112 protein-coding genes, 1 tRNA gene, 1 rRNA gene and 1 pseudogene (1 of these 115 only partly in view) are annotated in these 109980 nt (G+C 65.7%); 64 read left to right on the top strand and 51 right to left on the bottom strand.

All coding sequences use genetic code 11. The features are described from left to right. Together fmdA and AC5RT8_RS15100 are read left to right on the top strand one after the other, a co-directional pair. Nucleotides 1-401, top strand: partial view of a formamidase gene (fmdA, locus tag AC5RT8_RS15105; protein WP_494096537.1) — the 3' portion only. Its footprint begins 856 nt before the window's first position; only the last 401 of its 1257 coding nucleotides appear in the window; its start codon lies off the left edge, out of view; the stop codon is at nucleotides 399-401. A 109-nt stretch (nucleotides 402-510) separates the two neighbouring features. Beyond that, nucleotides 511-2622 (top strand): FAD-dependent oxidoreductase, encoded by a 2112-nt coding sequence (locus AC5RT8_RS15100; protein ID WP_494096536.1) that lies wholly within the window; start codon nucleotides 511-513, stop codon nucleotides 2620-2622. A 109-nt stretch (nucleotides 2623-2731) separates the two neighbouring features. Here the strand turns inward: AC5RT8_RS15100 and AC5RT8_RS15095 are convergent, their stop codons facing one another. The 3 genes from AC5RT8_RS15095 to AC5RT8_RS15085 all read right to left on the bottom strand — a co-directional run bounded on the left by AC5RT8_RS15095 (nucleotide 2732) and on the right by AC5RT8_RS15085 (nucleotide 5412). Continuing rightward, the gene (locus AC5RT8_RS15095) at nucleotides 2732-3553 is read right to left on the bottom strand and encodes an alpha/beta hydrolase (protein WP_494096535.1); all 822 of its coding nucleotides are present in this window, start codon (nucleotides 3551-3553) and stop codon (nucleotides 2732-2734) included. A 188-nt stretch (nucleotides 3554-3741) separates the two neighbouring features. Then, nucleotides 3742-5253: an HNH endonuclease gene (locus tag AC5RT8_RS15090; RefSeq protein WP_494096534.1), complete on the bottom strand. Its 1512-nt coding sequence runs from the start codon at nucleotides 5251-5253 to the stop codon at nucleotides 3742-3744. 3 nt (nucleotides 5254-5256) lie between these two features. Further along, nucleotides 5257-5412, bottom strand: a complete 156-nt coding sequence (locus AC5RT8_RS15085) for a hypothetical protein (protein ID WP_494096533.1) — start codon at nucleotides 5410-5412, stop codon at nucleotides 5257-5259. Between the two features lie 73 nt (nucleotides 5413-5485). Here AC5RT8_RS15085 and AC5RT8_RS15080 point away from each other — a divergent pair, with 73 nt between their 5' ends. Next, nucleotides 5486-5701 (top strand): helix-turn-helix domain-containing protein, encoded by a 216-nt coding sequence (locus AC5RT8_RS15080; protein WP_494096532.1) that lies wholly within the window; start codon nucleotides 5486-5488, stop codon nucleotides 5699-5701. A gap of 4 nt (nucleotides 5702-5705) precedes the next feature. Then, entirely contained in the window at nucleotides 5706-6287 is a 582-nt protein-coding gene (locus AC5RT8_RS15075) for a Clp protease N-terminal domain-containing protein (protein WP_494096531.1), read from the top strand. 93 nt (nucleotides 6288-6380) lie between these two features. On the opposite strand, the gene AC5RT8_RS15070 is transcribed toward AC5RT8_RS15075, so the two are convergent. The 5 genes from AC5RT8_RS15070 to AC5RT8_RS15050 form a co-directional block, all read right to left on the bottom strand. Then, nucleotides 6381-6986: a class I SAM-dependent methyltransferase gene (locus tag AC5RT8_RS15070; RefSeq protein WP_494096530.1), complete on the bottom strand. Its 606-nt coding sequence runs from the start codon at nucleotides 6984-6986 to the stop codon at nucleotides 6381-6383. A gap of 83 nt (nucleotides 6987-7069) precedes the next feature. Next, nucleotides 7070-7618 carry a hypothetical protein gene (locus tag AC5RT8_RS15065; protein ID WP_494096529.1) on the bottom strand — a complete coding sequence of 183 codons (549 nt, stop codon included), beginning with the start codon at nucleotides 7616-7618 and terminating at the stop codon, nucleotides 7070-7072. A 105-nt stretch (nucleotides 7619-7723) separates the two neighbouring features. Continuing rightward, nucleotides 7724-8950 carry an N-acetylglucosamine-6-phosphate deacetylase gene (locus AC5RT8_RS15060; protein WP_494096528.1) on the bottom strand — a complete coding sequence of 409 codons (1227 nt, stop codon included), beginning with the start codon at nucleotides 8948-8950 and terminating at the stop codon, nucleotides 7724-7726. Nucleotides 8951-8988: 38 nt separating this feature from the next. Further along, a complete protein-coding gene (locus AC5RT8_RS15055) occupies nucleotides 8989-9744 on the bottom strand; it encodes a glucosamine-6-phosphate deaminase (protein ID WP_494096527.1) in 756 nt (251 codons plus the stop codon). Further along, nucleotides 9741-10478 carry a FadR/GntR family transcriptional regulator gene (locus AC5RT8_RS15050; RefSeq protein ID WP_494096526.1) on the bottom strand — a complete coding sequence of 246 codons (738 nt, stop codon included), beginning with the start codon at nucleotides 10476-10478 and terminating at the stop codon, nucleotides 9741-9743. The genes AC5RT8_RS15055 and AC5RT8_RS15050 overlap by 4 nt, the downstream gene beginning before the upstream one ends. 195 nt (nucleotides 10479-10673) lie before the next feature. Between AC5RT8_RS15050 and AC5RT8_RS15045 the strand changes: the two genes are divergently transcribed. The 10 genes from AC5RT8_RS15045 (at nucleotide 10674) to AC5RT8_RS15000 (ending at nucleotide 20310) form a co-directional block, all read left to right on the top strand. Further along, complete coding sequence (locus AC5RT8_RS15045) at nucleotides 10674-12284, top strand: ABC transporter substrate-binding protein (protein WP_494096525.1); 1611 nt, start codon at nucleotides 10674-10676, stop codon at nucleotides 12282-12284. A gap of 72 nt (nucleotides 12285-12356) precedes the next feature. Then, nucleotides 12357-13310, top strand: coding sequence for an ABC transporter permease (locus AC5RT8_RS15040; protein WP_494096709.1), 954 nt, complete (start codon nucleotides 12357-12359; stop codon nucleotides 13308-13310). Between the two features lie 3 nt (nucleotides 13311-13313). Beyond that, entirely contained in the window at nucleotides 13314-15431 is a 2118-nt protein-coding gene (locus AC5RT8_RS15035) for a dipeptide/oligopeptide/nickel ABC transporter permease/ATP-binding protein (RefSeq protein WP_494096524.1), read from the top strand. Next, nucleotides 15428-16243, top strand: coding sequence for an ATP-binding cassette domain-containing protein (locus AC5RT8_RS15030; protein WP_494096523.1), 816 nt, complete (start codon nucleotides 15428-15430; stop codon nucleotides 16241-16243). Before AC5RT8_RS15035 ends, AC5RT8_RS15030 begins: the two co-directional genes overlap by 4 nt. A 21-nt stretch (nucleotides 16244-16264) precedes the next feature. Next, nucleotides 16265-17197: a dihydrodipicolinate synthase family protein gene (locus tag AC5RT8_RS15025; protein ID WP_494096522.1), complete on the top strand. Its 933-nt coding sequence runs from the start codon at nucleotides 16265-16267 to the stop codon at nucleotides 17195-17197. 5 nt (nucleotides 17198-17202) lie between these two features. Further along, nucleotides 17203-18168 carry an ROK family protein gene (locus AC5RT8_RS15020; RefSeq protein WP_494096521.1) on the top strand — a complete coding sequence of 322 codons (966 nt, stop codon included), beginning with the start codon at nucleotides 17203-17205 and terminating at the stop codon, nucleotides 18166-18168. Continuing rightward, nucleotides 18161-18835: an N-acetylmannosamine-6-phosphate 2-epimerase gene (locus AC5RT8_RS15015; protein ID WP_494096520.1), complete on the top strand. Its 675-nt coding sequence runs from the start codon at nucleotides 18161-18163 to the stop codon at nucleotides 18833-18835. The genes AC5RT8_RS15020 and AC5RT8_RS15015 overlap by 8 nt, the downstream gene beginning before the upstream one ends. Further along, nucleotides 18832-19812 (top strand): alpha/beta hydrolase, encoded by a 981-nt coding sequence (locus tag AC5RT8_RS15010; RefSeq protein ID WP_494096519.1) that lies wholly within the window; start codon nucleotides 18832-18834, stop codon nucleotides 19810-19812. The genes AC5RT8_RS15015 and AC5RT8_RS15010 overlap by 4 nt, the downstream gene beginning before the upstream one ends. Next, the gene (locus AC5RT8_RS15005; protein ID WP_494096518.1) at nucleotides 19809-20084 is read left to right on the top strand and encodes a twin-arginine translocase TatA/TatE family subunit; all 276 of its coding nucleotides are present in this window, start codon (nucleotides 19809-19811) and stop codon (nucleotides 20082-20084) included. Before AC5RT8_RS15010 ends, AC5RT8_RS15005 begins: the two co-directional genes overlap by 4 nt. A 100-nt stretch (nucleotides 20085-20184) precedes the next feature. Next, nucleotides 20185-20310, top strand: a complete 126-nt coding sequence (locus AC5RT8_RS15000) for a hypothetical protein (RefSeq protein ID WP_494096517.1) — start codon at nucleotides 20185-20187, stop codon at nucleotides 20308-20310. Nucleotides 20311-20382: 72 nt separating this feature from the next. Here the strand turns inward: AC5RT8_RS15000 and galK are convergent, their stop codons facing one another. Both galK and galT read right to left on the bottom strand, forming a co-directional pair. Next, nucleotides 20383-21531, bottom strand: a complete 1149-nt coding sequence (galK, locus tag AC5RT8_RS14995) for a galactokinase (RefSeq protein WP_494096516.1) — start codon at nucleotides 21529-21531, stop codon at nucleotides 20383-20385. Continuing rightward, nucleotides 21528-22664: a galactose-1-phosphate uridylyltransferase gene (gene galT, locus AC5RT8_RS14990; protein ID WP_494096515.1), complete on the bottom strand. Its 1137-nt coding sequence runs from the start codon at nucleotides 22662-22664 to the stop codon at nucleotides 21528-21530. Before galT ends, galK begins: the two co-directional genes overlap by 4 nt. A gap of 150 nt (nucleotides 22665-22814) precedes the next feature. On the opposite strand from galT, the gene AC5RT8_RS14985 reads away from it, so the two are divergent. Together AC5RT8_RS14985 and AC5RT8_RS14980 are read left to right on the top strand one after the other, a co-directional pair. Continuing rightward, nucleotides 22815-23843 (top strand): NADPH:quinone reductase, encoded by a 1029-nt coding sequence (locus AC5RT8_RS14985; RefSeq protein WP_494096514.1) that lies wholly within the window; start codon nucleotides 22815-22817, stop codon nucleotides 23841-23843. 188 nt (nucleotides 23844-24031) lie between these two features. Further along, on the top strand, nucleotides 24032-25540 hold the full coding sequence (locus tag AC5RT8_RS14980; protein ID WP_494096513.1) for a sulfatase-like hydrolase/transferase: 1509 nt from the start codon (nucleotides 24032-24034) through the stop codon (nucleotides 25538-25540). Between the two features lie 6 nt (nucleotides 25541-25546). On the opposite strand, the gene AC5RT8_RS14975 is transcribed toward AC5RT8_RS14980, so the two are convergent. Continuing rightward, nucleotides 25547-26416: an SDR family oxidoreductase gene (locus tag AC5RT8_RS14975; protein ID WP_494096512.1), complete on the bottom strand. Its 870-nt coding sequence runs from the start codon at nucleotides 26414-26416 to the stop codon at nucleotides 25547-25549. An 88-nt stretch (nucleotides 26417-26504) separates the two neighbouring features. Here AC5RT8_RS14975 and AC5RT8_RS14970 point away from each other — a divergent pair, with 88 nt between their 5' ends. Beyond that, nucleotides 26505-27074 (top strand): TetR/AcrR family transcriptional regulator, encoded by a 570-nt coding sequence (locus tag AC5RT8_RS14970; RefSeq protein ID WP_494096511.1) that lies wholly within the window; start codon nucleotides 26505-26507, stop codon nucleotides 27072-27074. 7 nt (nucleotides 27075-27081) lie between these two features. Here the strand turns inward: AC5RT8_RS14970 and AC5RT8_RS14965 are convergent, their stop codons facing one another. Then, nucleotides 27082-27504 carry a winged helix-turn-helix transcriptional regulator gene (locus AC5RT8_RS14965; RefSeq protein ID WP_494096510.1) on the bottom strand — a complete coding sequence of 141 codons (423 nt, stop codon included), beginning with the start codon at nucleotides 27502-27504 and terminating at the stop codon, nucleotides 27082-27084. A 119-nt stretch (nucleotides 27505-27623) separates the two neighbouring features. On the opposite strand from AC5RT8_RS14965, the gene AC5RT8_RS14960 reads away from it, so the two are divergent. Both AC5RT8_RS14960 and AC5RT8_RS14955 read left to right on the top strand, forming a co-directional pair. Then, entirely contained in the window at nucleotides 27624-28496 is an 873-nt protein-coding gene (locus AC5RT8_RS14960) for an aldo/keto reductase family oxidoreductase (RefSeq protein ID WP_494096509.1), read from the top strand. A 57-nt stretch (nucleotides 28497-28553) separates the two neighbouring features. Beyond that, nucleotides 28554-29627 (top strand): DNA polymerase IV, encoded by a 1074-nt coding sequence (locus AC5RT8_RS14955; RefSeq protein WP_494096508.1) that lies wholly within the window; start codon nucleotides 28554-28556, stop codon nucleotides 29625-29627. A gap of 32 nt (nucleotides 29628-29659) precedes the next feature. Here AC5RT8_RS14955 and AC5RT8_RS14950 read toward each other — a convergent pair whose 3' ends face one another. After that, the gene (locus AC5RT8_RS14950; protein ID WP_494096507.1) at nucleotides 29660-30529 is read right to left on the bottom strand and encodes a helix-turn-helix domain-containing protein; all 870 of its coding nucleotides are present in this window, start codon (nucleotides 30527-30529) and stop codon (nucleotides 29660-29662) included. 101 nt (nucleotides 30530-30630) lie between these two features. On the opposite strand from AC5RT8_RS14950, the gene AC5RT8_RS14945 reads away from it, so the two are divergent. The 4 genes from AC5RT8_RS14945 (at nucleotide 30631) to AC5RT8_RS14930 (ending at nucleotide 36283) form a co-directional block, all read left to right on the top strand. Beyond that, nucleotides 30631-31323: an SDR family NAD(P)-dependent oxidoreductase gene (locus AC5RT8_RS14945; RefSeq protein ID WP_494096506.1), complete on the top strand. Its 693-nt coding sequence runs from the start codon at nucleotides 30631-30633 to the stop codon at nucleotides 31321-31323. A gap of 172 nt (nucleotides 31324-31495) precedes the next feature. Continuing rightward, nucleotides 31496-32965, top strand: a complete 1470-nt coding sequence (locus AC5RT8_RS14940) for an amino acid permease (protein ID WP_494096505.1) — start codon at nucleotides 31496-31498, stop codon at nucleotides 32963-32965. Nucleotides 32966-33119: 154 nt separating this feature from the next. After that, nucleotides 33120-34814 (top strand): FAD-dependent oxidoreductase, encoded by a 1695-nt coding sequence (locus AC5RT8_RS14935; protein WP_494096504.1) that lies wholly within the window; start codon nucleotides 33120-33122, stop codon nucleotides 34812-34814. 77 nt (nucleotides 34815-34891) lie between these two features. Further along, a complete protein-coding gene (locus tag AC5RT8_RS14930) occupies nucleotides 34892-36283 on the top strand; it encodes an acetamidase/formamidase family protein (RefSeq protein ID WP_494096503.1) in 1392 nt (463 codons plus the stop codon). A gap of 32 nt (nucleotides 36284-36315) precedes the next feature. Here AC5RT8_RS14930 and AC5RT8_RS14925 read toward each other — a convergent pair whose 3' ends face one another. Then, entirely contained in the window at nucleotides 36316-37152 is an 837-nt protein-coding gene (locus AC5RT8_RS14925) for a PhzF family phenazine biosynthesis protein (protein WP_494096502.1), read from the bottom strand. Nucleotides 37153-37410: 258 nt separating this feature from the next. Between AC5RT8_RS14925 and AC5RT8_RS14920 the strand changes: the two genes are divergently transcribed. Both AC5RT8_RS14920 and AC5RT8_RS14915 read left to right on the top strand, forming a co-directional pair. Beyond that, nucleotides 37411-38211: a hypothetical protein gene (locus AC5RT8_RS14920; protein WP_494096501.1), complete on the top strand. Its 801-nt coding sequence runs from the start codon at nucleotides 37411-37413 to the stop codon at nucleotides 38209-38211. Nucleotides 38212-38386: 175 nt separating this feature from the next. Then, nucleotides 38387-39316: an acetamidase/formamidase family protein gene (locus AC5RT8_RS14915; RefSeq protein ID WP_494096500.1), complete on the top strand. Its 930-nt coding sequence runs from the start codon at nucleotides 38387-38389 to the stop codon at nucleotides 39314-39316. 165 nt (nucleotides 39317-39481) lie between these two features. On the opposite strand, the gene AC5RT8_RS14910 is transcribed toward AC5RT8_RS14915, so the two are convergent. The 5 genes from AC5RT8_RS14910 to arsB form a co-directional block, all read right to left on the bottom strand. Then, entirely contained in the window at nucleotides 39482-39955 is a 474-nt protein-coding gene (locus AC5RT8_RS14910; protein WP_494096499.1) for an HAAS signaling domain-containing protein, read from the bottom strand. After that, nucleotides 39952-40293, bottom strand: coding sequence for a PadR family transcriptional regulator (locus AC5RT8_RS14905; RefSeq protein WP_494096498.1), 342 nt, complete (start codon nucleotides 40291-40293; stop codon nucleotides 39952-39954). Before AC5RT8_RS14905 ends, AC5RT8_RS14910 begins: the two co-directional genes overlap by 4 nt. Nucleotides 40294-40442: 149 nt before the next feature. After that, entirely contained in the window at nucleotides 40443-41873 is a 1431-nt protein-coding gene (locus tag AC5RT8_RS14900) for an NAD(P)-binding domain-containing protein (protein WP_494096497.1), read from the bottom strand. A 22-nt stretch (nucleotides 41874-41895) separates the two neighbouring features. After that, nucleotides 41896-42318 (bottom strand): arsenate reductase ArsC, encoded by a 423-nt coding sequence (locus tag AC5RT8_RS14895; protein WP_494096496.1) that lies wholly within the window; start codon nucleotides 42316-42318, stop codon nucleotides 41896-41898. Then, the gene (gene arsB / locus AC5RT8_RS14890; protein WP_494096495.1) at nucleotides 42315-43424 is read right to left on the bottom strand and encodes an ACR3 family arsenite efflux transporter; all 1110 of its coding nucleotides are present in this window, start codon (nucleotides 43422-43424) and stop codon (nucleotides 42315-42317) included. The genes AC5RT8_RS14895 and arsB overlap by 4 nt, the downstream gene beginning before the upstream one ends. Before the next feature lie 101 nt (nucleotides 43425-43525). On the opposite strand from arsB, the gene AC5RT8_RS14885 reads away from it, so the two are divergent. Both AC5RT8_RS14885 and AC5RT8_RS14880 read left to right on the top strand, forming a co-directional pair. Beyond that, complete coding sequence (locus AC5RT8_RS14885) at nucleotides 43526-43876, top strand: ArsR/SmtB family transcription factor (protein WP_494096494.1); 351 nt, start codon at nucleotides 43526-43528, stop codon at nucleotides 43874-43876. Between the two features lie 211 nt (nucleotides 43877-44087). Continuing rightward, complete coding sequence (locus AC5RT8_RS14880) at nucleotides 44088-44531, top strand: hypothetical protein (protein WP_494096493.1); 444 nt, start codon at nucleotides 44088-44090, stop codon at nucleotides 44529-44531. Nucleotides 44532-44547: 16 nt separating this feature from the next. On the opposite strand, the gene AC5RT8_RS14875 is transcribed toward AC5RT8_RS14880, so the two are convergent. The 3 genes from AC5RT8_RS14875 to AC5RT8_RS14865 form a co-directional block, all read right to left on the bottom strand. Continuing rightward, complete coding sequence (locus AC5RT8_RS14875) at nucleotides 44548-45111, bottom strand: TetR/AcrR family transcriptional regulator (protein ID WP_494096492.1); 564 nt, start codon at nucleotides 45109-45111, stop codon at nucleotides 44548-44550. After that, nucleotides 45104-45961, bottom strand: a complete 858-nt coding sequence (locus tag AC5RT8_RS14870) for an alpha/beta fold hydrolase (protein ID WP_494096491.1) — start codon at nucleotides 45959-45961, stop codon at nucleotides 45104-45106. The genes AC5RT8_RS14875 and AC5RT8_RS14870 overlap by 8 nt, the downstream gene beginning before the upstream one ends. Nucleotides 45962-46034: 73 nt before the next feature. Next, nucleotides 46035-46709: a hypothetical protein gene (locus AC5RT8_RS14865; protein ID WP_494096490.1), complete on the bottom strand. Its 675-nt coding sequence runs from the start codon at nucleotides 46707-46709 to the stop codon at nucleotides 46035-46037. A 170-nt stretch (nucleotides 46710-46879) separates the two neighbouring features. On the opposite strand from AC5RT8_RS14865, the gene AC5RT8_RS14860 reads away from it, so the two are divergent. Beyond that, on the top strand, nucleotides 46880-47389 hold the full coding sequence (locus AC5RT8_RS14860; RefSeq protein ID WP_494096489.1) for a PaaI family thioesterase: 510 nt from the start codon (nucleotides 46880-46882) through the stop codon (nucleotides 47387-47389). 16 nt (nucleotides 47390-47405) lie between these two features. Here AC5RT8_RS14860 and AC5RT8_RS14855 read toward each other — a convergent pair whose 3' ends face one another. Continuing rightward, a complete protein-coding gene (locus tag AC5RT8_RS14855; RefSeq protein WP_494096488.1) occupies nucleotides 47406-48152 on the bottom strand; it encodes an SDR family NAD(P)-dependent oxidoreductase in 747 nt (248 codons plus the stop codon). An 83-nt stretch (nucleotides 48153-48235) separates the two neighbouring features. Here AC5RT8_RS14855 and AC5RT8_RS14850 point away from each other — a divergent pair, with 83 nt between their 5' ends. After that, nucleotides 48236-48790, top strand: coding sequence for a TetR/AcrR family transcriptional regulator (locus AC5RT8_RS14850; protein ID WP_494096487.1), 555 nt, complete (start codon nucleotides 48236-48238; stop codon nucleotides 48788-48790). Between the two features lie 22 nt (nucleotides 48791-48812). On the opposite strand, the gene AC5RT8_RS14845 is transcribed toward AC5RT8_RS14850, so the two are convergent. Continuing rightward, the gene (locus AC5RT8_RS14845) at nucleotides 48813-49355 is read right to left on the bottom strand and encodes a GNAT family N-acetyltransferase (protein WP_494096486.1); all 543 of its coding nucleotides are present in this window, start codon (nucleotides 49353-49355) and stop codon (nucleotides 48813-48815) included. A 267-nt stretch (nucleotides 49356-49622) separates the two neighbouring features. Between AC5RT8_RS14845 and AC5RT8_RS14840 the strand changes: the two genes are divergently transcribed. Further along, on the top strand, nucleotides 49623-50654 hold the full coding sequence (locus AC5RT8_RS14840) for a hypothetical protein (protein WP_494096485.1): 1032 nt from the start codon (nucleotides 49623-49625) through the stop codon (nucleotides 50652-50654). 64 nt (nucleotides 50655-50718) lie between these two features. Here the strand turns inward: AC5RT8_RS14840 and AC5RT8_RS14835 are convergent, their stop codons facing one another. Further along, nucleotides 50719-52059, bottom strand: coding sequence for an APC family permease (locus AC5RT8_RS14835; RefSeq protein ID WP_494096484.1), 1341 nt, complete (start codon nucleotides 52057-52059; stop codon nucleotides 50719-50721). Nucleotides 52060-52143: 84 nt separating this feature from the next. On the opposite strand from AC5RT8_RS14835, the gene AC5RT8_RS14830 reads away from it, so the two are divergent. Continuing rightward, complete coding sequence (locus tag AC5RT8_RS14830) at nucleotides 52144-52596, top strand: putative immunity protein (protein ID WP_494096483.1); 453 nt, start codon at nucleotides 52144-52146, stop codon at nucleotides 52594-52596. 597 nt (nucleotides 52597-53193) lie between these two features. Here the strand turns inward: AC5RT8_RS14830 and AC5RT8_RS14825 are convergent. After that, nucleotides 53194-54429, bottom strand: a complete 1236-nt coding sequence (locus tag AC5RT8_RS14825; RefSeq protein WP_494096482.1) for an MFS transporter — start codon at nucleotides 54427-54429, stop codon at nucleotides 53194-53196. 31 nt (nucleotides 54430-54460) lie between these two features. Between AC5RT8_RS14825 and AC5RT8_RS14820 the strand changes: the two genes are divergently transcribed. After that, nucleotides 54461-55498: a LacI family DNA-binding transcriptional regulator gene (locus AC5RT8_RS14820; protein ID WP_494096481.1), complete on the top strand. Its 1038-nt coding sequence runs from the start codon at nucleotides 54461-54463 to the stop codon at nucleotides 55496-55498. Nucleotides 55499-55576: 78 nt separating this feature from the next. On the opposite strand, the gene AC5RT8_RS14815 is transcribed toward AC5RT8_RS14820, so the two are convergent. Continuing rightward, entirely contained in the window at nucleotides 55577-55774 is a 198-nt protein-coding gene (locus tag AC5RT8_RS14815) for a GNAT family N-acetyltransferase (RefSeq protein WP_494096480.1), read from the bottom strand. A 194-nt stretch (nucleotides 55775-55968) separates the two neighbouring features. Here AC5RT8_RS14815 and AC5RT8_RS14810 point away from each other — a divergent pair, with 194 nt between their 5' ends. After that, complete coding sequence (locus AC5RT8_RS14810; protein WP_494096479.1) at nucleotides 55969-56556, top strand: DUF3060 domain-containing protein; 588 nt, start codon at nucleotides 55969-55971, stop codon at nucleotides 56554-56556. Here the strand turns inward: AC5RT8_RS14810 and AC5RT8_RS14805 are convergent. Both AC5RT8_RS14805 and AC5RT8_RS14800 read right to left on the bottom strand, forming a co-directional pair. Then, nucleotides 56496-56951, bottom strand: coding sequence for a hypothetical protein (locus AC5RT8_RS14805; protein ID WP_494096478.1), 456 nt, complete (start codon nucleotides 56949-56951; stop codon nucleotides 56496-56498). The genes AC5RT8_RS14810 and AC5RT8_RS14805 overlap by 61 nt on opposite strands. Nucleotides 56952-57001: 50 nt before the next feature. After that, the gene (locus AC5RT8_RS14800; protein ID WP_494096477.1) at nucleotides 57002-57343 is read right to left on the bottom strand and encodes a hypothetical protein; all 342 of its coding nucleotides are present in this window, start codon (nucleotides 57341-57343) and stop codon (nucleotides 57002-57004) included. Nucleotides 57344-57465: 122 nt separating this feature from the next. Here AC5RT8_RS14800 and AC5RT8_RS14795 point away from each other — a divergent pair, with 122 nt between their 5' ends. Together AC5RT8_RS14795 and AC5RT8_RS14790 are read left to right on the top strand one after the other, a co-directional pair. Beyond that, entirely contained in the window at nucleotides 57466-58431 is a 966-nt protein-coding gene (locus AC5RT8_RS14795; protein WP_494096476.1) for an aldo/keto reductase, read from the top strand. A gap of 163 nt (nucleotides 58432-58594) precedes the next feature. Further along, a complete protein-coding gene (locus tag AC5RT8_RS14790) occupies nucleotides 58595-59434 on the top strand; it encodes a MerR family transcriptional regulator (protein ID WP_494096475.1) in 840 nt (279 codons plus the stop codon). 39 nt (nucleotides 59435-59473) lie between these two features. On the opposite strand, the gene AC5RT8_RS14785 is transcribed toward AC5RT8_RS14790, so the two are convergent. Continuing rightward, the gene (locus AC5RT8_RS14785; protein WP_494096474.1) at nucleotides 59474-59704 is read right to left on the bottom strand and encodes a hypothetical protein; all 231 of its coding nucleotides are present in this window, start codon (nucleotides 59702-59704) and stop codon (nucleotides 59474-59476) included. Between the two features lie 83 nt (nucleotides 59705-59787). On the opposite strand from AC5RT8_RS14785, the gene AC5RT8_RS14780 reads away from it, so the two are divergent. After that, on the top strand, nucleotides 59788-60120 hold the full coding sequence (locus AC5RT8_RS14780; protein WP_494096473.1) for a hypothetical protein: 333 nt from the start codon (nucleotides 59788-59790) through the stop codon (nucleotides 60118-60120). Between the two features lie 10 nt (nucleotides 60121-60130). Here the strand turns inward: AC5RT8_RS14780 and AC5RT8_RS14775 are convergent, their stop codons facing one another. Continuing rightward, nucleotides 60131-60625 (bottom strand): GrpB family protein, encoded by a 495-nt coding sequence (locus AC5RT8_RS14775; protein WP_494096472.1) that lies wholly within the window; start codon nucleotides 60623-60625, stop codon nucleotides 60131-60133. A gap of 90 nt (nucleotides 60626-60715) precedes the next feature. Between AC5RT8_RS14775 and AC5RT8_RS14770 the strand changes: the two genes are divergently transcribed. Then, nucleotides 60716-61297: an RNA polymerase sigma factor gene (locus AC5RT8_RS14770; protein WP_494096471.1), complete on the top strand. Its 582-nt coding sequence runs from the start codon at nucleotides 60716-60718 to the stop codon at nucleotides 61295-61297. Further along, nucleotides 61285-62322, top strand: coding sequence for a CU044_5270 family protein (locus AC5RT8_RS14765; protein ID WP_494096470.1), 1038 nt, complete (start codon nucleotides 61285-61287; stop codon nucleotides 62320-62322). The genes AC5RT8_RS14770 and AC5RT8_RS14765 overlap by 13 nt, the downstream gene beginning before the upstream one ends. 83 nt (nucleotides 62323-62405) lie before the next feature. On the opposite strand, the gene AC5RT8_RS14760 is transcribed toward AC5RT8_RS14765, so the two are convergent. Continuing rightward, nucleotides 62406-63266 carry an alpha/beta fold hydrolase gene (locus tag AC5RT8_RS14760; RefSeq protein WP_494096469.1) on the bottom strand — a complete coding sequence of 287 codons (861 nt, stop codon included), beginning with the start codon at nucleotides 63264-63266 and terminating at the stop codon, nucleotides 62406-62408. 93 nt (nucleotides 63267-63359) lie between these two features. Here AC5RT8_RS14760 and AC5RT8_RS14755 point away from each other — a divergent pair, with 93 nt between their 5' ends. Continuing rightward, nucleotides 63360-63869, top strand: a complete 510-nt coding sequence (locus AC5RT8_RS14755) for a CGNR zinc finger domain-containing protein (protein WP_494096468.1) — start codon at nucleotides 63360-63362, stop codon at nucleotides 63867-63869. Between the two features lie 69 nt (nucleotides 63870-63938). Here the strand turns inward: AC5RT8_RS14755 and AC5RT8_RS14750 are convergent, their stop codons facing one another. After that, entirely contained in the window at nucleotides 63939-64406 is a 468-nt protein-coding gene (locus AC5RT8_RS14750) for a MerR family transcriptional regulator (protein ID WP_494096467.1), read from the bottom strand. Nucleotides 64407-64435: 29 nt separating this feature from the next. On the opposite strand from AC5RT8_RS14750, the gene AC5RT8_RS14745 reads away from it, so the two are divergent. Beyond that, entirely contained in the window at nucleotides 64436-65272 is an 837-nt protein-coding gene (locus tag AC5RT8_RS14745) for a CE1 family esterase (protein WP_494096466.1), read from the top strand. Nucleotides 65273-65391: 119 nt separating this feature from the next. Here the strand turns inward: AC5RT8_RS14745 and AC5RT8_RS14740 are convergent, their stop codons facing one another. Next, nucleotides 65392-65991, bottom strand: a complete 600-nt coding sequence (locus tag AC5RT8_RS14740) for a TetR/AcrR family transcriptional regulator (RefSeq protein ID WP_494096465.1) — start codon at nucleotides 65989-65991, stop codon at nucleotides 65392-65394. Between the two features lie 264 nt (nucleotides 65992-66255). On the opposite strand from AC5RT8_RS14740, the gene AC5RT8_RS14735 reads away from it, so the two are divergent. The 3 genes from AC5RT8_RS14735 to AC5RT8_RS14725 all read left to right on the top strand — a co-directional run bounded on the left by AC5RT8_RS14735 (nucleotide 66256) and on the right by AC5RT8_RS14725 (nucleotide 68516). Next, nucleotides 66256-66690 (top strand): nuclear transport factor 2 family protein, encoded by a 435-nt coding sequence (locus tag AC5RT8_RS14735; RefSeq protein WP_494096464.1) that lies wholly within the window; start codon nucleotides 66256-66258, stop codon nucleotides 66688-66690. A gap of 93 nt (nucleotides 66691-66783) precedes the next feature. Beyond that, nucleotides 66784-67425: an NAD(P)H-binding protein gene (locus tag AC5RT8_RS14730; protein WP_494096463.1), complete on the top strand. Its 642-nt coding sequence runs from the start codon at nucleotides 66784-66786 to the stop codon at nucleotides 67423-67425. A 224-nt stretch (nucleotides 67426-67649) separates the two neighbouring features. Next, the gene (locus tag AC5RT8_RS14725; protein WP_494096462.1) at nucleotides 67650-68516 is read left to right on the top strand and encodes an alpha/beta hydrolase family protein; all 867 of its coding nucleotides are present in this window, start codon (nucleotides 67650-67652) and stop codon (nucleotides 68514-68516) included. A gap of 172 nt (nucleotides 68517-68688) precedes the next feature. On the opposite strand, the gene AC5RT8_RS14720 is transcribed toward AC5RT8_RS14725, so the two are convergent. After that, the gene (locus tag AC5RT8_RS14720; protein ID WP_494096461.1) at nucleotides 68689-69429 is read right to left on the bottom strand and encodes an SDR family oxidoreductase; all 741 of its coding nucleotides are present in this window, start codon (nucleotides 69427-69429) and stop codon (nucleotides 68689-68691) included. A 247-nt stretch (nucleotides 69430-69676) separates the two neighbouring features. On the opposite strand from AC5RT8_RS14720, the gene AC5RT8_RS14715 reads away from it, so the two are divergent. Beyond that, nucleotides 69677-70261, top strand: coding sequence for a TetR/AcrR family transcriptional regulator (locus tag AC5RT8_RS14715; RefSeq protein WP_494096460.1), 585 nt, complete (start codon nucleotides 69677-69679; stop codon nucleotides 70259-70261). A 152-nt stretch (nucleotides 70262-70413) separates the two neighbouring features. Here the strand turns inward: AC5RT8_RS14715 and AC5RT8_RS14710 are convergent, their stop codons facing one another. Beyond that, complete coding sequence (locus AC5RT8_RS14710; RefSeq protein ID WP_494096459.1) at nucleotides 70414-70896, bottom strand: GNAT family N-acetyltransferase; 483 nt, start codon at nucleotides 70894-70896, stop codon at nucleotides 70414-70416. 86 nt (nucleotides 70897-70982) lie between these two features. Here AC5RT8_RS14710 and AC5RT8_RS14705 point away from each other — a divergent pair, with 86 nt between their 5' ends. Genes AC5RT8_RS14705 through AC5RT8_RS14695 form a run of 3 tightly spaced genes read left to right on the top strand, consistent with a single transcriptional unit; the run spans nucleotide 70983 to nucleotide 73027 of the window. Further along, nucleotides 70983-71690, top strand: a complete 708-nt coding sequence (locus tag AC5RT8_RS14705) for a histidine phosphatase family protein (protein WP_494096458.1) — start codon at nucleotides 70983-70985, stop codon at nucleotides 71688-71690. 9 nt (nucleotides 71691-71699) lie between these two features. Further along, entirely contained in the window at nucleotides 71700-72260 is a 561-nt protein-coding gene (locus AC5RT8_RS14700; protein WP_494096457.1) for a DUF3090 domain-containing protein, read from the top strand. Then, the gene (locus tag AC5RT8_RS14695) at nucleotides 72260-73027 is read left to right on the top strand and encodes an SCO1664 family protein (RefSeq protein ID WP_494096456.1); all 768 of its coding nucleotides are present in this window, start codon (nucleotides 72260-72262) and stop codon (nucleotides 73025-73027) included. The genes AC5RT8_RS14700 and AC5RT8_RS14695 overlap by 1 nt, the downstream gene beginning before the upstream one ends. A 6-nt stretch (nucleotides 73028-73033) precedes the next feature. Here the strand turns inward: AC5RT8_RS14695 and AC5RT8_RS14690 are convergent, their stop codons facing one another. Then, complete coding sequence (locus AC5RT8_RS14690) at nucleotides 73034-73597, bottom strand: GrpB family protein (protein WP_494096455.1); 564 nt, start codon at nucleotides 73595-73597, stop codon at nucleotides 73034-73036. After that, nucleotides 73594-74367: an EAL domain-containing protein gene (locus tag AC5RT8_RS14685; RefSeq protein ID WP_494096454.1), complete on the bottom strand. Its 774-nt coding sequence runs from the start codon at nucleotides 74365-74367 to the stop codon at nucleotides 73594-73596. The genes AC5RT8_RS14690 and AC5RT8_RS14685 overlap by 4 nt, the downstream gene beginning before the upstream one ends. Before the next feature lie 237 nt (nucleotides 74368-74604). On the opposite strand from AC5RT8_RS14685, the gene AC5RT8_RS14680 reads away from it, so the two are divergent. From AC5RT8_RS14680 to AC5RT8_RS14665, 4 genes are all read left to right on the top strand, one after another. Then, on the top strand, nucleotides 74605-74904 hold the full coding sequence (locus AC5RT8_RS14680; protein WP_494096453.1) for a hypothetical protein: 300 nt from the start codon (nucleotides 74605-74607) through the stop codon (nucleotides 74902-74904). 229 nt (nucleotides 74905-75133) lie between these two features. After that, nucleotides 75134-76306: an acetylornithine deacetylase gene (gene argE, locus AC5RT8_RS14675; RefSeq protein ID WP_494096452.1), complete on the top strand. Its 1173-nt coding sequence runs from the start codon at nucleotides 75134-75136 to the stop codon at nucleotides 76304-76306. Nucleotides 76307-76339: 33 nt separating this feature from the next. Beyond that, nucleotides 76340-77614 (top strand): MFS transporter, encoded by a 1275-nt coding sequence (locus AC5RT8_RS14670; RefSeq protein WP_494096451.1) that lies wholly within the window; start codon nucleotides 76340-76342, stop codon nucleotides 77612-77614. Nucleotides 77615-77796: 182 nt separating this feature from the next. Beyond that, nucleotides 77797-78249, top strand: a complete 453-nt coding sequence (locus tag AC5RT8_RS14665; protein WP_494096450.1) for a hypothetical protein — start codon at nucleotides 77797-77799, stop codon at nucleotides 78247-78249. A 12-nt stretch (nucleotides 78250-78261) separates the two neighbouring features. Here the strand turns inward: AC5RT8_RS14665 and AC5RT8_RS14660 are convergent, their stop codons facing one another. Beyond that, on the bottom strand, nucleotides 78262-78480 hold the full coding sequence (locus tag AC5RT8_RS14660) for a hypothetical protein (RefSeq protein WP_494096449.1): 219 nt from the start codon (nucleotides 78478-78480) through the stop codon (nucleotides 78262-78264). Next, the gene (locus AC5RT8_RS14655; RefSeq protein ID WP_494096448.1) at nucleotides 78477-79091 is read right to left on the bottom strand and encodes an ArsR/SmtB family transcription factor; all 615 of its coding nucleotides are present in this window, start codon (nucleotides 79089-79091) and stop codon (nucleotides 78477-78479) included. Before AC5RT8_RS14655 ends, AC5RT8_RS14660 begins: the two co-directional genes overlap by 4 nt. A gap of 68 nt (nucleotides 79092-79159) precedes the next feature. On the opposite strand from AC5RT8_RS14655, the gene AC5RT8_RS14650 reads away from it, so the two are divergent. Beyond that, nucleotides 79160-79633, top strand: coding sequence for a MerR family transcriptional regulator (locus AC5RT8_RS14650; RefSeq protein WP_494096447.1), 474 nt, complete (start codon nucleotides 79160-79162; stop codon nucleotides 79631-79633). Between the two features lie 121 nt (nucleotides 79634-79754). Next, complete coding sequence (locus tag AC5RT8_RS14645; protein ID WP_494096446.1) at nucleotides 79755-80231, top strand: ester cyclase; 477 nt, start codon at nucleotides 79755-79757, stop codon at nucleotides 80229-80231. Between the two features lie 510 nt (nucleotides 80232-80741). Here AC5RT8_RS14645 and poxB read toward each other — a convergent pair. Beyond that, nucleotides 80742-82460: a ubiquinone-dependent pyruvate dehydrogenase gene (gene poxB, locus AC5RT8_RS14640; protein ID WP_494096445.1), complete on the bottom strand. Its 1719-nt coding sequence runs from the start codon at nucleotides 82458-82460 to the stop codon at nucleotides 80742-80744. Nucleotides 82461-82661: 201 nt separating this feature from the next. Here poxB and AC5RT8_RS14635 point away from each other — a divergent pair, with 201 nt between their 5' ends. Continuing rightward, nucleotides 82662-84527 carry a KUP/HAK/KT family potassium transporter gene (locus AC5RT8_RS14635; RefSeq protein WP_494096444.1) on the top strand — a complete coding sequence of 622 codons (1866 nt, stop codon included), beginning with the start codon at nucleotides 82662-82664 and terminating at the stop codon, nucleotides 84525-84527. A 38-nt stretch (nucleotides 84528-84565) separates the two neighbouring features. Here AC5RT8_RS14635 and AC5RT8_RS14630 read toward each other — a convergent pair. Together AC5RT8_RS14630 and AC5RT8_RS14625 are read right to left on the bottom strand one after the other, a co-directional pair. Beyond that, nucleotides 84566-84976 (bottom strand): annotated as a pseudogene (locus AC5RT8_RS14630) (thiamine pyrophosphate-binding protein); the annotation flags it as partial. A 283-nt stretch (nucleotides 84977-85259) separates the two neighbouring features. Then, nucleotides 85260-87560 carry an AAA family ATPase gene (locus AC5RT8_RS14625; RefSeq protein WP_494096443.1) on the bottom strand — a complete coding sequence of 767 codons (2301 nt, stop codon included), beginning with the start codon at nucleotides 87558-87560 and terminating at the stop codon, nucleotides 85260-85262. A gap of 376 nt (nucleotides 87561-87936) precedes the next feature. On the opposite strand from AC5RT8_RS14625, the gene AC5RT8_RS14620 reads away from it, so the two are divergent. The 6 genes from AC5RT8_RS14620 (at nucleotide 87937) to AC5RT8_RS14595 (ending at nucleotide 96551) form a co-directional block, all read left to right on the top strand. Then, nucleotides 87937-89394 (top strand): DUF3375 domain-containing protein, encoded by a 1458-nt coding sequence (locus AC5RT8_RS14620; protein WP_494096442.1) that lies wholly within the window; start codon nucleotides 87937-87939, stop codon nucleotides 89392-89394. Next, entirely contained in the window at nucleotides 89391-90194 is an 804-nt protein-coding gene (locus AC5RT8_RS14615; RefSeq protein WP_494096441.1) for a DUF4194 domain-containing protein, read from the top strand. The genes AC5RT8_RS14620 and AC5RT8_RS14615 overlap by 4 nt, the downstream gene beginning before the upstream one ends. Further along, the gene (locus AC5RT8_RS14610) at nucleotides 90191-93502 is read left to right on the top strand and encodes an ATP-binding protein (RefSeq protein WP_494096440.1); all 3312 of its coding nucleotides are present in this window, start codon (nucleotides 90191-90193) and stop codon (nucleotides 93500-93502) included. The genes AC5RT8_RS14615 and AC5RT8_RS14610 overlap by 4 nt, the downstream gene beginning before the upstream one ends. A 28-nt stretch (nucleotides 93503-93530) precedes the next feature. Then, a complete protein-coding gene (locus AC5RT8_RS14605) occupies nucleotides 93531-93752 on the top strand; it encodes a hypothetical protein (protein WP_494096439.1) in 222 nt (73 codons plus the stop codon). A gap of 67 nt (nucleotides 93753-93819) precedes the next feature. Further along, complete coding sequence (locus tag AC5RT8_RS14600; RefSeq protein ID WP_494096438.1) at nucleotides 93820-94740, top strand: oxygenase MpaB family protein; 921 nt, start codon at nucleotides 93820-93822, stop codon at nucleotides 94738-94740. A gap of 200 nt (nucleotides 94741-94940) precedes the next feature. Next, on the top strand, nucleotides 94941-96551 hold the full coding sequence (locus AC5RT8_RS14595) for an HNH endonuclease (protein ID WP_494096437.1): 1611 nt from the start codon (nucleotides 94941-94943) through the stop codon (nucleotides 96549-96551). Nucleotides 96552-96684: 133 nt separating this feature from the next. Here the strand turns inward: AC5RT8_RS14595 and AC5RT8_RS14590 are convergent, their stop codons facing one another. Beyond that, nucleotides 96685-97578, bottom strand: coding sequence for a LysR family transcriptional regulator (locus AC5RT8_RS14590; protein ID WP_494096436.1), 894 nt, complete (start codon nucleotides 97576-97578; stop codon nucleotides 96685-96687). A gap of 184 nt (nucleotides 97579-97762) precedes the next feature. On the opposite strand from AC5RT8_RS14590, the gene AC5RT8_RS14585 reads away from it, so the two are divergent. Both AC5RT8_RS14585 and AC5RT8_RS14580 read left to right on the top strand, forming a co-directional pair. Beyond that, complete coding sequence (locus AC5RT8_RS14585) at nucleotides 97763-98461, top strand: DsbA family protein (protein WP_494096435.1); 699 nt, start codon at nucleotides 97763-97765, stop codon at nucleotides 98459-98461. Nucleotides 98462-98689: 228 nt separating this feature from the next. Then, the gene (locus AC5RT8_RS14580; RefSeq protein ID WP_494096434.1) at nucleotides 98690-99754 is read left to right on the top strand and encodes a phosphatase PAP2 family protein; all 1065 of its coding nucleotides are present in this window, start codon (nucleotides 98690-98692) and stop codon (nucleotides 99752-99754) included. Nucleotides 99755-100027: 273 nt separating this feature from the next. Here the strand turns inward: AC5RT8_RS14580 and AC5RT8_RS14575 are convergent, their stop codons facing one another. The 5 genes from AC5RT8_RS14575 to AC5RT8_RS14555 form a co-directional block, all read right to left on the bottom strand. Next, on the bottom strand, nucleotides 100028-101260 hold the full coding sequence (locus AC5RT8_RS14575) for a beta-ketoacyl-[acyl-carrier-protein] synthase family protein (RefSeq protein ID WP_494096433.1): 1233 nt from the start codon (nucleotides 101258-101260) through the stop codon (nucleotides 100028-100030). Next, on the bottom strand, nucleotides 101261-102913 hold the full coding sequence (locus tag AC5RT8_RS14570) for a class I adenylate-forming enzyme family protein (protein ID WP_494096432.1): 1653 nt from the start codon (nucleotides 102911-102913) through the stop codon (nucleotides 101261-101263). 30 nt (nucleotides 102914-102943) lie between these two features. Then, nucleotides 102944-103774, bottom strand: coding sequence for an SDR family oxidoreductase (locus AC5RT8_RS14565; RefSeq protein ID WP_494096431.1), 831 nt, complete (start codon nucleotides 103772-103774; stop codon nucleotides 102944-102946). Nucleotides 103775-103905: 131 nt separating this feature from the next. Further along, entirely contained in the window at nucleotides 103906-104550 is a 645-nt protein-coding gene (locus tag AC5RT8_RS14560) for a response regulator (RefSeq protein ID WP_494096430.1), read from the bottom strand. Then, nucleotides 104538-105833 carry a sensor histidine kinase gene (locus AC5RT8_RS14555; RefSeq protein WP_494096429.1) on the bottom strand — a complete coding sequence of 432 codons (1296 nt, stop codon included), beginning with the start codon at nucleotides 105831-105833 and terminating at the stop codon, nucleotides 104538-104540. Before AC5RT8_RS14555 ends, AC5RT8_RS14560 begins: the two co-directional genes overlap by 13 nt. A 151-nt stretch (nucleotides 105834-105984) precedes the next feature. Here AC5RT8_RS14555 and AC5RT8_RS14550 point away from each other — a divergent pair, with 151 nt between their 5' ends. After that, the gene (locus AC5RT8_RS14550) at nucleotides 105985-106740 is read left to right on the top strand and encodes an ABC transporter ATP-binding protein (RefSeq protein WP_494096428.1); all 756 of its coding nucleotides are present in this window, start codon (nucleotides 105985-105987) and stop codon (nucleotides 106738-106740) included. A gap of 1 nt (nucleotide 106741) precedes the next feature. Next, nucleotides 106742-109216: an FtsX-like permease family protein gene (locus AC5RT8_RS14545; protein ID WP_494096427.1), complete on the top strand. Its 2475-nt coding sequence runs from the start codon at nucleotides 106742-106744 to the stop codon at nucleotides 109214-109216. A gap of 53 nt (nucleotides 109217-109269) precedes the next feature. On the opposite strand, the gene AC5RT8_RS14540 is transcribed toward AC5RT8_RS14545, so the two are convergent. Next, nucleotides 109270-109357: transfer RNA gene (locus tag AC5RT8_RS14540), tRNA-Ser, on the bottom strand. A 185-nt stretch (nucleotides 109358-109542) separates the two neighbouring features. Further along, nucleotides 109543-109659 (bottom strand): 5S ribosomal RNA (gene rrf, locus AC5RT8_RS14535). Nucleotides 109660-109980: the final 321 nt, after the last annotated feature.

The raw sequence follows: 109980 nt of genomic DNA, 5'->3' as shown, positions 1-109980 counted from the left end.
AGATCATCAAGGGCGGCATGGAGACCTACGGGGTGTCGGAGAACGCAATCTTCATGCCGGGCACCGTGGAGCCGCAGTTCAGCGAGTGGCTGGCATTTTCAGGCACCTCGGTGACGCTCGACGGCGAGCAGCGTTACCTCGACTCGCACCTGTCCTACCAGCGGGCCTGCCTGCACGCGATCGACTACCTGACCAAGTTCGGTTACAGCCCGGAACAGGCCTATCTGCTGCTCGGCGCCGCACCGATTGAAGGGCGCCTGTCCGGAGTGGTGGACATCCCGAATTCGTGCTCCACCGTGTACCTTCCGACGTCGATTTTCGACTTCGACATCCGGCCCTCTGCTGCCGGGCCGTTCCGGATCGATCCGGGCATCGGCGCGCCGCACGCCAGCCGCCGATGAGCGCCGGACGCGCCTGAGCCGAGCGCTCCGGGCGCGCCCGACGCCGGCACTTCCAGGCCGCCTGAGGCCGGCGCGTTTACGGCGTACACAACGGCGGTAAAGTACCACTGTGAATACCAAAACCTTCCCCCACCTCATGGCCCCGGGGCGCATGGGCCCCATGGAAACGCACAACCGCATTGTCCTGCCCGCCATGGACATGAACGTCTCCGAGCACGGTGAAATCGAACAGACCGAGATCGACCACTATGTGTCCCGCGCGGCGGGCGGTGCCGGCCTGATCATCACCGGTGCGTGCGCCATCGCGTTCCCGCACGGCGCTGCGTCCATGAAGGAGCCGGGCCTGTCCGATGACAAGTACATTCCCGGCCTCAAGGCGCTGGCCGACGCCGTCCACGCCGCCGGCAGCAAGCTCTGCATCCAGTCCACCCACCACGGCAAGGTGGCCCGCGTCGACACCGCCAACGACCGCCCGGTGCTGGCCCCGAACCAGCCGGACTACTCCTACGACATGTCCGCCTTGGCCGACAGCACCCGGGAAGAGCTCGGCAAGATGGGCGCCGCGACCGCCGGCAAGCAGACGTCCTACAAGGAGATGACGGCCGAGGACATCGCCTGGCTGGTGAAGACCTGGGCCGACGCCGCCGAACGCATCGCCAAGGCCGACGCCGACGCCATCGAAATCCATGTGGCGCACGGCTACATCCTCGGCGTCTTCCTGAACCAGCGCGACAACCTCCGCACGGACGAATACGGCGGTTCCCTGGAAAACCGTGCCCGGCTGGCCTGCGAAGTGATCAGTGCCGTCAAGGAACGGGTCGGCGACCGGCTGGCCATCCTCGTCCGCGTTGCCGGCGAGGAATACGGACAGGAAGGCGGCCTGACCCTAGACGAGGCCGTCCAGGCGTCGCAGCTGTTCGAGCAGGCCGGTGCCGACGCCATCCACGTCACCGGCTGGGGACGCAACCCGTTCGACAACTTCACCGACGGCCCGCTGCCCAACAAGGTGGGCGCCTACCTGGAGAACGCCTCGGAAATCAAGAAGCACGTGAGCGTCCCCGTGATCGCCGTCGGCCGGATGCTGCCGGAGGTCTCCGAGAAGGCACTGGCCGCCGGGCAGATCGACTTCGCCGCCATGGGACGCCAGCTCCTGGCCGACCCGGAGCTGCCGAACAAGCTGCGTGACGGCAAGTTCGACCAGGTCCGCCCCTGCATCAACTGCTACCTCTGCGTTGCGGAGAACTTCTTCGATGACACCCCCTTCTGTGCGGTCAACCCGGCACTGGGCAACGAGGCCCTGCTGCCGCTGAAGCCCGCCTCCGCGACCAAGCACGTCGTCGTCGTCGGCGCCGGCCCTGCGGGACTGGAGAGCGCCCGCGTGCTCACCGAACGCGGCCACCGGGTCACCATTGTGGACAAGTCGGACCGGCTCGGCGGCACCATGTGGTTCTCCACCATGACCACCCCCGACAATGAACGCCTGCTGAAGTGGTTCAAGGCCGAAATCCGGCGCCTGAACATTGCGGTGAAGCTGAACACTCCGGCCACGGTGGAGTCCATCAAGGCACTGCACCCTGACCACGTGATTGTGGCTACCGGTGCGGTCCGGCCCAAGCCGGACTTCCCGGGTGGCGACCTGCCGAACGTGCAGACCGGCGACACCCTGCGGGCCATGATGCTCGGAACCGCCACCGCCGAGGAAGCGGGAGCGGTGCTGAGCACCCTCGGCAAGCTCGGCCGGCTTTCCGGTGTCACCAAGAGCCCCGAGTTCGTGCGCCAGTTCACCAAGTTCTGGCTGCCCATGGGCAAGGACGTAGTGGTCATCGGCGGCTCCCTCGTCGGTCTGGAACTCTCCGAATTCCTTGCCGAGCGCGGACGCAACGTGACGCTGCTGCATGAGAAGCAGCAGCTGGGCCTGCCGCTGGCCATGCCGCGCCGCTGGACCGCGGTGAAGGACGCCACCAACCACGGCGTGAAGATCCACCGCAATGTTGCCATCACCCGGATCACGGAAAAGACGGTCGAGTGGACTGAGGGTGGGGAAAGCTTCTCCGCTCCCGCAGCCATGGTGGTCTACGCGGACGGCACGACGTCGGCGGCTCCCCTTGCGGACGAGCTGCGGGCCTCGGACATCTCCTGCGATGTCGTCGGCGACGCCGGCGCGGTCAACTACATCCACGGCGCCATCCACTCTTCCTGGAAGGTGACCACCGAGCTCTAGGTTCCCTCGAGTTCAGTGCTGCTGCGTCCTTCAGAGGGCGTGGAACCCGGCAGGCCGCGGGCGAGGCGGCCTGCCGGCGCCGTTAGGGGGCGGCTGAGGCGTCCGCCGGCTAGGACGGCTGCGGCCTCGTATGGCCGAGCGTCCAGTCCAGTGCATAGTCCGCCACCGCTTCCCACCCCGGTTCGGCGCAGGTCCAATGCGCGCGGCCGTCAAACTCGTGATAGTCCGTGAGCGCGGGCGATTTAGCCCAGTGCCTTGCATTGGATTTGTTCACGGACGGGGGCATGATGTGGTCTTCACTTCCTCCGATGAACAGCAGCGGAGCCCTGTCGACGGAGTAATCGACCCATGTTTCCTGATGCCCGGGCTGGAAGTTCGCGAGCAGTCCGTACGCCCACACCCAGTTCCCGGGCGCGGCAATCGCATACCGTTCGTAGGCGGCGTCGGAGTCCTCCCGGCTGAGCGTGTTGGCGAAGGCATAGTGCCATTCCGCAGGTGTGAATCCCACGGCTTTATGAAAGTTCGCCGGGTTCTTCAGTGCGGGAAAGAGGGAGCGGGCCTGGGACAGCGGAGTGACCCTCACGCCTTCGGTCGGCGCTGAGTTGATGGCAGCACCGGCAAAACCCAAACCTCGAGCGAGGAGCATCTGCGTTAGGAGCCCTCCGAAGGAGTGCCCCATGATGATGGGCGGACGGGGCAGCGCCTCTATGACACCAGCCAAATGATCCAGGGTTTCCGGCACGGTGAGCGATGCAATGACGTCGGGATTTTCCCGCAGCGCCTCCACCTCAATGTCGAATCCCGGGTACGCGGGCGTCAGGACCGTGAAACCCTTCTCCTGGTAATAGGGCTTCCATTCTTCCCAGCTTCGAGGGGTAACCCAGAGTCCGTGAACCAGCACGATGGTGTCCGGGGCGCTGGAACCATCCATGGCGTTCCTTTCGGGGCTCCGTGGGATGGGCAGGAAATGAACGTATACCGCAGAATAGGCGGGCGTCCGGGGAGAGGACAACGCTGCGGTCCGGTTTCGGTGCGGGCGGGCACCTATTACGGCGAAGGCAGTCGCTTATGCCTGCTCAATCCAGCCTGGAGCATCCGGCCTGGATTGTACTGGGCGGTTCAGAAAGGCGGTACCGAGTCTGGCAAGGAATCCTTTTGCCCTGCGCCCGCTGCCTGCTGGTCATCCAGCGGATCGGTTATTTGTTCGGCAGCCGGTCCGGGCGGGCCGAGTTCCAGGAACGGTTCTGTCCGGTAAACCCGGCCGGTCGGTGAGGTCCACTCGATGACTCCGGGGGCGGGTTGGCAGGCTTTCCAATGACCGAGCGTCTTGAACCGGTGGTGGCGTCGGCACAAATGTTCGAGGTTGCCATGCTCTGTCGGTCCGCCTCGGGCCCAGTCGATGGTGTGGTCGATGTCCGAGGTTGCTGTGCTGACCCGGCAACCGGGGAACCTGCAGGTCCCGTCCCGTGCCCGCAGCCAGCGCCTTAGTCCTGCCGGGACCTTTCGCCGCCGGCCGACACCCAGGATCTCCCCTGTCTTTGGGTCCTGGGCCAATCCGGTCCAGCCCACAGCGTTGCGCGCCAGCCTGCGGGCTTCTTCGGCGCTGATAGGGCCGTAGCCGTGCAGCTCTGCCGGCTGGTCGTCGGCACCGAAGAGGGTTTCGGCGTTGATCAGGACCATGATTTCTGCCCGAGGAACGATGTCCCCGTCCGGACCGGACCGGCGAACGGGAACGCCGTTCCTGCCGCCCATCAACAGCTGCGCCAGGATGTCCGCACGCAGCTGATCCGTGGTCCGCGGATCCCCTCCCGCCTGCTCACCGCGGGCGGCAGTGCTCAGTGCGGTGTAGATCTGCTGGGCTTCTGCGGCCCGGAGCCAGGCCGACAGGCAGGACATGCCATCCTCGTCCCGGTCCAAAGCGACTTTCCGTTGCTCAAAGGCCGTCAGGTGCCTGCTGCTGACGGCCTGCGGGAACTTCCTTTCCCGCAGCCTGCGGGCCTTGGCCCAGAACTGTGCCCGCGTCCGGCCTTCCGCAGCCTGCAGCAGGTCCGCCTCGAACCCGGGCAGCTTTTCTGCGGGAACGTTCTGGCATTGGTCCAGGACCACCTGCGCGTGCCGGTACGAGAGCCGTCCCTCTTCCAACCCGGACAGCGTGGCGGTATGGGTGCGGCACAGCCGGCCGGCTTCGCTCAGCAGCCGCTGGCCGGTCACCTGCGGAACGTTCAAAATGGCGGCGCATTCCGCCGCCGCAAGGCTGAACGCCATACCGGGTTCGACCCTGCCGGAGGCGGTATGAAAGTCCTCCCGGACGATTTGTTCCATCCGGTTCACCAGGCGGGCCTGCTGTGCCTGCGTCCATGCGAGCAGGTGCGCCAGCCGGCCGAGAGCCTCGCCGACCATCTGCCCGTCGAACGATTCCAGGTTCTGCAAGGCCAAGGTTCCGGTGAAACCGTCCGGGAAGGCACCAGTAGTACTGCCTGCAGCGGTCCCGGTCTCCGCCAGTTCCGCCCTGTACACAGCCAGAGTGGCAGGAGAACAGGGCGGCTCGGCATCACCCGCCGCGCCTCCCGGCTGCCGGCTGGCCCCGCTCTGCTCGTCGGCTGTCGATTCGGTATTTCCGAGCTGATCCATACCTCAGGATTTCATCCGGCACTGACATTTCAGCCCCAAAATCGGGCCGAAAACGACCGCCAGAAAAACCAAAAATACCTGTCTTTTGCGCTCGATTACCTGCCCCGCCGCGACGTCGTCGTTCGACACGGCGAGGAGGCCCAGGGCCAGTGACGACACGGCATTTGTCCTCACTCCGAATGTTCCGCGAACCCTCTTGACGAGCCCCCGGTGTCAATCTAAGTTGACGGCCATGGAAGACCAATCCCGCATGGCTGCAGCAGCGGCCAGTCCCGATCCGGCCACCGGGCTGCGCGCCGTCGTCGCCCTCGGAAGACTGCGCGACCAGCTCGAGGCCGTTCAAGTCGCCAACGCCCGGGCGCAGGGCTGGTCCTGGCAGGCCATCGCCGACCAGCTCGGCATCAGCAAACAGGCAGTGCACCAGAAGTACAACCGGAAAGCGAAGTAACGCCATGTTTGAACGGTTCACTCAGCAAGCGCGCCAAAGCGTGATCTCGGCCCAGGAAGAGGCCCGCACCTTGGAAGCGGCACAGATCCTTCCCGTGCATCTGCTCCTCGGCACCGTTTCCGCAGCCGAAGCCACCACTCCCCGACTGGCCTCCGTACTGGCCGAATCGGGGCTCACGGCCGCGCAGCTGCGCGAGGAACTGCAGGCGCAGGGACCGGAATCCGGGCACAACGACGCCGCCGCCCTGGAATCCGTGGGGATCGACCTGGATGAGGTCCGCCGGGCCGTCGATGCACAGTTCGGCGAGGGCGCCCTGGACGCCGCCGCCGGTCCGACCCCGCGGCGTCGTCGTCTCTTCGGCTCCGTTAAAGGCGGGCACCTGCCCTTCAGCAGCGGGGCGAAAGCTGTGCTGACGGACAGCCTGCGCGAATCAACGGCCCGGAAGGACGGCTACATCGGGACGGAACATCTCCTGTTGGGATTGTTGCGCGGCGCCGACCCTGCAGCCATGTCCCTGATCAGCAGGCATGTCGCCCCCGAAGAGCTCCGGGCGCGGATCCTTGGCACGTTGGACGCCGCTGCGTAGGGCTCACCAGTCGGCCAGCTTCGTGTTCGGAGCGAACGTTCCCTACCGGCCGGCCAGGCCATGAAGCTGCGTTGTCCGTCAGGGGAACGGGGCTCAGGCGCGGCCGAGCACCGCCACCAGGAAATCCGACTCGGGCGTAAACGGCCGCAGGTCCCACGTCGCGAACCGCTGCTGCGCCTCGAGTCCCGCAGCGGCAGCGTCGTCAAAGAACGCATCGAACGCGTAGCCGCGGTTTCCACCGAACCCAATGACCACGCGGCCATCGGCTGCCAGGTGCTCACGCATCCGGTTCAGGACGTCGACGGCGGTGCCCGGCGCCAGGAAGGTCATCACGTTGCCGGCACAGACAATCAGGTCGAACGGTTCGGTGACCCCCTCTGCCGGCAGGTCCAGTTCGGCGAGGTCTCCCACGAACCACTGCAGGTCCGGGAAGTCCTGCCGGGCGGCCTCGATCAGTTCCGGATCAACGTCGACGCCGACGACGGCGTGCCCCCGCCTTGCGAGTTCGCCGCCCACCCGGCCGGGGCCGCAGCCGGCGTCCAGGATCCGGGCGCCCCGGGGCAGCATCGCGTCGATCAGCCGGGCTTCGCCGTCGAGGTCCTGCCCCTGCTCCCGCATGGCTTCGAACCGCGAGATGTACCAGGCGGAGTGCCCGGGATTCTGCCGCTTTTTTGCTTCCCAGAGAGTTTCGTTTCGCATGGTTCCAGCCTACGTGGCCGGATACGGCCGCTGGCGGCCGGTTCCCCCACCGGGGCTGACCGGCCACCAGCGGTTTTGACGGCCTAGGCCTGGACGGCCTTCTTGGCCTTGCGGTGCTGCCCCATCGACTTGAAGAAGGCGCTCGAGGGAGCCAGGAACAGGAGCACGGCCGCGGCCAGCGACAGCAGCACGGAAACGAGCGTCACCCAGGCTGTCTCATAAACCGTCACGAGGCTCGCGAAGAACTGCACCCGCGCGTTCAGTGCGGTGAACACCACGACGACGATCAGGACTATGCGGGCCCAGCCCAGGCCCATCCGCGACAGCAGCGCAATCGCTGCGAGGATGACGGCGGTAACGAGCCCCGACACGACATAACCGGCGATTTCCCCGGCGATCCAGATCGGAACGTTGTCCGGCCCCAGCCCGTTCTCGATGTAGGACTTGTGCTCGTCCTTGTTCACGGCCATGATCCCCACCGGGATCCGGATAAGGACCAAAGCCGCAGCTGCGATCAGCAGCCAGAAGGCGGTCTCCACGGTCTTCGGCCGCGCCGGAGCCGGTGCGTGCGCTGCCGGCTGGACTCCTGCGTAGGCGTTGTGGTTGGCGTCCTGCGCCATTTTCTCCGACATGCTTCCCCCATAAAAGCTGGCTGGTTCCGCGGCGGTTTGCCGCGGCGGTAGGTAGCCTATCCGACAGCATGCTGACTTTCCACGCGGCGCCGGCTCCGCCGGGTTTTACGGAACCTGCGGTGCCAGCCATGCACCCCGGCGCATCACCCGGCGAAGTGCCAGGTCCGCATCCAGGACGAGCAGGTCCGCTGCAGCGCCGGCCATCAGCTGCCCCGCCCGCTGCTCGATTCCGAGCACCCGGGCCGGGACCATAGCGGCGGAGGTGACGGCATCGTGGAGGTCCACTCCGGCCCGCACGGTATTGCGGATCAGGTCCAGCATGGAAGCGGTCCCGCCGGCAATCGCACCGGTGGCCGAAACCCGGGCCGTGCCCTGCTGCACGGTGACTGCTGCCGGGCCAAGGCGGTAGTCTCCGTCGCTGAGCCCCGCCGCAGCCATCGAGTCCGTCACCAGGGCAATATTCTCCGCGCCCAGCAGTTCGAACATCATCACCACCAGTGCGGGATCCAGATGGACATTGTCGGCGATGAGCTCGACGACGGCGCCGCCCGCCTTCGCCGCCCGCAGGCAGGAGGAAACCGCACCCGGCGCCCGGTGATGCAGCGGATCCATGCCGTTGAACATGTGCGTGACCGTTGGGCGGGACGCGGTCCGCGATGCGGCCAGTGCCCGCCGGGAACGGGCGAGGGACTGCTCGGCCTGGGCCGGAGAACAGGCGGTGTGGCCCAGCGACGGGACCACGCCCCGGCCGGCCAGCAGGTCCACGAGCTGGTCCGCGCCGGGCAGCTCGGGGGCGTACGTCATACTGCGCAGGTGGCCGCGCGCGGCGGAAAGGCATTGCCGGGCCAAGGCAAGGTCCGGGTCCAGCAGCCACCGGGGATCCTGCGCGCCGCAGCGGGCTGCCGCCAGAAACGGGCCTTCCATATGGATTCCGGCAATAAGTTCCTTCTCGGCCGGCTCCGCCAGCACCTCCAGCTGCGCCAGCAGCTCATGAGGAGCAGTAGTGACCAGGCTGGCCAAAAACGTGGTGGTTCCGGCCGCATGCAGTGCAGCAATTCCACGGGACATCTCTTCCGCATCCGCGCTGGAGAAGTCCACTCCGTAGCCGCCGTGGCAGTGCAGATCGATCAGCCCCGGCAGCAGGACCTCACCGGGGGCCAGGTCTACCCGCCGGTCTCCGGGCCGGGGCTCGAATCCTTCGGACGGTCCTGCGTACGCGAGCGCGGACCCCGCCACCGCAACCGTGGCATCCTCCAGTGTCGCTCCACCGATGACTGCCCGCCCACGCAGGACGGTGCGGGAAGGTGCGGGTGCCGATGGGCTTGCGGTCACAGAAAGTTCCGTTCGGTTGCGGCTGCAGGAAAGGGTAGTCAGTTGCGCTGATCCAGAAGCGAGGCAGCGCCGTCGTCGGCAAGGACGGTGACGTTGCCGTGCAGCTGCAGCACCGACGCCGGGCAGTCCGGCGTCACTGGCCCGGTCAGGGCACGCGCCAGTGCCTCGGCCTTGTCCCGCCCCCGGGCGATGAGCAGCAGGTGCCGGGCCTGAAGGATGGTTCCGAGCCCCTGGGTGAGGCAGTGTGTCGGCACTTCCTCGAGGGAGTCGAAGAAGCGCCGGTTGGCTCGGCGGGTATCTTCGGTGAGGGTTTCCACCCGCGTGCGTGAGTCCAGTGCGGCTCCGGGCTCGTTGAAGGCCAGATGGCCGTTGCGGCCGATTCCCAGAATCTGCAGGTCGATACCGCCTGCATCGGCTATGGCCTGCTCGTACCGGGATCCGGCGTCCTGCAGGTTTTTTCCGTGCGGGTCCGGAACGTGGACGCGGCGGGGATCCAGACCCAGCGGACCGACGATTTCCCTGTGCAGCACCTCGGCATAGCTCTGCGGATGGCCGGGCGGCAGCCCCACATATTCGTCCAGCGCAAACCACGTCACCCTGCTGAAATCCCGGCCGCTGCCCGCCAGCGCGGCGTAGACCGGTGACGGAGACGAACCGGTCGCAACGCCGATCACGGGGGCGGAGCGAAGGTCCAGTGTTTCCAGGACCGCGCCGGCACCCGCCGGTCCGATGCCGGAGGGGTCGAGGCGCCGGATGTCCACGGCCGGGACGGGCTTCAGGGACCGGGCGGTCATGCGGCATCCCGCAATTTGGTCAGCTGGGTCCGGATACCGTCGAAGTGCCGCCGGAGGCGTTCGGCGGCCAGGTCCTTCTCGCCGGCCTTGACCGCCTCCAGGATTCCGCGGTGGACGGCTGCCGTTTCCACCAGGCTGACCTGCGGGTCCTCGCCGAGTTCCAGGTGAATCTTGCGGTAGACCTTCCAGAACACGGACATCAGGTTCAGGAGCAGCTCGTTGCCCAGCGGTTCGAACAGTTGGAAGTGGAACTTCTGGTCCACCTCGGTGAACCCTTCACCGCTGTTCGCCAGATCCTCCATGCGCTGCACCGTGGTTTCGATCTCGGCCAGGTGTTCCGGTGTCGACAGGTCCATGGCCTCACCGATCAGGCCCGCCTCCAGCGCCTGGCGGACATCCACAAGCTGCAGTGCTTCGTTACCTTCATGGCGCAGCGACAGCCGCCCACGGAAGGTCAGCCCGTCGGCCAGGGCATCGAAATTCGCCGGGGCAACAAACATGCCGAAACCGTGGCGGATTTCCACCACGCCCAGGGCCTGCAGCACCTTGAGCGCTTCACGCAGCGTATTCCGGCCGATCCCCAGTGCCTGGGTGAGTTCGGCCTCGGTGGGAAGGGCATCGCCCGCCTTGAGGTCGCGGTCGAGGATCAGTTCCATGATGTCCGCCTGGAGAGCGCGGGAACGGTTCTGGGCGCTGAACCGCGCCGGCGGAAGCGAGCCATCGGTCGGACTCATTCAGATCTCCTGGGGAAGTGGACTTCGTGAAAGACAGTAAAAGCTAAGGTCGAGCCTAGGTTATAGGATGTCCTACGTTTGGTGAAGACTTTCGAGGAACTCGCTTGACGTTGCGATGTGATGAACCTTACAGTTTCGGAACGACCATCGGACATCCTACGTCCGATAAGTGACATGGATGGGTGACGCGCAACGATGAGCAACACTTTTGAAACAAGCGGGGTCCTGAAGGAATCAAGCCGCCGCAACTTCCTCAAGCTGGCCGGGGTGATGGGAGCCGCCGCTGCTTTCGCCGGCTCGATTTCCGCCTGCAGCCCGGGCGGCGGCCCGGCTACCGGCGCCGGTACGGCCGCCGCCGAAGGCACCGGTTCCATCGAGGCCGGAATTTCCTACCAGCTCTCCACCGGGTTTGACCCGATGCTGTCCACGGGTGCCACACCGCAGGCCGCCAACCTGCACATCTTCGAAGGGCTGACCGAGCTGCATCCCGCGACCCGGGAGCGGTACCTCGCCCTCGCCGCGGAGGAACCGAAGATGGTGGACGACACCACGTACGAGGTGAAGCTGCGCAGCGGCGCGAAGTTCCACAACGGCGAACCGGTGACCACCGCCGACGTCGTGTTCTCCTTCCAGCGCGTCCTCGACCCGGCCAACAAGTCACTTTTCGCCGGGTTCATCCCCTTCATCGACACGGTGACCGCCAAGGACGACTCCACCGTCCAGTTCAAGCTCAAGTACCCGTTCCCGGGCTTCAGCGACCGCATCTCGGTCATCAAGGTGGTCCCCGAAGCCGCGGTCAAGGCCGATGCCGCGGGCTTCGACCTCAAGCCCATCGGTTCCGGCCCTTACAGCCTGGTGTCCGCGGTCAAGGAAGACCGCATCGTCTTCAAGAAGTTCGAGGACTACAACGGCAAGTACCCGGCCCGGGTGGCGGACATGACCTGGCTGCTGCTGGCCGATCCGGCTGCCCGTGTGGCCGCAGTACCCTCCCGGACCCAGGCCATCGAAGACGTTCCCTATCTGGACGTGGACCAGCTGGCGAGCAAGGTCGACGTCGAGTCGGTGCAGTCCTTCGGCCTGCTGTTCCTGATGTTCAACTGCGCCAAGTTCCCGGACAAGCGGGTCCGCCAGGCACTGCACTACGCCATCGATACGGACGCCGTCATCAGCAAGGCCCTGCTGGGCAACGCCACGGCCGCCTCCTCCTACTTCCAGGAGGGACACCCCTCCTACAGCAAGGCATCCACCGTGTTTGCCTACGACGCCGCCAAGGCGAAGTCCCTGCTGAAGGAAGCGGGGATGGAGAACATCACCATCACCCTGACCTCCACGGACACCGGTTGGGTGACCCGCGTGGTTCCCCTGATCAAGGAGTACTGGGACGCCGTCGGGGTCACCACCACCCTGGAAATCCTCCAGTCCGCCGCGGTCTACGCGCCGGAAAAGGTGGGCGGCAAGAACTTCGATGTGCTCTGCGCTCCCGGCGACCCCTCGGTCTTCGGCAACGACGGCGACATCCTGCTCAGCTGGTTCTACCGCGGCGCCACCTGGATGGAGGCCCGTGCCGGCTGGAACACCACGCCTGAGTTCGCCGCCGTGCAGGACAAGCTGGACCAGGCCGTCAAGGTGGAGCCGGAGAAGGCCAAGGGCATCCACGCCGAGGTCATCAACATCGTTTCCGAGGAAGCGCCGCTGTATCCGCTGTTCCACCGCAAGCTGCCCACCGCCTGGGACAGCAACGCACTCGACGGCTTCTCGCCGCTGCCCACCACCGGTGTCTCCTTCGTAGGCGTAGGACGCAAGTAGCGAGACCACCGACGGCGGGGCGCCTACCCAGGCGTCCCGCCGCACCCCCTGCATTGGAGTTATTGCGTGACAATGTTTATCCGCCTGTTAGGGCGCCGGCTTGCTGTCCTGCCGATCATGCTCCTGGGCGTCACCGTGATGGTGTTTGTGGTGCTGTCCGTGGTCCCGGCGGACCGTGCCACGGCCGTCCTGGGTGAAAACGCCAGCGAGGAAGCCAAGGAAGCCTGGCGGGAGGAACGCGGCCTCAACGCTCCGCTGGTGATCCAGTTCTTCCGGTACCTGGGCGGCGTGCTCCGCCTCGATTTCGGCGTCACCAACCCGCCGGAGGAGTCGGTGGCCAGCAAAATCGCCACGGCTTTCCCGGTCACCCTGCAGCTGACCTTCCTGGGCATCCTGCTGGCCGTTGTCCTGGCCCTGACCCTGGGCATCCTCGGTGCGCTCTACCGGGACCGCTGGCCGGACCAGGCCATCCGTATCTTCTCCATCGCCGCGATTGCCACCCCCTCCTTCTGGCTGGCCATCCTGCTCATCCAGTGGTTCGCCCTGCCCGAAGGCTCCATCTTCCCCACCGGCGGCCTCGCCTGGGCTGACCAGTACGGCTTTGTCGGCTGGCTCTACTCCATGGCCCTGCCCGCCCTGGCCCTCGGCATCCCCGTCTCCGCCTCGCTGATCCGCGTGGTGCGCACCTCCATGGTGGAGGAGCTGGACCGGGACTACGTCCGCACGGCCATCGGCAACGGCGTGCCCTACCGCACCGTCGTGGCCCGGAACGTGCTGCGCAACGCACTGGTCACCCCGGTCACCGTGCTCGGGCTGCGGGTGGGCTACCTGCTCGGCGGCGCCGTCGTCATCGAAAAAATCTTCAGCCTCAACGGCATGGGAGACCTGATTGTGGTGGGCCTGACGACGTCGGACACCAACCTCGTGCAGGGCGCGGTGCTCACCATCGCCGTCGCCTTTGTCCTGGTCAACATCGTGGTCGACCTGCTCTACCTGCTCATCAACCCCCGAATCCGGACGGTGTAACCCATGCGCAATTCACTGGCCGCACGGCTCAGCAGCGGCGGCGCCCGCTTCACCGCCCTGAACCTCAGCTCCAAGCTCGCCCTCGGCTTCCTCGGGTTCATAGTCCTCGTGGCGATCTTCGGCCCGCTCCTCGCCCCCTACGGCGAGAACGAGTCCAGCGTCCCCGTTCAGTCCCCCGACGGCGAGCACCTCTTCGGCACCGACGGCTCCAGCTACGACGTGTTCTCCCGCATGCTCTACGGTGCCCGCGTTTCCATCGCGATCGGCCTCGGTGCCGTGGCCGTGGCCCTTATCCTCGGCTCCATCCTCGGCGCCGTTGCCGCGACCTCCCGCAAGGCCGTCAGCGAAACGGTGATGCGGATCCTGGACATCATGATGGCCTTCCCCGGCATCGCCCTGGCCGCCGCACTGCTCTTTGCCCTCCGGGACCACTCCCTGAACCTCTTCGGGTCCACCGTCCCGGTGATCATCCTGGCCATCGCCATTGTCTACACCCCGCAGCTGGCCCGCGTGGTCCGCGCCAACGTGCTCTCCCAGTACGGCGAGGACTATGTCCGGGCCGAACGGGTCATCGGCGCCGGCCGCACCTACATCCTTCTGCGCCACATTGCCCGCAACTGTGCGGCACCCATCCTGGTGTTCGCCACCGTGATGGTGGCCGACGCCATCATCCTGGAAGCCTCGCTGTCCTTCCTCGGCGCCGGCGTGCAGCAGCCCGCCGCGTCCTGGGGCAACGTCATGGCGGACGGGCGCAACGTGGTCTTCAGCGGCGCCTGGTGGCCGACAACGTTCGGCGGCATCACCATCCTGCTCACCGTCCTGGCGCTGAACATCCTGGCCGAAGGGCTGACCGACGCCATGGTCAACCCGGGCATGCGGAAGGGCCGGAAGAAGACGGCCCCGGCCGCCGTCGAGGCAGTGGCCACCGCAGCACAGCCGTCCGCACTGGATTCCGCCGGCACCTCGCTGACGCAGGCCGACGGCGGGCGGCAGTCCGCCGAGGAGACCGTCCCGGCCACCGGCGCGGACATCAACGCCCCCGGTTCCCTGGCGGCACTGGCCAGGGAACTGGAACTGCTCACCGCCGTCGAGTCCCGGCGGGCGGACCGGCTCCCGGCCGTGGCCGACGACGCCCCGGTGGTCCTGGAAGTGCGGGACCTGTCCATCCGCTTCCCGGAACGCTACGGGGACACCGCCATTGTGGACCGGGTCAGCTTCACCGTCCGCGAGGGCGAAACCATGGGCCTGGTGGGCGAATCCGGCTGCGGAAAGTCCATCACCTCGCTGGCCATCATGGGCCTCCTTCCGCCCACGGCACGGCTCACCGGCTCCATCCGGTTCCGCGGCAAGGAACTGCTGACCAATGATCCGAGGGAGCGCACCCAGCTGTACAAGGGGCTGCGCGGCGAACAAATCGCCATGGTCTACCAGGACGCGCTGAGCTCCCTGAACCCGTCCATGCTCATCAAGGACCAGCTGGCCCAGCTCACCTCCCGCGGCGGGCGCAAGACTCCGCGAGAACTGCTGGAAATGGTGAAGCTGGATCCCGACCGCACGCTCAAGAGCTACCCGCATGAGCTTTCCGGCGGACAGCGGCAGCGCGTGCTGATTGCCATGGCCCTGTCCCGCTCGCCGAAGATCGTGGTCGCGGATGAGCCGACCACGGCACTGGACGTAACCGTGCAGAAGCAGGTGGTGGACCTGCTCAACGAACTGCGCGAGCAGCTCGGCTTCGCCATGGTGTTCGTCAGCCACGACCTCGCCCTGGTGGCGTCGCTGGCCCACCGGGTCACCGTAATGTACGCCGGGCAGGTAGTGGAATCCGGTGACGTTCCGGACCTGCTGCGGGATCCTCGCCACGAATACACCCGCGGACTGTTGGGGGCGGTGCTGTCCATCGAGGCCGGCGCCGAACGCCTGCACCAGATCCAGGGCACCGTCCCCTCCCCCAAGGACTTCGCCGCCGGTGACCGCTTCGCCGAACGCTCGCTGCGGCCGGACGCGGATCCGGAGCAGGTCCTGGAATTTGTCCGCATCGGCGACACCAGCCATTACTGGGCCAGCCACGAAACCCCGTCGCCGCTGGTCGAAACCGGCACAACAGCAAGGCAGCAGGCATGAGCAGCAACGCAGAAAGCAGCACCGCACCGGTCCTGGAGCTGAAGGACATCAAGGTCTACCACCGGGCCCGTTCCGGATCCCTGTTCCGCCCGAACATCGTCAAGGCGGTCGACGGCGTGGACTTCACCGTCCGCCGCGGAGAAACCGTGGGCATTGTGGGCGAATCCGGCTGCGGCAAGTCCACCCTGGCCTCCGTGCTGGTGGGACTGCAGGAACCGACGGCCGGTGAGGTCCTGTTCCATGGAAAGAAGGTCAGCACCAAGGCCTCCTCCGCCAAGAAGACCTTCGGCCGCGACGTCGGCGTGGTGTTCCAGGATCCGGCCACCGCCCTGAATCCCCGGATGACCATCCACGACATCCTGACCGATCCCCTGCAGGTCCACGGGATTGGCACCCAGCAGAGCCGGGACGCCAAGGTGAAGGATCTGCTGTCCCTGGTGGGCCTGCCGCAGTCCGCCGCTGAGGTCACCCCGCACCAGGTCTCGGGCGGCCAGCGCCAGCGCGTCGCCATTGCCCGGGCACTGTGCCTGGACCCGTCGGTCATCGTGGCCGACGAGCCGACGTCGGCCCTGGACGTTTCGGTCCGCGCCCAGGTGCTGAACCTGCTCTCGGACCTGAAACGGGAACTAAACCTCGGCATGGTCTTCATCTCCCATGACATCCAGACCGTCCGCTACGTCTCCGACCGCATCTGCGTCATGTATTTCGGCCGGATTGTCGAAGAAGGTCCCGCCCGGGATGTCTTTGACCGCCCGGCCAATGACTACACCAAGAGCCTGCTCGGAGCAGCGCCCAGCCTTTTGCACATCTAGAACCAAGCACTGGAGAACTACTTGTCACACGCAACACAGCCCCGCTTCCACGGCGTCATTCCCCCGGTGGTCACGCCGCGCACCGCCGACGGCGCCGTTGACACGGCGTCGCTGGAAAAGCTGACCAAATACCTGCTCGACGGCGGCGTCTCCGGACTCTTCGTCCTGGGTTCCTCGGCCGAAGTGCCCTACCTGACCAATGACGAACGCGACCTGGTGGTGCGGACCATTGCCGGCGTCAATGCCGGCGAGGTGCCGATCCTGGCCGGCGCCTCCGAGCAGACCACTCCCCGCGTCATCGAGGAGGGACGCCGGCTCATCGGCCTCGGCGCGGACGCCATTGTCGCCACCTCGCAGTTCTACGCCATTTCGGATGCCGTGGAGACGGAGATCCACTTCCGGGCCCTGCACGCGGCGTTCGATGTTCCCCTGTTTGCCTACGACGTTCCGGTCCGGACCCACTTCAAGCTGCCGCTGCACCTGCTGGTACGGCTCGCCCGTGACGGCGTCCTCGCCGGCGTGAAGGATTCCTCGGGCGACGACGTCGGGTTCCGGCAGCTGCTGCTGGCCACCCGGGACCTGCCGGACTTCGCGGTCTTCACCGGCCACGAGGTAGTGGTGGACGGCGCACTGCTGGGCGGCGCCCACGGCGTGGTCCCCGGTCTCGGCAACGTGGACCCGGCAGGGTACGCGACCCTGTACAACGCGGCCCGGAACGGTGACCACGCCGAAGCCGCCCGGATCCAGGACCGACTGGCCTCCCTCTTTAACATTGTGTACACCCCCACCCCCGGCCGCGTTTCACCGGGCGCGGGCGGCCTCGGCGCCTTCAAGACGGCGCTGATGCTGCTCGGGGTCATCGACACCAATGTGATGTCCGCTCCCATGGTGCAGCTCAACGAAGCCGAAACCGCGGCCATCCGCAGCATCCTCGAGTCCACCGGGCTGCTCTGATACCCGTGCGCCATGTGATTGGACTCGACCTGGGCGGCACTAAAACCGCAGGCGGAGTGGTCGACGGCGAGGGGCGGATTGTCTTCGCCTCCACCGTCCCCACTCCGGCCCAGGCGGGGCCCGATGCCGTCCTGGCCGCTGCCGCGGGCCTGGTTGCCTCGCTCCGCGCGGACGCCCTGGCCGCCGGCGTTGCCGTTGACGCGCTCGGCATCGGCTCCGCCGGCGTGATCGATTCCCGCCGCGGCGTCGTCGTCTCGGCCACGGACGCGATCCGCGGCTGGGGCGGCACCGAACTGACCGCCGAGCTCACCCGCCGGACCGGCCTGCCCGCCACAGCCATCAACGACGTGCATGCCCATGCGCTGGGCGAAAGCTGGCTCGGCGCCGGCGCCGGGGTGCCCAGCGTCCTGTTCGTCGGTGTGGGCACCGGCATCGGCGGCAGCTACGTCCTGAACGGCGAATGCCTCGAAGGTGCCAGCTATACCGCCGGCCACGTGGGCCACTTCGCGTCCCCGTTCGCGTACGAAACGGGCACATTTGAGGACGGCCTGCCGTGCAGCTGCGGCGGCGCCGGACACGTGGAAGCCGTCGCGTCCGGACCGGGCATCTTTTCGCTTTACTCCCGTCTCGGCGGCGGGCAGGCCGAAGACACCCGGGCGGTGTACCGGCTGGCTGTCGAAGGCCACCCGATTGCCGCCAAGGCTCTACACCGCGGAGCAACGGCTGCCGGGTGCGCCATCGGCGGGCTGGCAAACATCCTGGACCCGCACGTCGTCGTCGTCGGCGGCGGACTGGCCTTTGCCGGAGAGCTGTGGTGGGACGCCATGGAGCAGGCGGCCCGGCGCGAGCTCCTGCGTCCGCTGGCCGAGCTGCCCGTGGTACCCGCACAGCTCGGTGAGACGGCCGCCATCCGCGGTGCCGCCCGCCGGGCACTGACACTGAATCCCGTCTCCGAAGGGCAGCATGTTTAATCTCGAGAGCCTCCGTTCCTCCCTCATCGTCTCCTGCCAGGCCTACCCCGGCGAGCCGATGCGGGATCCGCGCACCACGGCGCAGGTGGCGCAGTCCGCAGTGATCGGCGGCGCAGCCGGAGTGCGCGTCCAGGGCATCGGTGACATCCAAGCGGTGCGCTCCGCAGTGGAGGTGCCGGTGATCGGGTTGTGGAAGGACGGTCACGACGGCGTCTTCATCACTCCCACCCTGCACCACGCCCTGGCCTGCGCCGGCGCGGGGGCACACATTGTGGCCCTGGACGGTACCCGGCGGGAACGGCCGGACGGCCTCTCCCTGGCCAGCACCATTGCCGCCGTCCATCAGCAGACGCCGGCGCTGGTGATGGCCGACTGCGGATCCGCGGCCGACGCCGTTGCTGCCGCCGAAGCCGGAGCGGACATCATCGGAACCACGCTCGCCGGGTACACGGAGGAACGGGCAAAAACGTCCGGACCCGACCTGGAACTGCTTCAGGAGCTGGCGGCTCTGCAGCTGGATGTTCCGGTGATCGCCGAAGGCCGCATCCACACCCCCGACCAGGGCCGGGCCGCGCTGGCCGCGGGGGCGTTCGCCGTCGTCGTCGGCACCGCCATCACCCATCCGGCCACGATCACCAGCTGGTTCGCCGCTGCCCTCGAGTCATGACCGGGTTCCGCGACCGCGTCGATCCGGAGCTGCTGCCGGGACTGGAGTATTCGGAAGCCCATCCGCCGCCCACTACCATGGCGGAGCTGGCGGCGTTCCGGGCGGGGACTGCTGCGCCTGCGCCGGTCACGGACGGGGTGTCTTTCCGGGATTACTTCACGGAGGGGATCCGCCTGCGGGTGTTCAGCCCTGCCGGTTCCGGACCGCATCCGGCAATCTACTGGATCCACGGCGGGGGCATGATTGCCGGGACCGTCGACGGCGACACCTCCTACTGCGCGGAGCTGTGCGTGCGCAGCCGTGCGGTGGTGGTTGCCGTGGAGTACCGGCTCGCTCCCGAACATCCGTTCCCGGCGCCCCTCGATGATGTGGAGGCGGGACTGCGGTGGCTGTTTGCCTCCGCCGCTGTCTTGTCGGTGGATCCCGGGCGGGTGGCTGTGGCGGGCTCCAGCGCCGGCGGCGGGCTGGCTGCCGCGCTCGCCCTGCGGCTCCGGGACGCCGGCGGCCCGGCCATCGCCTTCCAGTACCTGATGTACCCGATGCTGGACTCCTCGCACACGTCCGCGTCAGCCCGCGAATTCACCGGCATACCCACATGGAACGCCGCACACAGCAGATTCGCCTGGACGTGCTATCTGGGCGGCGCTCCATCCGGCGCAGGGGCGGCGCCTGCACTCGCCGCGGATCTTGGCGGCCTGCCGCCCACGCTCATCCAGGTGGGCGAACTGGATCTGTTCCGGGACGAAGACATTACTTTTGCTGCCCGCTTGCTGCAGGCGGGCGTGCCCACGGAGCTGCACGTCTATCCCGGCGCCTACCACGGGTTCGAACTGAACTGTCCGGACTCCTTCGTTGGCGCCCAGTGCCTGCGGGACCGGGACCGCGCCCTGGTCCGGGCGCTTCACGGCGCAGGCGCCTCCGATTTCCCCGAAAACTCCTCCCCCGCGAATTCCCCAATGGAAGGTTCCCCGTTATGAGGCTTGAAGGCTGGCAAATCATCATGGTCGTCGTTTTGGCGATCATCCTCTTCGGTGCCCCGAAGCTGCCCGGACTGGCACGCAGCGTCGGTCAATCCCTGCGGATTTTCAAGTCCGAAGTCCGGCAGCTGAAGGACGAGAACCCATCACCTGAAACGGACCCGATGGCCGGCGGCACGGTTCCGCATACCCCGGCTCCGCATCCGGCACCGGTACCGGTACCTCCTTCCATGCCGACGCCGAAGGGCGGCTTCCCCTCCGGACCCCAATAAAAAACACCTGCCTACGGGTGCACCGCCGCCGCGGTGGTGCAGGATGGGACTACCCCACCGGGCACACGGATCCCGGACCGCAGAGGAAAGGCGTCATCCAATGGCAGATCTAGGCGGCATGGCAGACAAAGCGAAGGACGCGGCCAAGGACAACCCGGAGAAGGTTGACCAGGCCAAAGACAAGGCAAAGGACGTCGTCGACGGCAACAAGGACGACAATAAGTAGCACCCGGCAGACACAGGGCCGGACCGTCGCTGCGGCGGTCCGGCCCTGCTGCGTAAGGGGACCGGGATCGCCTCAGGCCCGGCCCGCCCCGGCTCCGGGAAGGACGCTGAAAATGCCCGGCGCGCGGAAACCCGCCGAGGAGAAGGCCTGCTCCACCGCGGACCGGATAGCGGGCACATCGTCCACCTGCACCAGCGCGATGGCTGAACCTCCGAAGCCGCCGCCCGTCATGCGGGCACCCAGCGCTCCGGCAGCGAGGGATGCGTCCACTGCGGTGTCGAGCTCCGCGCAGGAGATCTCAAAGTCGTCCCGCATGGACGCGTGGCTGGCAGTGAGCAGCGGACCCAGTCCGGCTGGTCCGCCGCCGGTAAGCACCTCAACGGCGGTTTCCACCCTCGCGTTTTCGGTCACCACGTGGCGCACCCGCCGGAACGTCTCCTCCTCCAGCACATCGGCGGCCCGGGCGAGGTCCCCGGCAGAAAGATCCCGGAGGGCAGGAACACCCATCTGTGCGGCGCCGCGTTCACAGGAACGCCGGCGTGCGGCGTAGCCGCCGGTGGCGTGGGAGTGGCTGACACGCGTGTCGATGACCATGAGTTCCAGGCCTGCCCCCTCCAGGTCCAGGGGAACGAGCCGCGAATCCCCGGAGCGGCAGTCGAGGAAAACGGCATGGCCGCGCTCGCCCAGGAGTGCGGCGGACTGGTCCATGATGCCGGTGGGCGCCCCCACCATCCGGTTCTCGGCGAGCTGTCCGATTACCGCCAGCTCCCGGCGGGAAACCTCCGCCTGCGCGAGGTCATTGACGGCTACCGCCACGGCGCATTCCAGTGCAGCGGAGGACGACAGCCCCGCTCCCACCGGAACGGTGGAATCAATCAGCAGGTCCAGGCCGGGACAGCGGTAACCTGACTGTTCCATCGCCCAGAGAACCCCCAGCGGATACGCGGCCCAGCCGGTGACGCTTCCTTCGGTAAGGCGGTCAAGGTCGGCGGCCACGGGCTCGTCGTCGGGTGCAAAGGTGGACGAAACCCGGACCATCCGGTCGCTGCGGACGGCCGCGGCGACGGTTGTGGATTCCCGGATGGCGAACGGCAGGACAAAGCCGTCGTTGTAGTCCGTGTGTTCGCCGATGACGTTGACCCGGCCGGGCGCGGACCACAGGCCGTCCGGCTCCGCCCCGAATCGATCGGCAAAGGCCGCTGCGAGCTGGGCTGGGGTCATATCCGGTCCTTTCGGGCGGCTGCTCCGGGACCGGGACCGCCTGCGTTGCGGAGGGATTCGGCAACGGCCTCGGGGGCCGTGTCGTTGATGAAGGCGCCCATGGCCGCCTCGGACCCGGCGAGGAATTTGAGTTTGTCCGCTGCCCGGCGCGGTGAGGTCAGCTGGAGGTGCAGGTGCCCTGCGGGACGCAGTGCCGGATCAACCGGGGCCTGCTGCCAGGCGGCGATGTACGGCGTGGGCGTGGGGTACAGGGCATCAACGCGGCGGAGCAGATCAAGGTAGACCGTGGTGAGGTCATCACGTTCCGCGCCGGTGAGTCCGGCCAGGTCCGCGACCCGGCGGTGGGGAACCACATGGACTTCCAGCGGCCACCGCGCGGCAAAGGGCACGAAGGCACTGAAATGCTTTCCCTCGATCACCATGCGGTCTCCGCTGGCGCGTTCGGAGGCGAGCGCCTGGCCGACCAGGGTCTGGGTCCCTCCCGAGTCGGCATGGAACTCCGCCGCCCTCGCTGCGAGGGTGGCCGCGCGGGGCGGCAGGAACGGATAGGCATAAATCTGGCCGTGCGGGTGCAGGAGGGTGACGCCGATGTCAGCGCCGCGGTTCTCGAAGCAGAAGACCTGCTTGATCCCGGGCATCGCGGACAGCGCTTCGGTGCGCTGGGCCCAGGCATCGATCACCGTGCGGGCGCGCTCCGGGGTGAGGGAACCGAAGGAACCCTCGTGAGCCGGGTCGAAGGCAACAACTTCGCAGCGGCCGTACGCCGGCGCCGTCGTCCCCCATTCCGGATCACCGGGAAGCTCACCGAGGTCCGGTCCGAACGAGGGGAACCGGTTTTCAAACACCGCAACCTCGTAATCCGGGGCAGGGATTTCCGATGCGTGTTCCGGCGTCGCCGGGCACAGCGGGCACAGGTCCGCCGACGGCAGGTGGGTGCGGGACTGCCGGTGCGCGGCGACGGCGATCCACTCGCCGGAAAGGGCGTCATAACGTGCGCTACCCGCAGGTCCCCGCGCTGGAAGCCCCCGGGTGTCGCGGCTGGCTGCCGCGTGCCGTGCGGCACTGGCCTCTTCCGCGTCGAAGTAGATCAGCTCGCGTCCGTCGGACAGCCTGGTGGGAGTTATGAAGGTCATGGGCGCTCTTCCAGACGGTCGCAGCGGAGACAGGACAGGCGAACAGGTCCGCACTGAAACGAACAAAACCTACCACGGAGGGAAAGGGCCGGCGCGCCTCAGCTTTGCCTCCCGGGGAATAGAAGCCGGACCGTGCTTCTTTTACCGCTCATGAAAGCAATCGTGTACTCCGCCACAGGAGACTCCTCTGTCCTTTCCCTCGTTGACCGCGACGCCGCCGATCCCGGACCGGGCGAAGTGCGGGTGCGCGTCATCGCCTCCGGCGTGAACCCCACCGATTGGAAGGCCCGCGCCGGCAACAGCCTCGCCTTCCCCGAAGTGGTGCCCAACCAGGACGGCGCCGGAGTGGTTGACGCCCTGGGCGAAGGGGTGACCGACCTTCAAGTAGGCGACCGGGTATGGATCTACCTCGCCGCCCACGGCCGCCCGACCGGAACTGCCGCCGAATTCACCGTCCTCCCCGCCGACCGGGCCGTGAAGCTTCCCGAAGGCATCGGTTTCGACGCTGCCGCCAGCCTCGGCGTCCCCGCAATGACGGCGCACCGCGCCCTGACCGTCCATGAGAACGGCCCGGCCCGGCTCGCCGCCGGTGCCCTCGCCGGACGTACGGTCCTCGTCCAGGGCGGGGCCGGAGCCGTGGGCCACGCCGCGATCCAGCTCGCGGTCTGGGCCGGCGCCACGGTGATCGCCACGGTCAGCAGCGATGCGAAAGCCGAACTTGCCGCCGCCGCCGGAGCGCACCACGTTGTCCGCTACCCGGACGATGCCGAGGCTGACCGCATCCGCGAGATTGCCCCCGACGGCGTGGACCACATTGTCGAGGTGTCCCCCGCCCAGAACGCCGCCCTGGATGTGGATGTCATTGCCAACCACGGCAGCATCGCCTACTACGCGAACAACAACGGCGAGGAGTTTACGGCGCCGATTGTCGCCAGCTTCGCCAAGAACGTCCGCTGGCAGGGGGTGCTCATCTACACGGTGGGCACCGAGGCGCAGCACGCCGCAGCCGAGGACATCACCGCCGCACTGCACGACGGCGTCCTGCCCGTCGGCGAATCGGCCGGCCTTCCGCTCACCTGGTTCCCCCTCGAGGAGACCGCTGCCGCGCATGACGCGGTGGAGAACGGCGCCACCGGCAAGGTCCTCATCCGTGTAGCCGACGAGACCGGCGCCGCCTAGCTGAGACCGGCACCGAGGGAGGGTCCGCCCCGCTGCGGCCCTCCCTCCCGGATACACCAAGGTTGAACAGGTAGCATGTCGGTACTAGTCTTCTCCTGCCCCGGATTCGGGTTGGATGTCAAGAGTGCTCGGCGAAACGGCGGGCATCTGGAACGCGAGGTATTGCCATGTCTGGCCGGATTCCTGACGTGACCCGACGGGTCGGCGTCGTCATAGGGCGTGTCGTGGTCTACGTCCTGATCTGGTTGGGGCTCGCGCTGCTCATCGCCGCGGCCGGCATCCGGTTCTTCTGGGGCGAAATCTCGGTGGGGCAGATGCTCCTGAACCTCGTCTCGGTGGAAACCGACGGCGGCGGCGGCGGCATTGTCTGGCTCGGCATCCTCGGCATCGGCGTCCTGCCCCTGCTCATCACGGGCGGAATCGCCCTGTGGCAATACTTCCGCCGCCGCAAGCGCCGCAACGGCGAAGAACCGCAGTCCGGCCGTTCCCCGTGGGTCAGGCGCACCGTCTCCGCCGTCCTCGTGGGCGCATTGGTCATTGGCGGCACCACGGCGTTCGCCAGCACAGTAGGCATGGCCGACTACATCAAGGCCGCGAACTCCCCGTACAACATCGGTGACTACTACGTGGAACCCACCGTCACCGGTGACGGGGAGAAGCGCAACCTGGTGCTGATTTACCTCGAGTCCGGCGAGGCCACCCTCGCAGATGACCAGCTCTTCGAAAAGGATGCGTTCGTTCCGCTCAAGAATGCCACCCGGACGGGCTGGCAGAGCGTGGAGGACTTCCAGCAGTACGAGGGTGGAGGCTGGACCATGGCCGGAATCGTCTCCACGCAGTGCGGTGTTCCGCTGAAGGGCGTGGGTTCCGCCGAGGAGAGCAAGGACGCCAGCAATCTCGACGACGACGGCGACACGTACCTTGCGGGGGTGACCTGCCTCGGCGACGTCCTGGCGGAACAGGGGTACACCAACGTTTTCATGGGCGGTGCCAACGCCGCCTTCGCCGCGAAGGACACGTTCCTGGGCACCCACGGCTATTCCGAGGTCAAGGACCTCAACGACTGGCGCGAGGCCGGCGAGCCGGAGAAGAACTTCCGCACCGACTGGGGCCTGAGCGATGAACGCCTCCTGGCCCACGCCAGGGACGAAGTCGACCGGCTGCACGCCGAGGCGGAGGAGACCGGGCAGCCGTTCAACCTCTCCCTGCTGACGTTGGACACCCACGAGCCGGTGCATGTCTACGACTACTGCGACGTGGACACCGAGAACAACGTCACCTCCGTGTTCGCCTGCTCCATGACCGAGGTGGCCGGCTTCGTGGACTACCTGGAGCAGCAGGGGTACCTCGAGGACACCTCCGTGGTGATCATGGGCGACCATCTGAAGCACATGAGTGCCGGGGATGCGTTCCACGAGCAGCTGGACCACCACGCCAACCGGACCATCTTCAACCGGGTCTGGGTGCCCGGCCAGAACGGCTCGCTGCGCCCCGGCGTGGACCAGCTGAACATGTACCCGACCATCCTCGAAGCCGCGGGCCTGGACCTCAAGGACCATGAGGCCGGGCTGGGAGTGTCTGCCTTCACCTCGGAGATCCCGGCCGGATCGGCGCAGGACATGGACCCCGAAACCTATACCGAGCTGCTTGAATCGCTCTCCCCGCAGTTCTACGCGGAGGCGTGGGCCGGCCGGTAAGCGGAGTCAGGCGGGTTTCCCGCTCCGCGCGGCGACGACGTCGTCGGCATCGGTCGAGTGGGCCAGGTCTTTCCCGGCTTCCAACTGCGTAAGACGCTCCCGCAGTGCCGAGGTCGCCAGAGTGTAGGCATCCGAACCGAGGGTGAGCCGCATCGGTGCAGCAGCACCGTCGGCTGAAGCAATAATCGCCGCGGCGATCTTTGCCGGGTCTCCCGGAGCGGGCAGCGGGGGAAGGTCACCGGCAATCATGCGCCGCAGCTGTCCGGGCGCACCGGCGTCGTACTCACGCATTGGCTCGCCCATATCGGCGCTCGGCCCGCCGAATCCGGTGCGGGAAACCCCCGGCTCCACCAGGGTGACGCCGATGCCGAACGGCGCGATCTCCGCAGCTGCCGATTCCCAGAATCCCTCAATGCCCCACTTGGTGGCGTGATAGAGGCTCATGGCTGGGAAAGCGATCTGCCCGCCGATACTGGAGATCTGCATGATGCGGCCGCCGCCCTGCCGGCGCAGATACGGGATGACCGCACGGCCGAGGTGGATTGAGGCGGTGAGGTTCGTGGCCAGCTGACGGTCGATCTGCGCATCCGTCGCCTCCTCTGCCGCACCGAAGAGTCCATATCCGGCATTGGAGACGACGACGTCGATCCGGCCCAGTTCGTCGAACGCCCGCTTGACCACTGTCCGCAGCGTTGCTGTCTCCGTGACATCGAGCGGTGCACGCCACAGCCGCGGGCCGTGCCGGGACGCCAGGTCGTCCAGGGATTCTACGCGCCGGGCGGTAGCGGCCACCTGGTCGCCCCGCTCGAGAAGCTGCTCGGCCAACTGGCGGCCGAAGCCGGATGAAGTGCCCGTGATGAACCACGTTCGTGACATGTCTTCCTCCTGAAAGTAACCGGATGGTTACCATAGAGTGCCAGACCCGGGATTGGTAAGCAACCATCTGGTTACATACGATGGCGGCATGCCTCCTGATCCCGCGCCCACCAAGCGGCGCATCCTGGCCGCGGCCCGCGCCGAGTTCGCCCTCAACGGCCTCGCCGGCGCCCGGGTGGACCGCATAGCCGACGAGGCCAAGGCCAACAAACGCTCCATCTACGTGCACTTCGGCGCAAAGGAAGAGCTGTTCGATCTGGTCGTGGGCCAGGCCCTGCTCGAACTCGCCGACGCTGTCCCCTTTGACGCCGCCTCACTCCCCCAGTACGCGGGCAGCCTGTTCGACATGCTCCAGCGGAACCCCGATGTCGCCCGGCTGACCTCCTGGGCGGTACTGGAGCGTCCGGTACCACTGGATATTGAGGTGCAGTCCTACCGCAGCAAGGTCTCGGCGCTCCGCGAGGCCCAGGACCGGGGCCAGATCGCCGCCCGCCACGACCCCGTGGTGCTTTTGTCCATGGTCATTTCCCTGGTCACCAGCTGGAGCAATGCCTCCTGGTCACTCCGTGCCCTTGCCGGACCCGACGCAACAACCCCTCCGCAAGGCTTCCGCGAACAACTCGTCCTGGCGGTCGAGGCATTAACCGTCGGCCGGTAACCTGCGCTCAGCCGCGGGAGTCGTAAGCGGCGCGTCCGGCGAAGACCTCATCCATGTGCTGTTCCGCCCAGCCCTTGATGCCGCGTGTCAGCCGATGCAGGGACACCCCCAGATCGGTCAACTCGTACGTGACCGTGACGGGCACCGTGGGGGTGACCGTGCGCGTGACCATCCCGTCCCGCTCCAGCGAGCGAAGCGTTTGGGTCAGCATCTTCTGGCTTACGCCGGCCAGCACGCGGGACAGTTCGGAGAACCGCAGCGGTCGGGGATCGCCGTCGCAGTCCGGCCCGCTGCCCAGGGCTGCCAGGACCAGAGTGACCCATTTATCCGAGATCCTCTCCAATAGCTGCCGGCTGGGACAGCCATCCAAAAAGGCGTTGTACTTCGCCTTGTCCTGCGCGCGCTTCTCTGCCGCCGTCGTCGTGGCCATCGCCTGCCCTTGTCTCTCAGAGTTACTTAGGCACTTCCAGGTGCCTACTTCCTGCCCGGAAGCTGCCACTCCAGAATGGACTGCACCGAGCACGAAACACCACCCCTGAAGGGCAGAACATGAGCACATTTACCACTTCCCTTCCCGGCGGCACCTGGACCCTGGGCGACCTTGAGGTGTCCCGCTTGGGCTATGGGGCCATGCAGCTGGCCGGGCCCGGGGTGATGGGACCGCCGGCGGATCACGACGGCGCCCTGGCCGTCCTGCGCGAGGCCGTCACGCTCGGTATCACCCACATCGACACCGCCGAGGCCTACGGTCCGCACGCCACCAACGCTCTCATCCGCGAGGCGCTTCACCCTTACCCGGAGACCCTGCATCTGGTGACCAAGGTGGGGGCCGTCCGCGACGACCAGGGTGGATGGCCTTCGGCACGGAAACCCGATCAGCTGCGCCGGGCGGTCGAGGAGAATCTGGAAACACTCGGCCTGGAGGTGCTGGACCTGGTGAACCTCCGTATGGGTGACGCCGGAGGCCCGGCGGCTGAATCGCTGGCCGAAGCGCTGGAGACACTCGCCGAACTCCAACGGCAGGGAATGATCCGGCACCTCGGGTTAAGCAACGTGCTGCCCGAACAGGTGGCCGAAGCCCGCAGTATTGTCCCCATCGTCTCGGTGCAGAACATGTACAACCTGGCGTTCCGCCGGGACGACAGCCTGATCGATTCCCTCGCAGCTGACGGCATTGCCTATGTGCCGTTCTTCCCGCTGGGCGGTTTCAGCCCGCTGCAGTCGGAGGCGCTCTCCGCAGTGGCGGCACGGCTGGGAGCAACGCCCATGTCCGTGGCCCTGGCGTGGCTGCTGCAGCGTTCCCCTAACATCCTGCTCATCCCCGGCACCTCCTCCGTGGCGCATCTGCGGGAGAATGCGGCCGGTGCCGCGCTGGTGCTTTCCGCTGAGGACGTTGCCGAGCTGGACGCCATCGACGGGTAGCCCGGGTTACGCCGGGGAACCGGTGCGCCGCAGCGCTCCGTAGGGCACACTGGTCGCGTGAACGCGATCCCCTGGGTGCTGCATGTCGACCTCGACCAGTTCATCGCCGCCGTCGAGGTGCTTCGGCGGCCGGAGCTGGCCGGCAAACCGGTGATTGTCGGCGGCCGCGGCGACCCGACCGAACGGGCCGTGGTGTCCACCGCTTCCTACGAGGCCCGCGCGTTCGGGGTCGGATCGGGTATGCCGCTGCGGATCGCGGCCCGGAAAGTGCCCGACGCCGTCATCCTCCCTGTCGATGCCGAGGCCTACCTTGAGGCCTCGGACGCGGTGATGGCCACGCTGCGCGCCCAGCCCGGCGCCGTCGTACAGGTCCTGGGCTGGGACGAAGCCTTCGTGGGCGTGGAGACGGAAGACCCGGACGCCTATGCCAGGCAGCTGCAGGCCGACGTCCTGGAGCGCACGCAGCTGCACTGCAGCGTCGGCATCGGCGACACCCTGATCCGCGCCAAGAACGCCACGGATTTCGGCAAGCCCGCCGGCGTCTTCCACCTCACCGCCGCGAACTGGCTGGACGTGATGGGCGGCCGGCCCACCAAGGAGCTGTGGGGTGTGGGCAGCAAGATCTCAGGGAGGCTGGCGAAGCTGGGCATTAATACTGTCGCCGAGCTCGCCGCGGTCGATCCGCAGGAGCTGGTCCCGGAGTTCGGGCCGAAGATGGGCCCCTGGTATGCCGAGCTGGGACGCGGGGACGGCAGCAGCACCGTGGATGACACCCCGTGGGTCGCCCGCGGGCACAGCCGCGAGACCACCTTCCAGCAGGACCTCACCGAGCCCGCCCAGGTGGACGACGCCGTGCGTGAGCTGGCCGCGCAGGTCCTGAAGGATGTGGCGGCGGAAGGACGGCCGGTCATCGGGCTGACCCTTAAGGTCCGATACGCGCCGTTCACCACCAAGACGCACGCGCGGAAGATCCCGGAGACGTTCGAGAAGGACGACGTCCTGGCCCGTGCCCTGGACCTCGCCGGGGCCATCGAGCCGGGCCGTCCGATCCGGCTGCTCGGACTGCGCGCCGAAATGGCGATGCCCGACGACGCGCGGAAGGGACATACGCCCACGCGCGGCGGGTGGTGAGGGGGCCGTGGGCTGGCGTCGGCCGCCTCCGCTCAGCCGTCCAGTTGAAGCGCAGTAGCCGTGACAGCCGAAACGCGCAGGAAATCGAGCTTGCATGCTGCCTCGGAACCCGCGGCGGCGGTGTAGGCGACTACGCGCAGATCCGTTCCGGCCACACTGAAGATGTCACAGTCGACTTCCACTTCGCCCACCGCAGGGTTGACCACCACTTTCATCTCGGACTGGTGCTCGCTCACGGCTCCGCTGTCCCACAACTCGCGGAACCGTGTACTGGACGCGGTCAGTTCTGCCACCAGTTCCCTTACGCCAGGATCCTGCGGATACCTGCCGTAGACCCGTCGTAGGTCGGATACCAAAGACGCTTCAAAGCTTTCCTGGCCACCCGGCGGGGCCACGAAACGGACTTCATTGCTGCCCAGGGGTTCACCCGCCACAAAGAGCGACTGCAGGACGTTGGGGCGTCCGTTGCCCGTCGGGCTGGGTTCCCCGAGGAGTGCGGTCCACAGCGGGCTCCACGTGAGCAAATCCCAGGATGCGGTGAACACAGCCACCGGCACCTCTCCCAGCCGCGCGACCAGCCGCTGCACACCAGGCGGGATGTGTGTGGGGACCAAGCCGGGACCGGGCGGCAGGAGCCCGGAAATGACGAAAAGATGGGTTCGTTCCGCTTCGCTCAGCTGTAGCGCACGGGCCAGCGCCGCCGCCACCTGGGCGGAGGGCCGGCGGGCCCGGCCCTGTTCAAGGCGCACCAGGTAGTCAACGCTCACGCCGGCCAGCTGGGCCAGTTCCTCCCGCTTCAGGCCCGGAGCGCGCCGGAACCCTACGACTGGCAGGCCGACGTCTGCCGGCCGCAGCCGGTCTCGCCAGGAACGAAGAAGGGCACCCAAGTCTGAATCCAACATGAAAGAAGTGTGCCAGCAGCCGCCGGGTTCTGGGTGGCACTGCCAATCCATACGCTGATGCGGGCCACGACACCGTCCTGCCGCAGGGAAAGGCTGGGGCCATGACAACAACACTGATTACCGGAGCCAACAAGGGCCTGGGTTATGAAACAGCACGCCGCCTCCTTGAGGCCGGACACACCGTATGGATGGGGGCACGCGATGAAATCCGCGGCCGTGAAGCGGCTGAAGCACTCGGCGGCACCTTCGTCCACCTTGATGTGACCGACGATTCCTCCGTTGAAGCCGCTGCCAAAACGGTGGCAGCCGCAGGAGGCCTGGACGTCCTGATCAACAACGCCGGCATTCCCGGACCCGGGGCTCCCGCAGAGGACCTCACGGCAGCGGATGCAGAGGCGGTGTACGGCACCAATGTGGTGGGCATTGTCCGCATGATGCACGCTTTCCTGCCGCTCCTGCGCGAGTCCGCCGAAGGAACGGTTGTGAACGTCACCAGCGGATTGGGTTCCTTTGACTCTGTGCACAATCCGGAGCGAATCGAATCCACCGTGGTGATGCCGCTGTACACGTCCTCCAAGTCCGCGGTCACCATGCTCACGGTGCAGTACGCCAAGGCGTTCCCGGAGCTCCGCATTAACACCGCTGACCCGGGCTACACAGCAACCGATTTCAATGGCCGGCAGGGAACCCAGACCGTCCGTGAGGGAACGGATGCCGTCGTCGAACTGGCCACCCGCGGCGGTACCGGCCCCACCGGCACCTTCATCGACCGGTCCGGCACTGCCCCCTTCTAGTACTACCTGCTCCTCAAGACCAGCTGCCCGGCCACGTTCCCACCAGGCCGGGCAGCTGCCCGGTGCTGTGCCCGGCCATTTTGACGCTGGGAGACGTCTTATGCCAAGGTCTACGCCGGACCCATCAGCCCGCGGCACTTTGCCAAGCTGAGTCAGCAAAGGACAACAATTCGTGACACAGCAAGCCGCCAGCCCCGGCTCGACGGTTCCGGCGCACGCCCCCGAACCCTCCTTCCACCACGAGGAGGAGGGCTACCACAAGGGACTGAAGCCCCGGCAGGTCCAGATGATCGCCATCGGCGGCGCCATCGGCACCGGTCTGTTCATGGGTGCCGGCGGCCGGCTGGCCACGGCCGGACCGTCGCTGGTCATCAGCTACGCCGTCTGCGGTTTCTTCGCCTTCATGATCCTCCGGGCCCTGGGCGAACTGGTGATGCACCGGCCCTCGTCCGGCTCCTTCGTCTCCTACGCCCGCGAGTTCTTCGGCGAAAAGGCAGCCTTCGTCACCGGCTGGATGTACTGGCTGAACTGGGCCATGACCGCGATCGTGGACATCACCGCCGTCGCCCTCTATATGAACTTCTTCCGGAAGTACTGGCCGCCGATCGCGGAGGTCCCGCAGTGGACCTGGGCCCTGGCCGCCCTGGTCCTGGTGCTGGGCCTGAACCTCATCAGCGTCAAGGTCTTCGGGGAACTCGAGTTCTGGTTCGCACTGATCAAGGTCGTGGCCCTGGTGTCCTTCCTGATCGTGGGCATCTGCTTTGTTATCTTCGGCACCCCGGTGGACGGCCAGCAGGTCGGCTTCAGCCTGATCTCGGACAACGGCGGCATCTTCCCCATCGGCCTGCTGCCCGCCGTCGTCGTGATGCAGGGCGTGTTGTTCGCCTACGCCTCGATCGAGCTGATCGGCACCGCCGCCGGCGAAACGGAGCACCCGGAAAAGATCATGCCCAAGGCCATCAATACCGTGATCGTGCGCATCGCGGTGTTCTACGTCGGCACCCTCGTGCTGCTTTCGCTGCTGCTGCCCTACAGCTCCTACCATGCCGGGGAAAGCCCGTTCGTGACGTTCTTCGGCTCCATCGGCGTGGGCGGCGTAGACGCCATCATGAACCTGGTGGTCCTCACGGCCGCCCTGTCCTCGCTCAATGCCGGCCTGTACTCCACGGGCCGGATCATGCGCTCCATGTCCGTGGCAGGCTCGGCCCCGAAGTTCGCTTCACGGATGAACAAGGCCGGCGTTCCCTACGGCGGCATCGCCCTGACCGCGGCCGTGGCCCTGCTCGGCGTCGTGCTCAACGCGGTCGTCCCGGCCCAGGCCTTCGAGATCGTCCTGAACGTCGCCTCCCTGGGCATCATCAGCACCTGGGCGGTGATCGTGCTGTGCCAGATGGAGCTGGCCAAGCGGGCGAAGCGCGGCGAGCTGGCGCGCCCGTCCTTCCGGATGCCCGGCGCGCCCGTCACCGGTTGGATCACCCTCGCGTTCCTGTTTGCCGTGCTGGTCCTCATGGCGTTCGACTCCCCGGTCGGCACCTGGACCGTGGCCTCCCTGGCGGTCATCATCCCCGCACTGATGCTCGGCTGGCGGCTCTGCCGCGACCGGGTCCTGGAACTCGCGGAAGCGCGCGACGCCGGCCGGTAACCTCCCGGGGTTGGAATGGACGGAGCCGGGCGACCTTCCCGTCAAACCACCCGTTCGCGCACTCAATCGGGTAATCTCGCTGCATCCTCGATCCACCCCGCTCCGCGTTGCCACCCACTTGCCGGATGAGCACCCTCCCTGCGGAAGGAACACCATGACGGATGTCAGCGAGCACCCCGCCCAGCCACCCAGCGATATGCCCGGCCTTTCGGACCCGCAATGGGAAAGACTCCTTTCTCTGGCCGCGCCTACGGATGTCACCGCCGGCGACTATGTCTTTCGTGCAGGGGATTTGAACTATCCGATGATCCTCGTGGAGTCAGGATCGGTTGAGATGGTGCGGGACCCGTTGTGGTGGGATGAAGAAACCGTGCTCAGCACCTCGGGGCCGCGCTCGTTTGCCGGTGAACTCGGACTGCTCAACGGGCAGGCGGCGCTCCTGTCGGCGCGGGTGAAGGAGTCCGGGCGCATCCGGCGGCTGGCCCGCGAGGACCTGCGGCTCGTCATGAACCAGGACGACGATCTCGGCGGCATTGTTCTGCACACCCTGTGGGAACGGCGCGAATCGCTTCGCCGAGGACCAGCGGCCATGACCCTGAAGTTCATCGGCACGGAAGCATCCAGTGAATTGCTGGCTCTTCGACGCTTCGCCGAGCGGCTGGATTTGATCCATACCGTCTTCGTCGTCCCGCCGAACGACATGGGCGTCCTCGATGGCCACGGCATCGAAGCCGGTGATCTGCCGGCAGCGCTCATCCAGGGCAAGCTGTTAACGCGTGCGACGCCGGGGGCTATCGCCGAGCGCCTCGGGTTGAGTTACCAGCCACACCATGAGGGCGCGACGGACCTGCTGGTGGTCGGCGGCGGACCTGCCGGGCTCGCCGCCGCCATCTACGCGGCGTCCGAAGGGCTGAGCACGGTGGTGCTCGACGCCGTCGCGCCGGGCGGCCAGGCGGCGTCGACCTCCCGCATCGAGAACTTCCTGGGGTTCCCCTTTGGCGTTGCCGGCGGAGACCTCATCCGCCAGGCGACACTGCAGGCGATTAAGTTCGGGGTCAGGATCTGGGCACCCTGCGATGCTGTGTCTCTCGAACCCCTCCATGACGGCCTGAAGCTCACGCTGGGTGACGGCGCCATCCTCCACACACGCACCGCATTGATTACCTCCGGTGCCGCCTACCGAAGTCTCGGCGTCCAAGGCTGGGCGGACTTCGAGGGGCGCGGCATCTATTACGCCGCTACGAGCCTTGAGGCGCGCCAGGTTGCCGGGCACCCCGTGGTGGTTGTGGGCGGAGCGAACTCAGCCGGCCAAGCTGCCCTCTATCTCTCATCCCACGGCTGCCCGGTCCATCTGGTGGTCCGGGGAACCGACGTGGGTGCGCGGATGTCCTCCTACCTGGTGGACCGCCTGCGGGAGGATTCCCGGATTTCCATCCATACCGAGTCGAACATCATCGGCTTGGACGGCGGCAGTGCCCTGGAGTCGGTCCGCATCGACACCGCCGGGCCCGTGCCTGCCCGCGGGCTGTTCTGCTTCATCGGCGCCGATCCTGCCAGTGCCTGGCTGCCCACGCTGGACAGGGACACTGCGGGCTTCATCCGCACCGGAACCGACATCGCCATCCAGTCCCTGGATCAATGGCAGCCGCTCGGCCGCGAACCGATGCCCTTTGAAACCTCCACCCCACGGGTTTTTGCGGCGGGCGACGTGCGCCACGGCTCCATGAAGCGCGTCGCGGCGGCGGTCGGCGAAGGCTCCAGCGCCGTCGCGTCCGTGCACCGTGCCCTGAGCGACCCGGCAAGTCCCCTTGCCCGGTCCACCGGCTCTCTCGCCGGCAGGAGCAGCTGACCGCCCCGTTCATCGACCGGAAACAGGACCGAAACTCCGCCTCGCTAGCTTGTTGGCACGAGCTACAGGAGGACACGATGAACAAAGCAACCGGGCGCGACGCCGCCGAGGTACTGACCAAGGCGCTGGGCCGCCGCGGGTTCCTGGGGGCCGCCGCAGGGATCGGCGCCCTGGCCCTCACCACCGGCTGCAGTGCGGCCCCGGGGGACGCCCCGGTGGCCGCCACCGGCACCGGCTCACCCGGTACCCCCGGCTCACCCGGCACCCCCGGCTCACCCGGCGCCGGGCACATCCTGCAGCCGCACACTGGGGACATCCCCGGCGACCACTACCTGGTCTCCAGCCCGGAAGACGTGCTCTGGGGGTACGTCCCGACAGTGCATGCGACGCCGACGGCGCGGATGAAGTCCGGCCAGACCATCACCATCGACGCCCTCTCGCATGAGGGGATCATGGAGGACCAGGGGCGGGATCCGGTGTCCTTCTTCGCCGGGCACGGGGTCGACGAGGACGGGGTGCTGCAGGACGCCGTCGACATTGCCGCCAATTACAGCCGCACCCCGCGCAACTTCGACGCCGACGGCCCGCACGTGGTCACCGGCCCCGTGGCGGTGGAGGGCGCGGAGCCCGGCGACGTACTCAAGATCGAAACCCTTGCCGCCGTGCCCCGGGTGCCCTACGGCGTCGTCTCCAGCCGGCACGGTAAGGGCGCGCTCGCACTGCAGCAGGGACCGGCCGCACCGGAGGGCATCACACTGGAGGAGGTCATGCCGCCGGCGGAGACGGACAACCGGTCCTCCGGGATACCCACGGACTACCGGAACGTCTCGGTCTTCACCGCGGTCGAGGACGGCAAGGGCGTAATGAGCAGCGGAGACCTGACCGTCCGTTTCCCGCTGCGCCCGTTCATGGGCATGATGGGCGTGGCCTTCGCCGAGACCAGCGGCCTCACCGACCCGGAAGCAAACTCGGTGCCGCCCACCCTCGGCGGCGGCAACATCGACATCCGGCATCTGGGCCCGGGGTCCACGCTCTATCTGCCGGTGAAGGCCGAGGGTGCGTTGTTCTACGTAGGCGACCCGCACATGGGGATGGGCGACGGTGAGGTGGCCCTGACCGCGATGGAGGGTTCGCTGCGCGGCACGTTCCGGCTGACCGTGTGCAAGCCCGGGTCCGGAGACGCGCCGGACCTGGCGCACCGGTATCCGTTCGCTGAAACCGCCGACGCCTGGATCCCCATCGGCTTGTCCGATCCCGACGGGCTGGCCGGCGGCGGAGTGAACAGCGACCTGAACGTCGCGATGCGCCGTGCCGTGGTCAACGCCCTGGACTTCCTCGAGCAGGAGAAGGGCATGGACCGGGCCGTGGCGTATGCCTATCTGTCCGCCGCTGCGGACTTCGCCCTCTCCCAGGTGGTGGACCGGACCGTGGGCGTGCACGGGCTGATCCGGAAGGCGGACTTCGGCTAGTACCTTTCCAAGGACCGCCGCCGCGTTGCGCCTTACAGCCGCACCGTCCCCTCGATGCAGCCGGTCACCTGTCCCCCGACCCAGATGTTCCCGTCGCGGAGAGTGATCTGCACCCGGCCCCGGCGTCCCAGGACCGTGCCCTGGGACGCCGTGTAGGGCGCCGTTGCCTGGTCGGTGTCGAGCAGCCAGCGGGCCAGCCCCGCGTTCAGGCTGCCGGTCACGGCGTCTTCCCAGACCGGGTCTCCGCCAACGAAGGCCCGCACCTCGAACCGGGTTTCCGCTGCCGGTTCGTGCGGTCCCACCACACCGATTTCCAGGTCGCCGGCTTTTCCCGGGTCGGGCCGCAGGGCCAGCACGTCCCGCGCCGAGGCGAGCCGGACCCCGATCCACCGGGGACCGTTCACCAGCCAGGAGGCGGCAAGAATGTCCTCCCGCTCGATGCCCAGGATTCCCGCTATCCGGGCGGTAAGGTCCTCGTTCACCGGCTCGTAGCGGATGAGGGGCGGAGCCTCAAAGGCCAGCTGGTCCCCCGCTACGTGAACCGGGACCAGCCCGGCTCCGCACTCCTGGATGAGGCTTCCGCCGGTCTTCGGCAATCCGCCGGCATCCAGCCACGCTTTCGCCGACCCCAGCGTCGGATGGCCGGCGAATGGCAGTTCCTCCTTGGCGGAGAAGATCCTCACCCGGTAGTCGGCCTCGGGGGTGGTCGGGGGCAGGAGGAACGTTGTCTCCGACAGGTTGGTCCAGGTGGCGAACCGCTGCATCTCCTCTACACTCAGGCCGTCGGCATCGTGAACCACCGCCAGCGGGTTGCCCCGGTACGGCTCAGGAGAGAACACATCGACTTCACGGTAGGGACGCACTTTCATGGCGCCACACTAACAAGGTCCTCCCGGCGGCTGCGCGTCCGTGAGCCGGCTGCAGCAGTCGCCGGCAGTCCCCGGGATTAGCCCGTGATCCCGGGCACTGCGCTGCGAACAGGGGAAGTTGTACGCTGGAATAGAGTCGATTTCCATCGGGTTGGATAGGTACGGACGGCTTTGCCTGCACGGGTGCAAATGGCCCCCATCCGGCTTGGCCCAGGCAACAGCGGCTGCGCTGCGACCATTCACGTTGAGAGGATAACGATGTCTCGTCTTACGTTGGGGAACATCTTCAAGGTCACTGTCGCGGTTTTCTTTTTCCCGTTCCTGCCGCTGCTGGTGCTGATGATCGGGGTCCGCAGGAAGAACGCGAAAGTGATCCTCGAGGGCGGCGCGTACGTTGCCCTTGTCCTGGCGGCCGCCGCCATTCTCCCCGTGAGCAGCACCCTGTTCCTGCTTGCCGCCTTTATCATTTTCGGGGTCATAGCCGTCTCCGGCATGCGGTCCTACATGCTGCGCGACCTGTGGCTGCACCCCAGGGTCCGCGGCTGGCAGCGCATGCCCCAGGGTCCGGCGTCGGGCCCGGAGCCTTCCTCAGTGTCCCCGGAAGGGGAGCAGGCCAGCCCGTCCACGCAGGATCTGTCGCAGGCGCTGGCATGGTCGGCCTCCCTCGCCCGGCAGAACAAGAACCGGCTGCCCTCGGAGGCATATGTCTCCGTCCTGGAAACCTGCCAGACGCTGGACGCCGTGATTGACGCCGAAGCACGCCAGCCGCTGGGCGACCCCCAGTTTGAGTATGAACTTTCCGCCACCGTACGCGACTACCTGCCCGGTGTCCTCCGCAGCTATCTGGCCGTTCCGCCCCGCATGCTCGAGACCAAGCAGGCCAGTGGAAGGACCCCCAATCAGGAGCTGGCCGAACAGCTGCAGCTCCTTGCGGGGCAGGCCGAGACGCTGCACTCCGGCCGCCACCGCCGGACCTCGGCGGAACTAACCACCTCGGGCAACTTCCTGCGGGAGCGGTTTGGGCACCGCCAAGGCGGTTTCGACTTCGGGATCAAGTAGCCGGCTGGGTTTCGGCCGCGGGCGGTGTCACGGGCCCTTCACTCCGCGGAGTCTTCCTGCCCGGCGTAGAAGTCACAGAACTGGTTCCTGGGAGCTGGAGCCGTACGCTGCTTGAAGCAATCCCCGGCTAAGCCCAGCCTCAGCCAACCGATCCAGCTCCGCGAAAGAGATGCCCATGGCACACCATGAAGTACCTGACATCTACAACCGTCTGTGGACTCCGCAGCATGAGCCCGTGCTGGTGATCAGCAGCGGCGACACCATCAGTTTTGACGTCAGGGATGCGGGCGACGGGCAACTGGAGGACTATCAAAACGGGGCTCCGGTCCCGGCCAGCGATCCTGCCCGGAGTTATCCGCTGCGGGGGCCGGTGATGGTGCACGGCGCGGAGCCCGGCGACTTACTGGAAATCGAACCGCTGGAGTTCACCCCGCTGGGCTGGGGGTTTACCGCCAGCCGTCCCGGCGCCGGTCTCCTGCCGGAGGACTTCTCCGAACCCTTCGTCTACAAGTGGGATCTTTCCACCGGACCCACCACAGCATTTTTGGACGTAGCGACCGTTCCCGTGCGGCCCTTCCTGGGCGTGATGGCCTGCACCCCCGCAACGGCAGAACCCCTCCCCGTGATGCCTCCGGGAAATTTCGGCGGCAACATGGACATCCGTGACCTGGTGGTTGGCACCAGGATCTTCCTTCCGGTCAGCGTCGCCGGAGCCAGGCTGATGTTCGGGGATCCGCACGCCGCCCAAGGGGACGGCGAAGTCTGTGTCACAGCCATCGAGGCGCCCATGAGCGGAGCGTTGAAAATAACCCTGCACAAGGGACGTTCCATCCCCTCACCGCAGTTCCAAACCTCGGGACCGCTCCGGCCCGGAATCGAGGACCGGGGGTATTACGCCACCACCGGAGTGGGGCCCGATCTTCACGAGGCCGCCAGGGAGGCGTTGAGGCACATGATCGAGCACATGTGCTTCACCTACGGCATCGAACCCCAGGAGGCGTACGTGCTCTCCTCGGTCATTGTGGACTTGAAGATCAGTGAAGTTGTTGATGCCCCCAATTGGATCGTCAGTGCCTACCTCCCGCTCTCAATGATGAACCGTTGACCGACGCCGGAGGCTCGTCAAGGACCACCTCGCCGGGGCCGGGAACGGGCTCCGCCACGTCGTTCAGCACCAGAGTTCCTCCTTGGTTCCTACCATTTGCCGTGCCTTGACGGCATCAGGCGCTGAGCCCGGCCAAACCCGACCCCGCCCCAACGTCAGCCCACATCACCAGAAGCTGGCCAGACGGATGGAGAAGAAGAAGGCCGCGCCGAAGACCGCCACGGCAGACACCCACAGGGCACCCTTCTGCAGGGGCCGGCTGCCCACATGGCGCCTTAGCCGCACGAGCGCCCAGACAAGCATCGCAACCGAGATCATCGGGAAGAGGAAGTACACCAGGCCCACGATGGAGCCCACCAGCAGCCAGATGTCGGCCCAGGGACGCGCCGGCGCTGCAGCGGGTGCAGGAGCGGGCGCGGGGGTGGCAGCAGCGGCGATCTGCTCTACCGGTCCGAATTCGGCGATAATGCGTTCCGCGGTCTGCTCCGAGGCGCCGTCCCGGGTGAGCGTCTCGGCAGCATACTCGCGCATCCCCTGGACTGTTTCTGCGTGCTCACGCGGATCGGCGCCGATCAGTGCGCGGTCCAGGTCCGCGAAGTATGCCTCCAGCAGTGCCGGCATCGGTTCAGTGGTGTTCATGAGGTCTCCTTGATCATGGTGGTGACGTCCGCGGCGAACGGTTGCCAGGTCTGGGTGAAGACCTCCAGGGCACTCTCACCCGCATCCGTGAGGTGGTAATAGCGGCGGGGCGGACCGACCGGCGACGGTTCAAGCGTGGTGGTGACCCACCCCTGCTGCCGTAGCCGTGAAAGCAGCGGATAGAGAGTGCCCCCGCTGCCGAACAGGACTTCCCGTTCTCCGAGGCGTTCGGCAATCTCCAGTCCGTACGCGGGTCCGGAGCGCAGGCAGGCGAGCACGCAATACTCCACGGCGCCCTTGCGAAGTTGAGTCAGGATCGACTCGACGGTTGGTGTCATGCACTGCACGCTACCAGTATCTTGCACTGCAAGCAACCCCTCGGGGACGCACCGTCTCGAATGACCCACCGGGTCACCTCGGCTTCACATTCAACGAGCTGTAGCCGCTGTCCTCCGGGAGCGGTCGCAGGACGGCCGACAGGGCGTTTTCAGTTCCCTTGTTCCGCGGAACGGCCGTGGGCCAGACCGGTGGGGATACCCAGGAATGCCGGTTTCGGTACGTTGCAGCACGACGACGACGGGTCAGCTTCCTGTGCCATCCCGCCGCAGGAGCCGGACTCCGCGGACGCGTCAGCGACCGGCGTATCGCAGCTGCCGGCGAGGTCACTGGAGCAGACTCCGGTTTCGGGCAGGACCAGCTGAACGTCGTCGGCGGCCTGCTCGTCCCCGGCCAATGCCGCGGCGATGGAGCGTACCTGCTCGTAGCCCGTGGCCATCAGGAACGTGGGGGCCCGGCCGTAGGATTTCATGCCCACGATGTAAAAGTCCCTTTCCGGATGGGACAGCATGCGGGCGCCGTGCGGTGCCACGGTGCCGCAGCTGTGGAATTCAGGGTCGATCAGCGGACCGAGCTCCCGCGGCGCCTCCACGGCGGGATCGAGGTCAAGCCGGATCTCGCGCAGCATGTCCAAGTCCGGGCGGAACCCTGTGGCCGGCACCAGCAGGTCCACGTCCAACTGCTGCTCGCCGGCGGGCGTGGTGGCGATGACAGCCAGGTTGTCAGCGGTTTTGAAGCCGGTGATGGTGAAAGAGGTGTGGAGTTCGATCCGGCGCTTTTCGACCAGGTTCCGCAGCTTACTGCCCAGCGCACCTCGGGCGGGCAGACCGTCCAGCTCCCCGCCGCCGTAGATGCCTGCGGCAGAGGCTCCGCGGATGGCCCAGCTGATCCGGGTGTCGGGTTCCTCCGCTGCTAGTTCGCCCAGGGCCAGCAGGGTGTTTGCCGCCGAGTGCCCCGCACCGACCACCAGGACGTGCCGGCCCGCGAACCGGGCGCGGTCGCGGACGGTGACGTCGGGCAGGGGTCCAGTGATGAGCCCGGCACGGACGGCCTCGGCTTCGCCCACGGCAGGCAGTCCGGCGAACCCCAGCGGATTTGGGGTTTTCCAAGTTCCGGAGGCATCGATGACAGCCCGGACCCGGTAATCGGTGACCGCTCCGCGGGCATCTTCGGTCCGGATCAGGAATGGGGCTGTGTCCCGGCCCCCGGTCCGGGTCTTATCCAGACCCTCCCGGCTGACTGCAAGAACCCGGGTGGAGGTGTGCAGTGCCGCGGCCATCGCCGGAACGGCTGCCAGCGGCTGCAGATACTGCTCCCGCAGTTCGGCGCCGGTAGGCAGGGTTTCGGCGTCCGGTTCCTTCCATCCGGTGGCGGCGAGCAGCCGGCGGGCGGCGGCGTCGACGTCGTACCGCCATGGCGAGAACAGCCGGATGTGGCTCCAGGCTTCGACGGCGGCGGCCGGTGTTCCGCCGGCTTCGAAGATGATCGGGGCCAGACCGCGTTCGAGCAGTTCTGCGGCGGCGGCCAAACCAACGGGACCGGCACCGATCACGGCGACAGGAAGGGAGGAATTCTCCGACATGGGTGCGACCTTCATGCGTGGGTTACTCAACGGAAAGCAGGTCGTCGACCAGCGCGGTGATCCGCACCTTGATCTCATCGCGGATGGGCCGGACGCCGGAGACACCCTGCCCGGCGGGATCCTCGAGTTTCCAGTCTTCGTAGCGTTTACCGGGGAAGATCGGGCAGGCGTCACCGCAGCCCATGGTGATGACGACGTCGGACTCCTGCACAGCCTCGGTGGTGAGGACCTTGGGCAGCTCGGCAGACATGTCGATGCCGTCCTCTGCCATGGCGGCGACGGCTGCGGGGTTGACCGTGTCGGCCGGCGCGGAGCCGGCGGAACGGACGTCGATCCGCCCCTCCCTGAGGGCGCGGAGGTAGGCGGCGGCCATCTGCGACCGTCCGGCGTTGTGCACACAGACGAAGAGAACGGAGGGCTTGGCGGTTTCGGTGCTGGCGGTCATGACGTTGCCTTTCCTGTAGCGGTGGGGACGGGGGCCGCGGCGGGCCAGTATTTCTTCTGCACCCGGAGGGCAACGTAGACGAGGGCGACCAGGGCGGGAACTTCAATCAGCGGTCCGACGACGCCGGCCAGGGCCTGCCCTGAGGTCACACCGTAAGTGCCGACCGCCACGGCGATAGCCAGTTCGAAGTTGTTCCCTGCGGCGGTAAAGGCCAGCGTGGCAGTGCGGGCGTAACCCAGGTCCAGGAACTTGCCCAGCAGCATTCCGGCCCCAAACACCACCATGAAGTACACCAGCAATGGAAGCGCGATCCGGGCGACGTCGAGCGGATTCGAAGTGATTTCATCCCCCTGCAGGGCGAACAGCAGCACTATGGTGAACAACAGTCCGTACAAGGCCCAAGGCCCCAGCTTCGGCAGAAACGCGGTCTCGTACCAGTCCCGTCCCCGGGCGCGTTCGCCGAGGGTACGGGTGAGGAAGCCGGCCAGCAGCGGGATGCCCAGGAAAGCCACAACACTTGCGGTGATGGCCCAAAAGGAGAAGTCGGCGCTGGTGGTTTCCAGTCCGAGCCAACCGGGCAGGACCTGCAGGTAGAACCAGCCGAGGGTGCCGAAGGCAAGGACCTGGAACACGGAGTTGATCGCTACCAGGACGGCGGCCGCCTCGCGGTCCCCGCACGCCAAGTCATTCCAGACCATCACCATGGCGATGCACCGGGCAAGGCCAACGATGATCAGCCCGGTGCGGTATTCGGGTAGATCCGGCAGGAAGATCCACGCCAGCGCGAACATAAGCGCCGGTGCAGCCACCCAGTTCAGGATCAGTGACGTGACCATCAGCTTCCGGTCCGCGACGACCCGGCGCGTTTCGTCGTAACGGACCTTGGCCAGCACCGGGTACATCATCACCAGCAGGCCGACGGCGATGGGCAGCGACACATTGGCGACCTTCACTGAGTCCAGCGCGGGTCCGATACCGGGCACGAAACGGCCCAGCAGCAAACCGGCGGCCATGGCGGCGACGATCCAGACCGGGAGGAACCGGTCCAGCGTCGAGAGCCGGGCGGTGACCGAGGCGGTCTGCAGTGGTGCGGTGGACGTGCTCAACGTGGCTCCTGGGCGGGACGGATATTGACGAAGATCGATGTTCTTCGATATCGAGTATCACTACATATATCGATACCTGTCAATCTGTGCATAATGGGGAGGTGACCACTGCACCGACCGTTCCCGTTCCGGCTGCCGACGCCTGCTGCACCCCGCTCACCTCCGAGCCGCTCAGTGCCGAGGACGCCCAGCGCTTCGCGCAGCTGCTCAAAGCCGTGGCAGAGCCGACCCGTCTGCGTCTGGTCTCCCTGATCGCGGCCCAGGACAACCAGGAAGCCTGTGTCTGCGACCTCACGGAACCCGTGGGATTGGGCCAGCCCACCGTTTCCCACCACCTGAAGATCCTGGTGGATGCCGGTATCCTGCACCGCGAAAAGCGGGGCGTCTGGGCTTACTACTCCATCGTTCCGGGCGCGCTGGAACGGGCTGCCGCGGTCCTCTCACCCCGATAGGGGCCGCCGAGCGCTCGGACTCGCGAGAGGTTGCGCGCTGGGACCACCAATTCCCGACCGCCACTTCGAACCCGCGTAATCCCCGTGAAAAGAATCCGCCCGCAGCGTTGATACCGCCGCAGACTGCACGCATACTCGGAGCGAAGCAACACAGTGGATGCACCGCTGCCGCTGGGTGCCCCAGCTGCAGGAAACCACATGGGGGGATGCAATGACGCTGAAAAACCGGATTGCCGTGGGGGCGCTTCTCCTCGGAGCGTGCACGGCCTGCACTGCGGACAAGCCGTCCGCCGAATTGCCCTCGTACGGCTCCCTGGAAGAAGCCCGGCAGGCGGTGTCCGGGCAGCTCGACTGCCGCGAGGATCCGCCTCCGCCTACCGATGTCATGGGCAGCAACGGACAGATTCCGGCCGAATCCGTGAAGTGCACGCAAACCGTGGAAATCTTTTTCTTTGACACCCCGGAGGCACGGGACGACACCTTCACACTGCTGGCCGACACGGCGGCATCCGAGGGGTCCGTGTACTTTGCCGAAGGCGAGAACTGGTTTGTCGTGGACTACTCGGAGGTCGGGGTCGGGTCCGCAGAGTCCGAACCCGCGGACCTGTCCGCGTTGTCTGAACCTTTGGGCACAGAATTCACCGAGGTGAAATGAGGGCCGGCACGCCCCCTCAGGTCCGCTCCCACCCGTCCAGCGCCGTAGTGATGCTTTCCACCACGCGCTGAAAGCTGCGGTCCAGGTCCTGGGGCAGCGCGTAGCTGCCGCCGGTTTCCAGGGACACGAAGCCGTGAAGCGCCGCTCGGAGGAAACGGATGGCGTCAATAGCGTCGTCGTCGGCCAGCCGGTAGCCCGCCAGGACGCCGGACATGACCGTCAGGAATGACTCCGCCACCTCTGCTTCCTTCGGGTCGCGGCTGTCCACGGGCAGCATTGCCAACGGGTACTGGCCGCGGTGCGCCAGTGCCCACGCACGGTAGGCATCGGCGATACTCCTGACCGCGTCGTCCCGCGAGCGCCCGATCGCGGCCTGCGCAATGGCCTGGGTAAGGGAGCGCTTTGCCTGCAGGGTTACCCCGCGCTGAAGCCCCGGCATGCCATCCACGTGCTTGTAGAGCGAGGGAACGCGGACACCGAAGCTCTCTGCCACTGCGGCGAGATTCAGGCTGCCGCCGTCGTCGAGCATCTGCCCCGCCCGCTCGATGACGGCCGGCGTCGTCAGTCCCGCCCTAGGCATGGTCGGCCCGGCTTTCCGCGGCGCCGAGGACGCGGGCGAGGAACGGCAGCGTCAACGCAACAAGTTCGTCCGGCGTCTGGGCGTGCGGGTAGTGGCCGGCGCCGTCGATCACGGCAAGGGCGCCCCGCCCGGCGGGAAGGCCGGCGAGGATCCGCTCGCCCTCCGCGCGGGGATCCGCCCAGTCCGGGTCAGCGCTGCCCTGGATCACCAGGACGGGACTGCCGACGTCGGCCAGCCGGGCTCCGGCGTCGGCGGGCGTGGTCTTCATCATCGCCTGCAGGACCGACATGCGCGCCGGGTCCTGCAGCGCTGCCGCGATCTGCGCGCGTTCCTCCGCCCAGTCGGCGGGCTTTACGGGGATGGCGATGTCCAGGTACTGCAGCCAATGGGCGATGCTTCCGCGGAGCATGGTCAACAGCAACTGCAGGGAGGCGGCCCGGTAGCGCTTGACGCGGACCATGCCGCCGAAGTCCATGGACTGCTTGCGCGTGAAGGGCGCAATTTCGACGACGCCGGCAATCAGGCCGGGCGCATCGGCTGCGGCGATGGTCGCGGCGCCGCCGCTGATCGACTGGCCCACGACGACGGCGGGGCCGCCGAGGTGCTGAACCAGCGCGACGAGGTCCCCGGCAATATCGGTGCGGCTGTAGCCGGCCCAGCCGGTGCTCGATTCGCCGCAGCCGCGGATATCCAGGTTCGCCACCCGGTAGCCGGCGGCGACCAGCGCCGGCACCACGAAGCGGTACGAGCGGCGGCTGTCGCCCATGCCATGCGCGAGGACCACGAGGGGCCCGTCCCCTGTGAGGTCGTAGGCGAGGCGGTTGCTTCCAATGCTCAGATACTCAGTCATGATGCCCTCCAGGCACTCGGTGATGAGCTAAAGCTAACAGTATTAGCCAAAAAGCACAATAGGTTAGCTTTAGTCACAGCACCGTCGTCAGCGCCGCGGGGCTGGCCAGGAACGTCAGGGTCGCGGACGAACTGGCTGCCTCGATGTGGCGGAGGTTCGCCCGCCGCGCTTCTTCCGTCGACGTCGTTTGTACTGCGAGTTGAACGGCGGACGGGGAGCGCCAAACCGGTTCCCGCTCCAGTACCGTCCGCCGATCAGGATGCTGGGCTGTGCCGATTCCGAGCAACACCGTGGCGCAGGCAGCATTGATCAGCCCCAGCCGCTTTCCGCCCGGGTAATTACCCTCGCTGTCGGGCTTCCGCTTGTGCTTGGGAGCAAACGGCGCTCCGTTGCGCGGCCCCAGCCAGAGATATCCCCCTGCCATACTGCCGATCAGGAATCCCAGGAACCAGGGACCGGCAGCAGGAACACCCAGGACATGGTGGTTGTCCATGGGGATCAGCGTCCAGAAATTCACCAGCAGTGACGAGAGCATCACATTGAAGGCCCTGACTGACTGGGAAGCGATCCGCCACACGAGGACCGCATAGACCGCACCGATGCCCAGAAACAGTGCGGCTTCCGGCAGCACGCCGTTGGCGAACCAGCCGAACATCGCCAGCACCAGGACAATCATGCCTGCGCGGGACATCAGCAGGTATCGCTGGTCCTTCGTCTGCTTTTGTTTCTTTTCTTCGGCGACACTCACGCTCCAATCGTAGGTACGGGGAATGAGTCCCGACCGAAGCGTGCACGGCAACTGTCCGGGTTGACCCTGCCGTACCGACGCTGTCCCTGCTCCCGGCGGACACACGACTCAGTGACCTGCATTACAGTTTCAAGGGATTCCCTTACTGGCCAGCAGCTTACGGAGATGCGATGCCCGACTCTGAAATGCGTTCAAAGACCCTCGAGTACTCCCCCGCGGAGCACGACCTCACACGCGTGTTCTCACGGACCGGACTGGAGCATCTGCAGGCCATGGCCGCCGGCGAAGTTTCCGGCCCGCCGATCAGCAGCCACGTCGGGCTGCAGCTCGTCAGCGTGACCGAGGGCGACGTCGTGATGACCGCGGAACCTGACGAATCGCACTACAACCCGATCGGCTCCGTCCACGGCGGCTTTTTCGCCACCGTCCTGGACTCGGTCTGCGGCTGCGCCGTGCACTCGACGTTGCCGGCCGGTGTCGGCTACACCAGCCTCGAACTCAAGGTGTCCTTCCTGCGGCCCGCCACCGTGGACACGGGCACCGTCACCGCCCACGGATGGGTGACCAAGGCCGGGCGCAACGCTGCGTTTGTGGAAGCGGACCTGCGCGACGCCGCCGGCCGGGTTCTTGCTACCGCGTCAAGCACCTGCCTAGTAGTTGGGCCCGGAGCCGCGGGGTAGCTGAGCGGCCCGCTGGTTACATCAGCACACCGCCGGAGACCTCGATGCGTTCCCCCGTTGCCCAATGGAACTCGGGTGACACCAGGGCGGTGATCGCGTCGGCAATGTCCTCCGGTTCACCCACCCGTCCGAGCGCGGTTTGCGCGGACAGAGACGTGCGCATGTCCTCGCTGTCGCGCATGGCCCCGCCGTTGAAGTCGGTTGCGGTGGGCCCGGGCGCGATCGAGTTGATCCGGATGCCGCGCGGGCCCAGTTCGACGGCGAGGCTGCGGCTGAGCGCCTCGATGGCCTTCTTCGAGGCGGCGTAGACGGAGGTCGCCGGGCTGACATGCCGGCTGAGCGAACTCGAGACGTTCACGATGCTTGCTCCCTCCGCCAGGTGGGGCAGGAAAGCCTGTAGGACGAATAGCGGGCCGCGGACGTTGACGGCAAACGTGGTCTCGAAGTCTTCTGCGGTGATGGCACCCAGCGGTGCGAACAGTCCCACCCCGGCGTTGTTGACCATGACATCGATAGCGTCGGCGTCCCATGCCTGGCCAATGCCTTCGAGCACGGCAACGCGTGCCGCCTCGATCGACGCCAGGTCGGCAACATCCAGCGCGACCGGGATGGCTTCGCCGCCCGAGTCGCGGATTTCGTCCACGATGTCGGTCGCACCGTCCCGGGACGCGGCGACGATGTTGATCTTGTTCCGGCCCAAGGCGAGCGCGGTGGCTCGTCCCAGTCCGCGGTTGGTTCCGGTCACGAGGGCAATGCGGGTCATGGCGTCTCCTATAAGTAAATGAATACTTACCGATAAGCTAATGTCCGGGCGCAGGCCCGTCAATACCTACCGAGAGGAAACGCATGGCACGCGATGCTGAGGCGACGAGGGGGCGGATACTTGCCGCGGCGACCGCAGAATTTGCGGCCCACGGATTCGCCGGCGGCCGCGTGGAGCGGATCGCCACCCAGGCGCAGAGCAACGTGCGCATGATCTATGCCTATTACGGCAGCAAGAGCGGCCTGTTCGATGCGACCGTTGCGGACGCGCTGCGCCGCATGGCACAGAACGTCCCGCCGCGTCCCAAGGACCTGGCAGGCTGGGCCGGAGACGTCTTCGACCATCATCAGCGCTTCCCGGAGGTCCTCCGCCTGAGCATGTGGGCCCAGCTCGAGCGCCCGGAAGCCACTGCAGAGCCAAGCGGGATCTACCGGGACAAGACCCTCGCCGTCGCGACGGCGGCCGCACGCCCGCTGTCCGCCGTCGACCTTCTGGTCTTCATCTACGCCGTCGCGCAGGCCTGGCAGCTCTCACCGGAGGGGCTGACCAGTCTTGCGGGGAATCCGGACAAGGATGCGGAGCTTGCCGCGCGCCGGCAGGCGGTTGTCACCGCCGTCGAGCGGATGCTGCAGACCTGACTCAGGCCCGGAGGCTGCACCGCTAGACGTCGGTCCGGCAGCTTGGCGTCCCGGCGTCGATCCAGTACCGGCGTTTGGCGTTGCGGCTATCTTCGTAGCTGCCGCCGTTCTTTTCGATAGTGGCCCGGGAAGCGGCGTTGTCCTCATCGCAGGTGACGAGGACCCGAGGAATCCCCAGCTGGCGGGCGATTGGGAGGGCGTCTTTCAAGGCACGGCCGGCGTGGCCGCGGCGCCTGGCGGTGGGCCGCACGCTGTACCCGATATGCCCGCCTTCGTTGAAAAGGAAGTCGTTCAATATGTGCCTGATCGCCAGAGATCCAATTACGGTGTCGCCTTCGACAATCCACAGATAAGTGCACGGCACATAGCCGGGCTTCGTAGGAGTATCGGGAAGGGCTGCGGCAACGAGTTCATCTACGAAGCGCCCAAATGCGTTCGGGTCCCGGAGTTCTTCCAGCGTCCAGTCCTCGCCACCGCTGCCGTCCCTGTGCACACCATCGAATTCGGCGGCGGCTGCAAGCCACGAAGCGTGGTGTTTTCGGTCGGGAGCGATAAGCGTTGCCATCGCAAGAGAGTATCCCAACGCTTTGTTTATCTCAGCGCAACTGCATTCTTCCGGCCCTAATACTTCGGTTAGCGGCCACCGAATGCTGACGATCGTGCACATTCTTTAGCAGGCGCATATTCCAGTAGGATCGGTTCTCAGACGAGCGATATGCGCTTTTTCCAGGCAGATGCAACTCCCGCCAGCCGCTTCGCCAGCGGCGGTATCTAAATCTTATTTCGGCTAAGGCGACTGCCACTGTATATCGCAACAGGATACGAGACAGCTATGAGCAAATTCAGGGATTCTATTAACAACATCGAACGCCACACAAAGAGCACAGCCGACTCGGCAGCTTCGGCAGCCCGAAGCAGCGCCGCAACAACACAAGCAGCGCAAAGCGCTGCAACCGGCGCCTGGGTTGGTGCAGGATTCCAAGCGGCCGCGGCATTCCAGGCGGCCCGCACCGCGCGCGCCGCCGAAGAACAGGTTGAGCTTCAACGCGCGAGGAACGAGCAGGACAAACTGCATCACTTCGCCATGTGGAGTCAAACACCGGACGGGACCGCGTTCGTAGCCTGGCGGGAGCGGGCCGTTAGCCTCGCCCAGCTCCTTCGCAATCGGGATGCCGAGTGGCTTTCAACCTGGGCACGAGTCATCGGACGAGCGCAAGCTGAAATTTCCGACGACGAAAAACATCGATTCTTGAAACATCCTGCCCGCCTGAAGCAGACCGGCTGGAGAATCGCGGCTATCTTGAGTTTTGTTGTCGCGGCGCTGTATGCGGTCAGCTTCATGCTCCAGAGCTTCGCGACGAACATGCAGCCCAACCAAGCTGATGGTGGGTTGACCTACGAGCAGTGCCTCGCCAACCTTGAGGACCCCGGGAATTTCCTATTCAGCGAAGCCGACTGCGAAGCCATCAACCCTGATGCAGCTACGCCAGCGACCCTGTTGCCAATGCTGTTTTTCCTCGGTTTAGGTGTCCTCTTCGTGGTCTTGCGTCGCGCCAGAATGCGGGCAGCCACAGCTGACCTGACCGTGACTCAAGAGGCGCAGTCGCGAAGTGAACGTTGGGGCTTCGATCCACTCGCAGTGCAGCCGGGCTACGCCGCCTTTACCTGGTACCAGTCGCCGAAAGTGAACGGATACGCTGACCGGCTTATGCAGCTCGCGCTCCACGGGCATGACAGCTATCCAAAGCAGTCGCAGCTCATCACACTTGCCGTTCCCAACTCTTGGCCGCCCCGCGAAAACTACCCGGCAGAGGTAAACGAAGTTCTCCAACAGTTCCAGTCCGAGCGGTCACCGCGCGGATAAGGGAGCGCCGGCAGGAAACACCTTTCCGGCCCCCTTGGACCCCCAGCAGTGGGCTTGCCCAGGGTCACCCGGCGTTCACGCGGTCCTCGTGTTTGCGCTGTGCCCGGGCGGCGAGGAACAACAGGGATCCGATCGCTATGTAGACAGCCGAACTCAGCCAAATGGCCGCGCTCTGCTGGGTAAGCAGTGCAATGCTCGCGATGATCGCGAGGACCGGCATGAACCGGGGCGCGGAGAAGTGGTCATGGTCAACCTTGTCCTTTTTAAGGACGAGGACGCTGACGTTGGCGGACAGGAACACCAGCAGCAGGAGCAGCACGGTGGTTTCGGCCAATGAGGCGACATTTCCGGTAAGCGTCAGGACGATCGTTAGACCGGCCACCACAACAATGGAGACCCACGGCGTGCGGCGGCCCGGCAGGACGCGGCTGAAGGCACGCGGGAGCAGTTCCGCTTCTGCCAATCCGTAGCCGACACGGCTGGCCATGACCATGAACAGCAGTGCCCCGTTTGCAATGGCGATCAGGGCAATAATGCTGAACAGCCCGGGCGGGACTGCAACGCCGCTGGCGGCGACCACGGCCAGCAGAGGTCCGGTGGACTCGGCCAGCTCGGTCGGGTCCATCACGATGACCGCGCCGATGGCGATGAGGAGATACACCAGCCCGGCGGTGCAGATAGCGCCGAAGAGTGCGCGCGGGTAAGCCTTGGACGGATTGCGCACTTCCTCGGCCATGTTCGCTGCCGCCTCGAAGCCGAGGAACGAGAAAAACGCGACGATCGATGCGGCGAAGGCGCCCTGGAGGGGCGGTACGTCCGGCGCGAATTCCAGGAGCCGCGCCGGTTCCCCGTTGCCGGAGGCGAAAACAATGGCGCACACGACAATGACGATGACGAGGCCGGATACCTCGATGACGGAAGCGATCAGGTTCGCAGCGAGGGACTCCTTGACGCCGCGCAGGTTGATCAGGGTCAGCACGATGATGAAGGCGACTGCTGCAGGGGCGGCCGGCACATCGAAGAGCGCTGTCAGGTAATCGCCGGCGAAGGCGTTCGCGAGGGCAGCGGCTGTGGTGATTCCCGAAGCCATCATCAGGAAGCCGACGAGGAATGACACATAGGGGATACCGAATGCGCGGTCGGCGTAGCGGGCGGCTCCTCCGGCGTGCGGATACTTGGTGATCAGTTCCGCATAGGTCGCCGCGGTGAGCAGCGCGACGACCAGGGCGATCAGCAGGGGCAGCCATATCGCGCCGCCGACGTCCTCGGCCATGGTGCCCACCAGCGTGTAAATGCCGGCACCGAGGGTGTCCCCCACGATAAACCCGTACAACAGCAGCGCACCGATGGCCCGCTTCAGCCCGGTCTGGGATTTTGACGTGGTCGTGCCGGGATCCTTTGTCATTGGGCTATTGGATTCCGTTTGCCGTCCCTGCGCAATACTTGGGCGAAACTACCTGCCTGAGCCGGGTAGGAGTAAAAACTTCTTATGATTCTTCCGGCTGTCCGCGATCCCCGTCTCGTCTCCATCCGGCGCGGCGGACTCCTGACCGATGCCGATCATCAACTCCTGGCGTTGTGGGCCGCCACCTGCGCCGAGCGTGCTCTGGAGCTGTTCGAGCTATCCAACCCCGACGACGATCGGCCTCGTGCAGCGATCGAAGCGGCGCGGGCCTGGGCGCGCGGCGAAGCAAAGATGATGGCCACCCGCACACTCGGAGGACACGCAATGGCGGCGGCGCGTCCCTTGCTGGGTGCGTCCCGGTTCGCGGCAGCGTCGGCAGGTTCCCGTCCACCTACGCCCCCTTGTCCTCGACGACCAAAACCGCCGGAACAGCATCTGCTGGTCTGTCTTTTACGACAAGTAGGAAAGGGAATCACCCAACCACCTCCTCGGCGCCAGTTTGACGGGAAAAGACGGGTCGGTAAGCTTACTTCCTAATCGCATCGGGGGGCGCATGAAACCAACACTCAGCAGCTCTGTGTATAAGCTGTCAACGGTCGCGCTGGGCCTTCTGGCCACGGCTGCACTTCTGACTGGATGCGGTGACGGGGAGCCGACGGCACAGAGTTCTCCCTCGGCAACTTCCGCGGAAACCCGCCACCAATCTGCAGGACCAACCCCGACCCGGACTCACGCACCCAAGCCTGCCCCGACTCCAAGTGCGACGGACCTGCCACGGCAGGAGCCCGCTGAAGCTCCGTCACCAACACCAACGGATGCTACTTCGCCGGAAGCGCCTCCACGGTTCATGGCAGAAGCACCTGATCTGAATATCTCCACTCCTGAACAAGCGATTGAAATCATCCAAAAGGCCAATAACTACAACGCTGATCTCACGTATGCGGCCTCACCCAACGAATACGGAACCTTCGACGTTTCAGTACGCTCATTGGCGTTGCAGGCCCAGGGCGGATCCGGAGCCGTGGAAGTATACGAGGTTAGGTCCGACGGGAATTACTTTCCTAAGTGGGCCATCCAGCGATAAGCATATTCTCCGTGGCACCGGCGAGTGTCCGCTGTCTATCCCAGAGACCGCTAGCCACTCACCCACGGCCCTCTAAGCGCCGTATTCGTGCTGGAACGGCGAAGCAAGGCGGGCGCAAGGACAAGGAGCAGCACGCCGAGGGCAGCCACAGCGAGCATCGCACTGCGCAGCCCGGCCGCTTCCGACCAGAGCCCCACGTAAACCGGGCCGAGCAGGAACCCGACATAGGAGACTGTGGCGAGCATCGACGTCGCCCTGCCCCGTGTGGCTTCACTGGCGGTGCGGGTGACCACACCCATCAGGGCCGGATACAGGACAGACGTGCCGGCCGCGGCCACGGCGAGTCCGGCCAGGGCCATGGCGATGTTTGCGGAACCGGCCAGGATTCCCGTGCCCAGGGCTGCAGCAGCTGCCCCCGCCGCCACAACGCGGGTTGCACTGGAGGGTTTCAGGTTTCCGGTGCTGAACCGGGTCACCGCGGCCACAGCGGCGAACATGGCGGGAGCGGTGGCGCTAAGGCCGGAGCCCGTGTTCAGGACGTCCTCGAAAAACACTGCAGCCCAGCTCTGATGAGCATTTTCCACCGCGAGTGCGAGCGCTGCCAGGAAACCCACCAGCAGTACCGACTGAAGGGCGAAGGCGGCCCGCGGGGCGGATACCCCTTTTCCAGCCACTTGTTCTGCGGCGATCGACGGCGTCTTTTGGCTCGTGCGGGAACGGGCGGGAAGGGCGCGCAACAGGTATCCGGCCGCACAGCCCATGATGACTGCAACCAGCCCGAAGCGGACGGCGGGCGCGGCCTCAAGCCGGTTCATCAGACCGGTGAGCAGGCTCGAGAGGACGACAAAGGTCGAAAACATTCCATGGGAGCGGGTGATGACCGGCCTCCCGAGCTCTTTCTCTGCAGAGCCCGCTCCGGCGTTGATCGCGACGTCGACCGCTCCGCTGGAAGCACCCACCAGCAGAAGGCCCAGGCTGAGGCTCGTCATACCCCCGGCGGTCATTGCCACCAGCAGTCCCGCGGCCGCCATGAGGACCAAAACAGCGGCCGAAGTTGTCCGGATGCCGTACCTGTCGAGGAGACGGCCGGTGAGGAGCATGGCGGGCAGGGCGCCTGTGCCAATGAACAACAGAGCCGTCCCCAGCTGTCCGTCCGAGAGCCCGCTCTGGTCCCGGATGCTGGGGATGCTCGCTCCCCACGTCCCCCAGAACACGCCAAATGCAGCGAATGCGGTGTACGAGGCACTTGAACCTTTTAGCCTCGTCGCAACTGAGATGGTTCCCATATGTATAACGATACACAGATAGACTGGGGATATGCCAGTGCCAAACAGGGTGACCCTCACCGACGTCGCCGCAGCAGCGGGCGTCTCAGTGATGACGGCGTCGTACACATACAGCAAGCCAACCCGCGTCTCGGAGAAGTCACGCCGCAAGGTTCTCGAGGCGGCCGACGCGCTTGGGTACGCCGGACCGGACCCCAGCGCCCGGTCCCTGCGCAAGGGAACCAGCGGCGCCCTCGGCGTCGTACTGGGAGAGACCCTCCCCTATGCCTTCGAGGATCCCGAGGCTGCCCGCTTCCTCGCCGGCATCGCCGATGTCTGCGCCGCACACCGCCTGGCCATGACCATCCTGCCCACCAACGGATCGGAAGATGACAGCCAGGGAATCCGCGCCGCAGCGGTCGACGGGTTCGTTGTCTGGACAACCACCGACGAAGACCCGGTGCTCGAGGCACTCAGCCTGACCGGCAAACCGGTGGTCGTCCATGCCGGACCTGAACGGGCAGGGTTCGGGCTGGTGGCTATTGACGACCGGGCTGCAGCCCGCGAAATAGCCGCGGTGGGCCTGCGCGGGAGCCGGAAACCTGCCGTGATCTCCTTCCCCGCTAACAGGGAACGCGTGGAGACCGTCGGTTACGGACCCGACCCTGATGCTTCCGCCTTTCCCGTTACCCGCAACAGGCTTCAAGGTTTCAGGGAGGCGGCCATCGCTGCCGGACACGACTGGGAAGGCATTCCGGTGGCCTTCTGCGCGGCCAACTCCTTCGCCGACGGGGCGCGCGCAGCACAAGCACTGCTGGATGGCCCGTCAGCACCTGATCTGCTCCTGAGCATGAGTGATGAACTGGCGCTCGGAGCACTCGAAACGGCGGACACGCTCGGGATCACAGTGCCCGGACAGCTTGCCCTGACCGGCTGGGACGCTTCCGCTGCCGGGACTGCCAAGGGGCTGACGTCCGTCTACCAGGATCTCCGCGAGCAGGGGGCTAGCACTGCCCGCGCTGCAATTCTGGGGCTGGTTGAGCCGGAGTGGAAAGCCTGGAAGGTAGTTAGAGGTCGAACGACCCGATAATCGGACCTCGCGGACCCTGGATGCGGGCGGGGACAGTGCGGGCAATCCGACCCGACGTTCAGGCTCTGGCCGCGGAACTCACTCCACCGCACCGCCGCGCTGACCGACAACCAGCTGTTCGGCATCTGTCGTGGAGTAGTCGATGTCCCAGGACTGGTACCGGGCTACATCCGGATCCCGTCGGTACTCGGTGAAGGCGTCGGCGTCGCGCTCCGAAAGCGGCTCAATGGTTAGGCGGGCGGTCGTCAGGGCCACGCCGGTGGAAGGCGAGTGCATCGGGCGAGTCTAGCGAGCAGATCAGAAGGGGGTGAACGGGAAACACCGGCGTACACCGGAGACCGTGGCCGTCCAGCCCAGGATGCTGGACAATAAACAGGCAAGCGGAAGAGCCCCGTACGAGGAAATGCTCGAGCAGCTTTCCGGGGCAGGACACACAACACCCAGCCCCGCCTAGCTGAGGAGAACCCCGCATGTACCGCAATTTCCGCATCACCGCACCCGTGCTCACCGCCGTCGCGGGACTGGCACTAATTGCCGGATGCACCGCAGACCCGGCGCCGACACCCGAGGAAACCGGCACGCCATCGGCGACCAGCGCCGGCACGCCGGACAGCACGGCCACGGCCTCCCCGACGGATCCAAGCGCATCAGCAGCAACGGACGCCTCCGGAGCGTCGATCTCGCTCAGCCGGGGTCAGGAACACAGAATCACGGAAGCGAACACCAGTGTCAGCATTACCTGCTCCGGTGGCGGGGACGTCGAAATCGAGACCAATGGCACCAGCGTGCGGACAACCGGCCAGTGTGAAGACATCGACATCCACGGCAATGACAACTCCGTCAACGGCGAGGACGCGGAAAGCCTCGACATTGAGGGAAACAACAACAGTGCCACCCTCCGGAATGTGCCCGAAGTCGACGTCGACGGCACCGCCAACACTGCCGGCGTCGAGGTGACCGGGGACATCGACATCGAAGGCGAGAACAACAGCGTCACCTACACTTCCGGGGATCCCGTAATCGAAAACGAGGGTACGAACTCCGTCTCGGCACGGTGACCAACGACCATATCGACGAGGTTATCCAGTGGTCCGTAGCACTTCTCCAGCTCGGGTAGGTGGTAGAACGTGCTGGCGGTCTCGAGGTTGTTGACGACGTCGTCCGGCGAATGCAGGATCGTCCGCTTACCTTGAGCGATTGCCATACCAAGCTCAACATGCGTGCTCTTCCCGCCCGGAAGCAGGATCACCACGACGTCGGCACTTAGTACTGCATCTTTTTCCTGCTGTCCGATGGCACGCAGGTCAGCGACGGTGACCGGCTTCGCATCGCGCGCCGATGCGTGCTGCGTCCAGTCGTACGTGCAGGTATAGCCCTTGCGTTCCAAGGCCTGCACGACATACCTCACATTGGGGATATTGCTGAAGCTCGACGCAACGTAGAACCTCTTCATGACTCTGCCTCCTGGCGGGAAACTGCCATCATTCTTCCTAGCTCCCTTCGTCACTCACGCCCGTCTCCTGAATTGGGGACGAAAGTGGCGATATGGACAGATTCTCCAGCATTGGGGTTCTTGCCGAGCAGCCGGATAAGGTCACTCTTCCCCGGGACGGCGAAAGACTCCAGAGGCTCCTCCTGCGTCTCAACGAAGAGCTCAAATCGGCGCCCACGAGCGTTTTCTTCTATCCACCGGTACACCTCCGTCAGGTCCTCGGCTTCGCTCACGATATACGCATCGAGCATCCAGCCGCGCGGCGGTGATGCTTGTTCCCAGAAGTTGACGCGATAAACCGGCGCCTCGAGGGTGTATCGGTTTTCGGCATGGACAGTCTCGGAAACGCGCATGCTCTACACGGTAGACATCCAGTAGGCGGTGCGTGCCGATGGCCGCACCGCGATTCGCGATTCCCGATCACGTCCGCCAGGGGTTGGCGTATCGTGCTGTTCGTTCAGAGAAAGGACACCCGATGAAAAAGCGCACACTCGGCCAGCAGGGCCTGAGCGTCTCCGAGATCGGCTACGGCTCAATGGGACTCGTGATGGCCTACGGCCCCACCGACCAGGACGAGGCGACGTCGGCGATCAGGAAAGCACACGAGCTCGGTGTCACGTTCTTCGACACCGCCGAGCTCTACGGCTGGGGCGAGGGTGAGAAGTTCCTCGGCCGGGCGGTTAAGGACTTCCGCGATGAGATCGTGATCGCCACTAAGTTCGGTCTCACCCGCGAGTACGGATTCGACAGTCGTCCCGAGCACGTCCGCGAGGTCATCAACAACAGCCTCAACTACCTCGGCGTCGACTACATCGACGTCGTTTACCAGCACCGCGTTGACCCGAACGTACCCATCGAAGAAGTCGCCGCCGTCGTGAAGGAGTTCATCGACGCCGGCAAGGTGAAGTACTTCGGCCTGAGTGAGGCCGGTCCGAACACTATCCGCCGCGCCCACGCCGTGCAGCCGGTCTCTGTTGTGCAGAGCGAGTACTCCCTCTTTACCCGCGAAGCCGAAACCCTGTTCCCGGTCCTCAAGGAACTGGGCATCGGCTTCGTCCCCTACTCGCCGCTCGCGCGCGGCCTCCTGACCGGTGGACTGAAGAAGCCTTCCGAATACGACAGCACCGACAGCCGCAACTCTGCTGACAACCTTCCCTGGTGGCAGCCCGAGAACTTCGAGAAGAACTACGAGATCGTGCAGAAGCTCACCGCGGTCGCTGAGAGCAAGGGTGCGTCCATCTCGCAGCTCGCCCTCGCGTGGCTGCTTGCGCAAGGGGACTCCATCGTGCCGATCCCCGGAAGCCGCAGCCCCGAGCGCGTCGCTGAAAACCTGGCGGCAACCGAGCTGACGCTAACCGCCGATGACCTTGCGGCCATCGAGGCAGCTATCGGTGACGGCCCCTACGGTGCCCGCAACAGCGAAGGCGTGCAGTGGGACTGAGCTGACTGCGGCACCTCGCAGAGGGTATTGCCGCGGATCTGGCAGCGGGCCGGGTACTTCAGGGTCTCCCGGCAGCGGTGACAGTTCCGGCGAAGCTGTTCTCATCATTCGAAGCACTGCAGAGGGGCTCACGTCCTGCCCCGATAAGGAAGGCTCACCGTTCATGCATTCGTCCCTTACTCCGCCGCGGCAGGTCAACATCGGTGACGCGGCATCCTTCGTCGGCACCACAGCGCAGGTGATCCGTCACTACCACGAGACTGGCCTGCTCCCCGAGCCCGAACGGGGCAGTGATGACAGCCCCCGATACGGCTACGAGGACATGATCCGGCTGCTGTGGATCCATAAGATGGCCGACGCCGGCATCACGCTGGGTGACATCCATGACGCCCTTGCTGACACGGCTCCCGCCGGTGTGGTGAGCGACCACGACGACGCCGTCGCGCAGCGCCTGCGTACTCCGGATGGCAGGACGGAGCTGCTCTCCGACTTCGTCACCGGCCGTCTCAAGGGCCTACCGGAGGGTTCACTGCGCCAGGCGGACCTGGACAACCTGCTCGTCATCGAGCGGATCTTCGGCCCGCTCGGTGCAGCCGTCAATGCCGGCCGTTACATCGCCCTGGCCACCCACCCGGGTCTGCGGGAAGAATCCGACAGCGTTGATGCCGCCGAAGAGGCACTCAACGATACGGTCGCCGTCGACGACCCCCGCGTGGCACAGGCGGCTGCCAACCGGCATGCCTTCGAACTGGTGCTGGACGCCGTCATCGAGGACTCCGGCGTGGCGCAGAGCAATGAAGCGCTCTTCAACTCCTGGGAGGCATTGCACCCCGCCACCACCGACGAAGGTGATAACGATGCCTGCCATGGCGCTGACAGAGAGGAAATGCGCGTAATCCCTCTCGAGGCCATTGGATTGATGCCCTACGACCACTCCCCTGCCCGGCTGCGTTGCATGGAATTGGTCCAAGAACTCGCCGCCCAGGAGTCACCCGCTTCCTAGGTAAGGCACGGCCGTGGCGTTTCGGGCCGCGCTGCGCGACTATTCACCGCCCAGCGCAGCCTGAAACGTGACGCACGCGCTAAGCGGCGGCGACCGCCCGCGGCGCGTGGCGGCGTTGACCCGGCCGTTGCCGGCGCTAGCCACGAGAGCACCCTGGGCGAGAGTTCCCTGGAGCTGATCGGTCCAGTTCTCGAAGTAGTAGCCGTTACGCAGGAGCGCGTAGGGAACGCCCGAGTCCGCGAGGATTGCTTCGGTCGCCTTGTGGTCCACCCCGAGGATGGTCTTGTTGGCCTCCGCACCTAAAGCTGGGCCTTAGATCCCTGCGGACCGGTGCAGCACTCTTATCCTTTCCCGTGGTGGTCACCGCGGCCGTGTGCCCGTGGCTTCCCGGACACGAACTCCTCTGGCTTTCAATCCAATCCCTAGGGTGGGGTTTCCTCGTCTCGGTTTCGGCCGTGGCCGGCGCGGAAGTGCTGCCCAGGACTGTCGGGCGGGAGGAACTGGCCACTGTCGGCTCAGCACAGCGCACCATCACGCTCGGCATCATGCCAGTCGCCGCCCTCGTGGGCGGTGCCGCTGCCGCCGTCGTCGGCACCGTTCCGCTGCTCATCGTGTGGGCCCTGCTGGCCGGGGCTGCCGCGCTGCCGTTGTTGCGGGTGGATGCGCTGGACAGATTCCGGTACTAGCTACGCCTGCCTAAGATATGTCAGCCAGCAGCCCTGCCACCACGGCGTCCTTGGAGCGGGTGTAGTCGTCCCAGCCCTGCGCGCCTCGGGCTGCTGACACCTTCACTTCCAGGTACCTGGCACGCGCCGCTCCGTCACGTCGCAGCAGGTCGCGGAAGGCGATACGCCTTCGCCACGCCGCGCCGTCAAGCTCAACGACATGCAGTACGTATTTCCGTTCGGAACGGGACGGGAAGCTAAGCCAGCAGTGATTCGGATGCCCGCCCTCATGATCGAACCCTTCGGCGGCGAGTTGCCGTGCCACTTCGAGGACTCGGCCGGCCTCGACCCCGATGAGGAGGTCAACCACGTCTTTCGCAGGAAGATCGGGGACCGCCGTCGAGCCGATGTGTTCAATCTTGGAGACCCCCACGTGTCCGTGAATGATGTCTGCCATATCTGTGAAAGCAGCTTTCCATTCCGCGTACCTGCTGGGAACCAGAACCACCCGCTGTCCAATGCTCATGGCGAGCATCATTCCACGTGTACGCTCCAATAATCTCGGCCGAGAGGAAAGGCCCGTGAACCCTAAATCCGTTTCCGGGCAATACATAGTGTGAGCACAGACACGGATGGCGACATCATTCGCCTCGCACGGGATAACCCGGCGGTATTTGGGGAACTGTATGACAGGCATGCCGCGGTCCTGTACCGGTATGCCGTCCGGCGGGCGGGAGAATTTGCTGCGGACGACGTCATAGCCGAAACCTTCCTGGTGGCGTGGGAGCGGCTGGACACCTATGACCTGAACTATGACGATGCCCGGCCCTGGCTGTTCGGTATCGTCACCAACCTGCTTCGCCGGCACCATCGGTCCGAAGCCCGGATGTTGAAGGCCGCCGCCAAGTCGGCACTGCGGGACTCGGTGGCTGATGAAGCGGACCGGGTGGCCGCCGAAACGGACGCACTGGCGGCCACCGGACGCATCGCCCTGGCCCTGAAGTCCATGCCGGCGATCGACCGCGACACCCTGTTGCTCTACGCGTGGGGTGACCTGACCTACGAGGGCATCGCCGCAGCAATGGATGTGCCCGTTGGCACGGTCCGTTCCCGTTTGAACCGGGCCCGCCGCACTCTGCGCACCGAGCTCGATCCTCCCCGGAGTGAAGACATAGGAGAAGAAGCATGGACGAGATGACACTGCTCCGGGAAATGCGCGGCAACACTGCTGACCCGCTGCCCGCAATGCTGGACCGCCACCGCCGTAAGGTCATGGCCGGCATCGGAGCGCTGCCAGCCGCGCCCGCTGCGGAAAATCCGCGTACCCGGCCCAGCCGCGGGAAGGCGCGCAGCCGCATCGCACTGATGGCGGCCGCCGCAGCCTTCCTCGCCGGGGTAATGGTGACGGCCGACGTCGTGCTGCCCGAGCGCGGACGAGCAAGCGCGGAAGCCGCGGAGGTGCTCGATGATGCAGCTGAAGCTGCCATCCGGACGTCCGATCCTGTGGTGCTTCCCGGACAGTACCTGAAGATTGAAACCAGGGAACAGTTCACCAACACCTTTGTTGATAACGGCCAAACACTCTCCTGGGATGTCACTACCGGCGGCCAGCTCTATATTCCGTCGGACATTGAGGGGGAATGGGTGTGGAACCGGGAAGACCGGGTGCCGGTTGACTCGGCACCGGAGGTAGTCAAGGAAGCCCATCGCCTCCGACCGACCGTCGATCCCAGGAGCTACGCCGAATTGGTAGGAGTGATCCGCGCGCCCGGAGGGGATTTCGCCAGCGGGTACACAATTCTCGGTGCGCCCCTTTCAGACATGAGCAGCTTGCCCCGGGACCCGGGAAAACTGAGGGACCTGATCTACGAATGGACCAAAGACCGTAAAGATCCGGATATCAAGGCCTTCGAGGCGATTGTCGAGGCATTGCGCACCGGCGCCGTCCCGGCGGATCTGCGTGCCGCCTTCTATCGGACAGCAGCACTGATTCCCAGTGTCACCGTCGCCGATGCCCCCGTCACCGTGGACGGCATGACGGGGGTCGGCATCGGTATCACCAGCCCCACCGGAATAGCGCGCAGCGATCTGGTCATTGATCCGGACTCGGGCCTGGTGATCGGCGAACAGGTGGTGCTGTTGGAGGATTACGACGGCGTCCCGGCCGGCACCGTGGAGACGTGGCGGTCGGTGCGCACTTCCGTTGTGGATTCTGCCCCGTAGGACATCACCCGGTGTACCCACACCGGAGTATCAGTACTTCCGGACGCGGTCTCCCAATCCTCGCCGCTTAGTGTGACCGAGGGTTAGAAGCTCGCTCTCCAGCGGCGGATCGATGTGGCGACCTCGTCGAGGTGAGATTCGAGGAGAAAATGGCCGCCGTCGAGGAGTTCTATGCGGGCATGCGGCGCATCGCGCAGAAAAGCGTGTGCCCCCTCCGGCCCGAAAATCTCGTCGTTCTTACCCCAGATGGCCAGAACGGGCACGTTAGAGGTCCGTAGCCACTTGTGGACGGTCGGGTAAAGGTCTCTGTTGGTCTGGTAGTCACTGAAGAGTGCCAGCTGCGCCTGATCCATACCGGGTCGGTTCAGCAGTGCCAGATCATGCTCCCAGGCATCGGGGTCGACGGTGGTCGGGTCGGGTACGCCGTGGGTGTACTGCCATTCCACGGCGGCGCGGCCCAGGGCGGGACGCAGTGCCTGTTCATTCTCGAGGGACGGTTCAACGTGGTACGCCCAGATGGGCGCCCAGAAGTCAGGGACGAAACCTTCCTCGTAGGCGTTGCCGTTCTGCGAGATGACGCCATTGACCGCGCCCGGGTTCGCCAGAGCGAGGCGCCATGCGATGGGGGCGCCGTAGTCCTGTGTATAGACGGTATAGGTGTGAACATTGATGGCTTCAAGGAATGCCGCCGTGACCTCCGCCAGTGCGGCGAATGTGTACGTAAATTCCTCGACGGAGGGAGCCGAGGACCTGCCGAAGCCGATGTGATCCGGAGCGATGACACGATAGGTGTCCGCAAGGGCCGGGATGAGGTGGCGGAACATATGCGAACTCGTCGGGTAACCGTGCAAAAGGAGGAGAACGGGTGCGTCATCAGGGCCGGCTTCGCGGTAGAAGACCTCTAGTCCGTTGACGGTGATTGTGCGGTGGTGAACAGCAGCCATGGCGCTAACCCCTAAAAGTTGTTTTACTGGTGAGTGAGACCGTAGCATGAAAGTCTTGGCGTGCCGCTAGAGGTGTTACAGAAGAGGGTTTACATGATCGAGGACGAGGATCTGCTGATGGCGGTGTTGAACAGCGCCCCGGTGATTGCAGGACGGCCCTCGGATGCATTGGCCAGCCAGTCCGGGAAGGCGGAGTTCACGAAGCAGTTCGGCGGTACGGGCTCACCTGATGAGTGCGAGCAGATTCGACGGGTCCGCGACACGCTGCAGGACGTGATTCGAGGCGCCGCGCACTCGGCTGACCGTCTGATGGAAGTTCTCGAGGGCGCAGTCTTGGCCCCGCAGGTTTCGACTAGTGGGATCCAGTGGGAGTTGAGGGCTGACCCTGACAGACAGCTCCCGGTCCGCATTGTGATGGCATGGTCCAGGATTCTGCATGACGTACCCGGCCGGTTGCGCGCCTGCGCGAACGATGAATGCAATCTGTTCCTGATCGATCGCAGCCGCCCTGGAACCGCCAAATGGTGCTCCATGAATACCTGCGGCAACAAAATGAAAGCGCGCGCCTATGCATCGCGGCAAGCCAGAACCATCGACGCCTGAGTATAAGAACAGCTGACACGCGACGAAGTACGTCTTGCCTTGATGCGAGGCAGGTTGATGCGAGGCAGGTCAGAGCCGGCGGGCTTTACCAGATCGTCGGGGTGATCCCGCGCTGCGTTCATCTGATGTTGTCCATGCTGCGGCGTCCTCTGGGCGGCAACTCGTCGACGCGGTGTCCTCAAGGAAGCCGACCAGCAAGGCGCGGGTGCGGGTCAGGTCATCGATTCGGGCACCCAGCTCGTCGCACATCGACTCGACGCGGGTGCGTACCGCGAGCGCGTCGACCTCGTCAGGCTTTCCGGTAGCGCACGGCAGCACCGCGCTCACCGCCTCGCGCGGAAAACCAATCTCGTACATGGCCCGGATCATTTGAACCACGGCCACGTGGCTCTCGGCGTAGTGGCGGTAGCCGTTGGCGGCCCGCTCCGGCGTCACCAGCCCCTGCTGCTCGTAATAGCGAAGCGAACGCGGACTGACGCCGCTGCGCGCGCTCAGCTCGCCGATGTTCACAACGCGCCTCCCCTCGACCTTGACCATGACACGATGTCAAACTATAGGTTGCCCACATGAGCGAGACAATAGAGGCCGCGGGCCGACAAAGGACCTTCACCGTGGTGGGCGAGCGAGGAGGGCGGCCAGGACGGTCGCTGCTGCTCGTTTTGCATGGTTCCAAACAGGACGCTGCGACGCACCGCCGGTTTACCGGCATGATGTACGACGAACTGGCGGCCGGAGGCCGGACGGTTGTCGCCTACCTCGACGGCTACAAGGGAAACTGGAACGACGCCCGCGAGCAGTCGTCCTTTCCGGCCCGCGTTGAAGGCATCGACGACGTCGCCTTCGTCAGGGCAGTTATCGACCGCCTCGGGACCGAGTGGGGTGTGGATCGGGCGCGGGTCGTAGCGGTCGGCTACTCCAACGGCGGCCAGATGGTGCTGAGGCTTCTGCATGAGGTACCCCATCTGCTCGCCGGTGCGGCCGTGGTCGCGGCTACATTGCCGGCGCCCGGCAGCTTCCGGACCGACATACAGCAGGCACCTGTTGTCCCGGTCCCTCTCGTGCTTGCGCACGGCACCAGGGACCGGATCGCCCCCTATTCCGGCGGCACCATGAGCCGATTCATGCGCCGCATGTTCAAGGTCGGCGGCAGCACGCTTTCCGCGCCGGAGACCGCGGCGTATTTTGCCCAGCGCAATGGCATAACCGCTGAACCCACACGGCGGTCAAAGAACGACGTCGAGCGGCTCGACTACGGCGGACCCGGCCGTGCGCCGGTCAGCCTGCTGACCGTAGCTGGCGGCGGACACACCGTGCCCGGACCGACACGGGCGCCCTTTCTGCTCGGCCGCACGGCTCGCGGGGCGTCCATGGCTGAGGAGGTCAAGCGGCTGCTGGCTGCCTAGCCAGTGGAGAACAACGCACATTCAAGCGAACATTCATCGACCGCACATCAGGGTCGACGAGGGGTTCACACTTCAGAACCTGGATGGGGGCTAGGAACAGGCAATCACGGTCAGCCTGTTCATCCTTCGGCCCCATAGGCTCTGGTGAGGGCAGCAACGGTGGCTGCCTTGGCTTGTGTGAACTGGTCGGCGGGCAGGCCGGACTTTGCCAGGAACTCGATGCCCTGCATCGCGGTCAGCAAAGCAAGTGCCACGCTTTCGACGTCAACTCCTTGCCGCAGCTCACCGAGCGCCGCGGCACGTCGCAGCGCCGTCGCGAAGATATCGAGAATCCGGCCGTAGGTACGTTGCGACGTCTGATGCACCTCCTCGTCGAGCCGAGCCAATGCGACCGCCGAGCCGGACAGGTAGCAGCCATTGTGACCGAGTCCAAGGCGTCCGCCGTCATTGAACACGACCACCGCCATCAGCCACGCCCATGGGCCATCGGCGGCCTGCTCAGCCGTCTCCAGACTGTCGAGCCGCCAGGTGCAGTAATCCTCCAAAGTACGGATGAACAGCTCATGCTTGCTGCCGAATGCCCCATACAGGCTCTGGGATGCCACTCCGGTCGCAGCACACAGGTCCGCCATACTGGTGCCCTCATAACCGTGCTGCCAGAACTGCTGCCTGGCAGCCTCGACAACTGCTGCCTCATCGAATTTCCGTGGTCGTGCCATGTGCGCACTTTACCGGTTTCTGATGCTTCGACCAATAACTTCGGGTTCACAGGACACGGGGCCAGCGGCGTAAACGCAGGGGCGCATCGGCACCGCGCCTGGGGACGAACCCCGGACCGTCCATTGATCATTTCCTCTCCTCAGGGTGAAGGCGATCGGGTCTCCGAGCTCCACGGCGGCAGTCTTGACGCACAGGCGATCCACTGACAGGTCTGCACCGCAGGGTTATTGATCATTCAACCAAGAACCCCTATGCTCACCCTCATGAAAACTGATATCGCGCCCCCAACGCGGGCACGGATGATCGAACTCGCCCACCAGTACTTCCGCCTGGTCGACGGAGAGGAGGGCTCGCTGCCTGAGATGTTCACCGACGACGCACGAGTGTTCTTCTTCAAGTACGGCACCGCCCGGGGACCGGAGCAGTTCGCCGAACTCGCGGGCGGACTGCTGCAAAGCCAGAACTTCTTCAAGCACGACTTCGACAGCATGGTCTTCACGATCGAAGGCAACCGGTTGGTGGTGGAAGGCCTGGAGTCAGGGGAATCCGCAGACGGTCGCCCCTGGCCCGCACATACACGCAGCGAAGGCCGTTACTGCAACGTCTTCGAGTTCACCGGGGAACTTATCGCGAGACTGCACATCTACGCAGACCCCGACTTCCTCACCGAAGATACCGGCCGCCTGTTGTGGGACTAGAGCTGCGGCAACGGGGGCGCGCAATCCCCCGGATAGAGCATTCGGCGGCCGATACGCCGACGGATATATACCAACCTGGGAGGATGCATCACCATGAGTACAGTTGCCGTGTTCGGGGCGTCCGGGCAGACAGGCCGGCGGGTGGTCGAACAACTTCTGACGAAGGGGCATGATGTCCTTGGCATCGGCCGGCGGGACACACCGCAGCGGCAGCGTCTGCGCAGCGCTCAGATCGACCTGGCCACTGCTACGGCGGACCAGCTTCAAGGTGTGCTCGAGGGAGTCGACGCGGTGGTCTTCGCCGCAGGCGGCGATTCCGTTCGCGTCGACCGGGACGGCGCAATCCGGACCATCGAGGCGGCGGAGCGTGCTGGGGTAAGTCGATACGTCCTGCTCACGGGTATGGGTGTCGGTCGTGATCGTCCTGCCGAGCTTCACGGTGGGTTTTGGGACACGTACTTCGGAGCCAAAGAGGATTCAGAGCACCGCCTTCGCACTTCACCCATGCAGTGGACGATCCTGCAACCGGGGGAACTGCTCAACTCACCAGGACATGGCCGCGTCGAGCTCGCGCCCACCGGGTCCCTTGCGATCGGAGCGGTTGCGCGGGACGACGTGGCCGAGGTGATCACCACAATGCTCTTCCGCGACGATACAGCGGGCCGTTCGTGGGAGGTCGTCGAAGGCGCTGAACCGATATCCGACGCTATTTCCCGCGCCCTACGCTCTGGTTAACCGGAACGCGGGGCCTGACAGGCACCCAATGAGCATCGGATATTGGTCATTCTGACGCAGCTCCGCGTCACCTGCGCCATGCATCTCTTCACGAACCACATCGACCTTAACTAACCGTCCGGCGTCGGCGCTGGCCGGAGCACAGGAAGGAACCCGCCCCCTTGACCCTCACGACCCACCTCACCGCGGCCGACACCCCTATCGTCTCGGTTAAACCGATCACTGTGGACAGTCCCGGACGTGACACCGATTTGATGCTCCGGCTGTCGGCCCCCATCATCGGCGACAACCTGCCCGTGCTCCTGTTCTCACACGGATACGGCGAATCCCTCTCGGGCTACGGACCGCTGACTGATTACTGGGCCTCGCAGGGCTTCGTCGTGCTCCAGCCAACCTACTTAGACTCCCGCAGCACTGGCCTGGCTGAAGACACACCCCGAAGGCAGGGCATCTGGCGTCAGCGCGCAGCCGACGCGGTCACGATCCTCGACCACCTCGACCAGGTGCTCGAGACGATCCCCGGCCTTCCCGACCGGGTGGATACCTCGAAGATCGCTGCGGCAGGGCACTCCTTCGGCGGTCAGACCACCGGAATTCTGCTCGGTCTTCGCGTGATTGACCCGGAGACGGGCACTCTCGAGGACCTGCGGGATCCCCGGGTCACCGCGGGCGTGCTGATGGCGACCGCGGGTCGGGGAGCTGACCTGTCTCCGTTCGCAGCGGAGCACTTCCCTTTCATGAACCCCACGTTCGACCATATGACGACGCCGGCGCTCATTGCACTCGGCGATCACGATGATTCGCCCCTAACCACCCGTGGCCCTGATTGGTCGGCTGACCCCTATACGGACAGTCCCGGTGAGAAGCACCTCCTCACTCTCCTCGGCGGCGAGCACTCTCTCGGCGGCATTCCCGGGTACGACGTCAGGGAGACCACCGACGAGGACCCCGCCCGCGTGATCCTTCTCCGCAGTGTCGTTGTGGCGTTCCTCCGCCACGCCCTCGGCATCAAAGAGTCCACCTGGACAGAAGCCGTGCACACCCTCGGCGGTGATGGCACGGCCACGGCGCGGTTGGAATCGAAGCGATGACGCACCTTATTGTGGTCGAGGAGCACATGGCGGCCTCTGGGCCTTGACGCAACAGGCTGATCAACCAAAGCGGGGACTTCCAGAACCGGGTGAGGACTACTCGTGCATGAACGGGGCGACCTGCATCATGTCCACCGCCGTCGCCGTCCCCATGTCAGCCTCAGGTCAGGTCTCAAACCTGCCGGGTCGGCCGCAGCGTGAGTTCGGAGACGGACGCGTAGGCGGGCTGGGTAGCTGCGAAGAGCACGGCGTGTGCGACGTCGTCGGGGTGGGCGACGGCGCCTTGGGTCTTCATCGTGGCGTACCAGTCTCGGATGAACTGTTGATCGTTGCCGAACTCGGTGGCGACGGCACCCGGGTAGATGGTGCAGAACCGGACATCGCGGCTGGCATATTCTTTACGCCAAGCCTCCATTAGACCCCGGACCGCGAATTTCGAACCACTGTAGGCGGCAGCGCCGGGCTCGGCGGAAAGCCCGGCCGTCGAAGAGATAGTGATTACGTCAGCGACGCGGTTATCGCTGGCTGAAGCAATCAGGTGAGGGAGTGCAGCGGAAGTGAGGTGCGCTACCGCATTGACGTTGATCGCAAACATTCGATCCCAGCCGGCCGGCGCGACGCTCTCCGAGGGAACATTCGCACCGTAGCCGGCAGCGTTGACGAGAACGTCGATGCGGCCGAAAGCAGCGAGGGTGTGCTCAACCACCTGCGCTGCGGCTCCATCCGTAGCCAGGTCTAGGGGTAGGGCGGTAATGGCGGCCGAATCGATGGTGAGGCTGTCGAGCTGTTCTCTGCGGCGAGCGACTGCGACGACATTGAAGCCGGCGGTTGCCAGGGCGGTCGCAGTCGCGCGGCCAATGCCGCTGGATGCGCCGGTAACGATAGCAGTGCGGGTGGTTGTGTTCGTTGTCATGCGAAGTTCTCCGTTGTTGTGGGGATGTCGGTGAAGACGATTTCCATGAGGGGGGCTTCCCGTTATCCAGCCCTCGACACGCTGGGGCCGGCGACGCAGGGAGGCCAGGCGGCCGAACCCACTGCACGCGCCGGCACTTGGAACAGTCTTCATAGCGTTCATTCTCAAAAATACTAACTAGTTGGTAGTACGGCACCTCTGAGGGTCCACCTCGTCAAACGAACTAGTTAGTAGGTACGCTGGTGGGATGACGACGGCCAAGGGCGAAGCCACGATGCGGCGCATCCTCGACGCCGCCTCCGTGGAGTTCGCCCAGTACGGTATCGCCGGGGCCCGGGTTGACCGGATCGCTGCCGCGGCAAACTCCAATAAGGCCCAGATGTATAGCTACTTCGGCAACAAGGACGCTCTCTTCGACGCGGTCTACGCCGAGCACATCGGCTGGATGATCAACTCCGTCCCCCTTCGCGGGGACGACCTCTCGGGCTACGCCGCCGAGTTATACGACGCATACCTCGCCCACCCCGAAGTCGTCCGTCTCACCACCTGGGCACGCCTTGAACGTCACCCCGTCGGTGACCTGTACAACGACGGCAATGACCACAACCGGGAAAAGACCGACGCCATCCGGGAAGGCCAGAGAGCCGGCAACATCGACCCCGGGCTCGATGCCGAGGACATCCTCTCAATCGTGACGGCCATGTCGATGGCATGGTCCCCGGCCAGCCCGCTTATCGCAGCCAGCACGGATGAGCCCGGAACCGTGCACGCACGTCGGAAAAGTGCGCTCATAGAGACAGTGCGCCGTGCGTTCTCCACATCCGGTCGCTAGCCGCGACGTCACTTAGTCGACCCCTTCTTTCACCAGGGGTGCCCTAACGGCAACACGTTCCTAATCGGCACAAAGTTGCCGGAATCTTCCAATGAGCGGGGTGTTTCAGAGTCCACAAGCTATCCCACGGCGTCGGATAAGCCGTTTGCGGCTCAGTTCAGCTGCAGCAGCATTGTGTCCGAGTTCCCGGACCGGTCAATTTTGCCGAAGCCGGCCCGCTCGTACAGGCGTACGGCCGGATTGTGGTCCTCCACGCTCAGGCTCAGCGCGGCGAAGCCGAGCTTTCGGGCTTCCTCGATTACGGCTGCCATCAATGCGGTACCGACGCCGCTTCCGCGGTGTTCGGGGAGTACTCCCATGGTCAGCTCGGGAATGGAGGGGGACACAAACCCGTAGCCGGGGTCATCCTCGCCCAGGAGACGCGCCCAGACGGCCCCCGCAGGTTCGCCCTGATCGGTTTCAGCAATGAACCCGAAATCTTGCCCGCGCATCCACCCCGACACGTAGTGGCTGATGTCGGGAGAACCAAGGATCTGCTCCTTCGTAAATGTTTGCTCACTCGACCAGTTGAATGCCAGCAGAAGGGCGTCGGTGAGAAACGAAGAGTCTGCTTGAGCGGCGGCGCGTAGGTACATGGTCCCCGAGCCTATGCCCCAACGGGGGACATCCGGCTCCGCTGCAGGCCGCGCGCCGCCGTCGGGCAGGTGACTAGGCTGGGGGGATGGCAACAGTAATCCTCGTGCGGCACGGCCGCACCACAGCTAACGCCTCCGGGCTGCTGGCAGGCCGCACCCCCGGCGTCGAACTCGACCAGGTGGGCCGCGACCAGGCCGCCGCGACCGGCGCCCGGCTCGCCGTCGTACCCCTGGTGGGCGTGGTCTCCAGTCCGCTCGAGCGCTGCCGGCAGACCGCGCAGTTCATCCTGGACCGCCAGACCGGCGCCCCGCACACCCCGGTGGACGACGGCCTCAGCGAGTGCGATTACGGCTCCTGGCAGAACCGCACGCTCGAGGACCTCGCGAAGGAGGACCTGTGGAAGACCGTGCAGTCCCAGCCCTCCGCCGTCACCTTCCCCGGCGGCGAGTCCATGGCCGCGATGCAGGCCCGCTCGGTGGCCGCGATCCGGCGGCACGACGCCGCGTTCGAGGCCGAGCACGGGTCCGGCGCCGTCTGGGCGGCGGTGAGCCACGGGGACATCATCAAGTCCGTCCTCGCCGACGCGCTCGGCATGCACCTGGATATGTTCCAGCGCATCCATGTGGGTCCGGCCTCCGTGTCGATCGTGCACTACGGAGCGGGACGGCCCACCGTCATGGCCACCAACACCGACGCCGGGGACCTGTCCTGGCTGGCAGTGCATGCTCCGTCCGAGGACGCGCAGGTGGGCGGTGGCGCAGGACATACGGCGCCTCCGGCCCAAGGAGCCTAGAGTAGTTCCATGCCTACAACCGTTCATGAGTTCGACTGGCCGGACCGCGTCATCGTCGGCACCGTCGGCGTCCCGGGCCAGCGCACGTTCTATCTGCAGGCCCGGACCGGGAAGCAGATTGTCAGTATCGCCCTGGAGAAGCTGCAGTCCGCCCAGCTTGCCGAGAAGATCGACGAGATCCTCGACCAGCTGATGACCGTCGACGGCAACCCCTTCCACGTTCCCGCGAGCACGCCCATCGAGCTCGTGGACAATGACGACCTCGACGCCGTGGAGGAACAGTTCCGCGCCGGCGTGATGAGCCTGGGCTGGGACCCGACGACGGCGCAGATCGTCATCGAGGCCTACCCCCTCGACGAGGTGGATGAGGACGACGACGGCTTCCTCGAGGATGACGACGACGATGCTGACGACGCCGAAGAGGTGCTGCGGGTGCGGATGCCCGTCGGCACGGCCCGGGCCTTCGCCAAGCGCACCCGGGAAGTGGTCGGCGCAGGCCGTCCGATCTGCGTGATCTGCGGCCAGCCGATCGACGCCGACGGGCACACCTGCACCTTCCCCGAGTCCTGATGCCGGTCCCGGACCTGGGCACCGACGAACTGACGCTCACCGGCCGCCTGACGACGGCGTCGAACGCCACCTTCCTGGGCAGCATCGGCGACGCCGCCGTGGTCTACAAGCCGATCGCCGGCGAGAAACCGCTCTGGGACTTTCCCGACGGGTGCCTGGCCCACCGCGAAGTCGCCGCCTATCTGGTGTCCGAAGCGCTGGGCTGGAACATTGTGCCGCGCACCTGGCTGCGGGACGGACAGTTCGGTGAGGGCATGGTCCAGCTCTGGCAGGAGACCGACCCGGAGCAGGCCGCCGTCGACCTGGTCCCGGAGGAGGACGTGCCGGAGACCGGATGGAAAGAGGTCCTGCAGGGGCAGGACGACGCCGGCCGGATCGTCTCACTGATCCACGAGGACACTGCGGCGATGCGGCGCATGGCCGTGTTCGATGTCCTGGTCAACAACGCCGACCGCAAGGGCGACCACGTCCTGGCTCTGCCCGGCGGACACCGGTACGGCGTGGACCACGGCCTGACCTTCCACCAGGAGCACAAGCTGCGCACCGTGCTGTGGGGCTGGATCGGGGAAGAGCTGAGCGCCGAGGAACTTGCCGGCATCGACCGGGTGCTCGCGGGGCTCGAAGGCGAGCTCGGCTCCCAGCTGGCAAAACTGCTCACCGCCGAGGAAATCGAGGCGTTTGCCGCGCGCTGCACCCGGCTGCGTTCAGCCGGGGTGTTTCCGGCTCCGAGCGGCGGGATGCCGGCGGTTCCCTGGCCGTTGTTCTAGAGACACCTATGCCAAACGAGCTGCCCTTGCCCGTGCCTTGATCGCCAGGATGACGTCGGTTTTAGCGTCGGCGTAATCGTTCATGTCATTCCATTGGCCGCTGAGCAGAGCTCTCTTGGTCGCCTCATAAAGGGTGCGGTCATCCGCGTTGGCCCGCAGGTGGTCGCGCAGCAGGAGGTATTCATCCACGGCGGGGTCACCTCGCTCATACAGGTGCACGTGCACGTCACGCGCCGGTGTGCGCACGAGACGATGTCCCGGTTCGCGCACCCGCAGCTCGTAGCCGGCGGCGATCAGCGGATCGAGGTAGTCCTCTTCGGCGGTGATGTCCTCCACGGCAACCACAATGTCGATGATCGGCTTTGCCGCCAGCCCCGGAACCGACGTCGAGCCGATGTGCTCGATCTCCACGCGGATTGGCGCGAGCGCGGACTCGATCCGACGGCGGTGCGTTCGATAAATCTCCGGCCACCGGTCGTCGTAGCTCTGCAGGCTTACCTCTACCCGCTCGGGTCCGCCGATCAGTTCCAGCGCCGTCACGTCCGGGCGGCGCGGTTTTCGGTTTTTCATTGCGAGACGCGTTCGACGACGTCGGGAACGGCGTCGAGCTGTACCGGCGGAAGCGCCTCGAAGGCCGGTTTGGCGAACCAGTACCCCTGGAACAGGCGGATGCCGGCAGTTTTAAGGGTGAGGAACTCTGCCTCGGTTTCGATGCCTTCGGCCAGCAGGGTGATGCCCAGGTCCTTGGCGATGCCGATGATTCCGGTCAGGACGGCCCGGCGGACCGGGCTGGTGTCGATGCCGCGGATGAGCTGCATGTCGATTTTGATCAGGTCCGGCTGGAAATCGACCAGCAGGCCCAGCCCCGCATGTCCGGCACCGAAATCATCCACGGCGGTGGTGAAGCCGTGCTTACGGTATTCGGTAATGATGTTTGTCAGATGCGCGGTATCGGCAACCTCTTCGTTTTCGGTGAATTCGAACATGATGGACGACGTCGGGAAGTTGTACCGTTTCGCGGCCTGCAGGGTGGCACGCAGGCAGGCGGCCGGTTCGTACACGGCCTTCGGCATGAAGTTGATGGACAGCATCAGCTCCTCGCCGGCCGGAAACAGCCGCGCTGCCAGCTCCACGGCCTTGACCCGGCAGTCCTGGTCGAAGCGGTATCTCTGTTCGGGCGAGACCTTTGAGAGCACCTCGAATGCGCTTTCGCCCGCCACGCCGCGGACCAGTGCCTCATACCCCCAGACGCGGCCGGCGTCGGCGTCGTAAATCGGCTGGAACGCCATGCTGAACTCGAAGTCGAGCCGTGAACCTGTGCTGCAGCCGGCGCATGCCATGCGGTGTCCCCCTGAGGAAGTAAGTTCCCAGCAGTCTACGGGCAGCGGAGCCAGGCAGCCGGTGAGGTGCGCGCCGATTTCGTGGCGGGATGGGTTCCGTGGCGGGATGCGCGGTCTGCGGTTAGGGTGACACCACTGGAATGGACCGCGGCCCCCGCTGAACTCCAGACCCGCTGCGAACCGTACGGAACCACCGGCTAACCGTCTTCACCGCGAACGTCATCCAGGAGGAACGATATGTCCGGTCCGGCATTGGCCAGTTCAACCATGAGATTCGGGATGCGGCTTGGCCTTGCGGCCGTTGTCCTGCTCGCGCTGGGTCCGTTCATCAACGCGAACTTCGGTATCGGTGACAGCGCCCACTTCCTTCAGCTCCCCTGGGAGTCGGCACCCGTTGCCGTGCTGGTGTCGCTGACCCATCTTACGGTGCTGGCGTCCTGCGTGCTGCTCTCGATCGCGCTGATCACGGCTTCCCTGGTGATCCGCCATGCGCTGGCAAGCGACGAAGCCAACGCGCCGGCCTCCGACGCGTACTGATCCGGACCGGGGATCATTTCCGGGGCGTCCCTGGAACTGATTGTGCTGTGTTTTAACCGCGGAAACGGTTTTAACCGCGGAAACGAACTTCAGCCACCTTGAGGCACGGTATGACGTCACGGGGCCGCAACAGTGTGACACGAAAGGCCCCTAGTGACAGACTCGCGGCTAGCCGTTCGCCGAAATGCGGATGCCTTGGCGGCTGTCTCGATGAATACCAGGAGTAAATATGTCACCTACACCGAGCGATAAAACGCTTGAAGAAATTACCAAACTGATTAATTTCGATACGGTCAGCCGGGACAGCAATCTCCCGCTGCTCGGCTACGTGGGTGAACGCCTCAGTGCTCTGGGCATCGAATCCAAGCTCATCCACGATGCGACCGGGCAGAAGGCAAATCTGCTGGCAACCATTCCCGCAGGCGACGGCACGCGGACCGGCGGCATTGTGCTCTCCGGGCACACCGATGTTGTTCCGGTTGACGGACAGGACTGGAGCTCCGATCCGTTCACCCCTGAGATCCGCGACGGCAAGCTTTACGCCCGCGGCGCCTGCGACATGAAATCGTTTATCGGCGTGGTGATGGCCAAACTCGACTCAATGGTCGACGCCGAACTCAGTGAACCCATCCACCTGGCTTTCTCCTACGACGAGGAGGTCGGCTGCATCGGAGCGGTTGACCTGGTAGCGGCTATCACCGCCGACGGCCTGAAGCCGCGCGGCGCCATCGTTGGGGAGCCCACCTCCATGCGTGTGGTGCGAGGGCACAAATCGGTCAACGTCATCAAGGTGGATTTTCACGGGATTGCGGCACATTCCTCACTGACCACTCTGGGCGTCAACGCAATTTCCGCGGCCGCCGACTTTGCGGCATTTGTTGATGCCAAGGCCAGGGAATTCGCCAGCACCGGCGCCGCCGATGAAGCCTACATCGTGCCGTACACCACCACCACGGTGAACCAGATCCAGGGCGGTATAGCGGTAAACACCATTCCGGCGCTGTGCACACTTCACTTTGAATTCCGCTCCGTCGGTGCCGATGACCCGGTAGCGCTCATCGAAAGCTTCCGTGCCGAAGCATTGCGCATTGAAGCGCTCATGAAGGCCCAAAACCCCGAAGCGCGCGTCAAATTCACAGTTCTGGCCCAGACCCCCGGGCTCGATACCCCCGCCGAGGCCTCGATAGTCTCCTTGGCGGCCGAACTCGGTGGCACGCCGAGCCCGGATAAGGCAACCTACGGCACCGAGGCGGGGTTGTTCTTCAACGCGGGCATTCCCACGGTTGTCTGCGGCCCCGGCGACATTGCCCAGGCGCACGCGCCTGATGAATTTATCGCCCTGGAACAGATCGCCGAGTGCGAATCATTCATCGACAACCTCGTGAAAGCCCTCACCGCCTAGCCTGCCACCACTCACTCCCCCCAGGAGCACCTTATGAGCGCACCAGCGACGATAACCCCGAAGCAATTCCAAGACGCCAAGAAGGCGGTGATTAGCAGTTCGATTGGTGCCGCCCTCGAATGGTTCGACATCATCGTCTACGCAACCTTCGCAACCGTCATTGCGAAGAACTTCTACCCGGATTCAGACCCGACGTTCGCCCTGATCCTCACCTTTGCCACTTTTGCAATTTCCTACGTCATCCGCCCGCTGGGCGGCATGGTGCTGGGTAGTTACGCGGACCGCAAGGGACGCAAGAGTGCCCTGTCGCTGACCCTGCTGCTGATGATGGTCGGAACGTTGATCATGGCGCTGGCACCTACCTACGCAATGGTGGGCATGTGGGGCGGGGTCATCATCCTGCTCTCGCGCCTCATCCAGGGATTCTCCGCGGGCGGCGAATTCGGCACGGCAACTGCATTCCTGATTGAGACGGCACCCCATAAGAAAGCGTTCTATGCCTCTTGGCAGGTGGCAAGCCAGGGCGCCGCGATGGTGCTGGCCTCAGGCTTTGGCTTCGCGCTGACTGAGGGACTCTCCGAAGAGGCATTGAACAGCTGGGGCTGGCGTGTGCCGTTTTTCGTCGGCCTGCTCATTGGCCCGGTAGGACTCTACATCCGTGCCAGGCTCTCTGAAACCGAGGAGTTCATCCAAAGTGAGAAGGCATCCTCTCCGGTCAAGACACTCATCGTGAACCACTACGGGCGTCTTCTTGCCGCGTCGGCTTCCGTTGGTGTTGCCACAATTTCCGTTTACATGATCCTCTACATGCCGACGTTTGCCGTGACGAACTTGGAAATCCCGGCAACCGCGGCATTCCTCGGCGGCGTGGTTGCCGGTCTGGTTGCCCTCGTGGGCGTGCCGTTTGTTGGTCATCTGGCGGACCGTGTGGGACCCGCCAAAGTCATGACCTACGCGGCACTCGCTGCGCTGCTCCTTGCCTGGCCGCTGTTCCAGCTCATGGTCACCAACCCGACGGTTCCGACCCTTGTGCTCGTCATCGGCCTGCTTGGCGTCATTATGGCGTTCTACTTCGGACCGCTTCCGGCCCTGCTCTCCTCGATGTTCCCGGCAGCAATCCGAGGAACCGGACTGGCCATCACCTACAACGTGGGCGTGACGCTGCTGGGCGGTATTGCGCCGCTGGTGCTGACCTGGCTGCTGGAGGTCACCGGGTCGCTGAGCGCACCGGGCCTGTACTACATGGCCATTGCCGTGATTTCCCTGGTTGGCCTGTTCTTCGCGCGGACGCGTTACAAGCAGCCGTAAGGACTCGGCGCCAGCAGGCTCCAGTTCCACGAAGGCCCCACTCTCTGTCATTGGGCAGCGGAGTGGGGCCTTTACGACGCAGGCTCCCTCACCCCTCGTGCTGCTGCTGCGCGCTGCCGCCGTCCTCACCGCGGTCAGGGAACAGCCCCGCCAGGAACACCCCGACCAGACGCTGGTAGTAGGTGCTGTCCTGGCTCACCAACGAACGCCGCATCGACGCCGTGGAGGAGCTCGTGGTCCTGGCCCAGGACATCGACATCAGCATGCCGCACCTGGCCATGGCGTTCGCCATCTCGCACCCGGGCATTACGACACTGTCCGACCTTGCGGCCGAGGCCGCGGCACAATCGGGCAAGCCCGTGACCTATACCGACCGTCCGGCTGAGGACTACCGCAAGGTTCTGCAGCAGGCAGGATTGCCCGAACACATCGTCGAACTGGTAGTTGATGCTGATGAGGCAATCTCGAAGGGGACGTTGGAGTACGTCACCAGCGACCTGGGCCCACTTCTGGGCCGCCCCACCACTCCGATGTCCGCCAGCGTTGCGCTGGCCCTGCAGGCCCAGTCCGCCTGCAGGATTCGAACTGCATCGGCGTTGGCGGGTGCGTCTTCAGGTCTCCTCCCGGCCATCTGAGGACGCACTCATCTACAGCAGCAGGTGAAGCCCGCTGTGCGCGACGGCGCTGGCGTCCGTGCGGCGTTCAAGGTGTTCCCTGAAGAGCACCGCTTCCGGGCCCTCGGGGCGGGCCAGCCGGGAACCGGCTGCAATGAAGGCCGTGCCGAGGCGGATCAGGGCACGGGAGGTGAACCCCGCATGCACGGTGAGGGTGGCGGGCGGGTAGCACCCGATGCTGGCAGAACTCATGGCTGCTCCTGGAAATCGGTAAGGGGAAAGGCGTTGAAGTGCAGCTGGACCGGGCGGGCCCCGGCTGCTCCGGGTTCACTCCGGTAGGTCTCGAGTTTCTCGCGCAGGATCGCTTCCATATCCCGGTTGAGTGCCTTGAGGTGGTCCGGCGTGAAGTAGGCGTTGAGCGTGCTGAGCATGGCGGCGTCGGCCCACTCCTCCGGCAGTTCGGACGGGTCACTTGCCGTAAATGCGGCCAATGCCTCGGCGCGTCCCTGGACGAAGTGCCGGTTGACCTGCCGGGACGCCTCCCGGAGGGCAGGGTCTTGTTCCGCTGTGGTGGTACTGAGGATCAGGGAGCCGCGCGGACGTTCCCACCACCGCTCACGCGCGGATCCCCGATCCGCGACTTCGCGGACCAGGCCGTGCCGGGCCAGTTGCCGCAAGTGGTAGCTTGTGGCTCCGCTCGATTCCCCCACCCGTTTGCCCATGCTGCTGGCTGTCTGCGGCCCGTACTGGGCAAGGATGTCGAGCAACTGCACCCGAAGCGGGTGGGCGAGGGCCTTGAGCACGGAACCGTCGAGGACGCGGTCGCCGTCGCGGGCTGGCTGGGGATCGGGCTGCTGGCTCATGCCCTCATCATGACAGTGCAAAGGTTTATTTGCAAACGGTTCTTTGCATACGCCGGTATCCTAATCCCATGCCTTCGACTCACGATCTTCTTTCCATCGGGGAAGTCAGCGCACGCACCGGCCTGAGCGTCGACACCCTCCGGTTCTATGAACGCGAGGGCCTGTTTCCGCCTCCCCAGCGGGATGCTGGCGGCCGTCGGGTTTTCTCGGCCGCCGACCTGGGCTGGATTGGCATCTGTCAGCGGCTGCGTGCCTCGGGAATGCCGCTGCCGGAGATTGCCCGATACGCCGCGATGGTTCGAGCGGGATCCGGCAATGAGGACGAGCGCCTGGAGTTGTTACGGCGCCACGAAGTACGGGTGCAGGAGCAAATGGCCGTCTTACAAGACGCTCTCGATCTCATCTCCACGAAGGTGGCGGCGTATACCGAGGCTGTGTCGTTGGGAACGGCAAATGGATTATTCGTTAATGACGACGCCGACGACGCCTACTTCGCTGCTAAGAACGAGACCTCGACGCATCAACAGACTCCTGGTTCCTGAGATGCCTGGCGGTTGTGTTTGACCTGAAGTCGACTCCAGCTTTTAGGGTTACGGCACTGGCCATCGAGCGGCCCAAGCGTTGCTCGAGAGAAGCCATCGACAAGTGACCGTAAGGAAGAATATGTCTGTCTTTATCGACCCCAATGACACCCGTTATGACGATCGCTCCCGCGCACTGGTGCGGGTCGGCCGCGATGCCATCGCTCAGGAAAACCCGGCCCTCCTGCGGGAGTACTTCAGCGAGGACTTCACGTTCCATGGTCCTGGTGCCGAACTCGACTTCGCAGGACTTGAGGCCAACTTCGCGCGGATGCGTGCGGCATTCAGCGGATTCTACTGCGAGCGCTACGAGATCGTATCGTCAGGTTCCCTCGTCGGATGCCGCACCGAAATGGGCGGTACTTTCGTCGGCCCGTACGAACCGACGCCGTTCGGCACTATCCAGCCGCATGGCGGGAAGTTCACATTAACGCTGATTAACATGTTCCGCTACGACGAGGACGGCAAGCTCGCCGAGGAATGGGCACAGTACGACAACCTCGAGATGATGCGCCAGCTCGGCGTCGAACTCACCGCGGTGGATACGCACAGCGTCTAAGTTGGTGCCCTTGCGCTGCATCGCTGGAGGGGCCAGTCCGCAAGTGCCACCCCTCACGCGGCCGGATACCAGCCGACGAAGCCCTCCCCCGGGGCCCCTGAAATCCGGCCGCGTGCGGCTGCGCTCTGATACTGACCCGCGCACCGGCCTGGCTTAGCTCGCGGCTTCCTTGGTTTGCACTCTCATAGGAGCAGCCCCTCCTCCTAGCGACGGTGAGCTGGTGATGCTTCTCCACTAGACCTACCGACGAAGGGCCGGGGTGCGCTCAAGGTGCACCCGGCCCTTCATTGATAACGCGACAGCGCCACGGGTCTCATGCATTCTCCTGCCACGCTAGATGCAGGCGGACTACGGCGCGAACTCTGACCATGTGACCGGCCGCACCGTGCTGATCGTCGTGTGCATCAGCTCCTTCTGACCGGCTCCTGCTAGCCCAGTAGCTGCAGACGGCGGCTGGGATTCTTACGCTCGTTACGTGCCCGCAATGAGACCCTGCCCGAAGCGTTCACGTCAGAGCAGCTGCCGCGCGTTCGCCTTGGCCAGGTCGATGAGCTCACGGCCGTTGCCGGCAATCACCGTACGCAGCGCGTAGACCGCAAAGCCGGTGGCCTGCTTGGCGTCGATCTTCGGCGGGATGGAAAGTTCCTGCCGCTCCACCGCGACGGAGACAAGCGCGGGGCCGTCGTACGCGAACGCCCGGCGCAGGGCGCCCTCGAGGTCCTCCGGGCGGGTCACACTCTCACCGTGCATGCCCACCGCCTGCGCCACCTTGCCGAAGTCCGGGTTCTGCAGCCCGGTGCCGAAGTTGACGATGCCCGCCGCCTTCATCTCCACCTCCACGAAACTGAGCGCGGCGTTGTCGAACACCACGATCTTGATCGGCAGACGATGCTGCACCGCGGTCAGCAGCTCGCCGAGCATCATGGCCAGGCCGCCGTCGCCGGCGAGGACCACAACCTGCCGCTTCCGGTCCACCGCCTGCACGCCGAGGCCGAGCGGGGTGGCCGCGGCCATGGTGCCGTGCCAGAAGGAGCCGATCAGCCGCCGTCGTGCGCCGATGTGCAGGTGCCGGCAGGCCCAGATGACCGGGGTGCCGACGTCGGGCAGGAAGACCGCGTCGTCGTCGGCGAGTTCGTCGATCAGGTGGGCCAGATGCTGCGGATGGATGGCGCCCGGGCCCTGCTTCTCCAGGTCGTCGAGCTGCCGCCGGGTGCGGCGGTAGTGGTCCAGCGACTTCTCCAGGTGGGTGCGGTTGGACTTGCGCTCGAGCAGCGGCAGCAGCGCCTCGGCCGTTTCGCGCACCCCGCCGACCAGGCCCTGGGTGAGCGGCACGCGGCGTCCGAGCTGCTCGCCGCGGATGTCGACCTGCAGGATCTTCGCGTGCTTCGGATAGAACTGCTGGTACGGGAAGTCAGTGCCGAGCATCAGCAGCGCGTCGCAGTTCTCCATCGCCCGGTAGCCGGACGCGAAGCCCAGGAGCCCGGTCATGCCGACGTCGAACGGGTTGTCGTGTTCGATGAATTCCTTGCCGCGCAGGGCATGCACAATCGGCGCACCCAGTGCGTCGGCGAGGGCGAGGACCTCCTCGCGTGCCCCCTCGACGCCGGCGCCCGCCAGGATGGTGACCTTCTCGCAGGAGTTCAGCGTGGCGGCCGCTTCCTGCAGCTCCGCCGGGGAGGGCACGGTGACCGGGTCCGTGCGGCGGACCGTGAAGACGCGCTCGTCCTTGGCGTCTTCCAGCGCGGTGTCGCCTGCCATCACCAGCACGGCGACACCCCGCTTCTCGATGGCCGTGCGCATGGCGATTTCCAGCAGCCGCGGCATCTGGTCAGCGCTCAGGACCATTTCGCAGAAGACCGTGCAGTCGCGGAACAGCTCGGTGGGTCGGGTCTCCTGGAAGTACTGGCTGCCGATCTCGCCGCTCGGGATGTGCGATGCGATCGCGAGTACGGGGACCCGGCTCCGGTGCGCGTCGTAGAGCCCGTTGATGAGGTGCATGTTGCCGGGGCCGCAGCTGCCCGCACACACTGCGAGCTCGCCCGTCAACGCCGCCTCGCCGGCCGCGGCGAAGGCAGCCTCCTCCTCGTGCCGGGTCAGCATCCACTCGATGCCCTTCTCCCGGCGGATCGCCTCGGTCACCGCGTTCAGGGAGTCGCCGGGAACACCCCAGATCCGCTGGATCCCGTTCGCGGCGAGATTGTGGACGACGGTCTCAGCGATCGTGGGCATGCTGCTCCTCTGTTGGGGCGTTCAGACGGCTCCATCAGTCTATGCACCGGGGATCGGGCTGGGCCAGAGGTGGGGAAACCGGCGGCCTGCAGCCGCGCATTCCGCGTTCCCGGCTGGCTTTGGCAACCCATGCGTTCACTGCGCCCGACGGCGATGCTACGGTCAAATCCGACCGCCCCGAAGACAATGCCTAGGAGCCCAATGGTGGCAAGGGCAGGGAAAACCGCCGCACCACTGGCTTCTCTCGCCGCGCTCGGCGTCGTTTTCGGCGACATCGGCACGAGCCCGCTCTACGCGCTGAGCACGTCATTCGGACTCGCCCACGATGAGGTGGACAGGGTGGTTGTCTACGGTACGACGTCGATGGTGATCTGGTCGATCACGCTCGTCGTCACCGTGCTGTATGTGGGTATCCTGCTGCGCTTCGATAACGAGGGGGAAGGCGGATTGCTGGCGTTGCTCGCGCTCCTGCGGCGGGCAAGGCCGTCGGTCCGTCTGGGGTCAGCCGCCACGGTCCTTGCGGTCATCGGCGCAGCAATGTTCCTCGGTGACAGCCTGATCACGCCGGCCATCTCGGTTTTGTCGGCGGTCGAGGGGCTCGAGACGGTGGCACCGGGACTCACCGCCCTCGTCGTCCCGATAACTGTCGCCGTGCTTTTCGGCCTCTTCCTCGCGCAACGCTTCGGCACGGCCCGCATCGGCGGCATCTTCGGACCGGTGATGCTGCTCTGGTTCGTGGCTGCCGCCGTCTTCGGGCTCATCTCCCTGGCGCAGACACCCGGCGTGATCCTCTCACTTTCTCCGCACTGGATCGTGCTGCTGGTGATTGCCGACCCGCGGGCCGCGTTCCTCACCCTCGGCGGGGTGGTGCTCGCGGTCACGGGCTCCGAAGCACTGTTCGCGGATATGGGACACTTCGGACGACGCTCCATTACCCTGGCCTGGCTCGCCGTCGTGTTCCCGAGCCTGATCATTACGTACCTCGGCCAGGCGGCGTCGGTTCTGCGGAATCCCGCCGACGCAAGCGGCGCATTTTTCGCCACCGTCCCTGGCTGGGCTGCCATTCCCGCGGTGGTCCTCGCCACCGCGGCTACGGTTATCGCGTCCCAGGCCGTGATCTCGGGAGCCTTCAGCATGGTCCAGCAGGCTTCGCAGCTGGATCTGCTGCCGCGGTTCAGGGTCATCCACACCTCGGCTTCTGAGCGCGGCCAGATTTACCTCCCGGGGGTGAACCTGCTCCTGGCGGTGGCCGTCACGACCCTGGTGATCACCTTCCGGAGCTCAGAGAAACTCGCATCGGCCTACGGGATCGCCGTCACCCTCACCATGAGCATGACCATCACCCTGCTCCTGCTGTTGCTGCACCTGCGCGGCCGGCTCCTCAGCGTGCCGGGGCTGACCGTGGCGGCGATGCTCATCCTCATGCCGGGGCTGTTCATCGCCAACCTGGTCAAGGTTTCGAGCGGAGGGTGGATACCGCTGGGCGTGGCTGCGGCCCTGGTAGCGGTCATGATCACCTGGCGGCGCGCGGACAGCGAGGTTACCGCGGCCCGGCGGCAAGCTGAACCGGAGATCGCCGACATTCTGGACCGGCTCGACGCCGCGCCGCGGGTTCCCGGGACGTCCGTATACCTCACGGCACATCCCGGCTCCGTGCCTGCCTCCCTCACCACCATGCTCGACCGCTACAGAATTCTCTCCGACCGCGTGATCCTGATGTCAGTCCGGATCGCCGGCACGCCGTACGGTCGCACCACGGAGATCCATAGGCTCACGGACGGGGTAACGGCTGTCGACGTGGAGTTCGGTTACCGGGAGCCGCTGCGGGTTTTCGATGCGCTTCTTTCAGCCGCGGACCGGCCCGGCAGCACCTTCACTGCGTCTCAGGTGGCGGAGGCCACCTTCGTGCTCTCCACCGAAGCCGCCGTGCCGAGCCGCGAATCTGCGCTGCCCTATTGGCAGCAGCGACTCTATGTCGCTCTCCGGCGCAGGCAGCAGCCCTGGTCTGCGCATGCACAGCTGCCACCCAGCCAGACGGTGATCATCGGGCGGGAGGTTTCGCTTTGATGCGTCCCTGCCAGTTCCTGCCCTGCAGACTGGACGATCGGAATGTTGTCGGCCCTGAGGACCATCTCGCAGAAGACCGTGCAGTCGCGGAACAGTTCGGTGGGGCGGGTCTCCTGGAAGTACTGGCTGCCGATCTCGTCGCTCGGGACGTGCGAGGCGATGGCGAGCACGGGCACCCGGCTGCGGTGCGCGTCGTTGAGCCCATTGATCAGGTGCATGTTGCCCGGCCCGCAGCTGCCTGCGCACACCGCGAGCTCGCCCGTCAGCGCCGCCTCCCCCGCAGCAGCGAATGCGGCCTCCTCCTCATGCCGGGTGAGCATCCACTCGATGCCCTTCTCCCGGCGGATCGCCTCGGTCACCGCATTCAGGGAGTCGCCGGGAACTCCCCAGATCCGCTGGATCCCATTGGCGGCGAGGTTGTGGACGACGGTCTCGGCGATTGTGGGCATGCTGCTCCTCTGTTCGGCGCATTCAGACGGCGAGGCCAGTCTAGGCGTCGGCGTCGGGTGGGGACAGGGGTGCGGGCGGGCGCGTGGGTGACTCCGACGACGGCGCAGCTCCTAAGCGAGGCCTGCCCCTCAAGGACGTCGATGAGGAAGACTCCGAGTCCAGCAAGGTCCTGCTTTTCTTAGGTATGGATGACATACGAGCGAGGGTCTCTTATGCATAAAATTATTGGCCCAACCAATAAAGCTAGAGACCCCCGCCTAGTTACAACGTTACTAATTAGAATTAGACCGGGTGCACCGCGTGCAAAAAATCAAGAATTTCTTGGCCGAAGGAACGAACCTCGGACGGGTCTGCCTTCATACGATTATGCGCACCATCAGTATCATGATGGAAGGAAGACGCATATTCGTTGATACGTTGCAGGGCAGGAACGTGGACACCCATGGCGCTAACTGGGCTTCCAGCCGCGGCTGTAGCAATTGCGTTCAAGGCGACACCTAATGTCGAAGCAACCGGTAGAATACCTGGGTACTTACGGTGCAAGAACCCTTCAAGCAATGGCCTCAACGCCTCCGCGGCCCTTTCGTGATCGTTGTTTTTACCAGCCACGAAAGCACTAACGGTTCGGTAATTACGGTAGTAGCCTGTCTCGCATAGTTCCGAAAAATCAACAGAATCGAAGTCAGAATAGAGGCGCTCGACTGACTTGATCTGTATCGCCTTCGGAGATGGGTCAGTGCTATTTTTCGGCGGCTTCAGCATTTCCTCAACCGATTCAAGGAAGTACTCGTCGTGCGCGAGCAAGACGATTTGGCTACAACTCTTGGAAATTTCCTGAATCATCTGGCCGGTCGATGTCCTACGTCCACTATCCAGGCTACTGACTGGGTCATCGATAACAACAACTTTTTGCCCAAGGTTACTATCAGACTGAATTGAAGCAGCAAAGAATGCGAAGGCCAGAGTCCGCTTGTCACCGTCGCTCAATGCCGTTGCGAAGGATGGTTGACCGCCGGTGAGCGGTACATTCTTGCCGCGAAGCACAAGCCCATAATCTGTTCGGGCGGTACCGCCTAGATAATTGGTACTTATTTGATCGATCGCAAACTTAGCCCCCAAGCGCTTGAGGTTCTCATTGATTTTAGTGCGATATTGATCTAGGGTCGCTTTCATAACTTTGGTGAGTTCAGCTCGTGCTGCGTTCTTTTCGCTCTCAGCCCTGGCTAGTGCACTTTCTGCACTCGCTAGTTCTTCGAAGAGGGCGATCACTGGTGCTGAATGGCGAGACTGTGACAACTCCAGATCCGCTATGCGAGTGTGTAAACGTCCGACATCCTCACCCTGCAAATCGGTCTTAAAGCTTTCAATTAGCAACTCGTAGGCACCGACAATTAAGTTTTGGTCACTATATATGCCCTGAAATTGCTCCCATAGTTCATCAGCCTCGGAGCGGCTATCAATAGTACCGATTTTTTCGGTTGGAGCGATGCTTTTCTTCGCCAAAAGTTCGCGCAACAGTTCTCTGAGATTCGCGAGTGTTGAAGCTGCCAGCTCGTCCATTCTGGCATCTAGGTGTTGAACACCGTCGACATAACCAGCCCAGAATGAGAGGCGTCCGTTTACAATCTCCCGGTGTTGTTCCAAAGACTCCAAAAGCGAGCCTGATAACGCTGTTTCTACTAAGCGGTTGGCATCGGATACATCATTTCTCAATCGAACATATGCCTCATTGAAGTGGCTCTGATACATCTTTATGAGGTCAACGCCAATCGTTGATTGACCACAGTAAGGACAGGTCTCTTCATCACCATAATTTTGGCCCTGACTAAGCCAACTCTGTGGATCCTCACCCCCCAAGCGATGGGAGTGCTCAGCAACACGTGATTCCGCTTCAGCGTGAATATCGTCTAGTGTGCGATTCAGGACTTCGAAAATATTGTCTAGGGTGAATACAGGCAGAACAAACTTTGCCGGAAGAGCATTAGCCATCAGACTTGCTGTGCGTTCAGCATTGTCACGCCTACGTTCAAGAGCAACAATCTGCTGTTTACTATCAGGATGTTTGGGAAGTGCTCGGAATACCGGAACACTCTTCGGGTGAGCATGGGTGGTTAGAGTTTTAGTGACAGCGTTTATTTGAGCAGTGGCAGTCTTGCGGTCCGTAATTGCTTTGTCCTCACGGACCCTTGCAGCAACCGCCTGATTTCCTACGGCGAAGTCGAGTAGATTCTTTCTGTGCTCTGACGTGATGTCATTTCCAGAATAAACATTATCGTTAACGAACGCCGAATCGAAGATCTTGATTTCTGGACGTTTCGAAGACCATTTGTTTTTCTGATACGACACTGTTTTGTCGCTAAACTCGACGACAACAGTGGGCTCTATTGTTCCGTCGATTGTTCTGCGTTCTTCGATGATGGCAGAATCCCCCGTCGCGAGCGAGCGAAAAATGGAGGTTAAGGTCGATTTCCCTAGCCCGTTCTTCGCATAGATGAGGGTTGCCGGTTCGAATGTAAAGTTTTGGATGTTCTTGGCATCGTGGTAGAGACCGATACCGCGCAAGCTTTTGATACATTCAATCATTGATGCCCCCAATTTACCCTGCATATAGTCGTACGAGCGAGTATAGGCGGCTGAAGATCGGCTGCTGGGATTTCGGTCGTAGACGCGACGGGACACGTTGCGGCGCTGAAAGGGTTATGGGATATGACGTTTGGCCCCACCATAGCTTCGTAGGGACAGGGCGACTCACACCGCACCCACGCCTTTCAGATAACACTGGAACTTGAAACAAGCTAGCTGTCAGTTGTTCAAGGCTGCTCCCGAAACCACCGGAGCGTCCAGGCGTTGTCTCCAACCGCAGGCAGCTTTCGTCTCCCGTCTAGTAACCCCCCACCCTCCCACCCGGCTAAAATCGAGGAGGCCCGTTTTTCCCCACCGCACGGGCGGAAAGCGCAGCATGTCCTTCATCGAAAACGCCGTTGCCCGCTGGGCCGAACTGCAGCGGCTCCAGGCGGCCCCCGGCTGGAAACTGACCAACGTCAACGCCTGGGTGCTGGCACTCTTCCGCGAAGCCTTCACCCGAACCCGGCCGCGGGTCCCGCTGGACGACTTCCACGCCATGACGGACAGCTTCCTCAACCGTCTCCGCATGGACGGCGTGCAGCTGCGCGAGGACTGGACCGGCCGGAACTACGCCGATGACTGGGTAGCCCGCCGCTTCCTTGCCCGGCCCCGCGCGGATGGGAAGTTCGTCTACGAACTCACCGAGTCCTCCGCCCGCTTCCTCTCCTACCTGGACGGCTTCAGCAGCGACAAGACCTCGCTGAACTCCTCCCGCCTGGCCACCCTGCTGGACCGGGTGGAAAACCTTGCCCAGGAATCCAACCCGGACCCCGCCGCCCGCATCGCCGTGCTTAAAGAAGAGGTCGCCCGCCGCGAGGAAATGATCCGCGCCCTGGAAACCGGCGAGGCTCCCCCGCCGCTGCCGGAGGACACCGCCGTCGAAGCCGCCCGCGACATCCTGGACCTGGCCGCCGCCCTGCCGGCCGACTTCAAACGCATGCGCGACGGCCTGGAAAAAATGCTGCATAACCTGCGCCAGGAAATGGTCGAATCCAACGCCGCCAAGGGCCTGACCATGGGCGAAATCCTCGAAGCGGACAAAAAGCTGCGCAGCACCGCCGAAGGCCGCACCTACGAGGGCTTCACCGCCTTCCTGAACGACGCCGACCAGCAGGCCCGCTTCCGCGCCGCCATCGCCGAGGTGCTCGAACGCGACTTCGCGGACAACCTGACCCCCGAAGACCGGCAGAGCCTGTACCGGCTGATCTCCGACATGCGGGACCAGGCCACCGAAATCCACCGCATCTACGGCCGGCTCTCCGAATCCATGCACACCTACGTGCAGAGCGACGAGTACCGCGAATCCGTCCAGCTGCGCCAGCTCATCCGCGCTGCCGAGGCCGCCATCCACAAGGCCCCGCGCGGACGCCGCCGCGCCGCCGTCGTCCCCGCCCCGCAGCTGTACGGGTCGGGCTTCGAGTCCCTGAGCATGGTCCGGGTCTACAACCCCGAGGACCACGCCGCCCCGCGCACCCTGCCCGAACCGCCGCAGTTCACCGAGGCGGACATCCACCGCTCGGCCCGCACCCCGCGCGCGGACCGGCGGGTGCTGGCCGACGCCGTCTCCCGGGCGACGGCGTCACGCCCGGCTGCCACGGTGGCCCAGGTCTTCGAACAGCTGCCGCCCGAACACCGGCACCTGAACAGCATCCGTGCCCTGCTCGCCGGCGGTTCCGCCGCCGGGCCTGAAACTACACCGACCCTTGAATCCGTTACCTTTACCCAGATCGACGGCAGCGAGCGCACCGCGCTGCTGCCCGCCGTCGCCGTCGCGAAAGCCCCACAAAAATGAGCGAGACCATCCACGCCGCCCCGGACGAGAACGTCCCGGAAAACCCGGACCTGGACGCCGAGCAGGCAGAAGAGACCGCAGAAACAGAGCGTGACCTGCTGGTCGACGGCCCGGAACTGTTCCCCGGCGACACCGGTACCCTGCCGCTGAAGCTGCGCCAGGCCCTGATCCGGTTGCTGCGCGGCCCCTACCTGGACGCCACCTCCAGCGACAACGTGTACGAGACCGTGGTGGACAACCAGGAGCAGCTGCGCGTGCGGCTGAGCGAACTGTTCCTGTCCCTGGTCATTGACGAGGACCGCAAGGTCGCCCTGCTGCGCCCGGTGGATATGGCCGAGCCGCACACCTCCGCCCTGCAGCGCCAGCGTGAAATGACCCGCGAGGAAACCCTGCTGCTGCTGCGCTTGCGGCTGATCCTGGACCGGCACACCGGCACTGGGAACGAGGCCACCATCGCCCGGCAGGACATCCTTGAGGTGCTCGAGGCCTACGTGGATCCGGGCCAGCGAGACGCGAAGTCCGTGGAGGACACCGCGGACGCCGCCATCCGTAAGCTCGTCCAGGACCGCCGCCTGCTCATCCCCACCGAGCTGGACAACGTCTGGGTCATCTCCCCCGCCCTGCCGCTGGCCCTGCCCTACAGCCAGATCGGCGACATCGTCACCTTTATGCAGACCCTCTCCGGGGACGGTGAAACAGCGGACGACGACGCCGCCCCGACGCTCGACGTCGGGCCCGCCGACACTGACGCTGACACCGACACTGAACCCGCCACGAACGACGGCGAGGAGCCGGCATGAGCATCGAAACCACCCTCCCCATGGGAGACCTGATCAACCCCGGCCAGAACCGGCTCTCCTCCGTGCAGATCGTGAACTGGGGCACCTTCGACGGCGCGCACACCATCAAGGTGGACCGCGCCGGCACCCTGCTCACCGGCGATTCCGGCGTGGGCAAATCCACCGTCTTCGACGCCATGCTGCTGGTCATGGACGCCCGCCCCCGCATGAACGAGGCCGCGCAGAACAACAACGGCACCAACGCCGAGGAAAAGCGCACCGCCTTCTCCTACATGCGCGGCCGGCTCGGCACGCAGGGGGCCGACGACGGCGCGGGCACCGCCTACCAGCGTCCCGGCGCCACCTGGTCCGCGGTCTGCCTGACCTTCGACAACGGGCTGGGGCAGATCACCTCCCTCTCCGTGGTGATGGACCTGCCGGCCACCGGCACCGAACACAACCTGGGCCGGTTCTACCTGGTGCACAACAAGCCCCTGGACTTGGCGGCCCTGCAGACCGGCATCCGCGGCCGCTTCACCAAGGGCAGCCTCGAGGCGCTGCTGCCCGGCGCCGCGGTGTTCGATTCGCATCGGATGTTCGCCGAACGCTACCGCTCGGCGCTCGGCGTCGAGGATGACAAGGCGTTCAACCTGCTGCGCATCCTGCAGACCGGCAAGGGCCTGGGCGGCACGGTCAATGACTTCTTCCGCACCCACGTGCTGGACACCCCGCGCACCCTCACCGCCGCCGAAGAAGCGGTGGAGGACTTCAGCCACCTGCGCAGCATCCGCCGCCAGCTCGAACGCGCCCGGCAGCAGCGCGACCACCTTGCCTCCGTCCCGGAACTGCACACCCGCTACCGCGAAGCCGCCGACGCCCTCGCGCACAACCGCGCCCTGACCACCGAGGGCCTGCCCGCCTACCGGCAGCGCCTGGCCCTGGAGGGCGCCTCCCGCACCGCAAAGAAGCTCGACGCCGCCGCATCGGCCGCCCATGCCGAACTGTCCGCCGCGGAAACCCGCCGCGCCACGCTCAAGGACCAGCGCGACGCCCTGAGCGCCCGGTACGCCGCGGAGGGCGGCGGAGCCATCGCCACCCTGGAACGGGAGCTCGCCGCGGCCGCCGCGCAGCTGCGCTCCCGCGAAACCGTGGAAACTGCGTTCCGGGACGAGCTCGCCGCGGCCGGGATCGACGTCGACTTCTCCCCCGCCGGGCTGGTCACCGCCCGCAGCCGCGCCGCCGACCTGCTGAAGTCCCTCACCGCAGACCTGGACGCCGCCAAGGAGCGCAGCAGCAACGCGCACGGCGAGGCCTGGTCCCTGAAGGGGCAGATCGCCAAGCTGGAAAACGAGATCGGCTCCTTCCGCCGCCGCAAGTCCAGCATCCGACAGGAATCCCTGGACCAGCGCACCCGGATCTGCGCCGCCACCGGCATCAACGAATCCGACATGCCGTTCGCCGCGGAGCTGATCGACCTGCCCGCCGAGCACGCCCAGTGGCGTCCGGCCGCCGAACGCACGCTGCGTTCCCTGGCCACCGCCCTATTGGTGCCCGGCGAGCACATGGCCGCGGTGACCCGGTACTTGAGCGAAAACGACATGCAGGGCTACGTGCGCTGCATCGACGTCTCCGTGCCATTGGATGGCCCCACCGAACCCGGCCCCGATGACCTGATCACCAAGCTGCTCACCCACGACTCGGCCATGGGCGACTGGGTGCACCGGAAAATCACCGCGCACTACGACTTCGTCTGCGTGGAGGACCCCGCCGGGCTGGCCGACGTCGCCAAGGGTGTGAGCAGAGGCGGTGCGGTCAAGCGCAACCGCAGCACCACCGAAAAGGACGACCGCCACACCAAGGCCTCCGACAATGTGCTGGGCTTCGATAACAAGGACACCGTCGCGGCGCTCGGCAACGAACTGCTGGCTCTGCGCTCCGTGTTCGAAGAGGCGGACAACGTCTCGAAGCAGCACGCCGCGGAGCAGGATGAAATTGTCCGCCGGCTGGCCGCGGTCCGCCGCGTCGCCGAGGACACCCGGAGCTGGGAGGAACTCTCCGCGGACGAGGCGCGCGCCGCCGTCGAACAGGCCACCGAGCGGCTGGAAACGGCCCGGGACGCCAACGCGGATCTGGAGCAGATCCGCTTCGAGTTGGACACCGCCGAGCTGGACCTGACCGCCGCCACGGAGAAGGTCGGCGGGCTCAAGGGCGAAGCGGCGCGGCTCGACGCCGAGCTGGCCGCCGCCGTCGAACGCCGCACCGCGCTCTCCGCAAAGGCTCCCGGGGCGCTGTCCGAGGGGCTGCGCACCGCGCTGGCCGAACTGTTTGACCCGTTCGGGGACCTGACCGACGCCGCCCGGCTGAAGGAAGCCGCCGGCGAGGTGGAGCGCGCCCTGATCACCGAGCAGGCCCGGCTGGAGAAGACCCTGCTGGAAACCCGCGCGAAGCTGGAGCGGACCTTCGAGACGTTCTCGGACAAGTGGGGCTCGGACTTCGGCACCTCCGTGGAGGCTGCCGGCGCGTACGAGGACCGGTTCGAGGGCATCATCACCGAGGGCCTGCCGCAGCGCGAGGCCGAGTTCAGCGAGTACTTCAACAACCGCACCTACGAGCGGTTCAGCGACCTGCTGCAGCTGCTGGACGAGGAGCGCCGCAGCATCTCCTCGCGGCTGCTGCCGCTGAACTCCGTGCTCCGCCGGGTGGAATACCATGCCGGCAGCCACCTGGAGATCGAGGTGGCCACCACCATTCCCGACGCCGCGTACAAGTTCCGCACCGAGCTGAAGAACGCGCTGCCGATGATGGGCTCCCGGCAGGACAAGGCCGATATGGACGCCCGGTACGCTGCGCTCGAGGGTCTGGTGGACCGGCTGAAGGACCCGGAGGAGAAGCGCTGGCGGGCCGAGGTGCTGGATGTCCGCTCGCACGTGACCATCACCTGCACCCACCGCCTCGCCAACGGACACACGTACACCAACCTGCAGGCCTCGCTGATGTCCGGCGGTGAGGGCCAGCGCTTCACAGCGTTCATCATGGCCTCCGCACTGGCGTACCAGCTGGGCATTGTTTCGCAGGGCTTCAGCACGTACGGAACCGTGATGATGGACGAGGCGTTTGTTAAGTCGTCCCTGTCCTTTGCCGAGGCGTCCATCAATGCGCTGCACGAGTTCGGCTTCCAGCTGCTGCTCGCCGCGCCGGAGGACAAGGTGGACCTGTCCCGCTTCCTCGGTTCGGTCACGGAGATCCTGCGCGACGACGTCACCAACCGTTCCGGCGTGCTCGAGCGCGGTCTGGGCAACTCCCGGTCGGTGGACATCCTGTTGCGGTAGACACATCCTGCTCTGGAAAGGCAATGAGATGAAAGAGATGAAAGAGATGAAAGAGATGAAAGACAAGTACGCGGTAAACGCCGTGATGCTCGCCGGCGTTCTCTGCATCCTGCTCGGAACGTTGGGGCCGTTGGGGAACGTTTCCGGCATTCTGTGGCTCGCCGCGCTGCTGTTCTTCGCAGCGGCCCCGGTGCTGGCCTTCCAGCGGCACCAACGGGACGAGGCACCGGGCCGCGGCCCGCGCGCGTAGCGTGCGTGCCCGAGGTCCTCACAAGGGGCACTAGGCAAGCGGTCCGGCCGGATGGACACTGGTGAAGATGAGCGCTCTTTCCCCTCCCCGGTTCATCGAGTCCTGGCGGCGCCAGCTGATCGGCACGTTCAGCAACAACGCCGCCGAGGTCCCGCAGTGGGAGAGAGACCTGGCGAAGGGCGACGACGTCGGCCACTTCGGTCCGGATTCCGCGGTCTGGGCGGTGCACGGCTCCATGACGACCATCATCGCCGGGGTCCGGGCGCTGCTGCTGCAGGCCCTGCACCCCGGCGCGATGGCGGGAGTGCATGACTTCTCCGACTACAAGGAGGACCCGCTGGGCCGGCTGGCCGGGACCATCCGCTGGATCTTCACCGTCACCTACGGGTCCACGGCGGCGGCGAAGTCCGGGTCGGACTGGGTGCTGCGCCTGCACGAACGCGTGCACGGCACCTATGTGGACGCCGACGACGTCGAGCGGCCCTATTCGGCGAACGATCCGGAGATTGCCCGCTGGGTGCATTTGGCGTTCACCGACGCGTTCCTGTCCTCGCACCAGCGCTACGGCGGGCCGATTCCGGGCGGGCCGGACGCCTATGTGGCGGAGTGGGCGGTGGCCGGGGAGCTGATGGGGATTCCCGATCCGCCCCGGTCCGAGGCCGAGCTGCGCAAGCAGATGGCTTCCTACGATACCCAGCTGCGCAACGGCGACTATGTCCAGGAGGCGTTGCGGTTTCTGCGCCGTCCTCCGCTGCCGAAGAACCAGCTGCCCGGATATCGGGTGCTTTTCGCCGGCGCGGTTGCATCCCTGGAGCCGAAGCACCGGGAACTGCTCGGACTGAAGGCGCCGCGTCTGGGACCGGTTCCGCTGCCGATGATGTTTCCCGTGAAACTTGTTTTGGGTGTCATCCGGTTCGGTTTGGGGTCTCAGGGGCCCAGCGAGAAAGCAGCCCGGGAACGTATTGCACGGCTCGGGGACCAGCGGTAGGTCCGCGCCCCCGACGTAGTCTGCCGCTGGTCAGGGCACATGGTTCATGGGAAGGGACGCCGTGTCACCGTGGGCCGCGCGATTCGTTCAGGCGCGCAGGTAGTCGCGTTCAAAAGACAGGTATTTTTGGTTTCGGGAGGAGGGCGTTTCCGGCCGGTTTTGGGTCCGGAAATGTCAGTGCCGGATGAAATCCTGAAGGCATGGATCAGCTCGGGAACACCGGACGGACAACCGAAGAACCAGGCAGGAAAGACCAGCAGCCAACCGGGCAGACTGGCGAGGCGGATGCGCTCCGCGACCGCTGCACTCTAGCCGTGTTCCGGGCGGAACTGGCTGTTGACGCGGCCCGGGCCACGTTCGCCGGGCCAGCTGGCCCCGAAGGTTCCACAGCCACCGCAGCCGGAAGTGCTGCCGAAGGATATCCGGATGGTTTCACCGGATCGCTGGCCCTACAGAACCTAGAATCCTTTGACGAGCAGACAGTCGGCGAGGCCCTGACCCAGATGGCGCATCTGGTCTCCTGGGCACAGGCGCAGGAGACCCGCCTGATCAACCGGATGCGGGAGTTTTTCCGGGACAGCTTCTCCGCTGCGTCGGGGAAAGTCGACCCGGGAATGGCCTTTAGCCTTGCAGCGTCCGAATGCGCCACCATCCTGAACGTGCCGCAGGTGACCGGGCAGCGGCTGACATTCGAGGCCGGCAAACTCTGCAGCACCCACACCGCCACCCTGACCGCCATGGAAGAAGGACGGCTTTCCTACCAGCACGCTCAGGTGGTGCTGGATCAGTGCCAACAGGTTCCCGGCGAGGTGCTTCCGCAATTTGAGTCCGATCTGTTGAAAGCTGCGGAGGGGCGGACCCGGGCCCAGTTCTCCACCAAAGCCCGGGCGTTGCGCGTACGGAAGTTTCCGGACACGGTCAGCAAACACCACCAGTCCGCGTTCGAGCAGCGCAAGGTGACCCTGGACCGGGAAGAGGACGGCATGTCCTGTCTGTCGGCCCACCTGCGGGCAGCGGAAGCGCAGCAGATTTACACGGCCCTCAGTAAGGCAGCACGGGGTGAGCAGGTGGACGGGGATACCCGGACCGCGGATCAGCTGCGTGCGGATATCCTCGCCCAGTTGCTTATGGGCGGCCTCGGCACAGCCGCCCCCACCCCAGCGCGGCCCGGGAGTGGCGCCGGTGCGGGTCGGAGGAAGGCAAGCCCTGGAGGAACCGGATGCGATGACGCCGGTGCCGTGCCACGGGCAGAGGTCATGGTCCTGATCAACGCCGAAACCCTTTTCGGAGCCGACGATCGGCCCGCCGAACTGCACGGGTATGGACCGATCAGCGCCGATGAGGCCCGCAGGCTGGCTCGGAACGCTGTCGGCTGGACCGGACTCGCCCAGGACCCGGCAACGGGAGAAATCCTAGGGGTGGGACGACGGCGAAAGGTTCCGGCAGGGCTTCGCCGCTGGCTCCGGGCGAGGGACGGGACGTGCAGGTTCCCCGGCTGCCGGGTCAGTACCGCTAATGCGGACATCGACCACACCATCGATTGGGCGCGCGGCGGTCCCACTGACCACGGGAACCTGGAACACCTCTGCCGCAGGCACCACCGATTCAAGACTCTCGGCTACTGGAAAGCCTGCCAACCGACACCCGGAGTGATCGAGTGGACTTCACCGATCGGACGCGTCTACCGGACAGAGCCTTTCTTGGAACTCGGACCATTGCTCACTCAGAAGGACACAGGCAGGGCCGCGGGCAGGGTCACGGGCACGGGCACGGAGCCCACGGCACCAGAGGAAACCGTACCGCCGTTCTGAGCCGCTCCCGCGGTACGGTTTTCCCGCAGGTGGCAGTTGCTGTGAAGGCACCCTTTTGTGCCGTCCGACTACCTCCACTCGACCATCAGGTTCGGCCGTAACCGCCACCGCCACGCCACGCCACCGGCTCGGCCTAGGCCCGGCCGGCCGCCACCGCGACCAGCTCGGCGGCAACTCCGGTCAGCCGGCGCGGACCCGACCATATGGCCGTCAGGGGACGGCTGATTCCCTCCCCTTCGAAGGGAACCCGCAGCAGCTCCCCGCTGGCGAGCTGGTCGCGCACCACCAGTTCGCTCAGTGCCGCAGGTCCGGCACCGGCTGCAACAGCAACCCGCACCGCAGCATTGCTGCCCAGCACCTGGGCCGGTTCAACGACGTCGTACCCGGCAAGGACTTCCTGCAGCGCTTCCCGGGTGCCCGAACCGGCCTCCCGAACCACGAGCGGAGTTGCCGCCAGTTCCTGGAGCCCGATCCGGGTCCGGCCGGCCCACTCGTGGGACGGGGCAACAACCAGCACCAGCTCGTCCTCTCGGACCACCAGGGCGTTCAAGCGCACCGGCAGATTCGGAGTCTCCACGAACCCCAGCTGGAGGGTGCCGCGCTGCACTTCCTCGATAACCTGCGCCGAGTTCTCCACCCGCACGTCAATACGGGCCTGCGGCAAGCGGCGCTTCAGCTCAGCCAGCCAGGCCGGCAACAGCATGTCCGCAATCGTCAGGCTGGCACCCACCCGAAGTTCCATCGTTCCGCCGCTCCGACTGGTACGCACCGCGTCGTTGAAGCGCCGCGCGGAATCCAGCAGTTCCCGGGCAGAATCAGCCAGCAACCGTCCCATTGCGGTAGGTACGGATCCACGGGGGCTGCGTTCAAGCAGCGGACTTTTCAAATCCGCTTCCAAATCGGCAATGGAACGGCTCGCATTGGATTGGGCCATGCCCAGTTTCCGTGCCCCGGCAGCTACGCTGCCTTCGTCCACCACGGCAAGGAACAGTTCCAGCACCTGAAGGTTCGGCCACGCGTCAGCCATATCAAAATGCTATAGGTCCATGCGGAAGAGGCGGCTACCGGGCCGGTTGATCCGGTGCGAACATCGAAAATAGCGGGCGCGCAGGCCGGCCTGACGATGGACTCGCATTGGAGCAGACACCACCGTCGCGGGCGATTGCAGCCGCGCACCAACTCCTGATCCCCCACATGTACCGAAAGGAACTATGCGCAAGAGCATCCTCGCCCTGATTGTTGCCTGGCTGCTCGCAGCCGGAACCTTAGTCTCCTGTGCGGCGTCCGATTCGGAATCCTCCGGAGGCACCGCCACGGCAGAGGCATCCGCCAGCCCGTCGGCGGACGCTTCCATCCCCGCCGACCGGATGGACCAGGTGGCTCCTGACGACGCGAGGGCCATCACAGACCCCGCAGACCCCAAAGCCACCTTGGTGCTCTTTACCGACTACCAGTGCCCCTATTGCGCCGCCATGGACACGCTGATCCAGGAGGCCAAGGACGACTACGGGGACGACGTCCGCATTCTGGTCCGGAACTATCCCCTGCCCAAGCACCAGAACGCAGCGCCGGCGGCACGGGCCGTGGAAGCCGCAGCGGAGCAAGGCGCCCTGGAGCAGATGGCCTCGTCCGTCTTCGAGCACCAGCAGGACTGGAAGAGCCAGGACATGGACACCGTAGAGGACACCTTCGTCTCTTACGCCGCGGACCTCGGGCTGGATACAGAGAAGTTCCGTGCCGATTACGCCTCGGATGCCGTGAGGGACCGGGTGGCCCAGGATTTGGAGGATTCCCAGGATCTCCAGCTTCCGGGTACCCCCTCGCTGATCCTCGACAACCGGATCCTGGAACTGGACTCCGTGGATTACGACGCCATCCAGGAAGAGCTGGACGCAGCCCTGAACAAGTAGGAATTCAGGCACAGACTCGAACATCCGGGAGCAGGCCGGGCCGGCGCCGGGAGAGATCGGACAGAAGGCCCGGCCCGCCAGGCCCCGCCCCGAAGAGCGGGCAGAAGACACCGGGACAGCCCATAACCGGAGGCCGCAGGGGGCAGCCGGCAGGTGTGATTGAAAGCATGCTGACGACAGGGGCGCCTCGATAACAGGTTTATACCGATTGTGGGATAAAAATATCTCATGAATATCGAAGCCGGCTCCGTCCGCCCTGCCTGGAGCCGCCTTTTCGGCGTTCCCCTCATCGTTTCGGTCGTTTTTACCGTGGTCATGCTGGTGACCGCTCTGGCAGCGGGCCTCCCCGTGCGCGATCCGGAAGGGTTCCTGGGCCCGAGCTATGTCCGGCTGCCGTTAATGGTGCTCCTGATGATCGCCGCCGACGTCGTTCCCCGGGTGCTGGCCCGACGCCGCGAACTGGGCGGGCTGCGATCCGCCACCTCCAATGTGCTGCAGACCCGCTGGTCCGGACCGCGGCTGGCTGTGGCGGTGGCCGGCCTGATCACCTTCTACCTTGCCTATTTGTCCTACCGGAACCTGAAGAGTTTCCTGCCCTTCCTGCAGGAGCACCTGACCGATTCCATGCTTGAGCGCTCGGACAAATGGCTGGCAGGCGGCAACTTCCCCGGCGACATCCTGCACGAATTGCTGGGCACAGGCTTCAGCGCAGATCTGCTCTCCGGCGTCTACATGCTGTTTATGGTCTTTGTACCGTTCTCCCTCGCCGCAGCACTGGTGTGGTCCGACAACCTGCAGCGCGGTGCCTGGTACGCCACCGCCCTGTCCTTCAACTGGATTCTGGGGACCGTAACGTACTACGCCCTGCCGTCCATGGGTCCGATCTACTACGACGCCACACCATTCGCCGATCTGCCCGAAACAGCCGTCTCGGGCCTGCAGGACTCCCTGTACGAGAATAGGATCGAAGTGCTGGCAGATCCGTTTGCAACAGGCTCCGTTCACGGCATTGCCGCGTTCGCTTCCCTGCACACCTCCATCGTCTTTACGGCAGCACTGGTGGCGCATCTGACCCGGCTGCCGAAGCTGGCCCGCTGGGCCATGTGGGTCTACTTCGTCCTGACAACGCTGGCAACGGTGTACTTCGGCTGGCACTACGTCCTGGATGTCTTCGCCGGCCTTGCCCTCGGGGCGGTCTCGGTGTGGCTTGCCGCCCTTGCCGTAAACGCCGGAAACCGGAAGAAACCTGCGGCACCGGAAGAGGCTCCCGAACTGGAAACGGCCGGGGTCTAACTCTCCGTTGAGGAGCCCGAAGGGCTCAGGCACCGGAGGCACCGGGAGGGCTCAGGCGTCGGAGTCACCGGGAGGGCTCAGGCGTCGGAGTCACCGGCGGGCTCGAGGGCACCGGAGGGCCCGGAGGAAGGCGGCTTTAATATTTCCCGCGAGCTCTGCGAGCGCGGAAATTTCGTTGCCGCCGTTCCGGGCCCGCAGGAGCCCCCCACCCCGTCCCACAACAGCCCGCCCCACGACAAGCCCAGCGTCCCGGGCCCACAGGACCCTCGCCAGCTACACCGGCCCGAACGCCGCCACAGCGTTCTGCCCGCCGAACCCGAACGCGTTCGTCAGCGCATACCGCACCCGGGATTCCCGGGCCGACCCGGGCACATAGTCCAGATCGCACTCCGGATCCGATGTCGTGTAGTTCAGGGTCGGCGGAATGACGCCCTCGCGGATCGCCATCCCGCAGAGCAGTGACCCGAGGGTCCCGGCAGCGCCGATGAGGTGCCCGGTCATGGACTTGGGTGCCGTCACCGCGAGCGACGGCGCATGTTCGCCGAAAGCGGTGTGCAGAGCTAAGGTTTCGGTGCGGTCATTGGCCTGCGTAGAGGTGCCGTGGGCGCAGATCAGGTCCACGTCCTCGGGGTTCAGCCGGGACCGGTCCAGGGTGTGGCAGATGGCTTCGGCAGCGTACTGCCCGGACGGGTCGGGAGCGACAATATGGAACGCATCGGACGTCAGTGCCCCGCCCAGGATTTCGGCATACACCTCGGCATTGCGGGCACGGGCATGGCTGAGCAGTTCCAGCACACACACCACCGCTCCCTCGGCGAAGACAAACCCGTCCCGGTCGGCATCGAACGGCCGGCTGGCTTCCTGCGGGGAATCGTTGTTCCGGGACAGCCCGCGCATGGCGCTCAGTCCGGCGAACATCACGGAGGTAATGGCCGCATCGGTTCCGCCGGCAACCACCACGTCCGCATCGCCGGCCAGCAGGGTGCGCCGGGCCTCAAGCAGGGCAGCGGTGCCGCTGGCGCAGGCCAGGGCGCTGGCGTTGACCGGACCGTGGACCGCCAGGTCGATGGCCACCTCGCAGGCCGGCATGTTCGTCAGCGACGACGCCACGAAGCTGGGACTGATGGGACGCAGCCCGTCGCGGGCGAAGATTTCCGTGGCGGACTGGATCTCCGGATACCCGGAGACGGCACTGTTGATGATCACCGCCGCGTCCGCACCTTCCAGCGAAGGCCCCAAACCGGCGTCGGCCACTGCCTCCCGCGAGGCAGCCACCGCCAGCTGCGACGCGCGTGAGGACCGGCGCAGCCGCTTCACCGGAAGGTACTGTGCCGGATCGAAGTCCTTCACTTCCCCGGCTATCCGGGTGGGAAAGTCCGAGGCGTCGAAGGCCGTGATCCGATCGATCCCGCTGCGCCCTTCCTTCAGCCCCGCCCAGGTTTCGCGCCAGGTCCCGCCGAGCGGTGTCACGGCACCCATTCCGGTGATGACCACCCGCTCATGCATCTAGTCCGCCTTCCGCACCGGCGCAGGGATGTGCATCCGCCCGTCCAGCCAGTCCTGCGCCGCGGAATCCGCCACCTTGTAGTGCATTTTCTTGCCGGTGGCGGTCATCGGCACCTCGTCGACAAAGCGGTAGCCCCGGGGCCGCTTGAAATCGGCCAGCCCCGGATGCGCCCTGCAGAAGGCGTCCAGCCCGTCGGCGTCGAGCTCCGCATCCCGGCGCACCACGTACGCCACCACGCGCTGGCCCCACCGGTCGTCGGGCACGCCCACCACCACGGACTCCAGGACACCGGGATGGTCCGCGAGCGCAGCCTCCACCTGCACCGGATGGATGTTCTCGCCGCCGGAAATGATCATGTCGTCCGTCCGGCCCATGATGGTCACGTACCCTTCGGCGTCCCAGGTGGCCATGTCCCCCGGGTACAGCCAGCCGTCGTGGAACTTCTCCTCCTCGACGTGGGGCAGGTTGGCGTAGCTGAACCCGGATTTCGGCGAGCGCATGATCACCTCGCCGATTTCGCTGCCGTCCCGGGCCGCCAGTTCGTGCGGCTGCCCGCGGCGGCCCTCAAACACGCGGACGACGGCGACGTCGTCGTCCGTACACGCGCGCCCGGCGCTGCCGGCATGGGCGGGGAGGTCCTCGGGCCGAAGGAACGTGTTCCAGAAGCCCTCGGTGGTTCCGTAGCCGTTGAAGATCCGCGGCGTGAGCAGCTCCTGGTACCGGATGGCAGCGGAGCGGTCCAGCGGTGCACCCATGGTGACGATGCCGCGCAGCGTCTCCAGGTTCCTCGGGTTCCTTTCCTGTTCGACGGCGATCATCTCCAGGGTGGTGGGTGCACCGATGAGGTACGTCAGCCCCAGCTCCGGCACCCAGTCCAGCACCGTGGCCGGGCTAAAGCTACGCAGCGGCACCACCGACCCGCCGATATAGAACACCGGGTTGGGGCCGCCGGAGTGCAGCCCGCCCCGGTGGAACCACGGCGTCATGTTCAGGGTGCGGTCGGACGGGCTGAGTGGAAAGTGCATGATCACGTCGTGGGCACTCATCACCTCGGCGATGGACGGCAGCGGGACGCCCTTGGGCATGCCCGTGGTGCCCGAAGTGTAGAAGCGGGTGCTCTCCTCGAAGGTGGAGAAGTCCGCGGGGAGGTCGGGCAGGTCCCCGGACGCGGCGTCGACGGCGGAGCCGAAGTCCTCTCCTAGGGTGCCGTTCCCGCCGGCCACCAGGACCACCGGAGAAACTCCGGCCAGCTCCAGTGCCTGCGCCGCGGTGCCGGTGTGCTCGGCGTCCACCACGAACACGGCCGGATCGCTGTCTTTCAGGATGTGCGCGGTTTCCGCAGGTGCCAGCCGGTAGTTCACCGGGACACTGACCGCTCCCAGCCGCTGGGTAGCCAGGTAGAGCAGGGCGAATTCGACGCCGTTGTAGAGCTGATACATCACCCGGTCCCCGCGGCCGACGCCGCGTTCAGCCAGGGCACGCGCCACGGAGTCCACGGCATCGCCGAGCTGGGCGTAGGTGAACTCCCGGCCGGACAGCGGATCAGCCAGGGCCAGCCGGTCCGCGTACCGGGCCACGTTCCGCGCGAAGCCGGCCGCGTAGGTCAGGGAGTGTTCGAAGTAGTTCCGGTAGCGGGCGGGATCGTAGCTCACTGCTGCTTCCTTTCAGTCGGTACTGCACTGTTACGGGCGCCCGCCCCGGGTGGGCCTCTCCGGCAGGGAGACCGGCGGGCCGGAAGCGTCGGAGTGGAACGGCGGGGCAATCACCGAGAGTCCGCCGTCAACCACCAGGACAGAGCCGGTGATGTATTCGGCGCCGTCGGAGAGCAGGAACTCCACGGCGGCGGCCATTTCGTCCACGGTGCCGGGCCGGCGTTTCGGCAGGCGGGCAACAATGCCGGACAGGGGCGCCATCCCCTCGAGGGAATAGAAGTAGTCCAGCGAGTCGGACTCGATCAGTCCCCCGTTCACGGCGTTGACGTTGATGCCGTAGGGACCGAATTCGGCGGCCATGAACCGGACGAAGGATTCCACCGCGGCCTTGTAGGAGCCGAGGGCGGCATATGCGGGGAAGGCCCGGGAGCTGCCGTAACTGGTGAGCGCAACAATCCGGCCGCCGTCGTCCATCAGTTTCACCGCCTCCTGCGCGCCGAGGACAAAGGGGCGTACGTTCACCGCGTAGGCCCGGTCCAGGTGATGCGATTTCAGGTCCACCACGTTCTTGAACGCCGCGGCGGCGGCGTTGTTGATGAAGTAGTCCAGTCGGCCGTATTTCTCGGCTGCGGCGTCGAAGAGCCGGTCAATGTCCTCGGGGTTCTCCACATCGGCCTGCACGGCGATGCCGCTGCCCCCGAGTTCCTGCAGCCGGGCCACCACGTCCAGAGCCAGTGCGGCGTTCCGGCGGTAACTGACGACGACGGCGGTCCCCTGCGCTGCCAGCCGCTCCGCCACGCGCCGGCCGATGCCGCGCGAGGCACCGGTGATCAGCGCTACCTTTCCGCCGTCTGGTCCCACGTGTGCCCTCCTGCGCCCGGTGATAGTGCATCACACCTTGGCACTGGTGCCGTCCGGGAAACAAGACCCGGCACGAAAGCCGCAGTACGTGTCTTCCGTGGCCGGCGTGGCCTGCACGGCGGGCCCGGCGGTCAGGAACGGAGGTAGGCGAGGGTTGCCAGCACCCGGCGGTGGCCGCTGTCCGACTGCGCGAGCCCGAGCTTGGCGAAGATGTTGCCGATGTGTTTGCTGACCGCGGTTTCGGACACCGATATGGCCGAGGCAATGGCGGTGTTGCCCAGCCCTTCAGCGACCAGCCCCAGCACCTCGAATTCGCGCGGAGTCAGGGACCGGATGGGATCCTGGCTGCTGCGGCGGCTGAACAGCTGGGCAATGACTTCCGGGTCCATCACGGTTCCGCCGGCGGCCACGCGCCGCAGGCCGTCCACGAACTCGCCGACGTTGCCCACGCGTTCCTTCAGCAGGTAGCCCACCCCCTGCGCCCCGGAGGCCAGCAGCCGGCTGGCGTAGCGGTCCTCCACGTACGCGGAAAGCACCAGCACCGGGAAATCCGGAACCCGGTTCCGCAGTTCCAGGGCGGCCCGCAGCCCTTCATTGGTGAAGGTCGGCGGCATCCGGACATCCAGCACGGCGCCGTCCGCGCTGCCGGGGGTAAAGGCCGCCAGCAGGTCATCGGCGTTGTCCCAGGAACCGACAACATCGAACCCTTCGCCGCGCAGCAGCAGTTCCAGCCCGGCCCGCAGCAGGGCATCGTCTTCGGCGATTAGAAGGCGCACGGCAGTTCCACCCTGATGTTCGTCGGTCCGCCGTCGGGGCTGTTCAGCACGAGCCGGCCGCCGAAAGCGGCAGCACGCCGGGCAATTCCGGCCAGGCCGGTGCCGGATCCGCGGACGTCGGCCGCTTGGGTCGACCCGGCGGGCGCTGCCGGGTCCGCCGTTGCGCCGCCGCGGCCGTCGTCGTTCACCAAAATCACCAGGACGTCTCCCTTCGGGGTTGATTCAGTCCGCAGCACCACGTCGATCCGCGACGCGCCGGAGTGCTTCGCCGCGTTGGTCAGGGCTTCCGCGAGGACAAAGTAGGCCGCCGATTCCACCGCGGCAGGGGCACGGAGCAGGCCGTCCACGTTCAGGGAACACGGTATGGGTGAGCGGCTGGTGAGGGCGGAAGCAGCACCGCCCAGGCCAAGTTCGTCCAGGACCGGCGGATAAATGTCGTGCACCGCGGCGCGCAGCCCGGCGAGCGCTTCGGAGGCGGCGTCCTGGGCCCGGCCGATAAAGGGTACGGCGGCGGCCGGGTCGGTTTCGGCGGCGCGCTGCGCCAGGCCCAGCATCATGACGACGCCGACCAGCCGGTTCTGCGCGCCGTCGTGCAGTTCGCGTTCAATCCGGCGCAGCTCTGCAGCGTGGGCGGCGAGGGCACTGGCTCGGGCCGCCGAGAGGTCGGAGATCCGGCGGGCCAGGTCCGCGTACCTCCGTGGGGAAAGGATGGCCAGGGTGGCTGCGCTGAACCTCCGGGCAAGCCACGGCAGCAGCACCCATCCCGCGGCGGCATACACGAGTCCCAGCAGCATCATCAGGACGGCGTCGCCCCAGCTGCGGACGAAGATGGTCAGTTCCAGCGGCGCATCCGGCGGGAAGAGCTGCCAAAAGGGTGCCGTCGCCACATAGAGCACGGCGCCGAAGGGAAGCGCGAGGGCCAGCGCTGCTGCCAGCACGGCAAACGCACAGTGGAACAGCAGCCAGGACAAATCCCGCTTGGTTTCCGGAGCGCTCAGCAGGGCTGCCAGCTCGGTGAAGGAGTGCCTGCCGGCGAGACGGCGGCGGTCAAAGGGAATGACCGCGGAAGAGAACGACGCCGAACGGGCCTGCGCCCGGGACGCGAGCCGGTTTACGGCCGCAAGGAAGACCGGAACCGCGTACAGGCCCACCCCCAGCGCCACGAACGGCAGCAGCGCGATCCCGGCCACTAGCAGGCCCAGGGAGGCCAGCCAGTACCAGCCCTCGCGCACAAGGAAACCCGTGTCCTTGATCCGGGCTGCGGCGGGGTCGGGGAGTCTCACCCGTTGAATTATGCCCGAGCCCTACTCCGCTGTCGGTATAGCCAGCTATACCCCAAACCGGGCTGTTGGCTGTATCGGATCCGGTTTCCCCGATCCGTAGCGTCGAAGTCAGCAGGTTTTCCCGTTCCCGGTCCGATCAAAGGATGATCCGATGTTTACCGACGCTTCTGAATTCTCCGGCCCTGCAGCCCTGCAGCTGCAGGGTGTGTCCAAGAGCTACCGCTCCGGCAACGCCGCGGTGCCGGCCCTCCGCGATGTGTCCCTGGCCATTCCGGCGGGGACTTTCACCGCCATCATGGGACCGTCCGGTTCCGGCAAGAGCACGCTCCTCCAATGCGCAGCCGGGCTCGATGCCCCTGACAGCGGCACCGTGCTGCTGGGCACCACCGAGATCTCCCACCTGCACCGCAAGGCCCTGACCCGCTTCCGCCGGGACCACGTGGGTTTCGTCTTCCAGTCCTACAACCTGCTCCCCCAGCTGACGGTGGCCCGGAACGTCACCCTGCCGCTGCTGCTGGCCGGGAGGGCCACGGACAACGTCTGGCTCGACTACGTACTGGACGCGGTGGGACTGGCCGGCTTGGGGGAACGCAAGCCCCAGGAACTCTCCGGCGGGCAGCAGCAGCGGGCCGCTATCGCCCGGGCCCTGATCACCCGACCCGACGCGGTCTTTGCAGATGAACCCACCGGGGCCCTGGACTCCGTGACGGCACGCCAGGTCCTGGACCTGCTCCGGCACACCGTTTCGGCCCTGGGTCAGACCGTCATCATGGTGACCCACGATCCCGTGGCCGCCGGCTCCGCCGACACCGTGCTTTTCCTCGCGGACGGGCGCCTCGACGGCAGCATGACCGGCGCCACCGCCCTCGATGTCAGTGAACGCATGGCCCGTCTGGGGGAGAACTGACATGTGGACCCTTGCCAAAGCATCCATCCGGCACCACCGCGGCGGATTCGCCGGGGTTTTCGTAGCCGTGTTCCTGTGCGCCGCGCTCATCACCGCGATGGGCGTCCTGATTGAATCCGGAACCCGCGGCGGGATTGCCCCGCAGCGCATGCAGGGGGCCGACGTCGTTGTGGGTGCCCCGCAGGCACATCCGGTGGTCGAAGACATGGATACCCCCTTCGCCGAGCGCGTCCTGCTCCCCGCCGACGCCGTAGAGGAGATCGCGGCCGTCCCGGGAGTCGAACGGGCCGTCGGCACCATCGACCTTCCGCTGGCCACCGCCGACGGTACGGCCGTCTCCGGCGCCGCCTGGGATTCCGCCGTCCTGACCCCGTACACACTGACCGCCGGGGAGGCACCCCGCGGCGTAAGGGAGGTGGTAGTGGATGAATCCTTCGGGGCGGAACCGGGAAGCGTCCTGACCCTGACCCACGGCGGGGAGGCGACGGAATACACCGTGTCCGGCCTCGCGTCGCCCGAAGCGGGAGTGGACACCGGGCCGGCTGCCTTCCTCAGCGCAGCCGGCGCGGAAGCCCTCTGGCCGCACGGAGACGCGGTGGCAACCGTGGGGGTGATCGCCGAATCGGGCGTCCGTCCGGCGCAGCTGTCCGAGGACATCGAGGCCCAGGTAGGCGACGTCGTCGGCTACACCGGGGACCGCCGCGGAGACGTGGAGAACCTGGGCGGATCCGCCGCCAGGTCGACGCTGCTGCTGCTCAGCGGCTCGCTGGCGGGTGTTGCCGTGATGACCGCGGTCTTTGTGACCGCCGGAACCCTGTCCCTGTCCATCATGGCGCGGCGCCGGGAATTCGCGATGCTGCGCGCCGTCGGCGCAGGCGCCAACCAGACCCTTGGCCTTGTGGTGCGTGAAGTCCTGCTGGTTTCCGGCACTGCCGCCGTACTGGGGGCGGCCCCCGGTTACCTGCTGGCATGGTTCCTCGGCAAGCAGTTCGCTGCCGGCGGCGTGCTTCCGGAGACCTTCGTCCTGGCCTTCAGCCCGCTGCCGGCCCTGGCGGCCGTAGCCGTCAGCGTTGCCGCAGCGGCGGGCGCCTCCCTCGTTTCGGCACGCGGCACGGTGCGGACGGCACCGACGGCTGCCCTGCGTGAGTCCGTGACGGAAGCGTCCCGGCTGGGCAGGGGACGGGTCATTACCGGGCTGTCCCTGTTGGGCGCCGGTCTTGTTGCGGCCCTGGTACCGATTGCCGTTCCGGGCACCGCTGGCCTGGCCTCGGCGGCCTCCAGCATCCTGCTGCTGATGATCGGCGCGGGCATGCTGGGACCCTGGCTGGTAACCGGGGCACTGAAGCTGGTGCAGCCGCTGGTCCGCCGCAGCCCCTCCGCGTCGCTGGCCCTGGCAGAAGCCAATGCCTCTGCCTTCCCGCGCCGGCTTGCCTCGGGGATTGTTCCGCTGGCCCTGGCCATTGCGCTGGGATCGGTGCAGTTCTTCATGCCGACCACGGTGGCATCGGAAGCCGAGCGGCAGTCCCGGGACGGAGTGGTGGCCGGCTATCTGATTCTCGCTCCGGGGTCCGGAGTCTCCGAGCACCTGGCCGACCAGGTGACGGATCTGCCCGGAGTGGAGTCCACCTCGCCGGTGGCCCGGTCCGCGGTCCTCGCCAAGGCGGGCTTCGCCGGGATGGAGGATGGCGTGCAGCCGTACGCCGTCCAGGGGTTGGCGCCGCAGGACCTGAGCGGGACCTTGGACCTGGACGTGACCGAAGGGTCCCTGGACCGGCTGGCGGACCCCGACACGGTGGCGCTGAGCGCCGACCTGGCCCGCGAAGCCGGTACAGCCGTGGGCGAGGACTTCGCCTTCTACTACGGGGACGGCACCGAGGCGACCGCCGTCGTCGTCGCCACCTACGAGCGGGGGCTGGGATTCGGAGACGTGGCGGTGGCCAATGACACGCTGCGCAGCCACACCACCACCGGGCTGAACGACTATCTGCTGGTCACCGCGGAACCGGATACCGATCCCGCGGAGTTGGCTGCCGCCGTCGACGGCCTGGGCCTGACCCTCATGGACAAGGAGGAGCTCGGTGCAGCCGGGGCCGCGGAACGCAATGCCGACTCCTGGGCATCGGTGATCGCGATGCTGGTGCTGCTGGGCTACCTCGCCGTCTCCGTGGTCAACACGCTGGTGATGGCGACGGCCCGGCGCCGGCCGGAAATGATGCTCCTCCGGACCCTGGGTGCCTCCGATACCCAGCTGCGCCGGATGACAGGAGCGGAGTCGCTGCTGATAGTTGCTGCCGCCGTCGTCATCGGCACCGTCCTGGCGCTGCCGCCGCTGATGGGCATCGCTGTCAGTGTCTCGGGGGCGCCGCTCCCCACGATTGTGCCGGCGGTATATCTCGGCCTGGCCGGCGCGACGGCGGCACTCGGCTTCGGTTCGATCGCGGTGGCCACGCGTGCCGCGCTGCGGGCCGAGCAATGACCTGCTGACATAAAGAAACACCCCGGTCCGAAGACCGGGGTGATTCTTTGTCCTGGCGGAGGATGGGGGATTTGAACCCCCGAGGGCGTTAACCCAACACGCGTTCCAGGCGTGCGCCATAGGCCGCTAGGCGAATCCTCCAGGCTTGCTCCCGTAGAAGCAGATATAAGACTACCCGACGCAGGGCCAAACCAACGAATCGGCGGCTTTGCGGGCTGGAATCCCGCGAGCCGCCTGGTCCTCCGAGCGGTATCCGCAACGGCATCCGGGCGGTTAAACAAATGAAGACCCGCACGTCGGTGTGCGGGCCTTCATTCATAACGTATGTCCGGCGGTGACCTACTCTCCCACATCCTCCCGGATGCAGTACCATCGGCGCTGTGGGTCTTAGCTTCCGGGTTCGGAATGGGACCGGGCGTTTCCCCCACGCTATGACCGCCGTAACCCTAGCCCTGCCAGCCACTGCGGCAGGAAATCCTTGGTTACAGACTGCCCTTTCGGGTGCTGTCCTTTAAGTCTACAACGTCTTTGGACGCCCCGTGACCACGGCCTTCCTGACCGACGGCTCCTCCCCGGGCCGGCACCACCGGCCGGCGCGGATGCAAGGAAAATCACGGCGCAGATGCCGCTGGCGGCGCGGATCCCCCGGCCCGGCCCTGGGCATGCCCCGGTTAAACAGGTCAGGTCCCGCACCAATGGTGCGGGACCTGACCCTCTACACAAATATTGTCCGGCGGTGACCTACTCTCCCACATCCTCCCGGA

The sequence above is a fragment of the Arthrobacter sp. Ms25 genome, from assembly GCF_059090365.1.
Note: the sequence above shows the minus strand (reverse complement) of the source record. Positions and strands in the feature narration are given on the sequence as shown.

What these genes read in the sequence shown, in the direction of transcription:
- AC5RT8_RS14690 (WP_494096455.1), bottom strand. Translation starts at nt 73,597, where the DNA reads ATGAAAAACCGAAAACCGCGCCGCCCGGACGTGACGGCGCTGGAACTG.
- AC5RT8_RS14825 (WP_494096482.1), bottom strand. Translation starts at nt 54,429, where the DNA reads ATGGGAACCATCTCAGTTGCGACGAGGCTAAAAGGTTCAAGTGCCTCG.
- AC5RT8_RS14820 (WP_494096481.1), top strand. Translation starts at nt 54,461, where the DNA reads ATGCCAGTGCCAAACAGGGTGACCCTCACCGACGTCGCCGCAGCAGCG.
- AC5RT8_RS14845 (WP_494096486.1), bottom strand. Translation starts at nt 49,355, where the DNA reads ATGGCAACGCTTATCGCTCCCGACCGAAAACACCACGCTTCGTGGCTT.
- AC5RT8_RS14670 (WP_494096451.1), top strand. Translation starts at nt 76,340, where the DNA reads ATGAGCGCACCAGCGACGATAACCCCGAAGCAATTCCAAGACGCCAAG.
- AC5RT8_RS15090 (WP_494096534.1), bottom strand. Translation starts at nt 5,253, where the DNA reads ATGGATCAGCTCGGAAATACCGAATCGACAGCCGACGAGCAGAGCGGG.
- AC5RT8_RS14695 (WP_494096456.1), top strand. Translation starts at nt 72,260, where the DNA reads ATGCCGGTCCCGGACCTGGGCACCGACGAACTGACGCTCACCGGCCGC.
- AC5RT8_RS14840 (WP_494096485.1), top strand. Translation starts at nt 49,623, where the DNA reads ATGAGCAAATTCAGGGATTCTATTAACAACATCGAACGCCACACAAAG.
- AC5RT8_RS14740 (WP_494096465.1), bottom strand. Translation starts at nt 65,991, where the DNA reads ATGGCACGACCACGGAAATTCGATGAGGCAGCAGTTGTCGAGGCTGCC.
- AC5RT8_RS14575 (WP_494096433.1), bottom strand. Translation starts at nt 101,260, where the DNA reads ATGCATGAGCGGGTGGTCATCACCGGAATGGGTGCCGTGACACCGCTC.
- AC5RT8_RS14900 (WP_494096497.1), bottom strand. Translation starts at nt 41,873, where the DNA reads ATGTCGGAGAATTCCTCCCTTCCTGTCGCCGTGATCGGTGCCGGTCCC.
- AC5RT8_RS14965 (WP_494096510.1), bottom strand. Translation starts at nt 27,504, where the DNA reads ATGGCCACGACGACGGCGGCAGAGAAGCGCGCGCAGGACAAGGCGAAG.
- AC5RT8_RS14600 (WP_494096438.1), top strand. Translation starts at nt 93,820, where the DNA reads ATGAGCGCTCTTTCCCCTCCCCGGTTCATCGAGTCCTGGCGGCGCCAG.
- AC5RT8_RS14650 (WP_494096447.1), top strand. Translation starts at nt 79,160, where the DNA reads ATGCCTTCGACTCACGATCTTCTTTCCATCGGGGAAGTCAGCGCACGC.
- AC5RT8_RS14705 (WP_494096458.1), top strand. Translation starts at nt 70,983, where the DNA reads ATGGCAACAGTAATCCTCGTGCGGCACGGCCGCACCACAGCTAACGCC.
- AC5RT8_RS14875 (WP_494096492.1), bottom strand. Translation starts at nt 45,111, where the DNA reads ATGCCTAGGGCGGGACTGACGACGCCGGCCGTCATCGAGCGGGCGGGG.
- AC5RT8_RS14790 (WP_494096475.1), top strand. Translation starts at nt 58,595, where the DNA reads ATGCATTCGTCCCTTACTCCGCCGCGGCAGGTCAACATCGGTGACGCG.
- AC5RT8_RS15075 (WP_494096531.1), top strand. Translation starts at nt 5,706, where the DNA reads ATGTTTGAACGGTTCACTCAGCAAGCGCGCCAAAGCGTGATCTCGGCC.
- AC5RT8_RS15040 (WP_494096709.1), top strand. Translation starts at nt 12,357, where the DNA reads ATGTTTATCCGCCTGTTAGGGCGCCGGCTTGCTGTCCTGCCGATCATG.
- AC5RT8_RS14635 (WP_494096444.1), top strand. Translation starts at nt 82,662, where the DNA reads ATGGTGGCAAGGGCAGGGAAAACCGCCGCACCACTGGCTTCTCTCGCC.
- AC5RT8_RS14660 (WP_494096449.1), bottom strand. Translation starts at nt 78,480, where the DNA reads ATGAGTTCTGCCAGCATCGGGTGCTACCCGCCCGCCACCCTCACCGTG.
- AC5RT8_RS14870 (WP_494096491.1), bottom strand. Translation starts at nt 45,961, where the DNA reads ATGACTGAGTATCTGAGCATTGGAAGCAACCGCCTCGCCTACGACCTC.
- AC5RT8_RS14915 (WP_494096500.1), top strand. Translation starts at nt 38,387, where the DNA reads ATGGCACACCATGAAGTACCTGACATCTACAACCGTCTGTGGACTCCG.
- AC5RT8_RS14765 (WP_494096470.1), top strand. Translation starts at nt 61,285, where the DNA reads ATGGACGAGATGACACTGCTCCGGGAAATGCGCGGCAACACTGCTGAC.
- AC5RT8_RS14895 (WP_494096496.1), bottom strand. Translation starts at nt 42,318, where the DNA reads ATGACCGCCAGCACCGAAACCGCCAAGCCCTCCGTTCTCTTCGTCTGT.
- AC5RT8_RS14880 (WP_494096493.1), top strand. Translation starts at nt 44,088, where the DNA reads ATGACGCTGAAAAACCGGATTGCCGTGGGGGCGCTTCTCCTCGGAGCG.
- AC5RT8_RS15055 (WP_494096527.1), bottom strand. Translation starts at nt 9,744, where the DNA reads ATGACCGCCCGGTCCCTGAAGCCCGTCCCGGCCGTGGACATCCGGCGC.
- AC5RT8_RS14680 (WP_494096453.1), top strand. Translation starts at nt 74,605, where the DNA reads ATGTCCGGTCCGGCATTGGCCAGTTCAACCATGAGATTCGGGATGCGG.
- poxB (WP_494096445.1), bottom strand. Translation starts at nt 82,460, where the DNA reads ATGCCCACGATCGCTGAGACCGTCGTCCACAATCTCGCCGCGAACGGG.
- AC5RT8_RS14625 (WP_494096443.1), bottom strand. Translation starts at nt 87,560, where the DNA reads ATGATTGAATGTATCAAAAGCTTGCGCGGTATCGGTCTCTACCACGAT.
- AC5RT8_RS14550 (WP_494096428.1), top strand. Translation starts at nt 105,985, where the DNA reads ATGTTTACCGACGCTTCTGAATTCTCCGGCCCTGCAGCCCTGCAGCTG.
- AC5RT8_RS15045 (WP_494096525.1), top strand. Translation starts at nt 10,674, where the DNA reads ATGAGCAACACTTTTGAAACAAGCGGGGTCCTGAAGGAATCAAGCCGC.
- AC5RT8_RS14580 (WP_494096434.1), top strand. Translation starts at nt 98,690, where the DNA reads ATGAATATCGAAGCCGGCTCCGTCCGCCCTGCCTGGAGCCGCCTTTTC.
- AC5RT8_RS14985 (WP_494096514.1), top strand. Translation starts at nt 22,815, where the DNA reads ATGAAAGCAATCGTGTACTCCGCCACAGGAGACTCCTCTGTCCTTTCC.
- AC5RT8_RS15030 (WP_494096523.1), top strand. Translation starts at nt 15,428, where the DNA reads ATGAGCAGCAACGCAGAAAGCAGCACCGCACCGGTCCTGGAGCTGAAG.
- AC5RT8_RS14800 (WP_494096477.1), bottom strand. Translation starts at nt 57,343, where the DNA reads ATGCGCGTTTCCGAGACTGTCCATGCCGAAAACCGATACACCCTCGAG.
- AC5RT8_RS15070 (WP_494096530.1), bottom strand. Translation starts at nt 6,986, where the DNA reads ATGCGAAACGAAACTCTCTGGGAAGCAAAAAAGCGGCAGAATCCCGGG.
- AC5RT8_RS14810 (WP_494096479.1), top strand. Translation starts at nt 55,969, where the DNA reads ATGTACCGCAATTTCCGCATCACCGCACCCGTGCTCACCGCCGTCGCG.
- AC5RT8_RS14795 (WP_494096476.1), top strand. Translation starts at nt 57,466, where the DNA reads ATGAAAAAGCGCACACTCGGCCAGCAGGGCCTGAGCGTCTCCGAGATC.
- AC5RT8_RS14815 (WP_494096480.1), bottom strand. Translation starts at nt 55,774, where the DNA reads ATGCACTCGCCTTCCACCGGCGTGGCCCTGACGACCGCCCGCCTAACC.
- AC5RT8_RS15050 (WP_494096526.1), bottom strand. Translation starts at nt 10,478, where the DNA reads ATGAGTCCGACCGATGGCTCGCTTCCGCCGGCGCGGTTCAGCGCCCAG.
- AC5RT8_RS14830 (WP_494096483.1), top strand. Translation starts at nt 52,144, where the DNA reads ATGATTCTTCCGGCTGTCCGCGATCCCCGTCTCGTCTCCATCCGGCGC.
- AC5RT8_RS14745 (WP_494096466.1), top strand. Translation starts at nt 64,436, where the DNA reads ATGAGCGAGACAATAGAGGCCGCGGGCCGACAAAGGACCTTCACCGTG.
- AC5RT8_RS14590 (WP_494096436.1), bottom strand. Translation starts at nt 97,578, where the DNA reads ATGGCTGACGCGTGGCCGAACCTTCAGGTGCTGGAACTGTTCCTTGCC.
- AC5RT8_RS14960 (WP_494096509.1), top strand. Translation starts at nt 27,624, where the DNA reads ATGAGCACATTTACCACTTCCCTTCCCGGCGGCACCTGGACCCTGGGC.
- AC5RT8_RS14585 (WP_494096435.1), top strand. Translation starts at nt 97,763, where the DNA reads ATGCGCAAGAGCATCCTCGCCCTGATTGTTGCCTGGCTGCTCGCAGCC.
- AC5RT8_RS14910 (WP_494096499.1), bottom strand. Translation starts at nt 39,955, where the DNA reads ATGAACACCACTGAACCGATGCCGGCACTGCTGGAGGCATACTTCGCG.
- AC5RT8_RS15035 (WP_494096524.1), top strand. Translation starts at nt 13,314, where the DNA reads ATGCGCAATTCACTGGCCGCACGGCTCAGCAGCGGCGGCGCCCGCTTC.
- AC5RT8_RS14595 (WP_494096437.1), top strand. Translation starts at nt 94,941, where the DNA reads ATGGATCAGCTCGGGAACACCGGACGGACAACCGAAGAACCAGGCAGG.
- AC5RT8_RS14925 (WP_494096502.1), bottom strand. Translation starts at nt 37,152, where the DNA reads ATGAAAGTGCGTCCCTACCGTGAAGTCGATGTGTTCTCTCCTGAGCCG.
- AC5RT8_RS14755 (WP_494096468.1), top strand. Translation starts at nt 63,360, where the DNA reads ATGATCGAGGACGAGGATCTGCTGATGGCGGTGTTGAACAGCGCCCCG.
- AC5RT8_RS14760 (WP_494096469.1), bottom strand. Translation starts at nt 63,266, where the DNA reads ATGGCTGCTGTTCACCACCGCACAATCACCGTCAACGGACTAGAGGTC.
- AC5RT8_RS14920 (WP_494096501.1), top strand. Translation starts at nt 37,411, where the DNA reads ATGTCTCGTCTTACGTTGGGGAACATCTTCAAGGTCACTGTCGCGGTT.
- AC5RT8_RS14775 (WP_494096472.1), bottom strand. Translation starts at nt 60,625, where the DNA reads ATGAGCATTGGACAGCGGGTGGTTCTGGTTCCCAGCAGGTACGCGGAA.
- AC5RT8_RS14855 (WP_494096488.1), bottom strand. Translation starts at nt 48,152, where the DNA reads ATGACCCGCATTGCCCTCGTGACCGGAACCAACCGCGGACTGGGACGA.
- AC5RT8_RS15000 (WP_494096517.1), top strand. Translation starts at nt 20,185, where the DNA reads ATGGCAGATCTAGGCGGCATGGCAGACAAAGCGAAGGACGCGGCCAAG.
- AC5RT8_RS15065 (WP_494096529.1), bottom strand. Translation starts at nt 7,618, where the DNA reads ATGTCGGAGAAAATGGCGCAGGACGCCAACCACAACGCCTACGCAGGA.
- AC5RT8_RS14710 (WP_494096459.1), bottom strand. Translation starts at nt 70,896, where the DNA reads ATGTACCTACGCGCCGCCGCTCAAGCAGACTCTTCGTTTCTCACCGAC.
- galT (WP_494096515.1), bottom strand. Translation starts at nt 22,664, where the DNA reads ATGACCTTCATAACTCCCACCAGGCTGTCCGACGGACGCGAGCTGATC.
- AC5RT8_RS14720 (WP_494096461.1), bottom strand. Translation starts at nt 69,429, where the DNA reads ATGACAACGAACACAACCACCCGCACTGCTATCGTTACCGGCGCATCC.
- AC5RT8_RS15015 (WP_494096520.1), top strand. Translation starts at nt 18,161, where the DNA reads ATGTTTAATCTCGAGAGCCTCCGTTCCTCCCTCATCGTCTCCTGCCAG.
- AC5RT8_RS15010 (WP_494096519.1), top strand. Translation starts at nt 18,832, where the DNA reads ATGACCGGGTTCCGCGACCGCGTCGATCCGGAGCTGCTGCCGGGACTG.
- AC5RT8_RS14645 (WP_494096446.1), top strand. Translation starts at nt 79,755, where the DNA reads ATGTCTGTCTTTATCGACCCCAATGACACCCGTTATGACGATCGCTCC.
- argE (WP_494096452.1), top strand. Translation starts at nt 75,134, where the DNA reads ATGTCACCTACACCGAGCGATAAAACGCTTGAAGAAATTACCAAACTG.
- AC5RT8_RS14970 (WP_494096511.1), top strand. Translation starts at nt 26,505, where the DNA reads ATGCCTCCTGATCCCGCGCCCACCAAGCGGCGCATCCTGGCCGCGGCC.
- AC5RT8_RS15095 (WP_494096535.1), bottom strand. Translation starts at nt 3,553, where the DNA reads ATGGATGGTTCCAGCGCCCCGGACACCATCGTGCTGGTTCACGGACTC.
- AC5RT8_RS14730 (WP_494096463.1), top strand. Translation starts at nt 66,784, where the DNA reads ATGAGTACAGTTGCCGTGTTCGGGGCGTCCGGGCAGACAGGCCGGCGG.
- AC5RT8_RS14860 (WP_494096489.1), top strand. Translation starts at nt 46,880, where the DNA reads ATGCCCGACTCTGAAATGCGTTCAAAGACCCTCGAGTACTCCCCCGCG.
- AC5RT8_RS14715 (WP_494096460.1), top strand. Translation starts at nt 69,677, where the DNA reads ATGACGACGGCCAAGGGCGAAGCCACGATGCGGCGCATCCTCGACGCC.
- AC5RT8_RS14610 (WP_494096440.1), top strand. Translation starts at nt 90,191, where the DNA reads ATGAGCATCGAAACCACCCTCCCCATGGGAGACCTGATCAACCCCGGC.
- AC5RT8_RS14700 (WP_494096457.1), top strand. Translation starts at nt 71,700, where the DNA reads ATGCCTACAACCGTTCATGAGTTCGACTGGCCGGACCGCGTCATCGTC.
- AC5RT8_RS14905 (WP_494096498.1), bottom strand. Translation starts at nt 40,293, where the DNA reads ATGACACCAACCGTCGAGTCGATCCTGACTCAACTTCGCAAGGGCGCC.
- AC5RT8_RS14620 (WP_494096442.1), top strand. Translation starts at nt 87,937, where the DNA reads ATGTCCTTCATCGAAAACGCCGTTGCCCGCTGGGCCGAACTGCAGCGG.
- galK (WP_494096516.1), bottom strand. Translation starts at nt 21,531, where the DNA reads ATGACCCCAGCCCAGCTCGCAGCGGCCTTTGCCGATCGATTCGGGGCG.
- AC5RT8_RS14545 (WP_494096427.1), top strand. Translation starts at nt 106,742, where the DNA reads ATGTGGACCCTTGCCAAAGCATCCATCCGGCACCACCGCGGCGGATTC.
- AC5RT8_RS14685 (WP_494096454.1), bottom strand. Translation starts at nt 74,367, where the DNA reads ATGGCATGCGCCGGCTGCAGCACAGGTTCACGGCTCGACTTCGAGTTC.
- AC5RT8_RS14655 (WP_494096448.1), bottom strand. Translation starts at nt 79,091, where the DNA reads ATGAGCCAGCAGCCCGATCCCCAGCCAGCCCGCGACGGCGACCGCGTC.
- AC5RT8_RS14735 (WP_494096464.1), top strand. Translation starts at nt 66,256, where the DNA reads ATGAAAACTGATATCGCGCCCCCAACGCGGGCACGGATGATCGAACTC.
- AC5RT8_RS14950 (WP_494096507.1), bottom strand. Translation starts at nt 30,529, where the DNA reads ATGTTGGATTCAGACTTGGGTGCCCTTCTTCGTTCCTGGCGAGACCGG.
- AC5RT8_RS14935 (WP_494096504.1), top strand. Translation starts at nt 33,120, where the DNA reads ATGACGGATGTCAGCGAGCACCCCGCCCAGCCACCCAGCGATATGCCC.
- AC5RT8_RS15005 (WP_494096518.1), top strand. Translation starts at nt 19,809, where the DNA reads ATGAGGCTTGAAGGCTGGCAAATCATCATGGTCGTCGTTTTGGCGATC.
- AC5RT8_RS14835 (WP_494096484.1), bottom strand. Translation starts at nt 52,059, where the DNA reads ATGACAAAGGATCCCGGCACGACCACGTCAAAATCCCAGACCGGGCTG.
- AC5RT8_RS14605 (WP_494096439.1), top strand. Translation starts at nt 93,531, where the DNA reads ATGAAAGAGATGAAAGAGATGAAAGAGATGAAAGACAAGTACGCGGTA.
- AC5RT8_RS14945 (WP_494096506.1), top strand. Translation starts at nt 30,631, where the DNA reads ATGACAACAACACTGATTACCGGAGCCAACAAGGGCCTGGGTTATGAA.
- AC5RT8_RS14805 (WP_494096478.1), bottom strand. Translation starts at nt 56,951, where the DNA reads ATGAAGAGGTTCTACGTTGCGTCGAGCTTCAGCAATATCCCCAATGTG.
- AC5RT8_RS14750 (WP_494096467.1), bottom strand. Translation starts at nt 64,406, where the DNA reads ATGGTCAAGGTCGAGGGGAGGCGCGTTGTGAACATCGGCGAGCTGAGC.
- AC5RT8_RS14615 (WP_494096441.1), top strand. Translation starts at nt 89,391, where the DNA reads ATGAGCGAGACCATCCACGCCGCCCCGGACGAGAACGTCCCGGAAAAC.
- AC5RT8_RS14930 (WP_494096503.1), top strand. Translation starts at nt 34,892, where the DNA reads ATGAACAAAGCAACCGGGCGCGACGCCGCCGAGGTACTGACCAAGGCG.
- AC5RT8_RS14975 (WP_494096512.1), bottom strand. Translation starts at nt 26,416, where the DNA reads ATGTCACGAACGTGGTTCATCACGGGCACTTCATCCGGCTTCGGCCGC.
- AC5RT8_RS15080 (WP_494096532.1), top strand. Translation starts at nt 5,486, where the DNA reads ATGGAAGACCAATCCCGCATGGCTGCAGCAGCGGCCAGTCCCGATCCG.
- AC5RT8_RS14850 (WP_494096487.1), top strand. Translation starts at nt 48,236, where the DNA reads ATGGCACGCGATGCTGAGGCGACGAGGGGGCGGATACTTGCCGCGGCG.